Genomic DNA, 110,727 nt, shown 5'->3' with positions numbered 1-110,727 from the left:
GTGATGCCATTGACGAACGCACCGGGGTTCACGTCCTGCAAATACACCGAGAACAGGAATCCGCCGACGATGCCGATCGTGCACACCAGGCTGTTGAGCATCAACGCGACGAACATCGAGGCGAGCACGCGGGGGACCACCAAGCGGTGGACCGGATTGATGCCGAGCACCCGCATCGCGTCGATTTCCTCGCGGATCGTGCGAGCGCCGAGATCGGCGCAGATCGCGGTAGCGCCCGCCCCCGCGACGATCAGCACGGTGACGATCGGCCCGACCTGGGTGACCGAACCGAACGCGGCGCCGGCCCCACTGAGATCGGCCGCGCCGATCTCCCGCAACAGAATGTTCAGCGTGAAGCTCACCAGAACGGTGAACGGAATGGCCACCAGCAATGTGGGCACGATCGATACCCGCGCGATGAACCAGGACTGGTCGATGAACTCCCGCCATTGAAAGGGTCTGCGCACGCTCGAACGTGCGACATCGGCGGTGAGTTCGAAGAAGCCACCGACAGCCCGCAACGGCACGGCAAGGACCTCGTTCATCCGCGATCCTCCTTGCTCAACCGGCGTATACAGCAACACGGCGCGAATCTTCACCGTGGCCGCACCGCCGGTACGATTAGAACATGTTCACCGTGTTGCCGGAAGCACTTTTCACACTTTTGAAGTGCAGTTTCTCGAAAAATCGGCGTATTTATTTGAAACCGGTGTCAGAGGGAAATGATCCCACCTTTGTGAGGTAGGACATAACCCGTCCCTATGTCTACCAAGCACCGATCCCCCGATCAACAGCTGGACACTTGATCAGTAGCACACCGGCGGCAAGCCGCCGCCGCTCACCCCAGGTCGATCAGCGAAGATGCCGAGAAGGTCCGCCCCTCCGGACGATCGGCGAAGTAGCCGCCCAGCGTGTCGGCGAGGTCCTGAGCCGACCACTGCCCCGCGTCCGCGTCGAATCGGCGCTCGACGACCGGCGCCGCCATGAGCGCCACCATTCCCCCGTAGACGATGAACAACTGCCCGTTGACCGCATCCGCCGCAGGCGAGGCCAAGTAGGCGACCAGTCGTGCCACGTGCTCAGGCGACAGCGGATCGGGCTTCCCTTCCGGGGCCGGACTGAACACCGCCTCGGTCATCGCGGTGCGCGCACGCGGCGCGATGGCGTTGGCGCGCACCCCGTAGCGCGACAGTGCCCGCGCGGCCGAGAGGGTCAGCGCGGTGATGCCCGCCTTCGCGGCGCCGTAGTTCGCCTGCCCCTCCGGGCCGAGCAATCCCGCTTCCGACGAGGTGTTGATCAGCCGGCCGTAGACCGGCGCGCCCGCCTGCTTCGACTTGCCGCGCCAGTAGGCGGCGGCATTGCGCGACAACAGGAAATGCCCGCGCAGGTGCACCGCGAGCACCGCGTCGAAGTCCTCGTCGGACATGTTGAACAGCATCCGGTCGCGTGTGATGCCCGCGTTGTTGACCACGATGTCGACCGACCCGAAGGATTCCTGCGCGGTGCGGATCAGCGCGTCGGCGGTCGCGCGCTCGGCGATGCTGCCCGCGACGAACTCCGCCTTGGCGCCGAGCGCCCGGATCTCACCGAGCGTGTCGGCGACCGCGTCGGACTCCGAGAGGTCGTTGACCACCACCGACGCGCCGGCCCCGGCGAGCGCGAGCGCTTCGGCCCGCCCAAGTCCAGCTCCGCCGCCGGTCACGATCGCTACTCGGCCCGCAAGGCTCAGATCATTGCTCACGCGGCCGACTCTAGAACGTGTTCCAACTTACGGCAAGGGTCGGTCACTGTAGCCGCAGCGCGGCCTTGGGGCACTGCGCGACGGCATCCTCGACATCGGCGAGCCGATCGTCGGGCACGTCGGCGTTCGCGATGTGCAGCACGTCCTCGTCATCGAGTTCGAACACGTCGGGGGCGATTCCGACACAGATTCCGTTAGCTTCGCACTGGTCCGGATCGACACTGATCTTCATGGCAACTCCTTTACCACCACGTTGGCGGAAGCGTAACAAGCCGATCCGCTCCACCGCGGCGTCATCGGGGGATTCACTATCAATACTGGAACATGTTTCAGTCCATATGCAATGATCGGGGGAACCCGATCCAACGAAGGCTCGGCCCTGCCCACCCCCGCCGACTCCGCAAGCTCGGTCGGCCGACCATCCCCAAGAGGTATTGCGATGCGCATTGCGTACACGCCCCGACAGGAGCAGCTGCGCGCTGAGCTGCGCGACTACTTCGCGCGGCTCATCACCCCTGAACGAAGGGCGGCCCTGAGCGCGCAGACCGGCGAGTACGGGCAGGGCAACGTCTACCGGGAGGTGGTCCAGCAGATGGGCCACGACGGCTGGCTGGCGCTGGGCTGGCCCAAGGAGTACGGCGGCCAGGACCGGCCCACCATGGACCAGCTGATCTTCACCGACGAGGCCGCGATCGCGGGCGCGCCGGTGCCGTTCCTGACCATCAACTCGGTCGCGCCCACGATCATGCACTACGGCAGCGAGGAGCAGAAGAAATTCTTCCTGCCCAAGATCGCGGCCGGTGAATTGCACTTCTCCATCGGGTACTCCGAACCGGGCGCGGGCACCGACCTGGCCAGCCTGCGCACCACCGCGGTCCGCGACGGCGACGACTACGTGATCAACGGCCAGAAGATGTGGACCAGCCTGATCGCCTACGCCGATTACGTCTGGCTGGCCGTGCGCACCGACCCGACGGCCAAGAAGCACAAGGGCATCAGCATGCTCATCGTGCCGACCACCGCCGAAGGCTTCTCGTGGACGCCCGTGCACACCATGGCGGGACCGGACACCAGCGCCACCTACTACCAGGACGTCCGGGTGCCCGCGAGCGCCCTGGTCGGTCAGGAGAACGGCGGCTGGGCACTCATCACCAACCAGCTCAACCACGAGCGGGTCGCGCTCACCTCGGCCGCGCCGCTGGCGCTGGCGCTGCGTCAGACCGTCGAGTGGGCGAGCGACACCAAGGCAGCCGACGGATCCCGCGTGATCGACCGGGAGTGGGTGCAGCTCAACTTGGCCAAGGTGCACGCCAAGGTCGAATACCTCAAGCTGCTGAACTGGGAGATCGCCAGCCGGGCCGACGCGGGCGGCGATGCGGCTCCGCGGCCGTGGGACGCCTCGGCCTGCAAGGTGTACGGCACCGAGTTGGCCACCGAGGCCTACCGGTTGCTCATGGAGGTGCTGGGTCCGCATGCGTACCTGCGCCAGGACTCCCCCGGCGCGCAACTGCGCGGGCGATTGGAACGGATGCACCGCGCCGCGCTCATCCTGACCTTCGGCGGCGGCACCAACGAGGTGCAGCGCGACATCATCGCCATGACCGCCCTCAAGCAGCCTGCCGCGGCGCGCTGATCGAAAGCAGGTACCCCACCATGGATTTCACTCCCACCGAAGCCCAACTGGATCTCGCCCGGCTGACCGGCGAGGTGTGCGGCAAGCTGGTCACCGCCGACCGGCTGCGCGAACTCGACGGCAACCGTGGCGGCGGAGCGGAAGCGGACGCCGAGCGATTCGACCAGCCGCTGTGGCATTCGCTGGCCGAGACCGGTGTGCTCGCGGCGGCCCTGCCCGAATCGGTCGGCGGCAGCGATCTCGGCTCGCTCGAGCAGACCGCCATCCTGCGTGAGCTGGGCAAGCACCTCGCGGCCGTGCCGTATCTGTGGTCGATCGTGCTCGGCGCGGGCGCGCTGGCGCGATTCGGCGATACGGCGCAACAGGATCTGGCCACCCGGGCGGGCGCGGGCGGCGTCGTCCTCACGGTGGCGCTGGCCGAGGAGCGCAACTGGGAACCGGCCGCCCCGACCACGACCGCGGTAGAGACCGATGACGGCTGGCGGCTGACCGGCGCCAAGACCACGGTGCCCTTCGCCAACCGGGCCGAGCGAATCCTGGTGCCCGCCACGGTGTCCGGGACCGCCGCGGTATTCCTGGTCGATCCGTCGGCGGCGACGGTGACGGCGCAGCAGGTCGTCGACCGCAGCCCGGAGTTCGTGGTCGAACTCACCGACACGCCCGCCGAACTGGTCGGCACTGTATCCGGAGGCCCGGAGATCCTGGATTGGATCCTCGTGCGCGCCTGGCTCGGCCTGAGCGCCCTACAGCTGGGCACCCTGGAACGCGCGCTCGATCTGGTCGCCGATTACGCCAGGGAGCGTGAGCAATTCGGCAAGGCGGTCGGCAGCTTCCAGGCCGTCGCGCAACGGCTCGCCGACGCCTATATCGACGTCCAAGGCCTGCGCCTGGCGGTGACCCAGGCGGCGTGGCTGCTGTCGGAGGACCTGCCCGCCGCCGAGGCGGTGCACACCGCGAAGTTCTGGGCCGCCGACGCCGGCCACCGCGTCGCGCACACCGTCGTCCACGTGCACGGCGGCGTCGGCATCGACCGCGACCACATCGTGCACAACTACTTCACCGCCGCCAAACACAACGAGTTCGCCCTCGGCGCGAGCACCGACCACCTGCGCGCGTTGGGCGCGCTGCTGGCCGGTAGCCCGGCCTGAGCGATTCACCACCGGTCGGGCCCGCCACACTTCGCAGACCGACGGTTGTGGAGCGGATCAGCGGTTTCGCAGCGTATGTAATACGTAATAGGATTACTACGAACACACGTTGAGAGGACGCTGCGATGCTGCTGAACAGCAAGGGGCAAGTAACGATCCCCGCCCACCTTCGCGCCAAGCACAACCTTCGCGAGGGTGACGACGTGGAGATCGTCGAAATCGACGGCGCCTTACGAATCGTACGCACCGAAGGCGCCTCTACCCGAGGTCAACGTCTCGTCAACCGAATGCGTGGCACCGCGGGCAGCAGGGACGTCGAAGGCATGACCACCGACCAGATCATGGACTTGCTCCGTGGCGAGTAGCCCGACGCCTATACGTGGATCCGCCGTTCTGATCGACTCCTGCGTTCTGCTCGACGTCATGACCAATGACAAACGCTGGGCAGAGTGGTCGGCGGAACGGATAACCGACGCACTCGATTCCGGTCGAGCTGTCATCAACCCGATCATCTACGCCGAAGTCTCGGTTGGGTACGACACCGTTGAAGAACTCGATTATCTACTGCCTTCCGCTGAGTTCGAACGGGAAGCATTGCCGTTTCGAGCAGGCTTCCTCGCGGGCAAGGCGTACCAGCGCTATCGCCGAAACAGCGGTGAGAAGCGCTCACCAATGCCCGACTTCTACATCGGAGCGCACGCAGCGGCAGCGGGGTACCGCCTGCTGACGCGCGACGTCGCGCGGTACCGCGGCTACTTCCCAACCGTCGAACTGATTGCGCCCACTCCCTGAACCTCCGCTGCGGAGCCTGAGAGCTTTCAGTCCGGCGTCGACGTCAAGTAGCGCTGGAGAGTGGGCGCCACCTCGGCGATGATCTGCTCGCGAGTCAGGGCGACGACCGGGGGCAGGCACAGCACATAGCGGCACAGGGCCAGGCCGAGCATCTGGGTGACGATCAGGCCGCCCCTGCGCGCAGCGTCGGCTGGATCGCCGAAACGCAGGACGGCGGGCAATACCTGCTCGACGAAGATGGCGCGGACGCGGCCGGCGACCGCCTCGTCGGTAATGGACGAGCGCAGCAGGGTCAGCAGCACCTCCTTGTTCGGCTGCTCTTCCCAGATCTCGAAGAAGCGGCGCACCAGCAGTTCGCCGAGGCTGTCCGGATCGGCGGAGCCGAGGTCCGGCAGCTCGAGCCGGACGTCGACCGCGGCCGCGAAAAGGCCGTCTTTACTGCCGAAGTACCGCATGACCATGGACGGGTCGATGTCGGCGTCGGCGGCGATGGCGCGGATGGTCGCCTTGCGGAAACCTTCGGCGGCGAACCGCGCACGGGCCGCCTCCAGAATCGCGGCGCGCGTGGCGTCGGAGCGGCGAACGGGCGCCTGATCATGCCCTCCAGTCATGCCAACAAGTGTATGCCAACAACTGTTGACTTTGTAGACCAACCCCAGCTACGGTTATGCCAACAAACGTTGGCCCACAATCGTTGACCTGAGGAGTTCCGATGAATGCCACCCCGGACCCGCTGCCCGCCGAAACCTCCGTCGTGATCGTGGGCGCGGGCCCCGCCGGGTTGACCGCCGCCATCACGCTGGCCGACGCGGGCGTGGATTTCGTTCTGCTGGACCGGCTGAGCGAAGGCGCGAACACCTCACGCGCCGCGGTCGTGCACGCCAGGACGCTCGAGGTGCTCGAGCAGCTCGGCATCGCCGAGGAATTGGTCGCGACGGGTGACGTCGTGGCGCGCTTCACGGTTCACGACGGCGGCCGCACTCTGGCCACCATCGACTTCGACGGCCTGCCGACGCGGTATCCATACACCTTGATGACCCCGCAGGACACCACTGAAGCAGTACTGCTGAAGCGGCTGCGGAAGGCGGGCGGGGACGTGCGGCGGCCGTACCGGGTCAGCCGGGTCGTCCAGGAAGGCGAGGGCGTCACGGTCGATTACACCGACGCCGCGGGCGCGCCAGGCAGCATCCGCGCCGACTACGTCATCGGTACCGACGGCATGCACAGCATCGTCCGCGAGCAGGCGGGCATCGGGTTCACCGGCGCGACGTACCCGGAATCCTTCGTACTCGCCGACGTGCGGATGGACTGGCCGATCGCGCGCGAGGAGGTGGCCCTGCACCTTTCACCGGAGGGCGTCACCGTGGTCGCGCCGCTGCCCGACGAGGACGAGCCGAACCGCTACCGCGTGGTCGCCACACTGGAAACGGCTCCCGAGCACTCGACCGTGGCGGACATCCAGTCCATCCTGGACGCCCGCGGCCCCGGCGGCGGTGTGCGGGTTCGCGAGGTGCTGTGGAGCTCGCGCTTCCGCGTGCACCACCGGGTCGCCGATCGCTACCGCAGCGGACGCATCCTGCTCGCCGGGGACGCGGCCCATGTGCACAGCCCGGCAGGCGGCCAGGGCATGAACACCGGCATCCAGGACGCCGCCGCACTCGGCCCCCTGCTGGCCCGTGTGCTCGCGGGCGAACCCGACACCCTGCTGGACGACTACGAAACCACCCGCCGCCCCGTCGCACTCGGCGTCGTCTCCTTCACCGACCGCATGACCAGAATGGCGACTCTGCGCCCACTCCCAGCCCGCACCTTGCGCAACCTCGCCCTCACCACCCTGACCCGCATCCCCGCCTTCCGCCAGCGCCTCGCCTACCAACTGGCCGAACTCGCCAACCGCTGACCACGGCAGACCGATCGCCGTTGCTGATGTTCATGGCGATGCCGAGTCTCGTGGCCGGTCACCGGCTGATAAATCGTGGCCGGCCACGACGGCGATGTCCTACTTCGCGCTCGCCTGGGCGTGCTCGTCGGCGGGGCGCGCCTGGGTTTGTTCTTTGGCCCAGCGGTAGTCGGGCTTGCCAGCCGGAGAGCGCTTGATCTCGTCGACGAACCAGAGGCTTCGCGGGAGTTTGTAGGGGGCGATCTCCTGGGTGAGCATGGGCCGGAGTTCTTCCAGGGTGGGGCGGGTCTCGCCGCGGCACTGCACGACCGCCACCACTCGCTGGCCCCAGCGCTCGTCCTCGATGCCGACCACGAGCGCGTCGAAGATCTCCGGGTGCGTCTTGAGCGCCCCCTCGACCTCCTCGGGGTAGATCTTCTCGCCGCCGCTGTTGATGCAGACCGAGCCGCGGCCGAGCATGGTGACCGTGCCGTCCTCCTCGACGCGAGCGAAGTCGCCGGGGATGGCGTAGCGAACGCCGTTGAACTCCTTGAATGTCGCCGCGGTCTTCGCCTCGTCCTTGTAGTAGCCGAGCGGGATGTGTCCGCGCCGGGCCAGGATGCCGACCGCACCGGACCCGGGCCGCACCGGATTGCCGTCCTCGTCGAGTACGTCGGTGGAGGCGTCGATCTTCACGCGCGGGCCTCCGGTGTGCGTTGCGCCCTTGGCCACGATGGAGATACCGCCGAAGCCGGTTTCCGAGGAGCCGATCGAATCGGAGATCATCCGGTTGGGCAGCAGTTCGAGGAACTGGTCCTTCAGCGTGGGCGAGAACAGCGCCGCGCTGCTGGCCATCACGTACAGACTGGACAGGTCGTAGGGCTGGCCGGTTTCCGGGTTGCCCTCGATCAGCGCGTCGAGCATCGGCCGCGCCATCGCGTCACCGGTGATGAAGATCAGATTGATCTTGTGCTTGTCGACGGCCTGCCACACGCCGTGCCCGGAGAACTCGGGAATCATGACGGCCTTGCCGCCGCCGAACAGACTGTGGAACGTGGCCCACTGCGCGCCGCCGTGGATCATCGGCGGAATCGGGAACCGCACCATCGGCGGGCTGCCCGCGCCGACCTTGGCCAATTCCCACTCGTCCTGCACGTACTCGCCGGTGATGAAGTTGATGCCCGCGCCGAGCACGCGCCACACGTCCTCCTGCCGCCACATCACGCCTTTGGGCATGCCGGTGGTGCCACCGGTGTAGACCATGTACAGGTCGTCCGGGGAGCGTTCGCCGAAGTCGCGCTCGCCCGAGGACTGCGCGAGCACCGTCTCGTATTCCGCCGAATCCGCTGCGGTGGGAATCGTGCCGGTCGTATCGTCGTCGACGACGACGACGGTGCGCAGCTGCGGAGTCTTCGGACGAACGCCGGCGACCCTGTCGCTGTAGCGGCGCTCGTGGATCAGCGCGACCATGTCCGAGTTGTCGAAGATGTACTGCAACTCGTTCTCGACATATCGGAAGTTCACGTTGATCATCACGGCCCGCGCCTTGAAGATCGCGACCATGGCCTCGACGGCCTCGATCGTGTTGCGTGAGTAGATGCCCACCTTGTCACCCGGCTGGACTCCCTGTTCTTGCAGGTAGTGAGCAAGCTTATTCGCTCGCTCCTCCAACTGGGCGTAGGTGACCTCGCGGCCGTCGTCGGCCAGCGCGACGCGGTCGGGCATCAGGTCGACGGCATGTTCGACAAGGTCCGCTATGTTGTAGCTCACAACCTTAAAAATAGAACGTGTTACTGTTTCTGACAAGGCTCGAAGTCAGGAGAATCAGCGATGCCGCACTGCCTTGTCGAGAAGCGCGACCATGTCCTCATCGTCACCATGAACCGGCCCGAGGCGCGCAACGCGCTGTCGGGGGAGATGATGGCGATCATGAAGGACGCCTGGAACCAGGTGGACGACGATCCGGACATCCGGGTGGCCATCCTGACCGGGGCGGGCGGGGCGTTCTGCGCGGGCGCCGATCTCAAGGGCATGACTTCCGAGCACCCCGGCGACACCATCGACGGCGGCGGCTGGAATCCGGCCAAGCTGGAGGCGCTGCTCAAGGGCCGCAGGCTGACCAAGCCGCTGATTGCGGCGGTCGAGGGACCGGCCATCGCGGGCGGCACCGAGATCCTGCAAGGCACCGACATCCGAGTGGCCGGTGAGAGCGCGAAATTCGGCGTGTCGGAGGCGCGCTGGGGCCTGTTCCCGCTGGGCGGGTCGGCGGTTCGGCTGGTCCGTCAGATCCCCTACACCGTCGCTGCCGAGATCCTGCTCACCGGCAGGCACGTCACCGCGGCCGAAGCCAAGGAGATCGGCCTGATCGGGCACGTGGTGCCGGACGGCACCGCGCTGGACAAGGCGCTGGAGATCGCGGGGCAGATCGCCGCCAACGGCCCCCTGGCCGTGCGGGCCATCCTGCGCACCATCCGGGAGACGGAGGCCATGCCGGAGGAGGACGCCTTCCAGATCGATGCCGAGCTCGGCATGACGGTTTTCCGGTCGGCCGATGCCAAGGAGGGCCCGAGGGCATTCGCGGAAAAGCGCAAGCCCTCTTTCACCGGAAACTGAGCCTCTGTGTCTGTTGGTCCGAGCCGAAAGCACAACGCCCCCGGTGTGCGCGCACCAACCAGTGCGCGCGCACCGAGGGCGACCCCTCGCCGGGCTCAGTTCGCGCCCGGGTAGTCCATCCAGAAGGGCTCCCACTGGTGGCCGTCCGGGTCGATGAAGGTGCGACCGTGCATGCCGACCTGCGCCTCCTGCGCCCGTTTGTCCTCGTTCACCTCTTCGGTCGCGCCCGCCGCCAGCGCGGCGTCGGTCAGGCTGTCGACCTCTTCGGCGCTGCCGAGCGCGAGCGCGTACGCGGCGTTGATCGCCGCCGTGGTGTCGGCCACCGGCCGCTTGCTGAAGGTGGTGAAGAAGTCCTTGGTGAGCAGCATCAGGCAGATGTTGTCGTCGACCACGATGCAGGCGGCGTTGTCGTCGGTGAACTCCTGGTTGACCTTCCAGCCCAGCCCCTCGTAGAAGGTCTTCGACCGGTTCAGATCGGCCACCGGGAGATTGATGAAGATCATCTTGCTGCTCATGGGCTCTTCCTCTCGAGCAATCCGTGCGTGTCACTGGTAATGACGGGACTACGACGGCGAACTCATCGCCGGAACATCCGTGACGCATTCCACAGCTCGGAAGGGTTTAGCGGCGCGACCCTCTCGCTTCGAGACCCTGTTTTGTGTCGGTGGCCTGTGGCAGGGTGACAGCCATGAACGACTCGTCCGGCTCCCCGACCGGCCTCGCTCCCGATCTGCACGCCGCGTTCGAGACCCACCGCAGGGAACTGTGCGCGTATGCCTACCGCATGCTCGGCTCCTCCTTCGAAGCGGAGGACGCGGTGCAGGAGACCTTGACCCGGGCATGGAAATCCTATGCCTCGTTCGAGGGCCGCGCCAGCCTCCGATCCTGGCTGTACAAGATCACCACGAACGTCTGCCTCGACATGCTCGACGGCCCGCAGCGCCGGGCCAGGCCGATGGATCTGTCCGGTCCGTCGCGGCCGGATTCGCCACTGCCCGCGCCCCAGCCGGACTACGTCTGGATCGAGCCCATCCCGAACGCGCTCGCCTTCGGCGCCGACCCGGCCGAGCATGCCAGCGCCAAGGACACGCTTCGCTTGGCTTTCGTGGCCGCCTGTCAGCATCTGCCCGCCACCCAGCGGGCGATCCTGATCATGCGCGAGGTCCTGCGGTTCTCCGCCAACGAGACCGCCGAGGTGCTCACCATGTCGCCCGCGTCGGTCAACAGCGCGCTGCAACGAGCCCGCGCCACCATGTCCAAGGTGCAGCCCGCGGCCACCGACACCTACGACGAGACCGACGCGGACCAGCGCAAACTGATCGACGATTTCGTCAAGGCGTTCGAGGCCTACGACATGGACACGCTCACCACCCTGCTGAAAACGGATGTGGCGCTGTCCATGCCGCCGATCGAACTGTGGATCTCCGGACCGGAGAACGTGGCCGCGTTCATGCTCGGCCACGGAAGCGCTTGCCGCGATTCGCGGATGGTCCGCCTGGAGGGCGCCAACGGCCTGCCCGCCTTCGGCCACTACAAGCCGGGCGACGAACCGGGCGTATGGGTGCCGTGGTCGATCACCGTGCTGGAACTCGACGGCGACACCATCGCCGGGCTGAACTTCTTCCTGGACACCGAGAAGTTGTTTCCCCTGTTCGGCCTCGCGCCGGAACTGCGCGAAGCTATCTGACCCTCACTCCTCGGCGTCGCCGTGCGGCCGGACCGAAGCCCCGGGACCGGCCGCGTGACAGGCTACGACGCCGGGATATAGCGGTCGCGCAGTTTGCGCTTGTAGAGCTTGCCGTTCGGGTCGCGCGGCAGTTCGGGGAGATAGTCGATCGATTTGGGCATCTTGTATTTCGCCAATTGCGTGGCGGCGAAGGCGAGTAGTTCCTCGGTGAGCGCGTCGTCGCCGGCTGCCCCGTCTGCGGGCTGCACGACCGCCTTCACCTCCTGCCCCCAATCCGGATGCGGGATGCCGAAAACCGCCACGTCGGCGACCTTCGGGTGGGTGATCAGGACGTTCTCGACTTCCGCCGGGTAGATGTTCACGCCGCCGGACAGGATCAGGTCCGAGCGCCGGTCGTGCAGGTAGAGATAGCCGTCCTCGTCGAGGTGCCCGATGTCGCCGACGGTGAACAGGTCGCCGACGCGCGAGTCCTCGGTCTTGGCCTTGTCGTGGTGGTACTCGAAACTCGACGCGCCCATGCGCATGTACACCAGGCCGGTCTCGCCGACCGGCACCTCGGAGCCGTCCTCCTCGCTCAGCACCTTGATCACCGACCACGGCCACGCCTTGCCGACCGAGCCCGGCTTGCGCAGCCAGTCGGTGCCGTTGATCACCGTGCCGCCGCCCTCGGTGGCCGCGTAGTACTCGGTGACCGTCGGTCCCCACCACTCGAGCATCCGCCGCTTGGTCTCCTGTGGGCAGGGCGCGGCCCCGTGCACCATGCTGCGTAGCGAGGACACGTCGTACTTGGCGCGTACCTCCTCCGGCAACGCGAGCAAGCGGTGGAACTGGGTGGGCACCATATGGCTGTGCGTCACCCGGTGCTTGTCGATCAGGCGCAACATGTCCTCGGCGTCCCAGCGGTCCATCAGAACGAGCTTGTGTCCCAGCTGGATCGAGATGGTGGCGAAGTTCAGCACCGCCGTGTGGTACAGCGGCGAACCGCAGATGTGCACGTGGTCGTCGTACGGCGCGAGCTCGAAGAGGCCGAAGAACGCGGTGGTGTGCGGCGGGACGACATCGGGATCGGCGCCGGTGAGCGGCCGCCGAACACCCTTGGGCCGTCCCGTGGTTCCGGACGTGTAGAGCATCGGCGCGCCGGTGCTGCGGTCGGACGGGCGTCCGGTGTCCGCGGCGCCGAGCCAGGCCACCGACTTGAAGCCCTCGATCTCGCCGACCGCGAACCGCGCCGGCGCGGGCAGCCCCGCCTCGTCGGCGGCGGCCTTGGCGGTCGCGGCGAAACGATCACTGGCGAGGAACGCCTTCGCTTCGCTGTCGGCCAGGATGTAGGCGACCTCCGGACCGGTGAGATGCCAGTTCACCGCGACGATGTACAACCCGGCCTGGTAAGCCGCGAAATAGGCCGCGATCGCCTCCACGCAGTTGTGCACCATGCTCACCAGCACGTCGCCGGTTTTCAGGCCGAGCCCCCGTAGGCCGGTGGCGTAACGATTGGCGAGCGTTGCCAATTCGCGATACGTCACCTCCCGGCCCCACGGATCGACCATCGCGATCCGATCGGGTTCGGCTTCGGCGATGTTCCACAGACCGAGAATTTTCACTGACTCCTGCATGGGGGAATGGTGAGGAGGCGGAGCCGACGGGGCGGGTGAGGCAGTCACCCCATTGAATTTAGAACGTGTTCTACTGTTCGACAAGGGGTGCCAGCCGATGCAATTGCGCGACATCGGGAACCGACACCAGCATCATGGTGACGCCCGCGGCCTCCCACACCCGCAGTTGCTTGCGGACATGCTCCTCGTCGCCGATGATCGCGGTGTCCAGAATCAGTTCGTCCGGGACCACGGCGGCGGCCTCCGCCTTCTTGCCCGACTGGAACAGTCGGCCGATCTCATCGACTTCGCGGTCATAACCCATGCGCCGATACACCTGGGCGTGGAAATTCAGCTCCGGCGCACCCATGCCGCCGATGTAGAGCGCCATGATCCAGCGCATTCGCTCCAGCTCGCTCGCCGGATCTTCGGTGATCACCACCTGGCAACTCGCGGCGATCTCGAAGTCGTCCCTGCTACGCCGCGCACCCGCCCGCGCGAAGCCTTCGTCGAGCCATTCGTCGTACATCCCGGCCAACCGCGGCGCGTAGTAGATGGCCAGCCAGCCATCGGCGATCTCGGCGGTGAGCGCCACGTTCTTCGGCCCCTCCGCACCCAGCCAGATCGGCAAATCCGCACGTAACGGATGCACGATCGGCTTGAGCGGTTTGCCGAGCCCGATGGAGCCCGGCCCGGTGTAGGGCAATGGATAGTGCGGGCCGTCGCTGGTCACCGGGGCTTTGCGCGCCAACACCTGCCGCACGATGTCCACATACTCCCGGGTGCGCCGCAGCGGCTTGGCGAAAGGCTGGCCATACCAGCCCTCCACCACCTGCGGGCCCGACACGCCCAGGCCGAGAATGGCACGGCCTCCGCTGAGATGATCGAGGGTGAGCGCGTGCATGGCGGTCGCGGCGGGTGTGCGCGCCGACATCTGCACCACCGACGTGCCCAGGCGGACCCGCCGCGTGGACGAACCCCACCAGGTGAGCGGACCGAAGGCGTCCGACCCCCAGGATTCGGCGGCGAACACGGCGTCGAACCCGGCCTCCTCGGCCGCCGCCACCAGTTCCCCCGCATTCGCGGGCGGCTGGGCCATCCAGTACCCGAGTTGCAATCCGAACTTCACGCCCGACCCCTTTCCGATCAACTGCTTGCCACCAGAGTTAGAACCTGTTCTACTCGATATCGTGACTCAGGGGAATACTGCATCCACGGCAATCGCTGGTGGTAGCGGCACAGCGGTGAACACGGCCGCCGTGCCCGAAGTACTCAGCGCGCCCCTACGGATGCGTTTCGATTACACCCGCTCCGTCGGACCCACCATCGGGAAATTTCTGACCAAGTTGCGCGACCACCGGATCGTCGGCGGGCGCGGCTCGGACGGCCGGGTGATCGTGCCGCCGCCGGAATACGACCCGATCACCGCCGAACCGCTGACCGAATTCGTCGACGTCGCCGACACCGGCACCGTCGAATCGTGGACCTGGGTGCGCGAGCCGCTGCCCGGACAGCCGTTCGACCGCCCGTTCGCCTGGGCACTGATCCGGTTGGACGGCGCGGACACCACGCTGCTGCACGCGGTCGACGTGGCCGCGCCCGAGGACATCAGCCAAGGCCTGCGGGTGACCGCCCGGTGGGCCGAGCAGACCGAGGGCAGCATCCGCGACATCCTCTGCTTCGAACCCGGCGAGAAGGCGGGCGCGCCGGTGGAGTCCGCCTCGGCCGACCCGGTCACCATGATCACCACGCCGGTCGATGTGTCCTACAAGCACACCGCGTCGCCGCAGGAGTCGGTCTATCTGCGCGGGCTCGCCGAAGGCAAACTGATCGGGGCGCGCACCGACGCCGCGGGCAAGGTGTACTTCCCGCCGCGCGGCGCGAATCCGACCGACGGCAGGCCGACCGACGACTTCATCGAACTGTCCGATCGCGGAACGGTGACCACCTTCTGCATCGTCAACGTGCCTTTCCTCGGGCAGCGGATCAAGCCGCCGTACGTCGCGGCCTACGTGCTGCTGGACGGTGCGGACATTCCGGTGCTGCACCTGGTGCTCGGCTGCGACGCGAGCGAGGTGCGCATGGGCATGCGGGTGGAGGCGGTGTGGAAGCCGCGCGAGGAGTGGGGCTACGGCCTGGAGAACGTCGACCACTTCCGTCCCACCGGCGAGCCGGATGCCGACTACGAGACCTATAAGCACCACCTCTGAGAGAGGCGCACGTTGACTGACAACGCCACCGACATCGCGGTCGTGGGCTTCGCCCACGCGCCGCACGTGCCGGAGACCTTCGGCACCACCAACGGTGTCGAGATGCTGGTGCCCTGCTTCCAGCAGCTCTACGACCGGCTCGGCATCACCAAGTCCGATATCGACTTCTGGTGCTCGGGCTCCTCCGATTACCTCGCCGGACGCGCGTTCTCGTTCATCTCGGCGATCGACGCCATCGGCGCGGTGCCGCCGATCAACGAATCGCACGTGGAGATGGACGCCGCCTGGGCGTTGTACGAGGCGTGGGTGAAATTGCGCTCGGGACAGGCGAAGACGGCGCTGGTGTACGGCTTCGGCAAGTCCTCCGCGGGCACACTGCGTCAGGTGCTCACCATGCAGCTCGATCCGTATCTGGTCGCACCGCTGTGGCCGGACGCGTGGTCCATCGCGGGCTTGCAGGCGCGTGCCGGTCTCGACGCGGGCCGCTGGACCGAACGGGACATGGCGGCCGTGGCAGCCGGCGGCTCCGAAGACGTCGACAGCCTGCTCGATCAGCCCTACGTCGCCGATCCGTTGCGCGCGCACGATATCGCGCCGATCACCGACGGCGCGGCCGCGATCGTGCTCGCCGTGGGCGACCGCGCCCGTGACCTGTGCGAACGTCCCGCCTGGATCACCGGCATGGCACATCGCGTCGACACTCCCGTGCTGGGGGCGCGCGATCTGTCCGTCTCCCCGTCGACTTCGGCTGCGGCCCATGCGGTTACCGGCGGTGACGTGACCGATTTCGACATCGCCGAGTTGCACGCGCCGTTCAGCCATCAGCAGTTGATCCTGGCCGAAGCGATCGGACTGAAGAACGGCACGAAGGTGAATCCGTCCGGCGGCGCGCTCGCGGCCAACCCGATGTTCGCCGCGGGCCTCGAGCGCATCGGCTTCGCCGCCGAGGCGGTCATCGCCGGCGCGGCGAATCGTGCGCTGGCTCATGCGACCAGCGGCCCCGCGCTCCAGCAGAACCTTGTGACCGTTTTGGAGACCCGATGACCTCGCCAGCCGCGGTGCTCGGCACCGGACAAACCCATCACGTGACGAAACGGACCGATGTGTCCATGGCGGGCATGTGCCGCGAGGCCATCGATCGTGCCCTCGCCGATGCCGGTCTCACCATCGCCGACATCGACGCCGTCGTGGTCGGCAAGGCGCCCGACCTGTTCGAGGGCGTCATGATGCCCGAGTTGTTCATGGCGGACGCGCTGGGCGCGACGGGCAAGCCGCTGCTGCGGGTGCACACCGCCGGTTCGGTCGGCGGTTCCACCGGCATCGTCGCCACCAACCTGGTGCAGGCGGGCGTGCACAAACGCGTGCTCGCGGTGGCATGGGAGAAGCAGTCGGAATCCAACGCCATGTGGGCGCTGTCGATCCCGGTGCCGTTCACCATGCCGGTCGGCGCGGGCGCGGGCGGCTACTTCGCGCCGCATGTGCGCTCCTACATCCGGCGCTCCAACGCACCGAGCCACATCGGCGCCATGGTGGCGGTGAAGGATCGCCGCAACGGCGCCAAGAACCCGCTCTCGCATCTGAAACAGCCCGATATCACGCTGGATTCGGTGCTCGCCTCGCAGATGCTGTGGGATCCGATCCGCTTCGACGAGACCTGCCCCTCCTCCGACGGCGCGTGTGCGATCGTGCTCGGTGACGCGGACGCCGCCGCCGAAGTGTCGGCGACCGGCCGGAAAGTCGCCTGGGTGCACGGCACCGCGATGCGCACCGAGCCGACCACCTACGCCGGACGCGACCAGGTGAATCCGCAGGCCGGCCGGGACGCGGCCGCCGCGCTGTGGGAGGCGGCGGGCATCACCAACCCGCTCGAGGAGATCGACGTGGCCGAAATCTACGTCCCGTTCTCCTGGTTCGAGCCGATGTGGTTGGAGAATCTCGGCTTCGTGCCGCCGGGAGACGGATGGAAGCTCACCGACAAAGGCGAGACCGAGATCGGCGGCACCCTTCCGATCAACCCGTCCGGCGGCGTGCTGTCCTCCAACCCGATCGGGGCGTCCGGGCTCATCCGCTTCGCCGAGGCCGCCAAGCAGATCATGGGACGGGCCGGGGACTATCAGGTCGAGGGTGCGCGCAAAGCGATGGGCCACGCGTACGGCGGTGGTTCACAGTACTTCTCGATGTGGGTCGTGGGATCGGAGCCGCGGTGAGCCCGCTGAAATTCACCGTCGGCATCGCGCTGAGTCCGCTGGACCAGCTGACGGAGCTGGCGAAAACGGCCGAAGAGTGCGGGTTCTCGTCCATCGCGCTGCCTGACTCGCTGTTCTACATGAAGTCGGCCTCGGCGAAGTACCCTTACACGGCCGACGGCAGCAGGTTCTGGGGACCGGACACACCGTGGGTCGACCCGCTCATCGGCGCGACCGCGATGGCGGCGGTCACCAGCCGCATCCGCTTCTACACGAACGTGCTGAAACTCGGCTCACGCAACCCGCTGCTGCTGGCTCGGCAGGTCGGCTCGGTGGCCAATCTGTCTGGCAACCGCTTCGGCTTCGGCGTCGGAATCGGATGGGCGCCGGAGGAATTCGAGTGGTGCGGGGTGCCGTTCGCACGCCGCGGCGCCCGGGTGGACGAGATGATCGAGGTCATCAAACTGGTGCTCGCCGGTGGGATGGTCGAGTACCACGGCGAGTTCTTCGACTTCGATCCGCTGCAGATCAGCCCGGCGCCTAGCGAGCCGGTGCCGTTCTACATCGGTGGGCACACCGACGCGGCGCTGCGGCGAGCCGCCCGGGTGGGCGACGGATGGACTTCGGCCATGATGACCTACGACGAGCTGCGACGCACCATCGGCAAGCTCGACGAGCTGCGCGCGGAGTTCGGCCGGGCCGACGAGCCGTTCGAGATCCAAGCGGTGTGCGTCGACCGTTTCGGCCGGTCCGGCTATCAGGACCTCGCCGACGCCGGCGTCACCGACGCGATAGTGGTGCCCTGGCTTGCCGACGGCATCGGTTTCGACGGCGAAGTCGCCGCCAAGCAGGACTCGCTGCGCAAGTTCGCCCAGCAGTACGTGGCCGATCCCATCGCAGCACGGTAGACCCAGTCGCCAGCCGAAGGAAGACCATATGAGCACCACCACCGAGCATCCGGCGCGGGCAGCGGGCCTGGCATCGCAGGCCGCCGTGCGAGCACGCGACAAGCAGGCCTGGGTCGCGCTGTTCGCCGAGGACGGCATCGTGGAAGATCCCATCGGTCCGTCGGGCTTCGATCCGGAGGGCAAGGGCCACCGCGGCACGGAGGCCATCGCCGCGTTCTGGGACAAGGCGATCGCGAAGACCGAGCTGATCGAGTTCCTGTTCGGCGACTCGTTCGCCTGCGGCGATGAGGTCGCCTTCACCGGCACGATCCGCAGCACCATCGGTGGTCACCGGATCGACGCCGACGGTGTCTTCACCTACCGGGTGAACGCGCACGGCAAGATCGCCGCGCTACGCGCGTTCTGGGAGGTCGATCGCGCCATGAAGACCGCCCGGCCGGTCGACTGACACTGCGAGCACAAAAATGGCCCTCGCACCGCGGTGCGAGGGCCATTTCCGTCTCTCAATGCGCGATCGGGCAGGTCTTGTAGTCGACCGGGAGCTGCTTGATCCCGTTGAGCCAGCCCGACCGCAGCCGCTTGGGGTCGGCGACCTTGGTGATGTCGGGCAGGTGATCGGCGATGGCGTTGAAGATCAGGTCGATCTCCAGCCGGGCCAGGTTCGCCCCGATGCAGAAGTGCGCGCCGGTGCCGCCGAAGGCCAGATGCGGGTTGTCCTTGCGCATGATGTCGAACTTTTTCGGCTGCTCGAAGACGTCCTCATCGAAGTTGGCCGAGCGGTACAGCATGACCACCCGCTGGCCCTTCTTGATCTGCACGCCGCCCAGCTCGGTGTCCTCCAGCGCGGTCCGCTGGAACGAGGTGACCGGAGTGGCCCACCGGATGATCTCGTCGGCGGCCGTGGCAGGGCGTTCGGCTTTGAACAGCTCCCACTGGTCCGGATTCTCCAGGAATGCCATCATGCCGTGCGAGATGGCGTTGCGGGTGGTCTCGTTGCCCGCGACGGCGAGCATGATCACGAAGAAGCCGAACTCCTCTTCGGAGAGCTTGTCACCATCGACGTCGGCCTCGATCAGCGTGGTCACGATGTCGTCGGCCGGGCACTGCTTGCGCGAGGCCGCCATCTGGTAGGCGTAACCCAGGATTTCGGCCGACGCCGCGACCGGATCGGCAGTGCTCTCCGGGTCGTCGTAGCCGGTCATGTCGTTGGACCAGGTGAAGACCTTCATCCGGTCTTCCTGCGGAACGCCGATCAGCTCGGCGATGGCTTGCAGCGGCAGTTCGCACGCGATCTGGGTGACGAAGTCCCCGGAGCCCGCTTCGGCCGCCGCCTTCACGATCGCTTCCGCGCGGGCCGACAGCTCGGCACGCAGACCGTTGATGGCGCGCGGCGTGAAACCGCGCGAGATGATCTTGCGCAGCTTGGTGTGCTCGGGCGCGTCCATGTTCAGCAGGACGATCCGCTGCAGTTCGATCTGCTCGCGCGCGATGTCGTCGTTGAACCGCGGGATGGCGGTGTTCTCGTAGCTGGAGAACACATCGCTGCGCCGCGAGACCTCTTTGACGTCGGCGTGCTTGCTGACCACCCAGAAACCGTCGTCGTGGAAGCCGCTGACGTCGGGCGATTGCGGATTCCACCAGATCGGCGCGGTCCGGCGCAGTTCGGCGAACTCTTCGACCGGAACACGCTCGGCGTAGATGTCCGGGTCCGTGACGTCGAACCCGTCCGGGAGATTCGGCCGGGCATTCCGAGTGTCTACCACCAGATGTCTCCTTCGACAAACTGAAACACGTTCTATAATCATTGAAGCACAGGCGGGAGAATGAGGAAAGAAACCGGACAGATCCGCCCTCGGCAAGTGCTATGAACGCGTTTCAGTTTTCTGTCCCTGAGGAAAGGTTGGACATGGGCACACCCGTGATCGTCGAGGCCGCACGGACCCCGATCGGCAAGCGCGGCGGCTGGCTGTCAGGGCTGCACGCGGCCGAACTGCTCGGCGCGGCCCAACGCGGGCTGCTCGAGCGCGCGCACCTGGACCCCGCGCAGGTCGAACAGGTCATCGGCGGCTGCGTCACCCAAGCGGGCGAGCAGTCCAACAACGTCACCCGGGTCGCCTGGCTGCACGCCGGGCTGCCGTGGCAGGTCGGCGCCACCACGATCGACACCCAGTGTGGATCGGCCCAGCAGGCCAACCACCTGATCGCCGGCCTGATCTCAGCCGGCGCGATCGACATCGGCATGGCCTGCGGCGTGGAGGCGATGAGCCGGGTTCCGTTGGGCGCCAACGTCGGCGAGAACGCCGGGCCGCGCAGGCCCGCGTCCTGGAACATCGACCTGCCCAACCAGTTCGAGGCGGCGGAACGGATCGCCAAGCGGCGTGGCATCACTCGCGCGGACGTGGACGCGTTCGGCGCGCGATCGCAGCGCCTGGCTGCACAGGCATGGACCGAAGGCCGGTTCGATCGCGAGGTGCTCACCGTCACCGCGCCCACCGTGGACAAAGAAGGCAACCTCACCGGCGAAAAGCTGGATGTGACACGGGATCAGGGCCTGCGCGAGACCACCGCCGAAGGCTTGGCGAAGTTGAAGCCGGTCCTGGAAGGCGGGGTGCACACCGCCGGAACGTCCTCACAGATCTCCGACGGCGCCGCCGCGGTACTGCTGATGGACGAAGCGGCCGCGCGGCGAGCAGGTCTGCGCCCGCGGGCACGGATCCTCACCCAGGCCGTGGTCGGCGCCGAGCCCGAGTTCCACCTCGACGGCCCGGTGCAGGCGTGCACCAGGCTGCTGGAGCGGTCCGGCATGAATATCGGTGACATCGATCTTTTCGAGATCAACGAAGCATTCGCGTCGGTCGCACTTTCCTGGGCTTCTGTACATCAGCCGGACATGGATCGGGTTAATGTCAACGGCGGCGCCATCGCCCTCGGGCATCCGGTGGGCTCCACCGGATCCCGCCTCATCACAACGGCTTTGCACGAGCTGGAACGCTCCGATCGCGAAACCGCAATGGTTCTCATGTGTGCCGGTGGCGCACTCGCGACAGGAACGATCATCGAACGTTTGTGACTTCAACCATTTCCAGCGGGTTGGTTGAACGTTCATCCCCTAGGGGCGCAAACGTGTCGTACGCCACACAAACTCGAGTACCGCCGAGTCCATGAGACATCAGCTATCTTGCGGCTATCAAGACCCCTTGCGACGAGACCGCAGCGACGGGCCAGAACCGGTTCGTACCGCGGGTTCTCGAGAGGCCTTGGCGTGACCCGCAAACGCGACCGTCCCAGTACCTTCGCCGCCTTCCGACCTAGAAGCTTCAAGGAAATCCGGAATCAGGCGTAGGTTTTCAGTTACTGAGCCGCTAATATCAATGATACGTATCCGAGATAACGACTGTTAGTACAGCGAAGGGAATTGGGCGGCTCACAATGGCTGATTTCGCGGCGCGGCTGAACAAGCTGTTCGAAACCGTGCATCCCCCGGGGCGTAAGCCGCACACCAACGCGGAGGTTGCGGCGGCGCTGACGGCCTCCGGACATCCGATCTCGAAACCGTACCTGTCGCAGTTGCGGTCGGGACAACGGACGAACCCGTCCGATGAGACGGTGGCCGCCCTGGCGAAGTTCTTCAAGGTCAAGCCGGACTACTTCTTCAACGACATCTATGCCGCCAAGATCGATCACGATCTGGAGCTGCTGTCCCAGCTGCAGGGCTATGGACTGCGACGGCTGTCGAGTAGGGCGTTCGACTTGTCCGAAGAATCACAGAACCTGCTGACGTCCATGGCGGAGAAGTTGCGGGCGAGCGAAGGCTTGCCCGAAATTCCTCCGGATGGCACCGAATAGGTTCTTCTGCACGGCAGCACAGTGCGACCCAGCGGGTCGCACTGTGCTGTGTTATGCGCGCGTAAGCGGGGCACAGCACACCACCGGCGCGTGTGCATGCCCCGACAATTCGGGGCACGCACACGCGCCGGTAAGTGCTGTGGTCCGGATCACACGCTCGTATAACCCGTTTCGGCGCGGTTCGTCGGCGCTCGTTCGTGTCGTAGGACATTCCGATCCAACCGGTCTGTCCGAATAGTCCGATCAGTCACGCTTATTCGCGTCAGGATGATCGCATTCGCGCGAAGTCGATCAATTTCGAGCGGGCATGGACGCGGTCCTCCTATAGGCTCGCGCGATGGCCTGGACCCAGCCGCGAGGGCTAATGCCTTCTGGCGGAGCAATCCACCGGGCGTCCACCACGAACGCCCCCACCGGATCGCGCGCCCACCGCGCCACGCGCTCGGCCCGGTCCGTCACCGAGGCAGGTGGCTGTGCGAGTTCCGCCAGCACGAGGCCACCGCCGGACTGCAGATACAGGGCATCGATGATCTGCGCCACCTGGTCGGAAGCCGCGAGCTGCGTGGAGAATCCGCGCTGTTGGTATGTGACCACCTCGGGGAAACGGCCCACCATGGTCCGGTGCAACGGGCGGATCCTGCGCAGCAGCACCCGCGCGCGGACCCACACTTCGACTACGATCCACACCGCGCCGAGCGCGATGAGCAGACTCGCGATACCCCAGAGCGGCCATGCCCCGGCCGGATCCCCTGGCGCGACCCGGGGCGCATGCTGAAAATCACGCCGAATCCGGCTTGCGGCCAGCACCGCGACCAACGCGGTTCCCGCGGTGTAGAGCGCGATGCCGCGACCGAGCGCAGTCCAGTCGAGATTGCGCAGACCGGTGCCGACGACGAACAGGCATCCCGTGGTCACGACCACCCACCCGAGGGTGAACGACCAGGCCAGCGTGACCCCGACCGCGAGCAGGCCGACGCCGTGGATCACCAGGGCGAGCTGTCGCAGATTCCGCCGCGACACCACCGGCCAAGCCGCCGAGGCGATCACTGAAGTGGCCGTCGCGAACGTGACCCAGCCTGCGGTGACGACTCCGTCGGAGAGTCGGCCCGCGTGCACGCCGCCGGGCACGAGATTGTCCAAGGCGAGCCCGATCTCGGGTACCGCCACGGTGGCGGCGAGCGCGACGGCGGCGACCGCGACGACGATGGCCACCCTGGCCGTGGTCGCGGGCTTGACCAGGACACGTCCCACCCGCGCGCCGGCGGCCATCCAGACCAGCAGAGCCGTCCCCCACAGGATCATCCGAGCGCCTCGTCGAATCGCAGAACCGAGACGCCCGCGCCCCGGCTGTTGAACACGCGCAGCCGGGTCATCAGCATGGCGGCGAAAGTCTCTGCCTCCCACTCCGCGAGCTCGTCGGCGCCATCGTCGACGATCTGCTGATGCGCACGGCTGCTGAGCATGTAGGCGATCAGCTCGTTGCTCGCCTCCAAGGTCACGTCGAGCGCGGGCGTGCCTTCGTGATCGAAGACGATGTGACCCAGTTCGTGCGCGAGAGTGTGCTCGCGGCTCGGCAGCGTCTCCGCCAGCACGATCACGTCACGGTCGGGATAGCGGCGGCGCTGTCCGCAGATCCCGGGTCCCAGTCGCGCACTGGCGATTTCGATCCCGCGGCGTCGCTCGCCCGCGATCGCGTGGACGACTTCGTCCAATGTGGTCGCGTCGAAGTCGGCCGCCACCGCGCACACCGCGTCGACGGCGGCGGCGACCCGGCGATAGGACCGCAAGCCAGTAGGTGCGCGGCTGTCGCTCATCGGCTGACCCCTCACGGCCTCGGGAAGAATTGGGCGCGAGCCGCGTCGATCCTGGCCTGGGCGGCCGCGGCGCTCCGGAAACTGAGCACGCCGGATCCCACGCCCGCGAGGCCGAGCGCGATCAGTCCGCCGATCACCGGCAACAGCTCCGGCGTGGGAAGGGTGTCGGCGGAGCCGGTCGAGCGGACCGAGGGTTCGGCAACGGGTCGCTGCGCCAAAGGCGGTGCGAGCGGCACGGATCGGGGTGCGGGGGCCGCTGGCGGTGAATTGCTCGGCGCCACTACGGGAATGGGCGGGGTCTGCGGCAACACGGGAACAGGTACCGGAGGAACCGTCACCGGTGGGAACGCGGGGGTGGGCGGAACGGTCGTTTGCGGGATCGGAATCAACAACAGCAGCAAGGGGCTCGCGGAGCCGGCAGCCGCCGAACCGACTGCGGCGGAACCCGTCCCAGCTGAACCCGTCGCGGCTGAACCCACAGTCGCAGAGCCGACCGCCGCGGAGCCGACAGCCGCGGAACCAGTGCCCAGCACGGCGGAGCCGGTGCCGGTCACGGCGGAGCCCGTCGCCAGTGCGGCCGAACCGGTGCCCAGGACGGCCGAACCGGTACCGAGCACTGCCGATCCGGTGCCCACGGCGGCCGAGCCGACAGCCGCTGAGCCGGTGCCCAACAGGACGCCGAGACCGGCTGAGCCGGAACCGAGGACGAGCGCGAGATCGGCGGCCTCGGAACCGAGCATCACACCGAGACCGCCCGAACCGGAGCCGAGCGCCACATCCGACCCAGGGGACCCTGCGGCCGCCGAACCCTCCCGGGCCGAACCGGTTCCGGCAGCAGGATGCGCCGGTACCACACCGACCTCCGACCGCTGCCCGGGCACGGCCAGCGGATACCAGGTATCGCCACTGTCGTAGGGCGGCGCAGCCGGGTCCGCGACGCACGATGGGCAGGAAGGTCGCGCGTCCGCGAAGGCGCCGCTGCCGAGCAGTGCGCAGCCCGCGACGGCGCCGGCTACCGCCAGCACACGGAATGCGCGACCTACCGCCATGCGCCGAGCCTTCCCCTCATCAGTCGAAGCGCAGTTCTGTGCCCGGTCGCCACTCTCACACGGGACTTTTCGAACGGATGGGTGCCCATAGTAAACCCCAGCTCGCGAACGCGCTCCCGGAAGGGGCGGGGCCGGTCAGGCCCCGTAGACCGGCTCCGGTGGAGTCGCTTTGGCGATCAGATCGGCTACGACGGCTCCGAGCTCGGCCGGATCCCAGCGGGCGCCGCGATCGACGGCGACGCCGTGCCGCCAGCCGTCGGCCAGCGCCACCTTGCCGCCTTCGACCTCGAACACCCGTCCCGTCACCGCCGCCGACTGCGCGCTGCCCAGCCACACGACCAGCGGAGACACGTTCTCCGGAGCCATGGCGTCGAAGCCGTTCTCGGGCTTGGCCATCATGTCCGCGAACACTGTCTCGGTCATCCTGGTGCGCGCGGAGGGGGCGATCGCGTTCACCGTCACGCCGTAGCGGGCGAACTCGGCGGCGGCGGTCAGCGTCAGGCTCGCGATGCCCGCCTTGGCCGCGCCGTAATTGCTCTGGCCGACGCTGCCCTGTAGACCCGCGCCGGAGCTGGTGTTGATGATCCGGCCGTCGACCGAACGGCCCGCCTTGGCCTCCGCGCGCCAGTATTCGATCGCGTGCCGCATCGTGGCGAAGTGGCCTTTCAAGTGGACGCGCACCACCGCGTCCCACTCGTCCTCGCTCAGGTTGACCAGCATCCGGTCGCGCACGAAACCGGCGTTGTTGACCAGCACATCGAGCTTGCCGAAGGCGTCGACGGCCTGGTGGATCAGCCTGCGCGCGCCCGCCCAGTCCGCGACGTCGTCGCCGTTGGCTACGGCTTCGCCGCCCAGCGCCTCGATCTCCGCGACCACCTGCTCGGCAGGTGTTTCCGCGGTGGCCGCGCCGTCCAGCGTCGAACCGATGTCGTTGACCACCACGCGCGCGCCGGCGGCGGCGAAGGCGAGGGCGTGCGCCCGGCCTATGCCACGGCCCGCGCCGGTGACGATGACGACGCGCCCGGCGCAGATCTGCTCGGTATCCATACTGTGTCCCTTTCCGATGTGAGCGGGCCCTCCATGGTCACGCTCCGCTGCCGCCTCCGGGCTTAATCGCTCATGCCCGGTGTCCCTTCCGATACGCGCGGGGCTCTGCGCACTACGCTCCGCCGCGCCCCACCGCTCATGCCCGTGTTCTTCTTCGTCTCCGGCGTGTTCAGGACTGCTGGTCGGCAGTGGAGGCGGCGAGGAAGGCGGGCAGCTCGCCGCCGCCGTGCACCAGCAGGGTCGCGCCGCTGACGTAGGCGGCCAGCGGCGAAGCCAGGAAGACGGCGCAGCGGCCGACGTCGTCGGGACGGGCCATGCGGCCCAGCGGGATGGTGCGGCCCACCGCGTCGACCCCGTCCTGATCGCCGTAGTGCAGCCGGCTCAGCTCGGTGTCGACCGGCCCGACCACCAGCGAGTTCACCCGCACTCGCGGCGCCCACTCGACGGCGAGCGAACCGGTGAGGCTGTCCATGCCCGCCTTGGCCGCGCCGTAAGCGGCGGTGCCCGGCGACGGGCGATGCCCGCTGACGCTGGAGACGTTCACGATCGAGCCGCCCTCGTCCTGCTTCTGCATCACCGCGTTGGCGGCTTGGGCCATCAGCAGCGGGGCGAGCAGGTTCAGCTCGACGATTTTGGTGTGGAAGTTCTTGCTCGCGTCGGCGGCGAGGGCGAAAGGAGCGCCCCCCGCGTTGTTGACCAGATGGTCCAAGTGGCCGTGGCGCTCGGTGATCGTCTCGACCAGCGCGCGCACCGCCTCCGGATCCCGCACATCGCAGGGCAGGTAGTCGATCGCGCGGCCGTCGACTTCGGCGGGCGCGTCGGCAGGCCGTCGCGCGCACGCGACGACGGTGGCGCCCGCGGCGAGAAACGCCTTGCTCACGCCCGCGCCGACACCGCGCACACCGCCGGTCACCAGAACGACGCGTCCGGCCAGATCGATTTCGAGTGCCACCGTGCTAACCTACCAAGCAACTGCTTGCTTTGCCAATGCGCTGGTACACATGATGGGACTTGCCATGGGGATCAACCGCCACTCCGAATCGACCGGCATCAGCGTGATCACGGTCGACTATCCGCCGGTCAACGCCATCCCTACCGACGGTTGGTTCGCCATCGCCGACGAAGTGCGCGCCGCGGGGCGTGATCCGGACACCAAAGTGGTGGTGCTGCGCGCGGAGAACCGCGGATTCAACGCGGGCGTCGACATCAAGGAGATCCAGAGCAAGCCCGGCCACCAAGCGCTGATCGACGCCAACCACGGCTGCTTCGAGGCCTTCTCGGCGGTCTACGAGTGCCAGGTGCCGGTGATCGCCGTGGTCCAGGGCTTCTGCCTGGGCGGCGGTATCGGGCTGGTGGGCAACGCGGATGTCGTCATCGCCTCCGACGACGCCACCTTCGGGCTGCCCGAGGTCGACCGCGGCGCGCTCGGCGCGGCGACCCACCTCGCCCGGCTGGTGCCCCAGCACCTGATGCGCGCGCTGTTCTACACCGCTAGCACCATCACCGCGCAGCAGTTGCACCATTACGGCTCGGTCTACCAGGTGGTGCCGCGCGCCGAACTCGACGCCGCGGCCCTGGAGCTGGCCAAGAACATCGCGGCCAAGGACGGCCGGGTCATCCGGGCGGCCAAACGGGCGCTGAACGGCATCGACCTCCAGGACGTGCACCGCAGCTACCGGTACGAGCAGGGATTCACCTTCGAACTCAACCTCGCCGGCGTCGCCGACGAGATCCGCGCCCGATTCGACGACGATCTCGCGGCGCGCAAAAGCGAGCAGTGAGACGCGGCGTGCACGACGGGCCCGGAGGCGGCAGCATGCGTGACCACGGAGAGCCCCGAGAGCGCCGCCAACAGGAGAGGAAATCACCCATGCGAGACAAGCGGATGTCGCTCGACGAGGTCGTCGGCGAGCTGCGCAGCGGGATGACCATCGGCATCGGCGGTTGGGGGTCGCGACGCAAGCCCATGGCCCTGGTGCGAGCCATCCTGCGTTCGGATATCACCGACCTCACCGTGGTCGGCTATGGCGGGCCGGACCTCGGGCTGCTGTGTTCCGCGGGCAAGGTACGCAAGGCCTACTACGGCTTCGTGTCGCTGGATTCGCCGCCGTTCTACGACCCGTGGTTCGCCGAAGCGCGTACTTCGGGCACACTGGTCGCCCGCGAGATGGACGAAGGCATGCTCAAATGCGGGCTGGAGGCGGCCGCTGCGCGCCTGCCGTTCCTGCCGATCCGCGCCGGGCTCGGCTCCGACGTGCCGAACTTCTGGGACGGCGAGCTGAAGACGGTCGAATCGCCCTACCCCGTCGACGGTACGCCGGAGACTTTGATCGCCATGCCGGCACTGGACCTCGATGTGGCGCTGGTGCACCTGAACCTCGGCGACGCACACGGCAATGCCGCCTACACCGGCGTCGATCCGTACTTCGATGACCTGTTCTGCCTGGCGGCCCGGCGGCGCTACGTTTCGGTCGAGCGCGTCGTGGAGACCGACGAGCTGGTGAAAACCGTTCCGCTGCAATCCTTGCTGCTCAACCGCATGATGGTCGACGGTGTGGTCGAGGCTCCCGGCGGCGCGCACTTCACCCTGGCCGGAGACGACTACGGCCGGGACGAGAAGTTCCAGAAGCACTACGTCGAATCCGCGAAGACGCCCGAGGCGTGGCAGCGGTTCGTCGATACCTACCTGACCGGCTCCGAGGAGCAGTACCAGGCCGCCGTTCGCCGATTCGCCGAGGAGGCGTCATGACCAGCACCGAGACCGTCACCCGCGCCGAGATCTGCGCGGTCGCGTGCGCGGAGATCTTCAGCGGCGCCGGGGAGATCATGGCCAGCCCCATGTCGCCGATGTCGATCATCGGCGCACGCCTGGCCAAGCTCACAACCGAACCGGACCTGCTGCTGTCCGACGGTGAGGCGCTGCTGCTCGCCGAGACTCCCCCGCTGGGCGGCAAAGCACCGATCGAAGGATGGATTCCGTTCCGGAAGGTTTTCGATGTGGTGGCGTCGGGCCGCAGGCACGTGGTGATGGGCGCCAACCAGATCGACCGCTTCGGCAACCAGAACCTCTCGGCGTTCGGCTCGCTGCGGCAGCCGACCCGTCAGATGTTCGGTTCGCGTGGCGCTCCGGGCAATACGATCAACCACGCCACCAGTTACTGGGTCGCGCGGCACACGAAGCGTGTGTTCACCGACAAGGTCGACATCGTCTGCGGTGTGGGATACGACAAGGTCGACCCGGCCGACCCGGCCTACCGCTTCCATCACCTGCACCGCGTGGTGACCAACCTGGGCGTCTTCGATTTCGAAGGTCCTGGGCACACCATGCGCGCCCGCAGTCTGCACCCCGGCGTCACCGCCGACGAGGTCGCGGAGAACACCTCGTTCGAGATCGCCGGTCTCGCCGAGGCGGGCGAGACACGTCAGCCGACCGCCGAGGAGCTGCGGCTGATCCGAGAGGTGCTCGATCCCAGGAAGGTTCGCGAAACCGAGGTGCCGTCATGAGCTCACGCCTGAGCACCGCGCTGACCGATCTGGTCGGCGTCGAGCACCCGATCGTGCAGACCGGCATGGGCTGGGTCGCGGGCCCGAGCCTGGTGTCGGCCACGGCCGAGGCGGGCGGCCTCGGCATTCTCGCTTCGGCGACCATGACTTTCGCGGAGCTGGAAGCGGCCATCGCGAAGACCAAAGCGCACACCGCGAAACCGTTCGGGGTGAACATCCGCGCCGACGCCGCGGACGCCCCTGAGCGCATCGACCTGCTGATCCGGGAGAAAGTGGCGGTCGCGTCGTTCGCGCTCGCCCCCAAGCAGGACCTGATCGCGAAGCTGAAAGACGCGGGCGTGGTGGTCATCCCGTCCATCGGCGCGGCCAAGCACGCGGTAAAAGTCGCGTCCTGGGGCGCGGACGCGGTGATCGTGCAGGGCGGCGAGGGCGGCGGGCACACCGGCCCGGTGGCCACCACCCTGCTGCTGCCCTCGGTGCTGGACGCGGTGGACATTCCGGTGGTCGCGGCGGGCGGATTCTTCGACGGACGCGGCCTTGCCGCCGCCCTCGCCTACGGCGCCTCCGGTGTCGCGATGGGGACACGGTTCCTGCTCACCCAGGAGAGCACCGTTCCCGACGCCGTCAAGCGGGAGTACCTGCAACGACAGCTCCAGGACACGGTGGTGTCGCTCAAGGTCGACGGCATGCCGCACCGCGTGCTGAACACCGAACTGGTGCAGCGGCTGGAACATTCGGGGCGCTGGCGCGGGCTCACCGCCGCCGTCGGGAACGCTGCCCGGTTCAAGAGTATGACCGGCATGAAGTGGTCCACCATGATCCGCGACGGCCTGGCCATGCGGAAGACCAAAGACCTCAGCTGGTCCCAGGTCGTGATGGCCGCGAACACGCCGATGCTGCTGCGCGCCGGATTGGTCGAGGGCAACACCGAGGCGGGTGTGCTCGCCGCGGGGCAGGTCACCGGCATCATCGATGACTTGCCCACGTGCAAGGAGCTGATCGAGCGGATCGTCACCGAGGCGGTGGCGCGGATCGAGACGATCTCGGCGCTCGCAGGCGACCCGCACCCGGCGGCGGCCGGGTCCGACTGAGGAGCGGCGGCCGGTCCAGACCGCGGCCGCCGTTATCGATATGGAACGGACCACTGCATCGGGACGACCGCGCCCAGGAGTCAGGGGCGCGCGACCGGAGCCTCGACTGGCGGGACCCAACTCAGTCGGTGGCGTCGGTTCGTCCGCGGCCGTCGATAACGGCATGTCGCCACCTGGCTTGGAGGTTCGCATGCAGCGGCCTACGCTGGACTGACAACGACATACCGGGTTCGCCTGGTATCCGTCGCCGTCGTGCGCCGGTTCGTCCCGCTCGGGTCGAGACAGGTGAATCACCGGACTCGATCACTGTCCCCTCCACTCGAGCGGAGGCCGCGATGCCCGCGACGAACGAAATCTCCGTGCGTAGTTCCGCTTTCGACAATGGCGACCCGATCCCGGTGGTCTACACCTGCAATGGCAGAAACGAGCCGCCGCCGCTGACCTGGACAGCTCCCCCACAAGCCGCCGACCTGGCGCTGATCGTGGACGACCCGGACGCCCCCAGCGGCCTGTTCACCCACTGGGTGGTCAGCAATATCCCGCCGACCACCACGTCTACCGACGAGGGGCAGACCCCGGCGGGCGGGCTGGTCAGCCTGAACAGCGCGAACCGTGCCGAATACTTCGGACCGTGCCCACCCGCCGGTACCGGCGTCCACCACTACCGATTCATCGTGTACGCACTCTCTCGCCCCGTACAGGTGGCCGCGGACACCCCACCGGACGAGGCGCGATCCGCGATAGTCGACGCGAGCCTCGGCGACGGACAGCTGATCGGCACCTATACGACCGACCAGTGAAGTCCTGAAGCGGTCGCCGCGCTGGACTACTGATCGGATTGTTCGACGCGGTAGGTCGTCCCGGTAACTGTGTCGCGGTGTCGTGGCTCGACAGCGGGAAGAGTCCGTGCGCCGATATCCTTGGGGCCGCCGACCGAACAGCCGCTGCAGACCATGGAGAGCCGCGATGACAGAGACGACCTCCAGCGCCGCGCAGGCGAGGATCTTCCAGGCGCAACGTCAGGACAAGCCGTGGGGCCACGAGTCGATATTCGCCGTCGTCGATGGCAAATACGTCGGGAAGGTCTTGCATGTGCGCAGCGGGCACGCGTTGAGCCTGCAGAAGCACCTGCGGAAAGAGGAGACGATCTTCGTGCTCTCCGGCAAGGCGCGGGTCGATTACGGCCGCACCGAGACCGAGCTCACCAGCGAGTAACTCGGCCCGGACGACGTCATCCACATCCCGGCCGGGGCAGTGCACCGGGTGACCGCGATAACCGACGTGGTCATGCTCGAAGCGTCTACAGCCGACCACGGCTGGCGCGAGGACATCGTCAGGTTCGACGACAGGTACGGCCGTCAGGGCCGAACGGAGCCCTGACGCGACCTCGAGCCCGCCGAACCCGGACCGGCAGTGCCGAGCAGTTACTCTTCGGTGCCCTTCGGGCGCTACCAGCCGGGGTTCGCGCGAAGTTCAATGCACGACTGATCGCCGGCGCCAACGCGCCGCCCAAACGGTTCGCCGGCGGCGGACATGGGCGATCGCGACTGACAGGTCGCATCCGATTACGCGAGACGGCCAGAATTCAGGTGGTTGCCTCGTCGGCCAGGCGTTGCAGGTAGGTGGCGAATTGACGGCGGTCGCGGGGGCTCCAAGTGGCGGTGAGTCGGTCGAAGCAGCGGCGTTGCCAGTCGTGGGAGGCGGTGAGGAGGTCGTTGCCGTCGTCGGTGAGGCTCAGGACTACGCGGCGGCGGTCGTGGGCGGAATCGGTGCGGGTCAGGTAGCCGGATGTGACGGCGTCGCGGACCATGCGGCTGGCTCCGGAATGGTCGAGGCCGAGTTGGGTGGCGACGGTGGTGACGGTGGCTTCCTCGGCGGTGCGCAGCGCGGCCGCCACGGCTTCGACGACTTGGACGTGTTGAGCCTGGCGCATGTCGTGGTCCGGTTCCGCCGGTACGCCGGTCAGCGCTTGATTGATCCAGCGGCGGGACCAGAAACGGACCAGTCGAAAGAGCGCGGGTCCGCCGTCGATCTCGGAAACGTCGGCGCTGGAGCGGTTCACGGCCGCCAACCTACCAGCACTCGGGTGCGGACATGGCTCGACATTACGTGCGATGCGCACATATATTTGTGTGCGTATCGCATGCAAATGAACGGAGGGCACCGTGTCCATCGTCCTGAATCACACGATCGTCCCCGCGGCCGACAAACAGGTGGCCGCGAGTTTCTTCGCCGAGTTACTGGGGCTGGAGGTGGCGGCTCCGGCGGGGCCGTTCGCGCCGGTGCGGGTCAACGAAGACCTGACCTTCGACTTCGATCAACGCGGGCAGGTCGAGCCCGGCCACTACGCGTTCCTGGTCGATGAGGAAACCTTCGACGCGGTGTTGGAACGCCTATCGGAATGGGCGGGCGTCGACTACGGGTCCGGCCCGGAGTACGGATGGGACCGGCAGATCAATCACCTCGGCGGAGGTCGAGGAGTCTATGTGCGCGATCCCAATGGGCACAGCTATGAACTGTTCACCGCGGTGCCGTGAGCTGAGCCCCGAGCCAACTCTCGACAGAAGCCGATCGCCCCGGAGCCGTATGGGTTCCGGGGGATCGTTGATCAACCACATTCACGCGTGGCACGCTCAGGCCTCTGTTCGCCTGAACTCCCCAGCGTGCAAGTCCACCGTGAACGCCTCCCACCCACCGGTGGTGAAGACGAGCGCGGAACCGGTCGGGTTCTTGGAGCCCCGCACGCCGACGTGGTCTCCGACCAGGAAAGCGACTTCGACGCAATCGGAATGGGTGCCGCTGTAGCTGCTTTTGAACCACTGAACCCCCCAACGAATCAGCACCGAACTGGTTGCAACCATGGGGACGGGGCCAGTAGCGTCGATCTCAGCTTGCAGGGGGCGGAGAAGCCGGTCCGGCCCTCGTCGATGCGGTACGGCACCGGCGGTGAGGAACCGATGACGAGCTGGGGGAAGGTTCTGCGCGGTGCCGCGCTCGCGGTCGGTGCAGTGGTCGTGCTGGCTGGGTGCGGGGACTCCACCGATGGTTCCACAACCACGACGTCAAACGAGGGGACGTCAGCACCCGTCGCTCCGAAGTCGACCGACGCGGACGCTGCGCTGTGGGACCCATGCGACCTTCCGGAATCCGCCGTCTCCGGGACCGGCCTCGACGCGGCCGCCAAGACGAAGGATGTCGCAGGCGTCGATTTCACCGGGTGGAAGGTGTGCAGCTGGCGAGCGACAGCGCGTTGGTACAGCCTTGGTGTCCTTTCCGGAACCCCAACAATGGACGACATCCGGAAACGCTCCGACTTCGAGGCCTTCTCGCCGCTGACGGTGGGCACGCTCCATGCCGTCCAGTTCTTGGATGTCGGCGATGCGCAACGTCTCAATTGCACGGTAGCAGTGGAGGTTCCGCGCGGGACGGTCATGTTCTACGTGACGACTCGCTATTCGGTGGGCAAGCAAGGAGATCCGTGCGTGCAGGCACGTGACCACGCACAAGATCTGGTCGAGTACCTGCCGGGAAGTTGAGGAGGAGCTGTGAACTTCGGCGTGAATCCAGCCGAGTGGCGGGGACTGCTCAACTCAGCCAACGCGGGTGAACTCACTTTGCACCCGGAGATCGGCAAGGGTCTGGACAAGGTCTGCGACGACTACCTCCACAAGCTCGACGGAATCTTGGAGTCGGCCGCATACGTGCGGCGCGTATCCGGATTCGGCACACTTCCGTCAGGTCAGGCACTCGAAGAAAAATTCAGCCTGAAGGCGACCGGAACAGCTCAATCCTTGGACGCCCTCCTCATGCAACACATCGACGCGGTGAAGATCGCGAAAGAAGTTGTCGCCAAAGCCATCGCGAACTTCGTGGAGCTGGACCAGTCCAGAGCTGACCAGTTCACCGGTTTGGACGCCACCCCATGACCTACGAGGAGTACCGCGATCGGATCATCGCCGCGCAGGAGCAGTGGAATCGGGAGCGCGACACGATCTACGACTTCACCAGCCGGTTGGGTTCGTCGTTTGAGGGGGAATACGAGCCGCCGCGGATTCCGGGGCCGGACAACTACGACAGTATGACGTTGGCGCAGATGGTCGATGCCGTGAACGCGATGCGGCCGGGGACGGTGCGGGAGGCGTCCGAGGCGTGGCTGAACATCGGGATGAATCTGACCGGTGCGATTCAGGCGTTCAACGAGCAGTTCGGCCGCACCGTGACCGGCGACGGCACCAATCCGGGGTGGACGGGGCAATCCGGCAAGGCAGCCGCTGACGCGGTCACGAACTACCGGAACCAGTCGGAGACTCTGGCCGATGCCGCTGCCCTGGTGAGTTTCAAGCTGTCCGAGATGCATACCGGTCTCGAGCAGACGCAGGCGTTGATGCCGCAGGCCACCGAACGCCCAGAACTGACGGGTAAGACATTGCCCCAGGACGGCGTCATGAAGGCGGGCGATTACACCGAGGAGGAAGCCACGCAGGAGGCGCGGCGGATCCTGCGCACGGTGTACGGGCAAGTGGCCACTCAGACCGACCATGGCGTGCCCGTCCTTCCGACAGCTCCGCAGATCGTGGCGGATCCCGAGCCGCAGCCGGGTACGTCATCATCAGCTACATCGAATTCCGCTGGAGTACAGGCAACCTCCGCTTCCGACAGTTCCGAAGGTGCGCAACCGGAGTCCACCGAACAGTCCGACGGCGACCAGCAGCAATCGGCCGAGACCGGCCCGGCCGCCACCACTCCGCACGCGGTCACCCCGGCGGGTGTGGACCAGCCGACGAGCGTGCAGCACACCACCTCGAACCCACCGTCGACCACATCGAACAACACCAATACACCGACTCCGGCCCTCAACACCGCGACCCCGACGGCCCCAGGCAGACCCGGCACGACTCGCCCGAACACTCCCCCGCGTCCCACCACCCCCAGCGCTCCCGGCACGCCGAATACCACCGGCACTCCTGCACCGGGCCGCAATGTCCCGGCCGGTCCGCAGCAGCCGAGTGTGGTTCCGGCCGCCACGGCAACGGGCCACCCGGCGGCTCGAGCCGGCGCGGCAGGCACGTCCGGCATCGCACCGGGTATGGCGGCTCGCGGCAAGGACGACGAGCGGGAGACCTCGGGAGTCAAGGACTACCTGATCAATCAGCACAACGGCGAGGAACTCACCGGTCTGGACTCCTTGCCGAAATCGGTTCCTCCGGTCATCGGTGGAGACAACCCGAATGGCTGACTGGCGATTCACCGGGCAGGAATTCGAGATCCTCTGGGCCGCCTACGGTCGAGACCGCCTGCCCTACCCGCTGCGATTCCGACCGGAAGAGATGGATTTCGCCGACCTGAAGCGTCAACGCGAGGCGGCGGTCGACGCGCTACTCGGCCGATACGCAGTCGACCTGGAACGGGCACTCGACGTATTACTGGAACCGGAGGTCCGCGTCGAGTCCAAAGGGATGGGTGGCCCCGACATGTCGATCGTCTTCCGTTTCCACGGGGCCGTGCGTGGGAGCATCGGCGCCACTCTGGTCCAGCTTCCCGGTACAGCGCCGGACACCGGCGGCGACGTGATCGTGAGTTATTGCGCCGCGCGACGAGTCGCCGCCAAAGCGGTTGCCGCGCTGCCCAAGATGCCGGCGGGCACGCACCCACCGATCGAGGTGCGCCGGGAAGAAGTGAGCGCCGACCGGGAGCGGCCGGTCCGCAAGCCGTATGAGATCGGCATCGTCGCGCAGTTGGACCGGATCTTCAAACGCGAACGCCTCGGCCTCGGTGAGGTCACCGTAGTCGCGGGCTCCGCCGTCGATGCCCGCCCGGGTTTCGGACGCGGGTTCTGGTGGATGGACTACGCCGACGGCCGCTACTACGTCAAGACCGGCGATCCCATCATCGCCAAGCCCCTCGAACCCGCCGCCATGGCAGCCGAGATCAACCGTCTCGCCGTGCTGACCCAGCGCTACTACCGAGAAGACCGCGAACACGACGAATATCTCCGGTCGCAGCAATAAGAACTTTCCGAACAAATCGGGTGTGCGTCACGGCGGAATGTCGACCTTGTCACGACGGCGATCAGGGCGCGGCGAGCCCGAGAAACCCCGCTCGCGCCGGTGCTAACTTCGCGCTGCTCCACCAACGAAACCGATCACCAGGGAGGTTTGGTAGTGGGAAAGTCATCCGTTCGAATCGCCGTGACGGTAGCGGCGGTCGCCACGGGCGCGTTGACCGTGGGACTCGTCGCGCAACCCGCCGCGAGCGAGACGAGTGGCGGCGGGCCGGTCGCGTATCTGGCACAGGATGAAACGCAGGGACCGCCCTCCGACGCGAGTAACGCCGACGAAGGCGAAGGCAAGGGAAAAGGAAAGGGGAAGGGGAAGGGAAAAGGTAAAGGCAAGGGAAAAGGTAAAGGCGAAGGCGGCGAGAGTAAGCCCGCCGCCCGCAGCGACGAAGAACCCGACTCCTCCGGGAACTCCGCGAGCCGCAACCCCATCAACGACGGTTCGTCATAGAGACAGTCGGACCACGAGGTGCAGTCCGACTGGACCCCGGCCCCGGCTGCGGCGTTGTAGAGACGATGCGTGCCGAGCGGCACGTTCGGCGACTAGATCTCGCCGAACGTGCCGCTCGTCGCAGATCAGCGGGGCAGGCGCTCGATGATGGTCGCGTTGGCCGTGCCGCCGCCCTCGCAGATGGTGAGCAGGCCGTAGCGGCCCTCGATCCGCTCGAGCTCGTTGAGCAGCGTCGCGAAAAGCTTTGCGCCGGTGGCTCCCAGGGGGTGCCCGAGGGCGATCGCGCCGCCGTTGACATTGACCTTCTCCGGGTCGGCGCCGGTCTCCTTCAACCAGGCCAGCACCACCGGCGCGAACGCCTCGTTGATCTCGATCACGTCGATGTCGTCGATGGTCAGACCGGTCTTCTCCAGCGCCCACTTGGTCGCCGGAATGGGTGCGGTGAGCATGAAGATCGGGTCAGCTCCGCGCGCGCTCACATGATGGATGCGCGCTCGCGGCGTCAGGCCGTACTCCTCGACCGCCCACTCCGAAGCGAGCAGGGTGGCGCTGGCGCCGTCGGAGATCTGGCTGGCCACGGCGGCGGTCAGCGGGCTGCCCTCGGCCAGCGGCGGCAGCGAAGCCATCTTCTCCAGGCTGGTCTCGCGCGGCCCCTGGTCGATCCAGAAGTCGCCGACCGGCACGATCTCGTTGTCGAAGCGGCCGTTCTTGATCGCGTCGCGGGCCCGGTCGTGGCTGCGCAGCGCCCAGCGCTCCATTTCTTCCCGGCTGATGCCCCACTTCTCGGCGATCAGCTGTGCCGCGCGGAACTGCGTCACCTCGCCGGTGCCGTAGCGGTGGTCCCAGCCTTGGGCTCCGACGAAGGGCGAGTCGAAGCCGTACTCCTTGCCCGCGAGCATGGCGGCGGAGATGGGGATAGCGCTCATGTTCTGCACGCCGCCCGCGACGATCACCTCGGCGGTGCCGCTCATGATGGCCTGCGCGCCGAAATTGATGGCCTGCTGGCTGGATCCACATTGCCGGTCCACCGTGACGCCGGGAACCTCTTCGGGATACCCGGCGGTCAGCCACATGGTGCGACCGATGTTGCCCGCCTGCGGACCGACGTTGTCGACGCAACCGACGATGACATCGTCCACGGCGCCCGGATCGATCGGACTGCGGTCCAAGAGACCGCGCAAGGCGGCCGCGCCCAGATCGGCCGGATGCACGCCCGCCAGCGCGCCGCCGCGCTTGCCGACCGGGGTGCGTACCGCATCGACCACGTAGGCGTCCCGCAGCGGGGCATACGGACGGCGAGGCGCGGAAGGTGCTGACATGTAAGGACTCCTACGTGATGCGCCCGGGGACGGTGAGCCCGTCGAGCACGATGGTCAGGTACTGCTTTGCGAGGTTCTCGACGGTGATGGGCCCACCCGGCCGGTACCACCGCACCGCGACCCAGACCGTGTCACGCAGGAACCGGTAGGCCAGTTCGACGTCGAGCTCCGGCCGGAAGCTGCCGTCCTGGACGCCGTTGGTCAGCACCCGGTGCCACAGCTCGCGGAATTCGCGGTTGTAGTCGGCGATGTAGGTGAACCGTTCCGAGGCGCGCAGCCGCTTCGCCTCGGCTTGGTAGATCGCCACCGCCGCGTGCGACCGGTCGAACGACTCGTAGGACGCGAGCACCAGAGCTTCCAAGGTGTCTCGCGAACTCAGGCCGGAGGCGACGATCTCGCGGTAGCGGCCGAACAGGTCGTCCAAGAAGCCGCGCAGGATCTCGTCCACCATCGACTCTTTGGAATCGAAATGGTGATAGAGGCTCCCCGATAGGATTCCGGCCGCGTCGGCGATGTCACGCACTGTGGTGGCGCGTAATCCCCGCTCGGCGAACAGTTCGGCCGCCATGGCGAGCAACTCGCTGCGCCGTGCTGATTTCGAGGCGTCTGGTGCGGTCACACGGCCCATGATACAACCAAGCATTTGCTTGGGTCGAGTCCTCCTGCTCAACGCTCCGAATAGCGCAGCGGCGAGGAAACCGAGAGGTCGGCGAGCAGGCGATCGCAGATGACCACGGGCGAGACGCCAGCCCGCGCCATCCGCGCGACGAGCGCGAGACGACGTTCGCAGCTATCCCACTCCACGGTGAGCTGACCGCGGTCCGGACCGGCGTCCACCGTGGCCATCACCCGCGGCGGGCCGCCCCGCACCGGTTCCTCGCTCAGCTTGAGCACCATGCCGCGCTGCCAGGCGTGGTAGGTGTCCATGTCGGCGCCGATCACCAGCTTGTCGGTGGCGGCACACAGGCCCTGTGCGATCTCGTCGGCGAACGTCACCCGGTCGAAGCGGAATTCCCGGCATTTGGCGATCACCGCGAGCAGGTCGGCGCGCACCTCGCACAGCAGAGCCATCTGACGCTGCCTGCGCCGCTGCTGTTCGGTCTCGGCGCCCTCGGAGCTGAGGCCGATGCGCCGGGCACGCTCGTGGTCACGCGCCAGATCGGCGCGCAGCGCGCCGCGCGGGTCGCGGGCGACCTCCCCCTCATCGACGGCGTGCTGCTCGAGAATGCGCGCGGCGGCCGTCGCGACCGCACGTTCGGAGGTGTGCTCGATGAGCTCGGCACCCAGGGTGAGCGCAGATAGCACGAGGCTGTCCAATCGTCGCCTCGCCAGCACGACGTCGCGCACCAAGTCGAGTTCCAGTTGTTCGCGGGCAGGTGGGCGATCCAGGCCCATAGCCATCGCCCCCTTGGAGAGCGCGGATCCGATCGCATCCAGCATGGCACATCTGCGCGCCCTCCTGCTCGCCCTTTTCCAGCTGATCAGCCGCCCATTTTGTGCGGGACGACCAATGCGAGAAGGCGATCGCAATACGGCGCGCGAGGTCTCCCCCGACGTGCCGGACAAGCGGGTGCTCGACGGTCGCCGGGTGTGCTCGTCCGCCCGCGACGGAGCGGACGAGCTCGGGAGGGGCCTGGCTCAGGCGCGTTGACTACTGATCGAGACCACCTCGCCGGTCAGGTAGGTGGTGTAGTCACTGGCCAGCATGGCGATCGTCGCGGCGACCTCCCACGGCTCGGCCGCGCGGCCGAACGCTTCCCGCTCCGACAGCCGGTCCAGCAGCTCGGTCGAGCTGACCTTGTCCAGGAAAGCGTGCCTGGCGATGCTCGGGGCCACCGCGTTGATCCGGACGCCGAGATCGGCGGCCTCGATCGCACTACACCTGGTCAACGCCATCACGCCCGCCTTGGCCGCGGCGTAGTGCGCCTGGCCGTGCTGCGCGCGCCAGCCCAGCACGCTGGCGTTGTTCACGATCACGCCGCCGTGGCCCGCGTCGCGGAAGTAGCCGAGCGCGGCGCGGGTGCAGCGGAAGGTGCCGTTGAGGGTGATGTCGAGAACTCGCTCCCACTGCTCGTCGGTCATGTCGACCACCGGCGTCTCGCCACCGAGCCCCGCGTTGTTGACCATGATGTCGATCCGGCCGATGGCCTCGACGGCGCCGCGCACCAGCGCGTTCACCTGTTCGGTGCTCTGTACGTCGCAGGCGATCGAGGCGACCCTGCGGTCCGGGAACTCGGCGGCCAGCTCGGTGGTGGTCTCCGCCAGACGCCGCTCGTGCCAGTCGGAGACCACCACGTCCGCACCCTCGGCCAGCAGTCTGCGCGCGGTGGCCGAGCCGATGCCGGTGCCCGCGGCCGCGGTGATCACCGCGGTGCGGCCGGTCAGCAGACCGTGCCCGGGAGCGGGCGTGGGGGCGACCGACAGCGGGCCCGTCACGGACGGGCCTCGCGCGGCAGGCCGAGCACCCGCTCGGCGATGATGTTGCGCTGCACTTCGTTCGAACCTCCGTAGATGGTGTCGGCGCGGGTGAACAGATACAGCCGCTGCCATTCGTCGAGATCGTCCTCGCCCGCCACCAGGCCGCGCGCACCGAGCACGGCCATGGCCAACTCACCCAGGCCGCGATGCCAATTGGCCCAGAGCAGTTTCGCGACCGAGGCCTGGCCCGCGCCGTCGTCGACGCCCGCGCCCTCCATGGTGCGCATGGCGTGTGCGCGCAGCACCCGCAACCCGACCCAGGCCCGGTCGATGCGGTCGGCGATCAGCGGGTCGTCGGCCGCGCCGGTGCGGCGGGCCAAGGCCTCGATGTCGGCCAGCTCCCGGGCGAACCGGATCTGCTGACCCAAGGTGGAGATGCCGCGCTCGAAGGTGAGCGTGCCCATGGCGATGCGCCACCCGTCGCCCGGCTCGCCGACCACCAGGTCGGCGGCGGTGCGGGCGTTGTCGAAGAAGACTTCGTTGAACTCCGAGGTACCGGTCAACTGGATGATCGGGCGTACGTCGACGCCGGACTGCTTCATCGGAACCAGCAGGTAGGACAGGCCCTTGTGCCTGGTGGAACCGCGTTCGGTGCGGGCAACGACGAAGCACCAGTCCGCGACGTGGGCCAGCGAGGTCCAGATCTTCTGCCCGTTGATAGACCACTCGTCGCCGTCCAGGTGCGCGGCGGTGCTGATCGCGGCCAGGTCCGAGCCCGCGCCAGGTTCGGAATAGCCCTGGCACCACAGTTCACCGACCGTGCGGATGCCGGGCAGGAACCGGTCCTTCTGCGCCTCGGTGCCGAAGGCGAGCAGCGTCGGGCCGAGCAGTTCCTCGCCGACGTGCGAAACCCGCGCGGGCGCGTTCGCCTTGGCGTATTCCTCGTGGAAGATCACCTGCTGGCGCACCGTGGCCGCGCGGCCGCCGTACTCCTTCGGCCAGCCCAGGCAGGTCCATCCGGCCGCGGCCAAGTGCCGATCCCAGGCCAGGCGTTCGTCGAACGCCTCGTGTTCACGGCCGGGACCGCCGAGGCCGCGCAGTTCGCGGAATTCGCCGCCGAGGTTCTCCTCCAGCCAATCGCGCACTTCGGCGGCGAATCGCTCGTCCTGCGCAGCGGAAAGCCGCCCGTCCGGCGCGGCGGTGTCGGATTCTGAGGTCTGGATCGCACCCACGCCGGTAGGATAACCTACCAAGCACTTGCTTTGTAGAGTCCACGCATAAGTGACTCGCGGACGGTGAGGACAACCGTGACAACCCCTGCACAGACGACACCGATGGCACTGCACAACGCCGCCCGGACCTTCGGCGACGCTCCCGCGATCGCCGACGGCACGGTCCGGCTGGACTGGACGCAGTTGCTCACGGCGGTCCAGGAAGTGGCGCGGGCGCTCATCGCGCGCGGCGTGCGGGCGGGCGACCGCGTGGCCATGTGGGCGCCCAACACCCACCACTGGGTGGTCGCCGCGTTGGCCGCGCACTACGCCGGTGCGGCACTGGTGCCGCTGAACACCCGCTACGTGGCCGAGGAGGCCGCCGACGTGCTCGGGCGCGTGCACGCGAAGGCGCTGTTCATCGCGGGGCCTTTCCTGGGTCGCGAGCGGCTCGCCGAGTTGCGGACCGCGGCCCCCGATCTGGCAATCGACACGGTGGTGGTGATCCCGGTCGAGCCGGGCACGGAGAACACCGATATCGCCGCGCTCGACTGGTCGGAACTCGCGACGGTGGCCGCCCAGGTCACGGTGGCGGAAGCAGAGGAACGCGCCGAGTCGGTCCGCCCGGAGGACCTTTCCGACATCCTGTTCACCTCCGGTACCACCGGCCGCAGCAAGGGCACCCTGGTCGCTCACCGGCAGGCGCTGTCGGTGGTGCGCGCCTGGGCCGAGTGCGCCACCTTGCGCGGGGACGACCGGTACCTGGTGGTGAACCCGTTCTTCCACAACTTCGGTTATAAAGCCGGCATCCTCGCCTGCCTGGTCACCGGCGCCACGATCATCCCGCAGGCCACTTTCGACGTGCCGGAGACGATGCGGCTGATCGGCGCCGAGCAGGTCACCGTGCTGCCCGGTCCGCCGACCATCTACCAGACGATCCTGGATTTCCCGCGGCGCGCCGAATTCGATCTGAGCTCGCTGCGGGTGGCCGTCACCGGCGCGGCGACGGTACCGGTGGTGCTGATCGAGCGGATGCGCTCGGTGTTGGCGTTCGACGTCGTCATCACCGCCTACGGCCTGTCCGAGAGCGCGGGATTCGGCACCATGTGCCGCGTCGACGACGACGCCGCGACCATCGCCAACACCTGCGGCAGGCCGATCGCGGATTTCGAACTGCGCATCGGCGCGGCGGGTGAGGTGCTGCTGCGCGGACCGAACGTGATGCTCGGTTACCTGGACGACCCGGACAGCACCGCGGAGACGATCGACGCCGACGGCTGGCTGCACACCGGCGACATCGGCACGGTCGACGACCGCGGGTACCTGAAGATCACCGACCGGCTCAAGGACATGTACATCTGCGGCGGCTTCAACGTCTACCCCGCCGAGGTCGAACAGGCGCTGGCCCGGCTGGACGGCGTGGCCGAGTCCGCGGTGATCGGCGTGCCCGATACCAGGATGGGTGAGGTGGGCAAGGCATACGTGGTGCGCAAACCCGGCTCGGCACTCACCGAAGAACAGGTGCTCGCCCACGCCGGCACCGTGCTGGCCAATTTCAAGGTGCCGCGGTTCATCGAATTCCGCGACCAGCTGCCCTACAGCGCCGCCGGGAAAGTGCTCAAGCGCCAACTACGTGAGGAGAAGTCGTAATGTCGGAACCGGCAACCCCGGACCAGGGTCCGGCGATCCCGGACGAAGGTTCGGTCGTCACCTACGAGCGGCGCGGTCGCGTCGCGATCGTCACGCTGAACCGGCCGGACTACCGCAACGCGCAGAACTCCGTGATGACCTACGCGCTCGACGCCGCCTTCGAGCGCGCCGTGGAGGATGCCGAGGTCGGCGTGATCGTGCTGGCGGGCAACGGAAAGCACTTCAGCGCCGGGCACGATATCGGCACGCCCGGCCGCGACCACCACGTGCGATACCAGAACAAGGCGGCGCTGTGGTGGGACCACGTGGACCGGGCCGGAGGCGATCAGCGCTTCGCCCGCGAGCTCGAGGTCTACCTCGGTATGTGCAGGCGCTGGCGGGAGATCCCCAAACCGACCATCGCCATGGTGCAGGGCGCGTGCATCGCGGGCGGGCTCATGCTGGCCTGGGTGTGCGATCTGATCATCGCCTCCGATGACGCGTTCTTCTCCGATCCCGTGGTCCGGATGGGCATTCCGGGCGTGGAGTACTTCGCGCACCCGTGGGTGATGGGGCCGCGCGCGGCCAAGGAGTTCCTGTTCACCGGCGACCGGTTCGGCGCGGCGCAGGCCAAGGAATGGGGCATGGTCAACCGGGTCGTTCCGCGCGCCGAACTGGAGACCGAGACCTTGGCGCTGGCCGAGAAGATAGCCGCGATGCCGCAATTCGGTCTCGCGCTGACGAAGAAGGCGGTCAACCAGGCCGAGGACCTGATGGGCATGCGGTCGGGCATGGACTCGGTCTTCGGCCTGCACCACTTCGCGCACGCGCACAACGCCGAAGTCGGCGCCGACTCACTCGGCGGCATGAACGCCAAGTCGATGAAGGCTTCCGCGAGCACCGCAGAACAGAACGGAACGGCGTAGTGGATCTGGATCTCGACCAGGCGAGTCAGGAATTCCAGCGGGAGGTCCGCGATTTCCTGGCCGCCGGCAAACCCTCGAAACCACTGCCTTCCATGGACACGAAGGCGGGCTTCGAGGCGCACCGCTCCTGGGAGCGAACCCTCGCCGACGCGCGGCTCTCTGTGGTCGCCTGGCCGGAGGAGTTCGGCGGGCGCGACGCCACACTGCTGGACTGGGTGCTGTTCGAGCAGGAGTACTACGCGGCGGGCGCGCCGGGGCGGGTCAGCCAGAACGGCATATTCCTGCTGGCGCCGACGCTCTTCGAACACGGCACGCCGGAACAGTTGGAGCGGATCATGCCGCGGATGGCGCGCGGCGACGACATCTGGGCACAGGCGTGGTCGGAGCCGGAAGCGGGCAGCGACCTCGCCGGTATCCGCTCGACGGCGCGGCGCACGCCCGGCGGCTGGTTGCTGAACGGCCAGAAGACGTGGAGTTCGCGCGCCGCCTTCGCGGACTGGGCGTTCGGACTGTTTCGCAGCGACCCCGAGGCCGAGCGGCACAAGGGCCTCACCTACGTCATGTTCCCGCTGACCGCCGATGGCGTGTCGGTGCGCCCGATCCCGCAACTGGACGGCGAACCCGGCTTCGCGGAGATCTTCCTCGACGACGTGTTCGTGCCCGACCGTGACGTGATCGGCGCACCCGGTGAGGGCTGGCGGGTGGCGATGAGCACCTCCAGCAACGAACGCGGCCTCTCGCTGCGCAGTCCCGGCCGGTTCAGCGCCACCGCGCAGCGGCTGATCGATCTGTGGCGCGAGGCCGGCGCGCAGGACAACACCGCGCAGCGCGACGCGGTGGTGGACGCCTGGATCGGCAGCGAGGCCTACCGGCTGCACACGTTCGGCACGGTCACCCGGCTGAACGAGGGCGGCAAGCTGGGCGCGGAATCCTCGATCACCAAGGTGTTCTGGTCCGAGCTGGACATCGCCATGCACGAGACCGCGCTCGAGGTGCTCGGCGCGGCGGCGGAGCGTTCCGGGCCGTGGACCGACGGTTACCTCTTCGCGCTGTCCGGCCCGATCTACGCGGGCACCAACGAGATTCAGCGCAACATCATCGCCGAGCGGCTGCTCGGATTACCGAGAGGAAACAGCCGATGAGATTCGCGCTCAGCCCCGAACAACTCGATTTCGGCGTCAGCCTGCGCAAACTGCTGGAAGCGGGCCGCGCGCCCGCCGCGGTGCGCGCGTGGGCCTCGGGGGACAACGGACCCGGTCGTGCGCTGATCCGGCAGCTGGCCGAGGCCGGGGTGCTCGGCTTGGCCGTCGCCGAGCGGCACGGCGGCATCGGCGCCGAACCGATCGATCTGGTCGTGGCGTTCCAGGAGATCGGCCGGGCGGCCGTGCCGGGACCCCTCGTGGAGACGGCCGCCGCGATCCCGGCCCTGCTGCAAGCGCTTCCGGACCAGAGCCTGGCCGCGCGATGGCTGCCCGGCTTCGCGGAAGGGGCGTCGCTGGGCACCGTCGCCTTCACCTCATCCGGTCACAGCAACGTCGCGCTGGACGCCGACACCGCCGGAGTGGTCCTGCTGGCCGCGGACGACCAGCTCGCCACCGGACATCGCGCGGGATCGGTGCGCTCGGTCGATCCCGCGCGCCGACTGTTCACCGTCGCCGCGGACGAGACCGTCGCCGAGGGCGAGCAGGTCCGCGCGGCCGTGGCCGCGGGCTTCGACGCCGGCGCGCTGGCCTGTGCGGCGCAGTTGCTCGGCGCCGGAAAGGCCCTGCTGCACGCGTCGACCGAATACGCCAAGCAGCGCAGGCAGTTCGGCAAGCCGATCGGGGAGTTCCAGGCCGTGAAGCAGAAACTCGCCGACGTGCTGATCGCGTTGGACCTGGCCGAACCGCTGCTCTACCGAGCAGCGCTGACCACGACCGAACCCACTCGCGGGCGGGATGTCTCGGCCGCGGTGATCGCCTGCGGTGAGGCGGCCTATCGCGCCGCCCGCGCCGCCCTCCAGGTGCACGGCGCGATCGGCTACACCGCCGAGTACGACCTCTCGCTGTGGTTGACCAAGGTGACCGCCCTGCGTTCGGCTTGGGGCACGGCCGATCTGCACCGTGCCCGGATCGCCCAAGCGTTGCGCGAGGAGACCGACCGGGATCGCGCCGCGCGAGGCATCGCATGAGCGGCGGATCCCGCGGCCCGCGTACCGGCGCGAGACCGGTGAACCCGAAGGAGGGCGCGGCATGAGCACCGCCGAGCATCAGGAATTCCTCGCCTCGGTCCGGGCGCTGCTGACCAAGCACGCCGGGTCCACCGCGGTGCGCGCGGCGATGGACACCGAACTCGGCTACGACCCGGCTCTGTGGCGGCTGCTGTGCGAGCAGATCGGTGTCGCCGCGCTGGCGATTCCCGAGCAGTACGGCGGCTTCGATGCGAGCCTGGTCGAATCCCTGCTGGTGGTGGGCGAATTGGGCCGCACGCTTGCCGGGGTGCCCATGCTCGGGTCGGCCGTTCTCGGCGGGCAGGCCGTGCTGGCGTCGGGCGACGCCGTGGCATGCGCGCGGCTGCTGCCCGAGGTCGCGGCGGGTACGCGCACGATCGCGGTCTGCTGGGCGGGCGAGCGCGGCTGGGACGAGCCGGGCGTGCACGAGACGGACGGCGCCCTCACCGGGACCGCGCACTACGTGCTCGACGGGATGCCGGCGGACACCCTCGTGGTCGTCACCTCGACCGGCCTCTTCGAGGTCGAGCCCACCGCCCCGGGCGTCACCCGGCGCCACGCGCCCACGATGGACCCCACCCGCAAACTGGCCGAGATCTCCTTCGCGGGCGCGCCCGCGCGGCGGCTCGGCTCGGGCGATCCGGCCGTGGCCGTCGCCCGGCTGCGCGACATCGCCTGGGCCGCACTGGCCGCTGAACAGGTCGGCGCCGCGGACCGCTGCCTCGAGATGACGGTGGACTACGCCAAGTCTCGCGTGCAGTTCGGCCGGGCGATCGGCAGCTTCCAGGCCCTCAAGCACCGCATGGCGGACATGTACGTGCTGCTGGAGTCGGCCAGGTCCGCCTCCCTGGCGGCCACCGCGGCGGTGGCGGCGAACAGTCCGGCGGCAGCCGAAGACGTCTGGGCCGCCCGCGTGCACTGCTCGGAGGCGCTCACCGCCATCGCGGGCGAGACCATCCAGTTGCACGGTGGCATCGCGATCACCTGGGAACACGACGCGCACCTGTTCTTCAAGCGCGCCCACGGGGACGCACAGTTGTTCGGCACGCCGCACCGGCCGGTGACGCAGCCGGCTCGAGCCGAGGGCAGCGGCGCATCGATCGGGCCGACGGTGCGCCTGTCCTGACAGGCTGTCGGCGCTGGGCGCTATGAACTAAGATGTGACACGCGCCACAGTCGCCTATCGGGGGGCGCGTGTTTACAAGTGGCACCGCGGGTCGGGATCGGTGCCGTCGCGAGTCGGGATACCGGCTCGTCTTCCAACGAGTCGTCGGGGCCCACCAGCCGGGAGGATGCCATGACGCGAACAGTGAATTCCGATCTCGAGGCATTACGGTCCACCATGGACGGGCCGGTCTACGGCCCGGCGGACGCCGGATACGACCGAGCCCGCGCCGTCTGGAACGCGGACATCGACCGGCATCCCGCGGTGATAGCCCAATGCCTGTCCTCCCGTGACGTCGCCGCGGCGTTGGCCTTCGGCAGGGACCGGATGCTGGAGGTATCCGTGCGCGGCGGCGGGCATGCCTACAGCGGGACCGCGGTCGGTGACGGCGGCCTGATGATCAACCTCAGCGCACTGAAGGGCGTCGTGGTGGACCCGGAGGCCGAGCGGGCCCGGGTCGGCGGCGGCGCGACGATGGCGGACATGGACGCCGCGACCCAGGCGCACGGGCTGGCGGTGACCGGCGGGGTGATCAGCGACACCGGCGTCGGCGGCCTCACCCTCGGCGGCGGCATGGGCTGGCTGACCCGCATGGCCGGGCTGGCGGCCGACAACGTCGTCTCGGCGCAGGTGGTCCTCGCCGACGGCCAGGTGGTGCGGGCGTCCGAGAGCGAGAATCCCGATCTGTTCTGGGCCTTGCGCGGTGGTGGCGGCAATTTCGGAGTGGTCACCGAATTCGAGTACCGCCTGCATCACGTCGGGCCGGAGGTACACCTCGGCCTGTTCTTCTGGGACATGCCGGACGGCACCGACGCATTGCGCCTCATCCGCGAGTTCATCCCCACGTTGCCGCGCCGGTCGGGAGCGCTTTTGGCGCTGGCGATGTCGGCGCCGCCGGCGCCTTTCGTTCCGGAGCGGTACCACGGCCGACCGGGTCATGCCTTGATCGTCGTCGGCTTCGGCACGGCAGAGGAGCACGTCGCCGCGGTGGCGCCGATCCGGGAGGCACTGCCGCCGCTGTTCGAACTCATGACCCCGATCCCGTATGCCGCTTTGCAGCAGATGCTCGACCTCGCGGCGCCGTGGGGTGCCCACGGCTACGAAAAGGCGCTCGACCTCGATGATTTCTCCAACGAGGTCATAGCGGTCCTCACCGAGAACGCCCCCAAGAAGACCGCCCCGCTGTCGTTCATGCCGATCTTTCCGCTCGGCGGCGCGTTCAGCTCGGTCGGTGCGGACGACACGGCGTTCGGCGGCGCGCGCACCCCGCATTATGGGTGCAATATCACCGCGATCGCTCCCGACACCGAGACGCTCGCCGTCGACCGGGAATGGGTGCGCACGACATGGGAGGCGTTGAGCCCCTTGGCTTCCAATCGCGGCGGGTATGTGAACTTCATGGCGGCCGGGAACCGCGACCGAGTTCGCGAATCCTACGGAGACGCCAAATACGCGAAGCTGGCCCGCATCAAGGCCCACTACGACCCAGGCAACGTCTTCCACCGAAACGCCAACATCACCCCGGGCTGACCCCGCGAGCGGGCTGCCGTACCCACCGGTGACTCGCCGCCCGTCGACTGCCGTGCCCACGGTCGGCCATCAAGACCTCGTCCAGACGGCTCGAGAAGCCGCCGGAGCGTTCCCGCGCGAGCCGCTTCGAGATCGAGTCCGTGGCCGACCTCACCACCGATAGATAGTTAGCCTATGTAATAATATTCCTGTGCAGCCGGCTTCGGTGAATACAGCGGATGACATCGTCGTCGACCTTCTCGTCACCGCGGGCAGGCTCACTCGGCTGGCCGGGGTGGTCAGCGGCGACGAGCTGCCGCGGGCCGTGTTGCGGGCACTGGCGGTGCTCGACGAACACGGCGCGCTGCGGGTCAGCGAATTCGCCAGGATCGACCGATGTTCACAGCCGGCGGCAACGGCGCTGATCGGCAAGCTGGTCGCGGAAGGCTTCGCGACCCGGCGTAAGGACCCGGAGGACTTCCGGGCCGTCATCGTCGAACTCGCCCCGGCCGGGCGGACCCGGCTGGCCGAGTTCCGCCGAGCATTCGCCACCGCGATCGGCGGACACCTTCCCGGCTTCGACGACGAACGCCTGATGCGGCTGGACACCGAATTGCACGACCTGCTGGAGGCCCTGAAACAGGCTGCGCGACAGCACGATCCGATCTCGAGGGAACATCGATGAGTACTGTGGCTCCCACCCGCGCCCCGGTCGCGGACAACACCAAGCAACCGAAGGCCGTCTGGGCGGTCGCGTTCGCGAGCGTGATCGCGTTCATGGGCATCGGCCTGGTCGATCCCATTCTCAAACCGATCGGCGAGCAGCTGCGCGCTTCCCCTTCCCAGGTGTCGTTGCTGTTCACCAGCTACATGCTGGTGACGGGTTTGGCCATGCTGGTCACCGGTGTGGTGTCCAGCCGCTTCGGCGCCAAGAAGACACTGCTGGCCGGATTGACGATCATCATCGTGTTCGCGGCGCTGGCCGGCCTGTCGGACACGGTGGCGCAGATCGTCGGGTTCCGCGCGGGCTGGGGCCTGGGCAACGCGCTGTTCATCGCCACCGCGCTGGCCACCATCGTCGGTGCGGCGAGCGGCGGCGTGGCACGCGCGATCATCCTGTACGAGGCGGCGCTGGGCATCGGCATCGCCACCGGTCCGCTGGTCGGCGGCATGCTCGGCGGGATCAGCTGGCGCGGGCCGTTCTTCGGCGTCTCGGCGCTGATGGCCGTCGCGCTGATCAGCATCGTCGTGCTGCTGCCGGAAGGACCCAGACCCACGCACCGCACCTCGATCGCCGCGCCGTTCCGCGCGCTACGCCACCGCGGGCTGCTGGTCGTGAGCGTCACCGCCCTGCTGTACAACTTCGGCTTCTTCACCGTGCTCGCCTACACCCCCTTCCCCCTGGACATGGGCACCTACGCGATCGGGTTCATCTTCTGCGGCTGGGGTGTGCTGCTGGCGATCGCGTCGGTGTTCCTGGCTCCCCGGTTGCAGCGCCGATTCGGTTCGCTGCCGATGATGGGTCTCGCACTGGGATTGTTCGCGGCGGATCTGGCGGTGATGGCGGTCTTCGCCGAGCACAAGCCGGTGCTGATCGCCGGAACGGTGCTCGCGGGCCTTTTCCTCGGCGTGAACAACACGCTGATCACCGAGGCCGTGATGATCTCGGCGCCGGTGGAGCGTTCCACCGCGTCGGCGGCGTACAGCTTCGTCCGCTTCGCGGGCGGCGCGTCGGCTCCCTATCTCGCGGGCAAGCTGGGCGAGCACAGCGTCGCGCTGCCGTTCTGGGTCGGCGCGGCGTGCACGGCGGCGGCGGTGGCCGTGCTCCTGGCCGGACGGGCGGCTCTCGCCCATATCGACGACCACGACCCCGCACCGCACAGCGTCGAGGAAGCGCGGGCCATCACCGTCGGCGACTGAGCCGAAGCCTGGTCGACGGCCCTGGCGCGGGCCGCTGCGAGGAGTACGGTCGACAGATATGACCGAAGCGAACCGGGGCCGCGTCAGGGTCGAGACCAGCCAGAAGCGTGTGCGCGTCTATCTGGGCGGGCACTTGGTGGCCGACAGCGTGCGGCCGGTGCTGGTGTGGGAGAACCCGCACTATCCGACCTATTATCTCCCGGTCACGGATCTGCGCGCGAAGCTCGAGCCGAGCGAAGCCACCGCGCACTCTCCCAGCCGCGGTGACGCGACCGTCTACGACGTCATGGTCGACGGCACGACGGCCGGCGGGGCGGCGTTGCGATACCACGACTCACCGCTCACCGCGTTGCGGGACCTCGTCCGGCTGGAGTGGGGCGCGATGGACGAGTGGTTCGAGGAAGACGAACCGATCTACGTCCATCCGCGCGACCCGTACTCGCGCGTGGACATCCTGGCCAGCTCCCGGCACGTGCGGGTGGAGATCGACGGCGTCACCGTCGCCGACTCACGCGCGCCGCGCATCCTTTTCGAAACCGGATTGCCCGCCCGGTATTACCTGCCGATGACCGACGTCCGCATGGAGTTGCTGTACCCGTCGGCCACCCACACCAGCTGCCCGTACAAGGGCACCGCCGACTACTGGACCGTCCGCGTCGAAGGCAAGGAATATCCCGATTACGTGTGGGGCTATCGCACGCCGCTCCCGGAGAGCCAGAAAGTCGCCGGGCTGGTCTGCTTCTACAACGAGAAGGTCGACATCTACGTGGACGGTGAACTCCAGCAGCGGCCCCGCTCGCCGTTCAGCTGAGCTCAGCGATACCGGCGAGCCCGACCCCCCGTTCGGCGGCATCGCCGTCACGGTGGCCATCCAAAGCTTGCTCCCCTCGCGGTGGCCGCCGCTCTATCCGATTCCGAGCGCGGCTGATCGACGCCGGACATCGGGTTCCGGCCGGGATCAGACCGCGACCAGGGGCGTGCTGTCGGACGCTCGGCGGTACTGGCCCGGCGCGAGGCCGTATTCGCGTTTGAAGGCCTTCGCGAAGGCGAATTCCGAGGCGTAGCCGACCCGGCGGGCCACGGCGCCGAGGCTGCTGTCGGTGTCGCGGAGCAGACGGGCTGCGGTCAGCATGCGCCAGCGAGTGACATAGGCCAGGGGCGGTTCACCGACCGTCGCGGTGAAGCGGCGAGCGAGGGTCGCGCGGGAGACACCGGCGACGTCGCTGAGGTCGGAAACGGTCCATGCCCGCGCGGGCTCCTCGTGCACGGCCCGCAGCACCGTCGCGACCGCGGGGTCGGCGAAAGCCCCTGCCCAGCCGGAGGATTGCACGTCGGCCTGCTCATCGAACCAGGCGCGCAGGATGAACAGCAGCAACGTCTCCAGTATCGCGGGCACGGCCGCGTCGCTGCCCGGGCGCGGCTCGGCGATCTCGGCGGCCAGCAGATCGACGGCGCCGCGCAGCGCGGGATGCCGTCCGGGACGCGCGGACAGGTGGATGAATTCGGGCAACTCGTCGAGGATCGGGTGGCTGCGGCTGCGTCCGAGTTCGTAGGCGCCGCACAGCAGCGCGGCCCGGACGCCCGGCCCCACGACCTCCCGGGGCTCGCCGGGTTGCGCCATCTCGGTGACCGCGCTGTCCAGGCTGTCGACCAGATCGTGGTCGGCGCCGCGCGGCATGAACAACACGTCCCCTACGCCGAGCGCCATGGGTTCGCCCTCCGGCGGCACCGCCCAGCACGAGCCCTGCAGGACGACGTGGAAACCCGCGCCGGGCACCACGGGATACCTACGACCCCACGGAGCATGCCGGATGAACAGACCGGAGGTGGGGCTGCCGGTGCGGATGGCCGCGATGGTTTCGCTGAGGATGTCCACCAGTTCACCGTAGCACTCTAACGATGAGCGTTTTGGACAAACGGTCGAGCTTCTTCGGCATTGTTCCGCTCAAATATGGGCAATAGATTTCTTCGCATGACAACGAAAGAAGCCTCCCCCGCCATCGCCGTCTACGGTGCCACCGGCCACACCGGTCGCTACCTGCTCGCCGAACTGCGCCGCCGCGGACTCACCCCGATCCTGGTCGGCCGCGACGCCGACCGCATCCGGGCCGCCGCCACCGCCGCACAACTGCCGGACGCCGACGTACGAGTGGCGGACCTGAGCGACCACGCGGCCCTCGTCACCGCGTTCACCGACGCGAACGTGGTGATCAGCAGCCTGCCCGCCTACGTGGAGCACGGCGCGGCGGTACTCGCCGCGGCGATCGAGGCGGACGCGCACTACACCGACATGTCCGGCGAGCAACTGTTCCTGAAGCGGGTCTTCGACGAGTTCGGGCCGCGCGCCGCGGCGGCGGGCGTCACCCTGGTCGCCGGCGTCACCGACAGCAACGTCCCTGGCGACCTGCTCGCTCATCTCAGCACGCGCCGGGTGACCGGGCCTGCCGAGGTGGTGCTGAGCCACCTGAGCAAGAGCGGTGGCCACGGTTCCAAAGGCAGCGCCAAGACTGTGTTCGCCAGCCTGGACTGGTTCCGCAGCGGTGGCTGGCACTACGCCGACGGTGAGCTGCGTACCGGTACCACGGCACGCCACGACAAGATGACCTTCCCCGGTGACACCGAGCCGACCACCGTCGCGAAATTTCCGCAGCCACCGGTCCTCACCATCCCCCGCCACTCGGATGTCTCCTACGTCGAAGGCGTCCTCGCCACATCGATCCTCGAGATGCTCAGCGAGTTCACCGCCGAGGTCATCGACGCGCTGCCCGACGAGCCCAGCTCGGATCTGCGCTACGACCTCGTCGTCGACACGTCCGGCACGGACGGGCGGCGGGTCCGCGGCGTGCTCAGTGGTGTCGACTCCTACCGCGATTCGGCGCTGATGGCAGCGCAGACCGCCGTCCGGCTGGCCGAGGGCGCCGCAGCACCAGGCGCGCTCGCACCCGCCGAAGTGTTCGATGCCGCCGATTTCCTCGATGCGCTGGCGCCGTTCGGAATCACCTGGCGTATCGAGGAGGGCTGAGCAGCGGCGGACATCGGGCATAGTCGAACGATGACCGACAAGCGACCACCGCTCGCCGTGACACTCGATCTCGCACCTCACCCCGAGGGTGGCTGGTATCGCCAGACATGGCGCAGCCCGGTCGAATTCACGCCGGAGGGATACCCGGGTCCGCGCGCGGCGGCCACCGCCATCTATTTCCTCCTGCTGCCGGGCGAGCGGTCGGCCCCGCACACGGTGCGCTCCGACGAGCTGTGGTTGTGGCATCGCGGCGGACCGCTGGAGCTGAGCATCGGCGGGGAGGTGGTGATCCTCGGGCCTGATCTGGAGCGCGGGCAGGTGCTCCAGGCCGTGGTGCCGGGTGGTGTCAGCCAGTCGGCACGCCCCGCGGGCGCGGATCACGTGCTGGTCAGCTGCATCGTCGCGCCGGGATTCGATTTCGCGGATTTCCGGCTGGACTGACCGGGTTCAGCGCACCGGAACCGTGGCGAATCGGGCCAGCTCGTGCGGATCGTGCGCGCAGAACATCCGCACCCGGTCGCCGTGTTCGGCGTGTAGCGTGCGCAACCGCTCCAGGTTCTCCACCCGCGCTCGCCCCAGCGTGCCCGCGAGCACCTCGAAGACGCCGAGCCCGATCGGCGCACGGGCCTGCTCCGCCGCCAGCTGGCGGTGGTGGAAATAGGCGTCACCGCAGTGCAGCAACCACCCGTCGCTCTGCCGGATCGCCACCCCGCTGTGCCCTCTGGTGTGCCCGACCAGCGGAATCAGCATGATGTCCTCGAGCACCGGGACGGCGGTGAAGCCGAACCACGTGTCCGCGCCGGTTTCGTGGGCCAGCCAGCGGGGTCCGTGCTCCCACTGGCGCGGCTGGTAGCGCAACTTCTCACCGAGGGTGGGGCGCTGGATCGCCGCGTCGAGTTCGTCGGCGAAGACGTGCACGGTGGCGTCGGGAAAGTCCGACAGCCCGCCGGCGTGGTCGAGATCGAGATGGGTGAGCACGATGTGCCGGACGTCCTCGCGCCGGTAGCCGAGCCCGCGAACCTGGTGCAGCGCGGTGAGTTCCGGACGCAGCCGCGGCCGCAGCAGCCGCGCGGCGCCGAAGCCCAGCCTGCCGCGATCCAGCACGTCGGCCATGCCGAAACCGGTGTCCACCAGCACCAGCCCGGCATCGGACTCGATGAGCAGGCAATGGCCGACCAGCCCGCCGGTCAGCAGCCCGCCGCTGCCCAGCAGCGCGCGCCCGCCGACCGGGCACATGGTCGCGCAGTCCAGATGCCGCACCAGCATCACGGGAACTCCCTCCTGCGGTGCCGGATCGAACCCGATCCGGCACCAAGGTTTTTCGGTTCCCGTCAACGTAGCCCGAGCACGGCTCGGTCGCGACAGCGCGGTCACCACTTGGGCGAACCGGCCGGCGAACCGGCCGGGGCGGGCCGCCCCGAATACCGCGCTCTAGTCCGGAATCTCGAGCACGCCCTCGTCCACGGCCCAGGCGATGGTGCGCTCGAGGTGGGGACAGGAGTCCGGGCGGCCCGGCCCGTGACCGTTGGCACTCAGTTCGGCGAAGACCGGGCAGCGTTCGGCCGGATTGCCGGTCCACTGCACCGAGGTCTGGTGCGAACTGCTCTTGCGCACCAGCACCTGGCTCTGGCAGGCCTGACACCGCAGCGGAGTCAGGCCGTCGTCCAGGTACCGCTGTTTGTCGACCACCGTCTGGGCGCGCACTTCGGCCCGCCGAGCGGGTTGGTCGGCGAAATCGGGTGCCTTCGCCCAGGTGGCCGCCATCAGACGCTTGCCTCGGCTTCCTCGGACTCGCGCTTGCGCCGCAAGTTCTCGGCCACTTCGGCCTCCCACGCCTCGTTCGCCTTGGTGGTGTCCACCTCGAACTCGAAACGCTGGGTCATCTTCTCGGTGACGTCGGCCAGGTCGACGTAGAACTGGTCGTACCACCGACGCAGCTGGTAGACCGGCCCGTCCTCCTCACACAGCAGCGGGTTCTCGACCTTGGACTTGTGCTTCCAGATCTCGACGTCCTGCAGGAAGCCGACGCTGATGCCCTCGGTCATCTTCTCCGCCAGCTTGGTCGCCATCTCGCCCTCGACGCCCTTCGGCTTCTCCAGCGTGATGCCCCATTGCAGGACGAAGGAGTCCTGCGTTACCGGGTAATGGCAGTTGATCAGGACGCTTTTGACCTCGTAACCGCTGTAGATGTTGATCAGCGGGTTGATCATGTACGAGGGCCCGAAATACGAGGCCTCGGACTTCAGCAGCGTGTCACCGCCGTACTTGGAGGCCATGCCGATGTCCGGCCTGCCCTTGGTCTCCAGGAACTGGGTGGCGATGTGCCCCTCGAAGACGTTCTTGAAGTACGTCGGGAAGGCGAAATGGATGTAGAAGAAGTGGGCCATGTCGACCACGTTGTCGATGATCTCGCGGCAGTTGGCGCCTTCGATCAGCATCGAGTTCCAGGTCCAGTCGGTCCACCCGCTGTCGAGCTGCTCGGTGGGGTTGCCGTCCGCGTCGGTGTAAGGGCCCTTGATGTGCGGGATCGTGACCTCGGGCGGCGGCTGGCTGCCCTCGTGGTCGTGCCAGACGAAAAGCTGGCCGTTGCGCTCCAGCGTGGTCCACTTCCTGGTGCGCGCCAACGGCGGCACCCGGCGCGCGTACGGGATCGCTGTGCACTTACCGTTGGTGCCCGACCAGCGCCAGTCGTGGAACGGGCAGGCGATGTCGTCGCCCTTGACCTCGCCCATGCTCAGGTCGCCGCCCATGTGCCTGCAGTAGGCGTCGAGCACCCGCAGCTCACCGTTGCTGTCGGCCCAGACGACGAGCTTGGTGCCGAAGACGTTCACCGCGTGCGGCTTGCCGTCCCGGAACGTCTTGGCCAGACCCAGGCAATGCCATCCCCGCGCATAGCGGGTGGGCACGGTGCCGACATCCAGTTCCCGGACCTTCGCGCCGCTCCGCGCCGGATCGACCGCCTCGCGGGTCCCTCCGTGGTTACGCACGCTGCCGCCTCCGGGCCCGTCGCTCGGCGGCGGTGGGGTAACTGCCATCGCGATTCCTCCTCCATCTGTACTAGAACACGTTACAAAACTGACGCTCCGGATGCCAGCGATTCACCTCACTTCCTGCATGAGCGCATGTCCGAGCGGGGGTGAACACCGGTTCTCGACAGAAATAGGAACCTGTTCTAGTCTCAGAGGCAAATGACATTCCCGACATCAACCGACCAGGCAGGAGCAGGTCCCGAGATGACGCAAGAAGTGACCGAACGGGTCGAAGCGCTGTTGCCGGCGTTGCGCGAACGCGCGCAGGAGGCCGAGGACCTGCGGCGCATCCCCGACGAAAGCATGAAGGCGTTGCAGGAGACCGGCTTCTTCCGGCTGCTCCAGCCCAAGCAGTGGGGCGGTCACGCCGCCGATCCGGTGGTCTTCTACGACACCGTGCGCAAGATCGCCAGCGCGTGCGGCTCCACCGGCTGGGTGGCTGGCATTGTGGGGGTGCACAACTGGCACCTGGCACTGTTCGCGCAGCAGGCGCAGGAAGATGTCTGGGGCGAGGACACCGAAGTGCGGATCTCCTCGTCCTACGCGCCCATGGGCGCGGGCACGGTCGTCGACGGCGGTTACCTCGTCAACGGCGCGTGGGCCTGGTCCTCCGGCTGCGATCACGCCACCTGGGCGGTGCTCGGCGGCCCGGTGATCAAGGACGGCAAGCCGGTCGATTTCGGCAGCTTCCTCATTCCGCGCGACGACTACCGCATCGATGACGTGTGGAACGTGGTCGGTCTGCGCGGCACGGGTTCCAACACCGTCGTGGTGAAGGACGTCTTCGTGCCTTCGCACCGATTCCTCAGCTTCCGCGCCATGAGCGAGCTGAAATCACCCGGGCTGGAACAGAACACCGATCCGGTCTACAAGATGCCGTGGGGAACCATCCATCCCACCACCATCTCCACTCCGATCGTCGGCATGGCCTACGGCGCCTACCAGGCGCACGTCGAGCACCAGGGCAAGCGGGTGCGCGCGGCTTACGCGGGTGAGAAGGCCAAGGACGACCCGTTCGCCAAGGTGCGCATCGCTGAGGCTGCCAGCGACATCGACGCCGCATGGCGGCAGCTGTCGGGCAACGTGGCCGACGAGTACGCGCTGCTGGCGGCGGGCCAGGAGATTCCGTTCGACCTGCGCGTGCGGGCCCGTCGCGACCAGGTGCGCGCGACCGGCCGCTCCATCGCCGCGATCGACAAGCTGTTCGAGAGCTCCGGGGCCACCGCGCTGTCGAACGGCACTCCGCTGCAACGTTTCTGGCGGGACGCGCACGCGGGCCGGGTGCACGCGGCCAACGATCCCGAGCGCGCGTACCTGATGTACGGCACGCACGAGTTCGGCCTTCCCGTCACCGACGGCATGGTGTAGGAGGACGACGTGACCTCGACCGTGGAACTCACCGCCGAGTCGACCTCCCGTTACGCGCAGGTCCGGCCCGACCTGCGGCTGCACTACCACGAGGCGGGCGTCGGCAATGGACCGACGATCGTCCTGCTGCACGGCGGCGGGCCGGGCGCGTCCTCGTGGTCGAACTTCGCGCGCAATATCCCGGTGCTCGCCGAGCATTTCCACGTGCTCGCGGTGGACCAGCCGGGCTACGGCCGTTCGGACAAGCCGACCGAGCATCCGCAGTACTTCGTGCACAGCGCCTCGGCGCTGAAGGACCTGCTCGACCACCTCGAGATCACCTCGCGGGTGCACCTGCTCGGCAACTCGCTCGGCGGCGGCGCCGCGGTCCGGTTCGCGCTGGACTACCCGGATCGGGCCGGCAAGCTGGTCCTGATGGGTCCGGGCGGGCTGAGCACCAATCTGTTCGCGCCCGACCCGACCGAGGGCGTGAAGCTGCTCTCCAAGTTCAACTACGAGCCGACCAGGGAGAACCTGGAGGCGTTCCTGCGCATCATGGTCTTCGATCAGTCGCTGGTCACCGACGAGCTGATCGATGAGCGGTTCGCCTCGGCGAGCACGCCGGAGGCGCTGGCCGCGACCCGAGCCATGGGTAAGTCGTTCGCGAGCGCGGACTTCGAGAAGGGCATGCTCTGGCGCGACGCCTACAAGCTGCGTCAGCCGGTACTGTTGATCTGGGGTCGCGAGGACCGGGTCAACCCACTCGACGGCGCGCTGGTGGCGACCAAGCTGATCCCGCGCGCGCAGCTGCACGTCTTCGGCGGGTGCGGACACTGGGCACAGCTGGAGAAGTTCCACGAGTTCAACCGGCTGGCCGTTGATTTCCTCGCAGGCGTCAAGGAGAAGTGATGGGCATCCGTTCACTGGGCTATCTGCGTATCGAGGCGACCGACATGGCCGCCTGGCGGGAGTACGGGCTGAAGGTCCTCGGCATGGTCGAGGGCAAGGGCGCTGATCCGGAGGCGCTGTATCTGCGCATGGACGAGTTCCCGGCCCGGCTGGTGATCGTCCCCGGCGAGAAGGACCGGCTGCAGATCTCGGGCTGGGAGACCGCCAACGCCGAAGAGCTGCAGGACATTCGCAACCGGCTGGACGCGGCGGGCGTGCCCTTCAAGGAGGGCACCGCCGCCGAATTGGCCGATCGCCGGGTGTACGAGCTGATCCGGTTCGACGACCCCTCCGGCAACACGCTCGAGGCGTTCCACGGCGTGGCGCTGGAGCATCGACGGGTGGTGAGTCCCTACGGGCACAGGTTCGTCACCGAGGAGCAGGGGCTCGGGCACGTCGTGCTCAGCACCAAGGACGACAAGGCGGCGCTGGAGTTCTACCGCGACGTCCTCGGCTTCCGGCTGCGCGACTCGATGCGGCTGCCACCGCAGATGGTCGGCCGCCCGGCCGACGGCGAGCCCGCCTGGCTGCGGTTCTTCGGCTGCAACCCGCGCCATCACTCGCTGGCGTTCCTGCCCATGCCGACACCGAGCGGCATCGTGCACCTGATGATCGAGGTGGAGAACGCCGACGACGTCGGACTGGCTTTGGACCGTGCGCTGCGCAAGAAGGTCAAGATGTCGGCGACGCTCGGACGGCACGTCAACGACAAGATGCTCTCCTTCTACATGAAGACGCCGGGCGGGTTCGACGTCGAATTCGGTTGTGAGGGACTGGAAGTCGACGACCACGACTGGATCGCGCGGGAATCCACCGCGGTGAGCCTGTGGGGCCACGACTTCACCGTCGGCCAGCGGCAGCAGTGACCGAGAGGGCGAGCGAGACGATGACCGCGGACGGATCCGAGATCGATCCACGGCAGTTCCGTAATGTGCTGGGGCAGTTCTGCACCGGCATCACCGTGATCACCACCTTCGACGGCGAGCAGGCCCCGATCGGCTTCGCCTGCCAATCGTTCGCCGCCCTCTCCCTGGAACCGCCCCTGGTGCTGTTCTGCCCTACCAAGGCGTCCCGGTCCTGGGCGGCGATCGAGAAATCGGGGCGCTTCTGCGTGAACGTCCTCGCCGAACAGCAGCGCGAACTGTGCGCCCGCTTCGGCTCCCGCGAACCCGACAAGTTCGCCGGCGCCGCCTGGCACACCTCGGACCTGGAGCTTCCGGTCCTGGACGACGCCTTGGCCACCATCCAATGCAAGGTCGACACCGTCATCGACGGCGGCGACCACTACATCGTGATCGGCCGGGTCCAGTCCCTATCCGAGACCACCACCACCGGCCGCCCCCTGCTGTTCTACCGCGGCCAATACACCGCCATCGAGCCGGACAAGACCACCCCGGCCCCTTGGCGCGCCGACCTGGAGCACTTCCTCACCACGACGACGTTGGATACCTGGTTGTAGTAGCGACCGACAAGGCGCGCACCGGCTAGCTCGAGCCGAGCCACTGGTGTGGCTGGCCGGTCACCGCTGCAATGCAGTCGAAGTCGTGGTCGCGGTGCAGCAATGTCAGTCCGCGGAGCTCGGCAGTGGCGGCCACGACCAGATCGACCGGGCCCGCGCTGCGATGCAGACCCCGTTTCGTCAGCTCTCCTTGCACCGTCCAGGCTCGGTCGTACGCGCGATCATCGACAGGCTCCCAGCCGAAGATGGCCCGCACGTCATCGACCGCTTGCTCACGGTCCGCCATAGAGCGTGCGCTGAAGAAGAACTCGAGTTCGGTTATCGGGCAGATCGCGATAAGTCCGGCAGCGGCCGCACCCTGCCAGGCGAGCGCTTCGTCGTCCCGCCTGAAGAGGGGAACAAGGGCACTCGTGTCGATGAGGAACTGAGCCGCGCTCACCGACGGTATTTCCGCTTGTCCTCGAGCAGTTCCAGGTCAAACGCACCGTCGGCGACAGCATCTTGAAGACGGGTGAGAGCCAGCGCCCGACGGCGAGTCTCCAGCACCTCACGAAGCGCGGCGTTCACCGTCTCCTTTTTCGTTCCGGTACCCAGGGCCTTTGAGACATCGGTCACTAGCTGGTCATCCAGGTCGATTACGGTTCGAGCCATGACGCACCTCCGTTGATATCTTAGACTGAATAAATGATATCACCCTAGATGCATCGCGGCCACCACGGTTGCCGACTCGCCAAGCTTCACAGACGACGATGTCGCGGGACCAAAGTGCTCATTCGGTGAGCACTTCAATGGGGATTATGAGGGTAGAACAGCTTCGTACCCCAGGAGAGCACTATGGATCGACTCGATGGCACCGAAGTCCTCTTCTGCGCCGGCACCGCGCAATGGGAGGACTGGCTTGCCGCCAACCACGACCGGGCTGAGGCGGTTTGGTTGAAAATCGCCAAGAAGGGGGCGGCGGACACCACGATCACCATCGCCGAGGCTCTCGACGGCGCGCTGTGCTTCGGCTGGATCGACAGTCACCGCCGCCGCCTCGATGACGGCCACTACCTCCAGCGGTACTCCCCACGCCGGCCGAAGAGCCCGTGGTCGCAGGTCAACGTCGCCAAAGCCGAAGCGCTGATCGCCGCGGGCCGCATGCGCGCTTCGGGCTTCGCGGCCATCGCCGCCGCGCAATCCGACGGCCGCTGGTCGGCCGCCTACGAACGTCAGCGCACGGCCACCTGCCCCGCCGACCTGCGCGACGCGCTCGCCCTGAACCCGCACGCACGCAGCAGGTTCGATCAGCTCGACCGTACCGCGCGGTACGCCTACTTCCAGCGACTGATGAAGACGCGGACCTCCGCCGAACGCACCGACCAACTGCGGCGGATGGTCGCCGAACTGGCGATGTAGCCACCATTCCCGTGGCGCGACACGGGCCGCGAACGGCGCTTCCGTTCGCGGCCCGGCAGCGGTCAGGCGGAGACGGTCGCCTTCTCCCGCTGCAGTTCCAGCGCGATGTCGATGAGTTGGTCTTCCTGGCCGCCGACCAGTTTGCGCTTGCCCGCGCGCACGAGCATTTCCGCGGCCGAGACGCCGTAGCGCTCGGCTTGGCGTTCGGCGTGCTTGAGGAAGCTGGAGTAGACGCCCGCGTAGCCCATCATGAGGGCTTGGCGGTCGAGCAGGCATTCCTGGGGCATCGCGGGGCGCACGACGTCTTCGGCGGCGTCGGCGATGGCGAAGAAGTCGATGCCGGTTCTGATGCCCAGCTTGTCGCACACCCCGACCAGGGCCTCGACGGGAGTGTTGCCCGCGCCCGCGCCGAAACGCCGTGCGCTGCCGTCGATCTGCGTGGCGCCGGCGCGGATGGCGTAGACGGAGTTGGCGACGGCCAGGTCGAGATTCTCGTGACCGTGGAAGCCGACCTGCGCGTCGTCGCCGAGCTCGGCGACCAGCGCCGCGACCCGGTCGGTAACCTGCTCCAGCACAAGCGCTCCGGCGGAATCCACGATGTAGACACACTGGCATCCCGCATCCGCCATGATCCGAGCCTGCTTGGCGAGCACCTCCGGCGGCTGGGTATGCGACATCATCAGGAACCCGACCGTCTCGAGCCCGAGTTCGCGTGCCAAGCCGAAGTGCTGGATCGACACGTCGGCCTCGGTGCAGTGGGTGGCGATGCGGCAGATGGACGCGCCGTTGTCCTGCGAGATCTTGATGTCTTCCTTGACCCCGACACCGGGCAGCATCAACACGGCGATCTTCGCCCGCTTCGCCGTCTCGGCGGCGATGGTGACCAATTGCTGTTCCGGCGTCTTGGAGAAGCCGTAGTTGAACGACGAGCCGCCGAGGCCGTCGCCGTGGGTCACCTCGATCACCGGGACGCCGGCGCCATCCAACGCGGCGACGATGTCACGGACCTCGGTGGCGGTGAACTGGTGGCGCTTGTGATGCGATCCGTCGCGCAGCGAGGTGTCGGTGACGCGGATGTCGAGTTCTGCTGAGTAGGCCATGTCGTGAGCTCCTTACACCCGGGCCGCTGTGATCTGTTCGGCGATGACCTCGCCCACCTGCGTCGCGGCGGCGGTCATGATGTCGAGGTTGCCCGCGTACGGGGGCAGGAAGTCGCCCGCGCCCTCCACCTCGACGAACACCGACACCTTGGCCATACCGCCGGAAACCACCGACGGCTCGTCGAACTGCGGCTCGTTCAGCAACCGGTAGCCGGGGACGTACTGCTGGATGTCGGCGACCATCCGATTGATCGAGTCGGCGATCGCGTCGGTGTCGGCGTCCTCGGGGATGGCGCAGAAGATGGTGTCGCGCATGATCATCGGCGGCTCGGCCGGGTTCAGGATGATGATGGCCTTGCCGCGCCGCGCACCGCCGATGGTCTCGACGCCGCGGCTGGTGGTCTTGGTGAACTCGTCGATGTTCGCCCGTGTGCCCGGCCCCGCGGAGACCGACGACACCGACGCGACGATCTCCGCGTAAGGCACCGGGACGACCCGCGACACCGCCGCGACGATCGGAATCGTCGCCTGGCCGCCACAGGTGATCATATTGACGTTCGGCGCGTCGAGATTCGCCCTCAGGTTCACCGGCGGCACGACGGCCGGGCCGACGGCGGCGGGAGTGAGGTCGACGGCGCGGATGCCCGCTTCGGCATAGCGCCCGGCCGCGGCGCGGTGCACGTACGCCGAGGTCGCCTCGAAGATCAGGTCGGGCAGTTCCGATCGGCCGAGCAGCCAGTCCACACCCTCGTGCGAGGTTTCCAGCCCGAGCCCGCGCGCCCGCTTCAGGCCCTCGCTGTCCGGGTCGATCCCGATCATCCAGCGCGGCTGGATCTTCTCCGAGCGCAGCAGTTTGTAGAGCAGGTCGGTGCTGATGTTGCCGGACCCGACGATCGCGGCGGTGACGGTCCCGTTCACGGACACGACAGCCTCCCTAGGTGAATTGCAGACGGACAGAACCGAGTCCGGCGAACTCGGCGTGGAACGCATCGCTCGGACGGGCGTCGATGGCGCGGGTGCACGAGCCGGGCAGCACGATGTCCCCGGCCTTCAAACGGACGCCGAAGCTCGCGACCTTGCGCGCCAGCCAGGCCACCGCGATCACCGGGTCGCCCAGCACGGCGTCGCTGCGGCCTTCGGCGACCACCTCGCCGTTGCGGGTGAGCACCGCGTCGATCGCCTTGACGTCGATGTCCTGCGGCGCGACGCGCTGGGCGCCGAGCACGAAACCGGCGGAGGACGCGTTGTCGGAGATGGTGTCGGCCAAGCCGATGTTCCAGTCCTTGATCCGCGAGTCGATCAGCTCGATCGCGGGTGCGAAGGCGACCGTGGCGTCGAGCACATCCGCTTCGGTGCATTCCGCGCCGGGCAGGTCCGCGCCGAGCACGAAACCGACCTCCACCTCCACGCGAGGGAACAGGTAGCGGCCCGCTTCGACCGGAACATCCTCGAAGACCTCCATTTCCGCGAGCAGGTGCCCGTAGTCCGGTTCGTCCACACCCATCATCTGCTGCATGGCCTTCGAGGACAGGCCCACCTTGTGGCCGACCACCCGCGCGCCCGCGTCGAGCCTGCGCCGGATGTTGATCAGCTGGATCTCGTAGGCGTCGACCACGTCGATGTCGGGACAGCGGGCGATCAGCGGATCGATCGCCACCCGCTCGCGCTCCGCGCGCTCGAGTTCGTCGGCCAGTTCGGTTCGTACCGCGTCGGACAGCACGCTAATTCCCTTCCACAGTTGCTTGTTCGAGCGCCGAGACCTGCTCACCCGCGGCGGACCGGCCTGCCCTGCGGCCGGAGAAGACGCAGTCCGACAGCGAAAGACCGCTGACGTAGGACTTGGAGCAGACGCCGATCGCGGTGCGCCCGGCCGCGAAGAGGCCGGGAATGTCGCGGCCCTCGATGGTCTTGGCCGCGCCGGTGCGCTCGTCCACGACGACGCCGCCGAGGGTGAGCATGGGGCACGGGTTGGTCAGGCTCGGTTTGATGCCCACATCCAACAGCCAGAACGGGCCGGTGCGGACCGGATTGGTGAACTCGGCGGGCTTGCCGACCGGATCGGGGTCTCCGGTCTCGATCGCGGTGTTGTGCGCCTCGACCGTCGAGCGCAATCCGGCTGGGTCGATGCCCGCCTTGACGGCGGCTTCCTCCAAGGTGGCGCCGCGGATCGCGGTGCGCCGCATCGTCTCGAACTGGCCGCGCTGGAACCAGGCGCCCTGCTCGCCGATCTGGCCGATCGCGGTGCGCATCAGCGGGTCGTCGGCCAGCAGCCAGCCCTTGCCGTCGTGTTCGGTGATCAGCGCGTTGCCCACCGCGGCGCCGTAGCGCGTCTCGTCGATGACCCGGCGACCCACGGCGTCCACCAGCAGCGCACCGGTGAATGCGCTGGGCGGGAGCAGGAACCGCCACGCGGAGACGTTGTCCATGCGGTCCAAGGCCGCGCCGACCTGCTGGGCCATCAGGATGCCGCTGCCGTCGTCGGCGGTGGTGCCGAGGGCGAGACCACCGTGGAAGGCGGGAGCGTACTGCTGAATCATGTCGCGATTGGCGATGAACCCGCCCGCGGCGAGCACCACCGCGCGCCGCGCGAGGACCCGGATCGTGCTGCCGTACCGGCGCTCCAGCCGGGCCAGCCGCTGTTCCAGCGACCGCCGCAGCGGCGGGTAGTAGATGCCTGGTTTGGCCGCGATCTGCGCCATCCGGGTGTACCGGTCCCGGACCCGGCCGGGCGCGTCGCGCAGCGTGTGGCATTCGACGCCGATCACCGCGCCCGCATCGTCGGTGAGCAATCGGGTCACCCGGGTGAGGGTTTCCACGCGCACACCCGCTCGGGCCGCCGCCGCCGCGAGCGGGCCGGTGAGCTTCTTCCCCGACGTGCCCCTACCCTTCACACGATGCCCGCGCTGAGCGGCGGGGATGTCGCGGAACGCGCCGGAGATCTCGCTGCCCGAGTAATACAGGTAGTAGCGGTCGTTGGGGTAGGAGGTCTTGTACGGGCACAGCGAGGCTTCGAACGGGACGCCGTGCGCCTTCAGCCACTCGATCAGCTCCGGACTCTCGTCGACGAACCGGCGCAGCGTCTCAGGGGTGACCGCGTCGCCGACCTCACGCTCGAGATAGGCGTACATCGCCTCCGGGGTGTCTTCCACCCCCGCCTCCCGCTGCACGGAGGTGCCGCCGCCCGCGTAGATGATGCCGCCGGACAGCGCCGACGTCCCGCCCCCGGCGAAGCGTTCGAGCACGAGCACCTGCGCGCCCGCCTCGGTCGCTTCCAGCGCGGCCGCCGCACCCGCGGCGCCGTATCCGACCACGACAACGTCGGTGGCCAGGTCCCATTCGAGGCCCATGTACTCCACTCCGGTCTGAAACTGAAACAAGTTTCCTCGACAAATGGAACGTCGAGCAAGTCTTCTGCCACACAACATAGACCAATGGCGCGTCCATTCTATAACGTGTTCTACATGACTGATCGGGAATACGACGTGGTGGTGGTCGGCAGCGGCGCCGCCGGCATGACCGCCGCACTCACCGCGGCCCATCATGGGCTGAGCGTGGTGGTCATCGAAAAGGCCGCGCACTACGGCGGGTCGACCGCGCGCTCCGGCGGTGGTGTGTGGATCCCGGGCAACAAGGCGCTGCGCGCGTCCGGTCGGCCCGACGACCGCGAGGACGCGCGGACCTACTTGCACAGCATCATCGGCGACGTCGTGCCCGCCGAACGGATCGACACCTACATCGATCGCGGTGCGGAAGCGTTCGACTTCGTGCTCGACCACACGCCGCTGAAGATGCGCTGGGTGCCGGGTTACTCCGACTACTACCCGGAGGCGCCGGGTGGACTCGCCGCGGGACGCTCGTGCGAACCCAGGCCCTTCGACGCCAAGATCCTCGGTGCGGAACGCTTCAACCTGGAGCCCGCCTACAGCAAGGCTCCGCTGAACGTCGTGGTCACCCAAGCCGACTTCAAGCAGCTCAACCTCATCCGGCGGCATCCGCGCGGCATGCTGCGCGCCATGCGGGTCGGCGCGCGCACCACCTGGGCCCGGCTGACCGGCAAGCACCTGCTCGGGATGGGACAGGCACTGGCCGCCGCGCTGCGCAAGGGCCTGCTGGACGCGAACGTGCCGCTGCTGCTGAACACCCCGCTGACCGGGCTCATCGTCGAGGATGACCGCGTGGCGGGCGTCGAGGCCGAACACGAGGGTGAGACCGTGCGCTTCACCGCCAGGTACGGCGTGGTGCTGGCCAGCGGCGGATTCGAGCACAATGCCGAGATGCGCCACGCCTACCAGCGCGAACCCATCACCACCGAATGGACCACCGGCGCGCCCGCCAACACCGGCGACGGCATCCGCGCCGGTCTCGAACTCGGCGCGGACATCGACATCATGGCCGACGCGTGGTGGGGGCCGACGATCTTCAAAGGCGGCAAGCCCTGGTTCTGCCTGGCCGAGCGCAATCTGCCGGGCTGCATCATCGTGAACGCCGACGGTGAGCGTTTCGGGAATGAGTCCGCTCCTTACGTCGAGGCCGTGCACACCATGTACGGCGGCGAGTACGGCCAGGGCGACGGCCCCGGCGAGAACGTGCCCGCGTGGCTGGTGTTCGACCAGCGCTACCGCAACCGCTACATCTTCGCGGGACTACAGCCCGGTCAGCGGTTTCCGTCCCGCTGGATGGAAAACGACCTCATCGTGCAGGCGCAGACGCTGACCGAGCTGGCCGCGAAGATCGGGGTGCCCGAGCAGAAGCTCGCCGCCACCGTCGAACGGTTCAACGGCTTCGCGGCCACCGGAGTGGACGAGGATTTCCACCGCGGTGACAGCGCCTACGACAAGTACTACGGCGATCCGACGGTCAAGCCGAACCCGTGCCTTGCGGCGCTGGTGGAGGGCCCGTTCTACGCGGCCGAGATCGTGCCCGGCGACCTCGGCACGAAAGGCGGTCTGGTCACCGACACCGCTGGGCGGGTGCTGCGCGAGGACCGGACCGTCATCGAGGGCCTGTACGCCTCCGGCAACGTCAGCGCCCCGGTGATGGGTCACACCTACGCCGGACCAGGCGCCACCATCGGCCCCGCCATCACCTTCGGCTACCTCGCGGTGCTCGACATCGCCAAGCGCAAGAAGGAGCAGCCCGCCGCCGCCACGGCGGGAGCCTGACGACGAGATCGCGGTGTGGGTCGCGGCCGCAGACCAGCCCGACCCGGACCGCGCCGTCCGATGCGGTGGCCACGCGAACGATCCCGCCGACCGGACGACGCACTGGCGAGCCGCGGTCCCACCGCGCAGGATCGTCGGAAGGGCGCCATCGTCTCCGGCGCGGCCTGGCTCGCCGGATCGATCCACATCCATGCACAAGGAGAACTGATGCCCATCGACCCGAAGATCGCGCTCGGCGCGCAGCTGCCCAGCCGGGAGTTCGCCTGGACCCCCTCGGACGTGCAGCTCTACCAGCTCGGCCTCGGCGCGGGCACGCGCTGGACCGACCCCGCCGAGCTGCGCTACCTCGATGACCGGGAACCGCAGGTGCTGCCGACCTTCGCCACCGTGGCGGCGACGGTGCACGAGACCGAGCCGCCCGAAGTGAAGTTCCCCGGCATCGACATCGACTTGGCGAAGGTTGTGCACGGCGATCAGGAGGTCGAGGTGCACCGCCCGATCCCGGCGGCGGGAAAAGCGACCAAAGCCAGTCGGATCGCCGAAGTCTGGGACAAGGGCTCGGCAGCGGTCATCGTCCAGGAGCACACGGTCACCGGCTCCGACGGCGCCCTGCTGTGGACCGAACGCTCATCGATCTTCGCCAAGGGTGAGGGCGGCTTCGGCGGCGAGCGTGGCCCCAGCAACAAGTCCTCCTTGCCCGACCGCGCCCCGGATTTCGAGGTCACCACACCGACGTTGCCGCAGCAGGCGCTGCTCTACCGGATGTCCGGCGACCGCAACCCGCTGCACTCCGACCCCGAATTCGCCCGCGCTGCGGGATTTCCCGCGCCCATCCTGCACGGGCTTTGCACCTACGGCATCGTGTGCAAGACCGCGACCGACACCGTGCTCGGCTCGGACGCGAGCCGCGTCACCGGTTTCCGCGCCCGGTTCGCCGGCGTCCTCTACCCGGGTGAAACGATCCGCACTCGGATCTGGCGGCAGGACGACCAACTGACCATCGCCGCGACCGTGGTCGAACGCGACGATGCCCCGGTGCTGGGCGACGTCACCCTGCGATTCCGCGCCTGAGGTTCGTTTCGTGCCGCGCGACGGCACGCTGCGCCTGGGCGGGACGTCAGATTCCACTGGACGCCGGAAGTTCTCGGTCGTCACGGCCGCGTCGTGCGGCTACGCCCTGGATCACCAGGGCGTAGAGCACGACGACCAGCACCGGCGCGGCCAGCGGCGCCCAGGCCAGGCGCAGCGGGACGAGGGCGGCGCACACCGCCACCGCCGCGAAACCGACCGCTCCGGCCACCGAGGGGATCGTTGTCGGCACCACCCCGTGCGGGGCGGTCACCGTCGCGGCGTTGAGCAGATAGGTCGTGGCCACCAAACCCGTTGCGGCGGAGGCGAGCACACCGGCGTCGGCGATCGCCAGCACGCCGAGCGCGAGCAGCACCGCACAGACCGCGAGCGGCCGGAACCACCAGCCGAGCGCGACCAGGATCGAGGCGGGAATGCCGATCCACGGCTCCAGCAGTGCCACCGACGCCACCAGCAACACCCCGGACAGAACAGCGAGGAATCTGGTCATCGGCGCACCCGAACGGTCCGGCGGTGCTCCGGGAGCGCCCGCATGATCTGGTCCAGGCGGGCGTCCTGCGGCCATGCCACGATGTCGACGCCGACGGTGCCCATGTCCCGGTACATCGCCGCGCGCTCGAGCTGCCACATCTTGGCCAGGATCGGGTCGAGGTGCTCGTGGAACGGCGTGCCGCGCAGCACGTCCACCACGACCACCACGTGCCCGCGCTTGCGCAGGTCGATCAACGCGAGCGCGAACTGGGTATCCAGCAGCGTGGAGAAGGCCACCACGATCGCGCCGAGCGGTACGGCGGCGTGCGGTGCGAGGGTGCCGGTGGTCGGAATGTGCTCGTCGCCGACGTCCAGCACGGTGTCCACGATGCGGTAGAACTGGCGGCGCCCGATATCCGGCCGCAGCCAGCGCGGTTCCCGGCCGAGGCAGACCACCGCGGTGCGATCGCCCGCCTGCAAGGTCGACTGCACCACCTGCGCCGCGCCGCGCACCGACAACTCCAGCGAGTCGGTGGCCGGTCCCGGCGCCTGCTGGGAGGTGTCCACCAGCACCACGACGTCCGCGGAACGGTTGGTCAGCCGCTCGGTGACATACAGCCGCCCGCGCCGCGCGCTCACCGGCCAGTTCACGATGCGCAGCTGGTCACCGGGCGCGTAGGCACGGATGTCCGCGTATTCGACGCCGGGACCGTGCCTGCGGGTCAGGTGGGTACCGAGCCGCTCGGGCAGTTCGGTGCGCGGCAAGCGCATCCGCTGCGGATCGGTGATCGGGTACACGAACAGCTGGCCCGCGGGCAGCACCGCGGTGGCGACCGCGAGCCCGGCCGGGCTCAGCGCCGACACCCGCACCGATACCGGGTAGCGCCCCCACCTGCTCGCCGAGAGGGCCAGCCGCAGCCCGGCGGGCGCGACTCCGGAGTCACTGGCCTCCTCGACCTGGACTTCCAGCCCTGTAGCGCCTTCCGGTTTCAGGCGCAGCAGCGCATGTCCCTTCTCGACGAAGGCGGCGACGGTGAGCACCACTTCCTCGGTCTCGAAACAGCGCAGCGTGCCGCCGCCGTCGACCTGGATCCTGGTCGAGGACTGCTGCCACGGCGCGGTGGCCAGCACGCCGAGCAATGGGGCGGCGAACACCAGCAGCTGCCATCGGCCGAGGACCACCGCGAGCACCAGTGCCGCCGCCGCACATGCCGCGAGCATGAAGACCAGCGGCGCGGGTCGCCACCGCAATTCGATGTCGACCGCGGAGCTGGCGTCGCGGTGCCTCATGTCACGGTGGCGCGCGGGACGGGCAGACGGCGCAGCAATTCGGTGATCACGTCTTCGCCACGGATGCGGCGCACCCACATCTCCGGCCGCAGCGTGATCCGGTGCGCCATGGCCGGGACCGCCAGCGCCTTGACGTCCTCTGGGATCACGTAGTCGCGGCCGAGCAGCAGCGCCCGCGCCCGGGACATCTGCACCAGGTCCAGTTCCGCGCGCGGGCTCGCGCCGACCTCCACCTGCGGATGTCCTCTGGTCGCGGAGGCCAGGGCGACCACGTAGCTGACCACGTCGGGATGCACGGTCACGTATTCGACGGATTGCCGCATCTCCAGCAGCCCGTTGGTGTCCACGACCTGGTTGACCTGCGGCTGCTGTGCGCCGCGCTCGAGCCTGCGCCGGATCATCTGCGTCTCGTCCTGCTCGGACAGATACCCCAGCCGCAGCTGGATGGCGAACCGGTCGAGCTGGGCCTCCGGTAGGGGGTAGGTGCCCTCGTACTCGATCGGGTTGTCGGTGGCGAGCACGACGAACGGCTGCGGCAGCATGAACGTCTCGCCGTCGATGCTGACCTGCCCCTCCGCCATCGCCTCCAGCAGCGCGGCCTGCGTCTTCGGCGGGGTGCGGTTCACCTCGTCGGCCAGCAGCAGGTTGGTGAACACCGGACCGCGGCGGAAGGTGAACCGGCCGGAGGACATGTCGTAGATCGTCGAGCCGAGCAGATCCGCGGGCAGCAGGTCGGGGGTGAACTGCACGCGGTTGAACTGCAACCCGAGCGCGGCCGCGAACGATCTCGCGATGAGCGTCTTACCGAGGCCGGGTAAGTCCTCGATCAGCACGTGCCCACCGGACAGCACGGCGATCATGATCAACTGCAACTCGTCCTGCTTGCCGACCACGACCCGGGACAGCTCCCGGAGCACGGCCTCGCTGCGCTGGATGGTCACGTCCATCGGCATGGTCATCTGTGTACCCGCACTTGCCTCAACCCATTTCACATTCTCTGCAGGCGGCTCAGGATCTCGTCCAGCGCCGCACGTCCCGGTGCCCTGCTGGTCTGATCACGAAGGGCCGAATTTGCTGGGTCCACCCAGCGCCACAGTTCGGGCCCGAATTGATGGATGCCCGCCGCTTCGACCGCCCTGCGGTTCTTCGCGACCCGTTGGCCGCTGGACAGTTCGAACTCTTTCGCCAGCAACGGACGCAAGTGCCGGTCCCAATCGGCACGAGTTCCGTCCGCGCGGTCCGCGAGCATCTCCGCCCTGGCGTGCCAGCGTTGCAGCATCTCAGCGGGACCGTTCTCCATGTCCTCGATCGAGTCCTCGGCCCCGGCCCCGGAGCGCTCGCGCAGCGACCAGACCAGCCAGCCCAGTGCCACCGCCACCGGGATCCCGGTAACGATCAGCAGCAACCCGCGGGCGCGCTCGACTGCGACCAGCTCGATCAGCGCGACGACGATCACACAGGCGACCACCACCCCCATTCGATTCACGCCGCGTCCTTCCCCGGCCGACCGTTCACGCGGGAACCTCCCCTTGCAGATCGGCGAGCACGATGCGCAGCAGTTGCTCGGCCCGCATGCGCTGCCATTCGAGCATGGCGTGCGGGCTGAACCTCGCCTCCTCGAACAAGGCGACCAGCTCGCGGGCGGACGCGTCGTGCAGCGCGCCGCGTTCGAACGCTCGGGCCAGCACCTCCATCGGAGTGTCCGAGATCAGCGGGGCGGCGGCGCGATCGGAGGCGAGGCCGCGCTCCATCGCGACGTAGCAGGCGATGATCGCGGTGCGCGGGTCCTGACCGGGGGCGTTCATCGCGGCCAAGCCCATCTCGGCCGCGCGGGCCAACGAGTCGGCCACGGTGGGCGCCGCCGGAACCGACTGCGCCGGGGCGGGCACCGGCCTGCGCCGCGCGGACACCGCGACGACGACCAAACCGCTCATCGCCACCGTCAGCAAGCCCGCCGCCGCGATCGCGGCCAGCACCAGCGCCGTGCCGGTCAGCTCCGCCGGCGTCGGGTCGTATTCGGCGGGCGGCGGGGCTCCCTGCTCCGGCGGAGTGCCCGTGGTGGTGGCAGGCGCGGCCGGGCGCGCGGGCTCGCTCGGTGTGCTCGCGCCGATGAAGTAGATCGCCGACGCGGCCGCGAGCAGCACCGCCAGCAGCGCGAGCGCTCCGAGCACAGCCAGTCCGACCCGCCCGAGACGCCACTGTGCGCGCTCGTCCTCGCGTTCCGGCTCGGGCATGGCCAGCGGCAACCGGTGCTGGCTCGCGATCACCCCCGCCAGCAAGATCACTATCGACACGGTGAGCAGCACCGGCATGAGCGCGACCGACAAGGCGGAGGGAGCGTGCCTGCGCGGCTCGGCCTCGGTAATTCCTGGGATGTATCCGTGCAAGGCTATGGCGGCAAAAGACAGCAGCGTGATCAGCACGATCACGCGCGATATCGGCGCTCGCGCCCTGCTCACTGCGTACCACCAATTCTGAGTACTGCACAAAACAGCCACATAGTTACATGCCGGGCGGTCGGCTCGGGATGGAATGGAATACTTCGGAGTTCCTCCTCTTAAACCGCGACTGTGCACCGAAGGCGACAGGTCGCTCGTGGCGGCTGCGACTACCGGGCGATAGCGGGCAATGACTGGGACAATTCACAAAGTCGGCTCGTCAAACGTGATATATCCGGCACTTCCCGGACGTCGCGCACCAGCTCGCCGAGCGCCGCGGACGCGACGACGGTGAGTTCACGGTCGGTGTCGTAGAGAACATCGACCAGGTTCACGAAACGCATCGTCCAGTCGGGCGGAACTTCGCGCAGCGGTGGTACATCCCGTATTTCCCAGCGCAGAAATCGTTGGGCCAGTTCTACATAATCCGCAGCGGAGGTTGGGACTCCGCACAATGCGGCGAAGTCGACGACGAGCAGGTCGTCACCTTCGGCGATAGCGTGCAAACTTGCGGCGGCGAGGGGAATTTCGAGGCGCGGATCGTTGTCCTGTTGCGCCGCATCGCGTTTCCGAGCGTCGACGGTCGCATCCGGTGGCGTCTTCCGAGCCGCGCGCGGCCCCGGGGCCACGACGTACCGTCCCGCCGCGAATCCGGTACGGCAACCACGGGAAGCCAGGGCGCGATAATCGGTCCCGCCGTCGACGGCCACCACGTCCATGTTCGCGAGAATCAGCTCGATCGTCGGAACGAACCGGTCGTGGAACAGCGGATTCGGCAGCAGCGCGGCCGGCGGATAGTTCGAGGTCACCACCAGTGCGACGCGGCGGGCGAACAGCGCGCCGAGCAGTCGGGCGATCAGCATCGCGTCGCCGATGTCGTGCACATGGAATTCGTCGAAGCAGATCAGCAGGGCGTCACCGAGCAGGTCGTCCACCGCGGCGTCGATCGAGCCGTACCGGTGTGCGGCGGCGTGCAAGCGGGCGAAGAACTGGTGGAAGTGGAAGCGACGTTTGCGTTCGGAGGCCACCTCGGCGAAGAACCGGTTCATGAGCATCGTCTTGCCCCGGCCCGGCCCACCGTAGAGGTAGACGCCCCGATGACGCCGGACCGGCCTACCGCGCCGATCGACCAACTCCCGCAACCGCTGCGCCGCCCGCACCTGGTCGGCGTCCCAACCACTCACATCGGGTTCCATGCCATCTCCTTGTCCTCTACATTTGTAGAGGACGGGGCCGCGCGGCGGCCAGGAAGGGTGATCATGTCCACAGGCGACCGGCGCGTGCTCCTCGTCGACACGGCCATCGAACTGATCGCGACACGGGGACTGCGGGCGCTCACGCACCGGGCGCTGGACTCGGAACTGGGATTGCCCGCCGGATCGGCCTCCTACTACTTCCGCACCAAACGCGCCCTCGTCGAGGCCATCGTGGACCGGATCACCACCCGTTCCCGCGAGGATTTCGCCGCCGCCGAGTTCACGCCGACCGGCGCGCCGAATGCTCGATCGATCGCGGAGGCCATCGCCGCCTGGCTCGACCGGCTACTGGCCGAGCGGCGCGCACACCTGATCGCTCGGCACGCGCTACTGGTCGACCTGCTCGATGATCACGACCTGCGTCCCCGGCTCGTACACAGCCTCTTCTCCCCCGACCGCGCCCGGGACCTCTTCCGCGCCATGGGCGCACCCGACCCGGACAGCAGAGCCGACGACTTCGTCGCGGTCGTGGAAGGGGCCGTCTTCGACCGTTTCGCGGGCAATCGCAGCTCCCTGCGGCCGGACACGCCGGAGAGCGTGCGGCAGCTCGCCCGCCTGCTCGTTTCTCACCTGAGCGCGTGACCGCTGCGCTCAGTTCGGCCAACCCCGCTGGCTGTAGGTCTCGCCGGTGCGGTAGCCGCGGATGCCCGCGGCCGGATACGGGATGAGCGTGGCCGGAAGGTCTGTGAGGGGGAACCAGCGGAGCTCGTAGGACTTGTCGGGCTCGCGATTGACCGGCTCACCCGACCAGCGGCGAGTCTCGAAGAACAATCCGATCCGAGCTTCCCGCCCGGAACCGACGACGTGCGCGGTATGGACGTGCCGCAGAGCCGCCGGGTCGATCACCACGCCGACCTCCTCGCACGCCTCGCGAACCGCCGCGGCGAGCGCCGACTCCCCCGACTCCAGCTTTCCGGCCGGCAGATGCCACAAGCCGTCGAACTCGTCCGCGCTGCGCCGCCTGCTCAGCAGCAACTCCTCGCCGCGCAGCAACAGCACGTGCACATCAACCAGATGCCGATCCGCCACCGCCCTCAACCTACGCTCCCGGAACGTTCACCCGAAACGCTTCGCACACGCCGCACGTTCTCCGCACCGGCCGTGGCGGGTGCGAATCGAGCGGCGGCATGTGCGAGGACGGTTCAGTCGGCGGTGAGGACCAGGCCGGAAGTGGGAACGCCGGTGCCCGCGGTGACCAGGATGTTGGTCAGGTCGGGTACCGGATTGACCGAGTTGCCGCGGATTTGGCGCACGGCTTCGGCGATGCCGTTCATGCCGTGGATGTACGCCTCACCGAGTTGTCCGCCGTGGGTGTTGAGCGGCAGCCGTCCACCGACCTCGATGGCGCCGTCGGCGATGAAGTCCTTCGCCTCGCCCCGGCCGCAGAACCCGAGTTCCTCCAACTGCATGAGGACGAACGGGGTGAAGTGGTCGTAGAGGACGGCGGCCTGCATGTCCTGCGGACGTAATCCGCTCTGTGCCCACAACTGGTCGCCGACCAGGCCCATCTCCGGAAGGCCGGTCATGGCGTCGCGGTAGTAGCTGGTCATCACGTACTGGTCCGCGCCGGAACCCTGCGCGGCGGCCGCGATGACGGCCGGGCGCTGCGGCAGGTCGCGGGCGCGCTCGACGCTCGTCACCACGATCGCCACGCCACCGTCGGACTCCTGGCAGCAGTCCAGCAGGTGCAGCGGCTCGGCGATCCACCGGGAATTCTGGTGGTCGGCCAGGGTGATCGGCTTGCCGTAGAAGAAGGCGGCCGGGTTCACCGCGGCGTGCTTGCGGTCGGCGACGGCCACTCGGCCGAAGTCCTCGCTGGTGGCGCCGTAGACGTGCATGTAGCGCCGGGCGACCATCGCCACCTGCGCGGCCGGTGTGCCCAGCCCCTGCGGATAGGACCACCCCGCGTCGATGCCCGAGGAGGTGGGCGCGGTGGCCAGCGCCGTGGAGAACTGCCCGAACCGCGACACCGACCGCTCGTTGAACGCGCGATAGGCCACGACGACGTCGGCGATGCCGGTGGCCACCGCCATCGCGGCCTGCTGGATGGTGGCGCACGCCGCGCCGCCGCCGTAGCCGATGTGGCTGAAGAACTTCAAGCGTGGAATGCCGACCGCCCTGGCGACGGCGGCCTGGGTGTTGGTGTCCATGGTGAACGTGGTCAGCCCGTCCACGTCCGCGGGCGTCAGGCCGGCGTCCGCCAGCGCGGCGGTGACCGCCTCGGCGGCCAGCCGTAGTTCGCTGCGTCCGGAGTCCTTCGAGAAATCGGTGGCGCCGATGCCAACGACGGCCGCGCGGCCGGAAATACCCTGCTCAGTCATCGGCCCGCCACAACGCGATGACGGCCGTGGCCGTGATGTGGTCGCCGAGGCTGTCCTTGCCGACCACGTCGATGTGGATGTCCTCGCCCTCCAGCGCGGTCACCGTGCCGGTCAGCGTCAGCGTGTCCCCGGCGTACAAAGGCACGCCCAAGCGCAGCGCGATCGACTTGACGACAGCGCGCGGACCCGCCCAGTCCGTGACGAAGCGCTGCACCAAGCCGGTGTCGGTGAGGATGTTGACGAAGATGTCCTTGGAGCCGCGGGCGACGGCCTTGTCCCGGTCGTGGTGCACGTCCTGGAAATCCCGGGTGGCCAGGGCGGTGCTGATCACGAACGTGGGGTCGGCATCGATCACCAGCTCGGGCAACACCGTGCCCACCCGCACGGACCCCGGTTCGACGGCGGCGGTCACACTGCCTCCTTCCTCGCATGAGCGGAGCCCTGCGTGGTCACGCTGCGCTGCCTCCTCCGGGCTCGACCGCTCATGCCGGGTCCTTTCTGCGCATGAGCGGAGCCCTGCGTGGTCACGCTGCGCTGCCTCCTCCGGGCTTGACCGCTCACGCCGGGTCCTTTCTGCGCATGAGCGGAGCCCTGCGTGGTCACGCTGCGCTGCCTCCTCCGGGCTTGACCGCTCATGCGCGCACCACCCAGAACGGCAGGGTTGCCTCGTCGTCGAGCTTCTCGAAGCCCACCTCGACCGGCAGGCCGATCTCCACCGCGGCGGGCTCGATGCCGCGCAATTCACCGAGCATGCGAACGCCCTCCTCCAACTCGACCAGCGCCACCACGAACGGCAACTGCCGCCCCGGCACCTTCGGCGCGTGGTGTACGACGTAACTGAACACCGTGCCGCGCCCGGAGGCGACGACGTAATCGGTGGGTTTCGACTTGTCCTGCCAGATGGCCGGGATGGGGGGATGCCGCAGCGATCCGTCCGGGAGTCGCTGGATGCGCAGCTCCCCGGCGTTGGCTCCCTCCCAGAAGAATTCGGTGTCCCAGGAGACCAGCGGCTTCACCCGCTCGCCCGCGGCGGGCACCTGCGCCGCGGTGCCCGGGGCGAATTTCAACAACCGGAACAGCATCTCGGCGACCACCTCTTCACCGACCCGCCAGGTGGTCTGAAAGGTGACGAACCACCCTTCACCCAGCGCGGTCCGCTTCGGGCCGCGGATGTCCGACAGCGTGCTGGTGACCGAAACCTGCTCACCGACACTGAGATAGCGGTGATAGGTCTGCCTGCAATCGGTGGCCACCACCGAGGTGTAGCCCGCGGCGTCGAGTAGTTCGGTGGCCGCGCCCATCGGATCGTCGGCGGGCCGCGAACCGTTGAGCCCGAACATGGTCCACACCTGCGCCATGGCGGGCGGCGCGACGATGCCGGGATGTCCCACGGCGCGCGCCGCCTGCTCGTCGACGTAGATCGGATTGGCGTCACCCAGCGCCTCGACCCAGTTGTTGATCATCGGCTGGTTCACCGGATCACGCCCGAAACGGGGCGCGCACTCACCCGCCGCCCGAATCGCTTCGGCTGCGGCGACGATCGCCTCCGGAGTAGTGGTTTCCGGCACGCGCGGCTCCTTCACTCGTTATCGGGGTACTCGCGGCAACCGCAGTCCGGACGAGGCGACCAGCTCCCGCATAACCTCGTTGACGCCGCCGCCGAAGGTGACCACGAGGTTCTGCTTGGTCCTGCGGTCCAGCCAGGTCAGCAGTTCGCCGGTGGCAGGGTCGGCCGGGTCGCCGTAGCGGCCGACGATCTCTTCGGCGAGCCTGCCCGCCTCCTGCAGCGATTCGGTGGAATACACCTTGGTGGCCGACGCGTCGGCGATCACCTGGGACTGATCGCCGTCGACGGTCCCGGCCACCTGCCAGTTCAGCAGTTCGTTCAGCCGGACCATGGCGTGGATGCGGCCCAGCGCGCGCCGCACGTCGAGTTCGGCGAGCACGCCGCGCGGTTGCGCCCAGTCGCGCACCCGGTCGTAGAGCTGCTCGATCTTGCCGGACGGACCCAGGCTCACCCGCTCGTGGTTGAGCTGAGTCGTGATCAGCTTCCAGCCTCGGTTCTCCTCGCCGACCAGCATGCTCGCCGGGACGCGCACGTTGTCGAAATAGGTCGCGTTGGTGTGGTGGGCGCCGTCGCAGGTGATGATCGGCGTCCAGGAGTAGCCGGGATCGGTGGTATCCACGATCAGGATCGTGATGCCGCGGTGGCGCGACTCGGCCGAGCCGGTGCGGCAGGCCAGCCACACGTAATCGGCTTCGTGCGCGCCCGTGGTGAAGATCTTCTGCCCGTTGACGACCCAGTCCCCCGACTCGTCGCGCACCGCGGACGTGCGCAGCGCGGCCAGGTCGGTGCCCGCCTCCGGTTCGGAGTAGCCGATCGCGAAATGGATCTCTCCGGAGAGGATTCCGGGCAGGAACCGCTGCTTCTGCTCCTCGGTGCCGAATTGCTGCAAGGTGGGGCCGACGGTCAGCAGCGTCACCAACGGAAGCGGGACGTCGGCGCGGACCGCCTCGTTGAAGAAGATCTGCTGCTCGACCGGCCCGAAACCCTGCCCGCCGTATTCCTTCGGCCAACCGACGCCGAGCAGGCCGTCGCGGCCCATCCGGCGCACGACGGCGCGGTAGGCGTCGCCGTGCCGGTTCACCGCCATCGCGGCCTCCTCCTCGGGAGTCACCAGATCGGCGAAATAGGCGCGCAGTTCGTCGCGCAGCCGGCGTTGCTCGGTGGTCAGGTCGATGAACATCTGGCCCCCAGACGATCGAGCCGCAGCGACGCGCCGCCGAGCCAGCGGGCGAGGTCCTTGGCTTGTGAGTAGTAGCGGTGCATCGGGTGGGTCACGTCCACGCCGAGACCGCCGTGCAGGTGATGGCACTTCTGCATGGCCGCGGGCAGTTCCGCGGTGACGGTGTAGGCCAGGATCTCCAGGTCGTCGTCGGTGCGGTCGCGATGCTCCTGGCTCGAATCATCCTGAGCAAGTGCCCAGTTCGCCGAGACCGCGGCGACGTGCAGGGTTCGCGAGACGACATAGAGGTCGGCGATCTGCTGGGCCACGGCCTGGAACTGGGCCAGCGGCCTGCCGAACTGGTGACGGGTCCGCAGGTGCTCGGCGGTGAGGGTGATCGCACCCTTGAGCAACCCATCGGCTACCGAGCCGATCGAGGCGAGCGCCAGCCGGTGCAGATCGGCCAGGCCGGTGCTCCAGTGCTGTTCGGCGGGTATCTCCACCTGGTCGAGGCGCACGGTGCATTCGGGGATGCCACCGGAGACCGGCGTGGGCGTCAGGGTGAGCCCTTCGGCCTGCGCGTCGACCAGGGCGATGCCGGAACTGGTCGGCACGAGCAGCCAGCTCGCCTCCTCGGCGTAGGGCACGGCCACTTTGTGCCCGCTGATACGCACGGTGTTCCCGCTGGTGACAGCGATGGTCTCCGGCTTGACGGTGAAAGGCGCAGCGGGTTCGCTCAGCGCTGCCGTGAGCACGGTTCCCTTGGCGACCTCGGGCAGCACTCGCGCTATCGCGCTCTCCGGCGCACTCGCCACCATCGGCAGCACGCCGAACCCGAGTGTCGCGAGAGCGGGAACCGCGACCGCGTCGGTCGCCAGCTCGGTCAGCAACGCCGATACTTCGAGTAGCCCCATGCCGTCGCCGCCGTGCCGCTCGGGTACCGCGACGACGAGCAGTCCGGAGTCGACCAATCTCGGCCACAGCTCCATATCGCGAGCGGGTTCTCGCTCCAGCAAGCTCACGACGACCTCGGCGACCGCGTCCTGGCCCTCGTCCCTGGTGAAATCCACGTTTTCTCCCGGTTGTCGGCGACTAGCTGTTCGCGTCACGAGGCAGCCCGAGAATTCGCTCACCGGCCACGGTGAGCAAAATCTGTTCGGTTCCACCAGCGATCGATAGACAGCGCGTGAGCAGGAATTCCTTCACCACTTCGGTATCCTGCGCGCCGGAAGGCCCTGTCGTCTCGACAGCGAATTCCGCGACCGCTTGGCGGTGGCGCACCCCGACCAATTTGCGAACACTACTCTGTGCGCCCGGGTCTCCCCCGGCAAGCAACTTCACTGCCGCGCGTTGTTCCAGCAGAAGTCCGGCGACGGCCTCGGCGACGAATCCGCCGAGCCGGTCGTTCACCAATTCTGTGCCCGGTCCCGTGGCGGGCGATTTCGCGATCAGCTCTTCGAGCACCGGACCGATGCCGTTGCCACCCATCGCGACCCGCTCGGTCGCCAGGGTCGAGCGGGCGATCTGCCATCCATTGTTCAATGCGCCGACCACACAATCGTCCGGCACGAACACGTCGTCGAGGAAAACCTCGCTGAAACGCGCCTCACCGGTGATCTGCACCAGTGGGCGGACTTCGAGTCCGGCGGCGTGCATGTCGACCAAGAAATAGGTGATGCCCCTATGCCTGGGCGCATCCGGATCGGTGCGCGCCAGGCAAATCGCCCAATTCGCCTTGTCGCCCAGTGACGTCCACACCTTCTGTCCGCGCAGCACCCAGCCGCCGTCCACCTTTTTCGCGCTGGTCCGCAGCGCGGCGAGGTCGGAGCCCGCCTCGGGTTCACTGAACAGCTGGCACCACACCACCTCGCCGCGCAAGGTCGGCCACGCGAAGCGTTCGATCTGTTCCGGCGTTCCGTGTCCCAACAGCGTGGGAATCGCCCAGCCGCCGATGGCGAGGTCCGGCGCCGTGAGCCCGGCGCGGCGCAGTTCCTCGGAGATCACCAGACCGGTCATCGGGTCCGCGGCGCGCCCGTACGGCCGCGGCCAATGCGGCATGACCAGACCCGCCTCGACCAGTGCGTCGCGCTGCCGCTGTGCGGGCAGAGCCGCGATCCGCGCGACCTCGGCGGCCAGTTCGCGCGCGCCCCCTCCCGCCACGGCCGAGCCCGCGCCGGGGACGGCGCCTTCGGCGAAGACCCGGTCGGCCCCGGTGGTGCGCCGCGAACCCTGACGGGTCAGCTCGGTGACCCGGGCCCGCCAGCGCGCCGAGCCGCCGAGCAGTTGACGCAGCGCGGTCGCCCTGCGCAGATACAGGTGCGCGTCGTGCTCCCAGGTGAAGCCGATGCCGCCGAGCACCTGGATGCAGTCCTTGGCGGTCTCGACCGCGGCGTCCAAGGCGATCGCGGCCGCGATGGCGGCGGCGATCGGCAGTTCCGCGCCACCGTCGTCCACGGCGGCCGCGGTGTCGGCGGCTACGGCGCGGATGAGTTCGGTGCGGCAGAGCATCCAGGCGCAGATGTGCTTGACCGCCTGGAACGAGCCGATCTTACGGCCGAACTGCTCGCGCACCTTGGCGTAGTCGACCGCGGTCTCCAGGCACCAGCCCGCGAGCCCGGCCAGTTCGGCGGCGACCAGCGCGACGAGCAGATCCCCGGCGTCGTGCGGCGGGGTGAACACCTGTTCGGCGGGCACCCGCAGGTCGGCGCAGTGCACCCGCGCCAGCGGAGTGCTCGGGTCCAGCGGCGTGAGCGCCTCCACCCGCAGGCCGTCGGCGTCGGGTGGCACCAGGCACCAGCGCTGCCCGTGCGGGTGGTCGACCGGCAGCAGGACGGCAGTGCCGGGCGCGGCGCCGAGGACGGAATCCCAGGTACCCGTGAGCAACACGCCGTCGCTTGCGGCGGGTACGCTCACCGTCGATCCGACGACGAAGTCGAGCGCGACACCGCACGGCATGTCCTCGGCGAGCCGGCCCGCCGTGATCAGATTGACCAGAGCCGTTGCCAGCACGGGGCCGCCGACCAGGTCGTGCGCCGCCTGCTCCATCAGCACGGCGAGATCGGCAACCGATCCGCCCGCGCCGCCCGCCTCCTCGGCCACCGCGACCCGGAAGATCCCGATCTCGGCCAGCGCGGGCCAGTAGCCGCGCCAGAAGTCGGCCGCGCCGGTCCGCATTGTTGCAATCGGACGGGCCGAAGCGGCCCACCCGCGCATCGACTCCTGAACGGCTTTATGCTCGTCAGTGGTGGCGATGGTCACACTCCATACCGCCTTTCCGGCGTGACTCCCACACCTAGAACATGTTCTAATATCCTAGCCGGGCGGAAGTCAAGAGACCATCACCGCCGCGGTGCGACCGCGCACACAGCCGACGAAACGACGTTTCCGGAAAGGACTTTCATCAATGGCCAGTCCGTCCCGATCGCAGCCAGCCGATCCGAGCGCGGCGCGGCCCGCCGCTACGGTCACCACGCTCTCCGAGGACGAACTGAGTTCGGCGGCGCAGCGCGAGCGGCGCAAGCGGATCCTGGACGCGACCTTGGCGCTGGCGTCCAAGGGCGGTTACGACGCGGTGCAGATGCGCGCGGTCGCCGAACGCGCCGATGTCGCGGTCGGCACGCTGTACCGCTACTTCCCGTCGAAGGTGCACCTGCTGGTCTCGGCGCTGTCGCGGGAATTCGAGCAGATCGAGGGCAAACGCAAGCCGCTTGCCGGGCAGTCCCCGCAGGAGCGCATGCACCTGCTGCTCACCCAGATCACCCGGATGATGCAGCGCGACCCGCTGCTGACCGAGGCCATGACCCGGGCGTTCATGTTCGCCGACGCCTCCGCCGCCGCCGAGGTCGACCGCGTCGGCAAGGTGATGGACCGCGTCTTCGCGCGAGCCATGAACGATGGGGAGCCCACCGAACGCCAACTGGCCATCGCGCGCGTGATCAGCGATGTGTGGCTGTCGAATCTCGTCGCCTGGCTGACCCGGCGCGCCTCGGCCACCGACGTCACCGAACGCCTGGAACTGACCGTCGACCTCCTGCTCGGCGAACGCAACCAGTAAGCTCGATCGGGATCCCCCAGCGCACGGCGGGCAATTCAGCGCACGGCGAGCAATTCGACGCCCGGCCACCATGCCGGGTTCGAACGGCCGCTGTACTGCGACGAAGCTCACCCGCTCGGATCCCGTCGCCGTTAGCTGGGCAGATCCACCGGACACCGGTTCAGCACCTGCGTTATCGTGCGCACGCGGACCGGCGCGCTGCTGTGCGGCAAATTCAACACAGTATTGTTTTGCCCGCCCCCTGAAAAAACTCCTCCGATCACTAGGTTGGATGCGTGAGCGCACAGGATCTGCCACTGGAACTTCGCCGTGCACTGTCGACGGTCGCGCGCGTGCCACGGCTGCTGGTCGCATCGGATTACGACGGGACACTCGCGCCCATCGTGTCCGATCCGGCCAAAGCCTTCCCCCATCGGGAATCGGTGAGCGCGTTACGAGCCCTCGCCGGCCTGACCGGGACCACTGCCGCCGTGATCTCCGGCCGCGCGCTGCGAGATCTCGCGGCGCTGTCGCGGTTGCCGGTCGAAGTGCAATTGATCGGCAGCCACGGCTCGGAATTCGACGTCGGCTTCGTACACGCGATCGACAACGACGCCAAGCACCTGCTCAGAGAGGTGCAGACAGCGCTGAACCAGATCGCCGCGGACAACCCGGGCGTCACCGTCGAGATCAAGCCGGCCAGTGTGGCGTTGCACGTGCGCAACGCCAGCCCGGAGATCGGTCATCGGGCGCTGTCGCAGGTCCGGCTCGGTCCGGCGTGCTGGTTCGGCGTGCAGGTCACCGAGGGCAAGGCCGTCATCGAACTGGCCGTGGTGCAGACCGACAAGGGCACCGCACTGGACACCGTCCGGCATCAGGCGGGGGCCTCGGCCGCGGTGTTCTTCGGTGACGACGTCACCGACGAGAAGGCGTTCCGGGTGCTCGCGGGCCCGGACGTCGGCATCAAGGTCGGCGACGGCGAGAGCCTGGCCAAGTTCCGGGTGGACAGCACCGAGGCCGTGGCCTGGGCGCTGGCCTACCTGCTGGAGGAGCGCCGGACCTGGCTGGCGGGCGCGAGCGCGCCGCGTATCGAGCGGCTGACCATGCTGGCCAGCCCGCGCTCGGTCGCGCTGCTCACCCCGGACGCCACGGTGACCTGGTTCTGCCACCCGGAGCCGGACTCCGCCGCGGTGTTCGCGCACCTGCTCGGCGGCCCGCAGGGCGGTCACTTCACCATCGAGCCCGAGCGGCCGGGGCTGCCGCTCTCGCAGCGCTACGTCGACGGCACGATGACCGTCGAAACGCGCTGGGCCAGTCTGCAAGTCACCGACTACCTGCCGCACGACGTCGCGCCCACGCGTACCGACCTCACCCGGGTGATCACCGGCGACGCGAAGGCCGTGGTCACCTTCGCTCCCCGGCCCGAGTTCGGCCAGGTGCCGGTGAACCTCGAAGCGCAGGAGGGCGGGCTGCGCGTGTACGGCACCAACGATCCGATCGTGCTGCGCTCCCCCGGCGTGCGATGGGAGATCGTCTCCGACGGGACCCACGAGTCGGCACGTGCCGTGGTCGACCCCTCCAAAGGCCCGGTCGTGCTCGAATTGCGCTGTGGCACCTTCGACCTCGAACCCGCCGAGACCAGCGAGGCCCAGCGGCGCCGGGAGGCCGAGCGGTACTGGTCGGAGTGGGCCTCGACGCTCACGCTGCCGCCGCTGAAGCCCGACCTGATGAAGCGCTCCGCGCTGACCCTGCGCGGCCTCGTGCACGCGCCCTCCGGTTCGATCCTCGCGGCCGCCACCACCTCGCTGCCCGAGGACATCGGCGGCGTGCGCAACTGGGACTACCGCTATTGCTGGCTGCGCGACGCCGCGTTGACCGCCCAGGCGCTGGTCTCGCTCGGCTCCCTCACCGAGGCCGAGGATTACCTCGGCTGGGTGCACCGGGTACTGGAGACGTTGCCCGGCCCCGAGCGCCTGCACCCGCTGTACACGCTGTACGGCGAGACGCTGCCGCCGGAGGCCTCGATCGACCAGTTGCCCGGCTACGCGGGCTCGCGTCCGGTCCGCGTCGGCAACGCGGCCAACATGCAGGTGCAGTTGGACGTCTTCGGCCCGATCGTGGATCTCATCGCCACCCTGGCGCACGCCAGGGAGCTGCGGGGCGTCACCGATCCCGCGCACGTGCTGCCCGATGCCGACTGGGAGCTGGTGTGCGCCATGGTCTCGGCGGTCCAGCGGCGCTGGCAGGAGCCCGACCACGGCATCTGGGAGATCCGCGGCAACCCCCGCCACCACGTGTACTCGAAGGTGATGGGCTGGCTGACCGTCGATCGTGCGCTGACCCTGGCGCAGAAGTTCGATCGCGAGGCCGATCCGGCCTGGCCGGTGCTGCGCGACACCATCGCCGACGAGGTGAAGGCGAAGGGCTGGAACGACGACGTGCAGTCCTACACCGCGGCCTACGACGGCACCGACCTCGACGCGGCCACGCTGCACATCGGGCTGAGCGGCCTGATCGACCCCTCCGACCCGCGCTTCGCGGCGACCGTCGTGGCGACCGAGGCCGAGCTGCGCAGCGGCTCGACCGTGTACCGCTATCACCACGACGACGGCTTGCCCGGCGGCGAGGGCGGATTCCACCTGTGCGCGGCCTGGCTGGTCGAGGCGTACCTGCTGATCGGGAAGCGCTCGGACGCCGAGGCGCTGTTCGCCCAGCTGGTCGACGTCGCGGGGCCGACGGGGCTGCTGAGCGAAGAGTACGACCCGGTCGCCGAACGTTCGCTCGGTAACCATCCCCAGGCCTACAGCCATCTCGGCCTGTTGCGCTGCGCGCAGCTGCTCGGACAGCCGGTGGAGGCCGCGCTGGTCTGAAGTCTCGAGCTCACCGAGGGCCCGCGAACGAGGAATCGTCCACGGGCCCTTGGTTTTCGCGTTCCACGTGGGCGTTACCTCCTACCGCCGGACCGGATTTGCTAGAGTTAAACGGGAACGATTTCCATTTTGATCTGCCGGACTGCCAGGAGTACCCCACGTGAAGACCAGATTCGCCATGAAGTGTGTAGGCATCGCCGTGGGGTTGGCCTCCGTAGCGACAATCGCCGCGTGTGGCGACTCCACCGACTCCGACCAGCCGGTCGTCGTCACCTCCACCGATGTATGGGGTGACATCGCCGCCGCCATCGCGGGTCCCGACGCCACCGTGCGGTCGCTGATCACCGATCCGAACGCCGATCCGCACTCACACGAGACCTCCGCTGTCGAGTCGGCCGAACTGAGCGACGCCGATCTGGTGGTCTACAACGGCGGGGGCTACGACGAATTCGCCGAGAAGGCGGTGGCGGGCACGAACAAGCGCACGGTGGACGCGTACTCCCTGCGCGTGGACCAGAGCGACGAGAACGAGCACATCTGGTACGACGTGCGCACCGTGGATGTGGTCGCCGACCGCATCGCCGCCCAGCTCGGCGAACTGGACCCGGACAAGGCCGCGGCCTACACCGAGCGTGCGACGACGTTCAAGGGCCGCCTCGCCGCGGTCACCGCCATCACCGGCAAACTCGCCGCCGAGCATCCGAAAACGCCGGTGCTGCAGACCGAACCCCTCGCGCACTACCTCTTGGCCGCCGCCGCGGCGGACGATCTGACGCCGCACGAGTTCCAGGAAGCCATCGAGCAGGAGACCGACCCGGCGCCCGCGGCCGTCGCGGCGACCCAGGACCTGCTCACCGGCAAGCGCGTCCGCGCATTGATCTACAACGTGCAGACCGAGGACAAGATCACCAAAGACCTGCGGAACACCGCGCAGAACGCGGGCATCGCCGTCGTCGAGGTGACCGAGACCCTGCCCGAGGGTGAGGATTACATTCAGTGGCAGACGAAGAACGCGCAGGCCTTGGCCGCCGCGTTGGCCTGAGCGGATGACCGAGCCAGCGGCGCTGACCGAGCACACCGACCGGGCGCAACGGCGGCGGTCGGGCATCGGCGACGACTCGGCCGCGGTGCGGCTGGAGTCGGCGCGGTTGTCGTTCGGCGACCGAACCTTGTGGGACGGACTGGATCTCACTGTCGCCCGCGGGGAGTTCGTCGCGGTTCTCGGCCCGAACGGGTCGGGTAAGACCTCCCTGCTGAAGGTTTTGCTGGGTCAACTCGGTTTGAGTTCCGGCACTGCCCGGATCGCGGGCTCGCCCGCGCGCGCGGGCAATCCTGACATCGGCTATGTGCCGCAACAGAAGACGATCGACGCCGGAGTGCAGTTGCGCGGCGTCGATCTCGTCGGGCTCGGCGTCGACGGGCATCGCTGGGGGCTCGGACTACGCTACCGAGCCGAGCGCAAGCGCAAGGTGGCCGCTGCCATCGCCGACGTCGGTGCGGAACATTTCGCCTACGCGCCATTGGAATCCATGTCCGGCGGCGAGCAGCAGCGCCTGCGGGTGGCGCAGGCGCTGGTCGGCGATCCGAAGGTGCTGTTGTGCGACGAGCCGTTGCTCAGCCTGGATCTGGCCAACCAGCGGCTGGTCGCCGAACTGATCGATCGCCGCAGGCGCACCCACGACACCGCGGTGCTCTTCGTGACGCACGAGATCAATCCGATTCTGCCCCTGGTGGATCGCGTGCTGTACCTGGTCGACGGCCGGTTCCGGATCGGGACGCCGGAGGAGGTGATGACCTCCGCGGTGCTGTCACAGCTGTACCGCACCGAGGTGGACGTCCTGCGGGTACGCGGGCGTCTGGTGGTCGTCGGCACCGGCGACACCATGGACGCGCTCGGCACGGCGGGCGGCCACTGCCACGGACCGGCGGGCGACGAATTCGCACACGGCGTCGCCACGCCGGAGGTAACCGCGGCAACGGGCGATGCGCCGGTGAACAGTACATCCTCCGCCGGCCCGGCAACGACCGCTTCCGCTTCGAGCGAGTCGTCGGACACCAACGGCGCTGCCCCGGCCCGACGACCTTCCGTGGAGCCGGCCGCCACCGTGGACGGCGACGGAGGCGGCCCGGCCCGGCCGGCCGCTGACCCGGATCAGAGCGGAGTGCGTTCGTGACCGACAAGCTCTCCGGCGTTCTCGACAAGATGCTGGATTTCGGTACCACGGCGAACCTGCTTTCCTACGGGTTCGTCCAGCAGGCGCTGCTCGCCGCGGCCCTGCTCGGATTGCTGTCGGGGGTGATCGGTCCGCTGATCATCAGCAGGCAGATGTCGTTCGCGGTGCACGGCACCAGCGAGCTGTCCCTGACCGGCGCCGCCGCGGCGCTGCTGGCCGGTATCGGGGTCGGTGTCGGCGCCATCGCGGGGTCGGTGGTCGCCGCGGTGTTGTTCGGGCTGCTCGGCACCCGGGCACGCGAACGCGATTCGGTGATCGCGGTGGTGCTCTCGTTCGGGCTGGGGCTCTCGGTGCTGTTCCTGTGGCTCGGCCCCGATCGCGCGGGCTCGAAGTTCTCGCTGCTCACCGGACAGGTGGTCAGCGTCGGCAACAACGGCATCGGCCTGCTCGCGGTCTGCACCGCCGGAGTGATCGCGGTGCTCGCGTTCGTCTACCGGCCGCTGCTGTTCGCCAGCTCCGATCCGGAGGTGGCGGTGGCGCGCGGGGTTCCGGTGCGGGCGCTGTCCATCGTGTTCGCCGTGCTGCTGGGCATCACGGCGGCCTTCGGGGTACAGATCGTCGGCGCGCTGCTCGTTCTCGCCCTGCTGATCACCCCGGCCGCCGCGGCGGCGCAGCTCACCGCGAACCCGGTCCGGGCGACGGTGCTCGCGGTGGTGTTCGCGGAAGTGGCCGCGGTGGGCGGCATCCTGCTGTCGCTGGCGCCGGGTGTCCCCGTCTCGACCTTCGTCACCACGATCTCGTTCCTGACCTACCTCGCCTGCCGCCTGCTCGGCGCCCGCAACCGCCGCCTCGCCCCCGCCCGCTGAAGACCGCTCACCAGACCCGGTGGGCGCTGGCCGCTGCGGACCTCGACTCGCGTCGATAGCAGGCCGCACGGGTAGGCAGATGCGTACAGGAAGGCCGCGCTCCTGGATATCCCGCGCAGTTCAGCGTGGCAGCGCCACGCCGGCATCACTTTGATGGCGGCCGCCTTCAGTCACTTGCCAGGGTTTTCGTATGCTCGACGCATCGCGCCCCCGAACGAATGGTGACCAACGATGATCGACTTCGCGATTCCCGCCGAACTCGCCGCCGAACGCGATCGAGTACGCCGATTCGTCATCGACAAGATCGTCCCCTACGAGCGCGACCCGCGCCTGACCGCGCACGGCCCGACCGACGAGCTGCGCCAGGAACTCGTCGAACTCGCGCGCGCCGAGAAGCTGCTCACCGTGCAGGCGCCCGAAGGGCTCGGCGGGCGCGGACTGACCCACGTCGAGCAGGCGGTGATCTACGAAGCGGCGGGCTGGTCCACGCTCGGCCCGGTCGCGATGAACTGCGCGGCGCCCGACGAGGGCAACATGTTCCTGCTGTCCAAGGTGGCCGACCCCGACCAGGTGCGGCGTCATCTGGCCCCGGTGGTCGCGGGCCACCAGCGCTCGGTCTTCGCCATGACCGAGCCCGACGGCGCCGGCTCCGACCCCGCCCAGCTGACCACCGAAGCGACCTTCGACGGCGAGAACTTCACCGTCAACGGGCGCAAATGGCTGATCACCGGCGCCAACGGCGCGAAGACCTGGATCATCATGGCGCGTTTGGCCGCCAACCCGCACTTGCCCGAGGGGCCCACGCTGTTCCTCACCGACGGCGATCAGCCCGGCATCGTCATCGAACGCACGATGAACACGATGGACCGCAACTACGTCGCCGGGCACGGTGTTGTCCGCTTCGACAACCTGGTCCTGCCCAGGGAGGCGCTGCTCGGCGAGGCGGGCCAGGCGCTGCGCTACGCCCAGCTCCGGCTCGCACCGGCCCGCTTGACCCATTGCATGCGCTGGCTCGGCGCCGCCGAACGCGCCCAGAGCATCGCGGTCGAGCACGCGCGCACCCGCACCGCGTTCGGCAAGCCGATCGGCGAACACGAGGGCGTGTCGTTCATGCTGGCCGATAACGAGATCGCGCTGCACCAGTGCAGGCTGACCATCTGGCACGCCTGCTGGCTGATGGACAACGGGGCGAAGGCGCGGCACGAGAGCTCGATCGCCAAGTCGTTCGTCTCCGAGGAACTGTTCAAGGTCGCCGACCGGTGTGTACAGGTGCTCGGCGGCATCGGCATCAGCGACGAGACGGTGGTCGAGATGATCTTCCGGGACATGCGCGCGTTCCGGCTCTACGACGGGCCGACCGAGGTGCACAAGTACGCCATCGGGCGAAAGGTCCTGCGCGGATAGCGGAGGACTTTCGGCCCCACGTCAGGTCCGCGTCCGTCGGCTAACATCCTGAGGCATGAGTTCGGAACTGCACGTCGATGTCTCCCGGGGCGTCGCCGTGCTCACGCTCAATCGGCCCGCGCAGCAGAACGCGTTCACTCCCACGATGGCCGCCGAATTGGGCGCCGCATTGCAACGCTGCGATGCGGAAGACGCCATCCGTGCCGTGATCGTCACCGGCACCCCGCCCGCGTTCTGCGCGGGCGCGGACCTATCCAATCGAGTCGGGGAGGTCAGCGCCACGATCGCCCCGCCTCCGTGGCGAGTGCGCAAACCGGTGATCGCGGCCGTGAACGGCCACGCGGTGGGCATCGGCTTGGCGCTGGCCCTGCAATGCGACCTGCGATACCTGGCGCGCGACGCGGTGTACGGGCTGAACCAGGTCCGCCGCGGCGTCGTGGCCGACGGCTACGCGCACTGGACGCTACCCAGGCTCGTCGGCATGGCCAACGCCGCCGACATCATGCTGACCGGGCGCACGTTCGATGGTGACGAAGCCAAAGCGATGGGCTTGGCCAACAGCTCGCTGCCCGCGAGCGAGGTGTTACCGACCGCCCTCGCCGTTGCGCACGACATCGCGAACGGCTCGGCCCCGCTACCGGTGGCGCTATCCAAGCGGCTGCTCTGGGAGGGGCTCGGAATGAGTCCCACGGTGGTCGGTCAACTGGAGACCGAACTCAACCAGCATGCGACCAAGAGCATCGACGGCGGCGAGGCCATGGCAGCCTTCCGGGATCGCAGACAGCCCAGCTGGTCCGGCAGCGTCAGCACGGAATGGCCCGCCTGGGATGCAGCGGACCGCGAGCGGCCCAGCCTGGATTAGGGACTCGGCCCGGCGCGGAGCTTCGGCGCAGTCGCGCCGCACTCGCCCGCTGTGCGACTGTCTCGACCGCGGTGGACGGCCTCCGTCCGGCTGCGCGGCTCAGGCGTTGCCGCCGAGGAGAATGAGCAGGAACAGCACCGCGAAGATGATCATCAGAACGGTGCCGACGATGCCGAGGATGTAGCCGACCATCACCTGGGCGCGACCACCGAGCGCACCGCCGGATTCCTCGATCTGGTCGAGCGCGCGCCGCCCCAGTGCCCACGCCACCGGCCCCAGCACGCCGCAGCAGAAGACGCTCACCGCGCCGAGAAACAAGACCGCCGTCGCGTTCGGATGCTCGACCGGCGAACCGATGGGCTGATTGGGTATCACCACCAGCCGAATTCTACTGGGCTCGTCCGGCTCTCCGGGTCTTTAGGCCATACGAGTCGGGTATCGCCGGATTCCCTTGCAGGTCTTGGGTTCGGCGCCCGATCCGGTTCTAGGACTACGCGGTGAGTTACCCGCGTTCCTGCGAAACAAGTTGTCGCGCAAGGGAACAGGGCATGGGGTCCCCGAGAGCGGCTCGCACCTGGCCATCGCCGCCGTCGGCAGGCAGCACACGCTTCCGCGGTCGACGGCAGGCAGGCCGGACGAGCGGCGCAACGCCCTCAGGCGCGGCGTTGCCGGGCGACTTCGGAGAGCACCACTCCGGCGGCGACCGACGCGTTCAGCGATTCCACCGGGCCCGCCATCGGAATCGACAAGATCGAGTCACACGACTCCCGGACCAGGCGGGAAAGGCCCTTGCCCTCCGAGCCGACCACGATCACGATCGGCTCGCGGCCGTCGAAGTCGTCCAAGGTGGTGTCGCCACCCGCGTCCAAGCCGACGATCTGAACTCCCTGAGCCGCCCAATCCTTCAGTGTGCGCGTGAGATTCGTCGCGCGGGCGACCGGGAGCCGAGCGGCGGCGCCCGCGCTGGTACGCCAGGCGACCGCGGTGACGCTCGCGCTGCGCCGCTGCGGAATCAGGACGCCGTGCCCACCGAAGGCCGCCACGGAACGCACCACCGCACCGAGGTTGCGCGGATCGGAGATATTGTCCAGCGCGACCAGCAGCGCGGGCTCCGCGGAACCACGTGCCCGGTCGAGCAGGTCGTCCGGGTGGGCGTAGCGGTACGGCGGCACCTGAAGAGCGACGCCCTGGTGCAATCCATTGGAACTCATTCGATCCAGGTCGGTGCGCGGCACCTCCAGGATCGAGATGCCCGCATCGGCGGCCAACCGCACGCTCTCGGTCAACCGGTCGTCGTTCTCGGTGCCCACCGCGACGTACAGCGCCGTCGCGGGCACACCCGCACGCAGGCACTCGACCACCGGATTGCGCCCGAGCACCAACTCCGGACCGTCATCGCTCTTGCGTCCCGCGGGCCTGGCCCCGCCGCGCGCGGACGAACGAGCCTGCGCGCTCTTGGCTTTCACCGCCGCTCGCTTGGCGGCGGGATGCTTGGTGCGCATCTCGGCGGGCGGCGTCGCGCCACGCCCCTCCAGCCCGCGCCTGCGCTTGCCGCCGGAGCCGACCACGGCGCCCTTCTTGCTACCGCTCTTGCGAACCGCACCTCGGCGCTGCGAATTGCCTGCCATCATTTGGCCTTTCCGGATTGCGGTGCGCCGAGGGCCCATTCGGGACCGCTGGCGGTGTCGGTGACGTCGATGCCCGCGGACTGGAGCCGATCGCGCACGGCGTCGGCGGTCGACCAGTCCTTGGTGGCCCGGGCCTCCTGACGGCGGTCGAGTTCCGCGCGCACCAGCACGTCCAGCGCGTCGAGCGCGGCGGAGGAATCGCTCGGGGCGTACCAGTGCGGGTCGAGCGGGTCGACACCGAGGACGCCGAGCATGGCGCGCACCTGGCTCGCCAGATCGCGCGCGAAGTCGATCGCGCCGACTTCCAACGCCTTGTTGCCCTCGTGCACGGCGCGGTGGATCTCCGCCAGGGCCTTGGGCACCGCGAGGTCGTCGTCGAGGGCGGCGGCGAACGCGTCGGTCCACTTGCCGACCGGAATCTCGCCGGCCCGGTCCACCACCCGGTTCACGAACGCCTCGATGCGCTGATAGGACTGCGCCGCGTCGTGCAGCGCCTTGTCGGAGTACTCCAGCATCGAGCGGTAGTGCGCGCTGCCGAGGTAGAACCGCAGCTCGACGGCACGCACCTGCTTCAGGACGTTCGGCACGGAGAGCACGTTGCCCAGTGATTTGGACATCTTCTCCCCGCCCATGGTCACCCAGCCGTTGTGTAGCCAGTACCTGGCGAATCCGTCGCCCGCGCCCTTCGACTGGGCGATCTCGTTCTCGTGGTGTGGGAACACCAGGTCCATGCCACCGCAGTGGATGTCGAATTCCGGGCCGAGATAGAACCCGGCCATCGCGGAGCACTCCAGGTGCCAGCCGGGGCGGCCGGGGCCCCACGGCGACGGCCAGCTGGGCTCGCCCGGCTTGGCCGCCTTCCACAGGGTGAAGTCGCGGGGGTCGCGTTTGCCCTCGCCCGCGCTCTCACCTTGGTGCACGTCATCGAGCCGGTGGCCCGACAGCTTGCCGTAGTCGGGAAAGCTGACCACGTCGAAGTAGACATTCCCCGCGGAGGCGTAGGCGTGACCGCGGTCGATCAGCCGCCGCATCATCTCGACCATCTGGGTGATGTGGCCGGTGGCACGGGGCTCCGCGGACGGTGGCAGCACGCCGAGCCGTTCGTAGGCGCGGTCGAAGGCGCGCTCGTGCGTGGCGGCCCACTCCCACCACGGCCTGCCCGCCTCGGCGGCCTTGGTCAGGATCTTGTCCTCGATATCGGTGACATTGCGGATGAACCAGACGTCGAAGTCGTGCGCCAGCAACCAGCGTCGCAGCACATCGAACGCGACTCCGCTGCGCACATGGCCGATGTGCGGTTCACCCTGCACGGTGGCGCCACAGAGGTACACCGACGCACGGCCGGGGACCAAGGGCGCGAAATCGCGCACGGTCCGCGTGTCGGTGTCAAAGAGGCGCAGCGTCACGGCAGTCGATCCTAGCTGGTGTATACGGTCGTTCACGGACCGGCTCGGGTCCGCCGGAGCAGGATCAACGACAGGCTTGCAGCAGGGCCGTCGCCACAGCGGCGACGCCCTCGCCGCGGCCGGTCAGTCCGAGGCCGTCGGTGGTGGTGCCGGACACCGAAACAGGGGCATCGAGCAGCTCGCCGAGCACCTTTTGCGCTTCGGCGCGCCGGGGCCCGATCTTGGGACGATTGCCGATCACCTGCACCGCGGCGTTGACCACTTCGAAGCCCGCTTCGCCCAGCAGCCTGCGCACTTCCTTCAGCATGGCCGCGCCGGAGACACCCGCCCATTCCGGGCGTCCGGTGCCGAACACCGCGCCGACATCGCCGAGGCCCGCCGCGGACAGCAGCGCGTCGCACAGCGCGTGTGCGGCGACGTCACCGTCCGAATGACCCGCGCAGCCGTCGTCACCGTCGAACAGCAGACCGGCCATCCAGCAGGGCCGGCCCGCTTCGATCGGATGGACGTCGCTGCCGATGCCGACGCGCATGGTCACGGCGTCACCGCCCGTCCGACGCTCGCACCGTCGAGCACCGCGTCGGCGAGCCGGAGGTCGAGCGGAGTGGTGATCTTGAAGGCCAGCGGGTCGCCGGCAATCGTGTGGACTCCGACACCGAGCCGCTCCACCAGCCCCGCGTCATCGGTGGCCTGGATGCCCTCGGTCGCGTAGGCCGAACGCAGCAGATCGGCCGCGAAACCCTGCGGCGTCTGGATGGCGCGCAACCGGGCGCGGTCGGGAGTGCCGGTGACCGCACCGGCCGCGTCGACGGACTTGATGGTGTCGGCTACCGGAAGCCCGGGAACCACGGCAGGACGGCCCGCACGCAACTCCGCCGCGACGCGAGCGATGAGCTCGGGCGGCGTGAGGGCGCGGGCGGCGTCGTGCACCAAGAAGTAGGCGGCGTCGGGCGCGGCGGCGAGACCCGCTCGCACCGAGTCGATGCGTTCGGCGCCGCCGACGACCACCTGCACCGAATCCGAGGGCGGCAGCAGGGCAACGGCGCTGTCGACGAGCTCGGTGGGAACCATCACGATGATCCGGTCGACCACGCCGGAGGCGATCAAGCCTTCGACGGCGAGCCGGACCATGGGTGTGCCGCCGACCGCGACGAACGCCTTGGGTTTCGATTCACCCAGACGCACGCCACGGCCGGCGGCAGGCACCAGAGCAACGACGGGTCCGTCGGTGGAACGGACACCGTTGTCAGGTGTGTTCACGGTCAGGAAGCCGCTGCGAGGACCTCATCGAGCAGGGTCTCAGCCTTGCCGTCATCGGTGCCTTCGGCCAGCGCGAGCTCACCGACCAGGATCTGCCGAGCCTTGGCCAGCATGCGCTTCTCACCCGCGGAGAGGCCGCGGTCCTGCTCCCGGCGCCACAGATCGCGAACGACCTCGGCCACCTTGTTCACATCGCCGGAGGCGAGCTTCTCCAGGTTGGCCTTGTAGCGGCGGGACCAGTTGGTCGGCTCCTCCGTATGCGGCGCACGAAGCACCTGGAAGACCCGATCGAGACCCTCCTGACCCACGACGTCACGCACGCCGACGTATTCGGCGTTCTCCGCGGGAACCCGAACAGTGAGATCGCCTTGGGCGACCTTCAGGACCAGATACTCTTTTTGCTCACCCTTGATGGTGCGAGTCTCGATTGCTTCGATCAGCGCCGCTCCGTGGTGGGGGTAAACGACGGTGTCTCCGACCTTAAAAATCATGTGTCCCGTGCCCCTTTCGATGTTCACAGTTTAACATGCGACTCGATAACGGCGCGATCAACTGTGCAGGTCAGGGCCACAACGAGGCAACCGCAGGGCTTGACAGATGCCAGGCGGTGTGCATTACGTTGTGCCGGAACGAGTTATCTCCCGGCTCTACCGGCGTCGCCCGCCCGTGGTGGCCCGGCACCTTCGTGGCAATCTCCCGAACCTCGACCGAACTGTTATCGAAGCGCCGAGTGTCGGGGACCGCTCCCCTGCCCTGCCGCACGCCGCCGCGCTCAGGATGTCCCGCGCACGCCACCGGAGGCGGAGTTCGGCCAGCCGCCGGAGGCTGAGTCGGCCAGCCGCCGGAGGCTGAGTCGACCAGCCACCGGAGGTGGAGTTGACACAGCCCCCGCGCCCGCGCCGCCGAGGGAACTACTACGCTGCCTAGTTACTACGCTCCCGCGCGGAGCAGAGCCCGGTCGACATGGAGGGACAACCCGTGACTGCCCTGAAAGCTGTGACCGCCCCGAAGGGGGCGCGACGTCGCATGGTGACGGTTGCCGCACTCGCCGCCGGAGCGGCGATCGCGCTGTCCGGCTGCGGCGCGGGCCAGATCTCGCAGACCGCCGACCAGGTCGCCGCCGTGAACGGCAATTACGCCGACGTCGGCCGCATCGCGCTGCGCAACGTGCACATCGTGTACCCGGCCGAGGGCACCGGTTACAACAACGCGAAGGGCGGCAAGGCGCTCATCGCGCTGTCGGTCATCAACAACAGCGAGTCCGTTCGCGACGAGCTGACCAGCATCACCACCGACCTCGGCACCGTCAAGATCACCTCGGCCGCCGGCAAGTCCGTCGTCGAGATCGCCCCCCAGCAGACCGTCGTCGCAGCCGATCACCCGGTCAAGCGCGAGGCCGCGCCGACCACCACCGCAGCGCCGACCACCACCGCCGGAGCACCCACCACCACTGCGCGCCCCGCCGCGCCGACCACCACCGCGCCGACCACCACCGCGCCGACCACCACCGCCGATTCGCACGGTTCGGACGAGCACGGCTCCCAGCCCGCCGCCGACCCCGAGGCCGAGCCGATCATGATCGAGATCACCGGCCTGACCAGGGACATCACTCCCGGCCTGACCTACAACGTCTCGTTCAACTTCAAGCAGAACGGCACCGTCCAGGTCCAGGTCCCCGTCGACGCGGGGCTGCACACCGAGCGCCACCAGTCCGACAAGTCCGGCCCGGCCGAAGCCGGACACGGCGGCGGTCACTGAGTCCCGGCGCAGTCGCTGGAAGACGAACACTGTCAGCGGCGGTGCGTATGGTGCCGGTGTGGCCAAGACCAAGCCGACCTTCCGCTGCTCCGCCTGCTCCCATGAAGTCGCCAAGTGGGTCGGCAAGTGCCCTGAGTGCGGCGCATGGGGCACCGTCGACGAAGTAGTCGTCGGGGCGGGCGCGGTCGGTTCACCGGGACGCAAGGCGATGTTGCCGAGCACCGCGGCCGCGCCTATCTCCCAGATCGACTCGAAGGTCACCAGAGCCAGGCCGACGGGCGTCACCGAGCTGGACCGAGTGCTCGGCGGCGGGGTCGTGCCCGGCTCCGTGGTCCTGCTGTCCGGCGAGCCGGGGGTGGGCAAGTCGACGCTGCTGCTCGAGGTGGCGCATCGCTGGGCGGCCCAGCGCGACGAGAAGGCGCTGTACGTCACCGCGGAGGAGTCGGCGGGGCAGGTCCGGTTGCGGGCCGATCGCACCGGCGCGGTGCACGACAGGGTCTATCTGGCGTCCGAATCGGATCTGTCGATCGTGCTCGGACACGTCGAGCAGGTGCGTCCGACCTTGCTGGTGGTCGACTCGGTCCAGACCATGCTCGCCCCGCAGGTGGACGGCGTGATCGGCGGTGTCACCCAAGTACGCGAGGTGACCGCCGCGCTGACCTCGCTGGCCAAGGCCAGCGGGATCGCGGTGCTGCTGGTCGGGCACGTCACCAAGGATGGCAGCGTGGCGGGCCCGCGCACGCTCGAGCACTTGGTCGACGTCGTCCTGCACTTCGAAGGCGACAAGAACTCCACGCTGCGCATGGTGCGCGGCATCAAAAACCGCTTCGGCAGCGCCGACGAGGTGGGTTGCTTCGAGCTGCACGAGGACGGCATCGCCTGTGTCGACGACCCGTCCGGCCTGTTCCTGCACCACCGGACGGATTCGGTGCCCGGCACGGCGGTGACCGTCGCGATGGACGGCAAGCGCCCGCTGGTCGGCGAGGTGCAGGGCCTGACCGTGAAGACCGAGATACCGCAGCCGCGGCGCGCGGTGAGCGGACTGGACTACAACCGGGTCGCCATGGTGCTTGCGGTCCTGCAGAGCCGTGGCCGGGTATTCCTCGGCAAGAGCGACGTCTACGCCGCGACGGTCGGCGGTATGCGGCTGGTCGAGCCGTCGGCCGACCTCGCCATCGCGCTCGCCATCGCCAGCGCGGAGTCCGACGTCGCGATTCCGCCGGGCTGGGTGATCCTGGGCGAGGTCGGACTCGCGGGCGAGGTCCGCAAGGTGACCGGCCTCAACCGCCGACTCGCCGAAGCCGAACGCCTGGGCTTCACCACCGCCTTGGTGCCTCCCGGACTCACCCCGGTGAAAAGCACCATGAGGATCCACGAGGTCACCGACCTCCGCTCCGCCATCCGCATAGCCGGTCTACGCAAACTCCGCGCCGCCCCGGAAGAGGCCGCCAGCTGATTCGACCGGCTGCCGGGCACGTCACCATCATGAGCCATTCAGAACACCCAGCGTCGTAGCCGCTGGAACCGAGACGACTCAGGCGATGTTGAACGGCTCGGCCGCACTGCGTACCGACCCCAGTTGCGCAACGACGTTGTAGGCCCCCGGCGGGACCTGGACGCGCTCGCCCGCGCAATTGGGCTGGGAAGTAGAGCCCGACCAGGTCACGGTGAACGCCGCCTGCTCACCGCGATTCATCGTGCGGACGTCGGGCTGCCCGTCGGGGTAGCAGTCGGTGCTCGACCACAGGCGCCGCTGGCCGTCGAGCGTGTGCACCGAAACCTGTTGCAGACCCGAGCCCATGTCGCGGGTGCACGCCACCGACGAGATGTTGGTGATGACGATGCCGAACACCGGCTGCTCACCGGTCTTGTAGGTGGGCTGCTCGACGGTCACCTTGATCGCCAGCGACTGGTCCGGGCAAGGGCCCGCCGCCGCGGCGCTGGTGCTCGCCGCGGAGGACTTCGCCGCGCCGGAATCCCCCGACGGCTTGGCCGCCGCGTCGGCGGGCTTGGCCACGACCGAGCTGGACCCGGCGGACTTGGTGTCACCGGGCGAGTCACCGCCGCGCGCGACCGCGAGCACGACCCAGATCACCAGCGCCAGCGCGACCACCAGAACTCCGATGGCGAACGCGCGGCGACGCCAATAGATCTCCGGTGGCAGCGGTCCATTCGGTTCCAGCACGCCTCAACGGTAAGGGCAGAATCGGGCGCATCGTCTCAGGGGCACGGCGTGTCGGCCACCCGCCCCCAGCAGCGACGAGTACATTCCGCCGGCACGCTGGGCGAATCGCGGGCGCGCCGCCGGTCAGACCTCCTCGCCGATGTTGCCCACGACGCGGTGCAGCTGCACTTTGCCCTCGGCCAGCTTGTAGGTGACGGAGGCGATGGCGCACTCACCGGTCGCCACCGCCTGGGAGATGATCATCGACCGCTGCATGAGCAGGCGGCTGGTCTCCACGACGTGCCTGGCCTCGATCTCGTCGACGGTGGACAGGCCTTCGCGTCGTCCGATCAGAATGGACGGCGTGACCCGCTCGACCACGCTGCGGATGAACCCGCCCGGCACCTCGCCGCCGTCCAGCGCGTCGATGGTGGCCTTCACGGCTCCGCAACTGTCGTGCCCGAGCACTACGATGAGCGGCACGTTGAGCACCTGCACCCCGTACTCGATCGAACCGAGGACCGAGCTGTCGACCACATGGCCCGCGGTGCGCACCACGAACATGTCGCCGAGGCCCTGGTCGAAGATCAATTCGGCGGCGACCCTGGAGTCGCCGCAACCGAACAAGATCGCTTGCGGATGCTGGCCGCTGACGAGCTTGGCCCGGTGCGCGGCACCCTGGCTAGGATGCAGCAGCGCACCGCTGACGAAACGCTCGTTGCCTTCACGCAAGGACTTCCAGGCACTGATCGGGTTGGAATCCGGCATACCGACCATTGTGCACAACACTTGCGTTACCAGCGAGTTCGATTGGTTACAGGTGGGCAAATACCGCCTGGCGGCAGTAGGACAGGGATAGTGAGGGCAGTGCGGAAGGGCGTGCCGAAGGGCATCGACGCGGACACGTTGCTGGACTGGTACGGGGAGACCGCGCGTGATCTGCCGTGGCGGCGGCCCGGCGTCACCGCGTGGCAGATCCTGATGAGCGAGATCATGCTGCAGCAGACCCCGGTCGTGCGGGTCGAGCCGATCTGGCGGGAGTGGGTGGCGCGCTGGCCGGTCCCCTCGGCGATGGCCGCCTCCGCACAGGCCGAGGTGCTGCGCGCCTGGGGCAAGCTGGGCTATCCGCGTCGAGCGCTGCGGCTGCACGAGTGCGCCACGGTACTGGCGGCCGAGCACGGTGACGAAGTGCCCGCCGACGTGGACGTGCTGCTCGGTCTGCCGGGGATCGGCGCTTACACCGCGCGCGCCGTCGCCTGTTTCGCCTATGGCCAACGGGTTCCGGTGGTGGACACCAACGTTCGCCGTGTGGTTGCCAGGGCGGTGCACGGCCGCGCGGAAGCGGGCAACCCGTCCTCCCGGGACCTGCGGGAAACCGAAGCGCTGCTGCCGCTCCAGGTCGACCGCGCCGCCGTGTTCTCCGCGGCCCTGATGGAACTGGGCGCGACCGTGTGCACCGCCCGCACCCCCGATTGCTCGCGCTGCCCGCTGCCGAGCTGCGCGTGGGTCACCGCTGGCAGGCCGGTGAGCGAGGTGGTCCGCCGCACCCAGAAATACGAGGGCACCGACCGCCAAGCACGCGGTCGCCTGCTGGACGTCCTGCGCCACGCCACCGGACCGGTGGAGCGGATGCGCCTGGACCTGGCCTGGACTCGCGACCCGGGCCAGCGCGACCGCGCGCTGGACTCGTTGCTGGTGGACGGCCTGATCGAACAGACGCCCGACGGCTTGTTCGCCTTGGCGGGCGAGGGCGGCAACCCCGCGGCGAACAGCTGAGCTGGAACCGCCCGCGAGCGGTTCGGCCGCAGCCCCGCGGCCGAACTACTCGTCGCCGGTCGCTTCGCCCCTAGCCGCCGAGCACGCGCCGCAGGAACCGCTCGACCTCGGCCCGGTAGAACTCCGGTTGGTCGTCGTGCACGAGGTGTCCCGCGCCGGGGACCAGGACGTAGTCGGCGCCTGGATGCGCGGCGGCCATCTGCCGCATCTGTCCCGGCGGAGTGATGCTGTGCTCGCCTTCCAGCAGCAAGGCGGGCACTCGCACCGCATGCCATTGCGGCCAGAAGTCGCGCGTACCCCACTCCTCGGAGATGTCGCGGAAGGTCGCGACCGAACCGTGCAGCCGGTATCCCCGCGGCCCGCGCTGGAACGAGTTCAGGAAGTACCGCCCGGCGACCGGGCCGAAGAAGGCCAGCACGGCCTCGTCGTCGGGAAACGGCTGCGGCCACGCCTCGATCATCGCCGCCCATCCGGCGGCGGTGCGTCCGGTGAAATCCGGCGCGATGTCCTCGATCACCAGCGCCCGGACCCGGTCCGGGTGCGTCGCGGCGAACACCCAGCCGTGCAGCGCGCCCATCGAATGTCCGATCACCACCATCGGCTCGGTGATCGCGGCGGTGCCCGCGGCGAGGTCGGCGACGAATGCCTCGGTCGTCAGTTCCGCAGGCGCCGCCCTGCCGTGCCCGGCGGCGTCGAAGGTGTAGACGTGACCGTATTCGCGCAGCCAGCCCAGGTGATCGCGCCAAGTGCGGGCGCTGCCCATCAGTCCGTGCAGCAGCAGGATCGGCGCGCCTGCTCCGCCTTCGTCGTGCAACATCGGTTCGACAATACGAGGCACCGAGCATCTGCTGGGCGTCAGCCGCTAGCTTGGACGCATGGCTGTTGTGAAGATCAACGCGATCGAGGTTCCCGAGGGCGCCGGCCCCGAGCTGGAGAAGAGGTTCGCCCACCGTGCGCACGCGGTCGAGGGCTCACCCGGCTTCCTCGGCTTCCAGCTGCTGCGCCCGGTCGCCGGTGAGAAGCGGTACTTCGTTGTGACCCAGTGGGATTCGGAAGAGTCCTTCGCGGCCTGGCGGGACGGGCCCGCCCGCGAGGCGCACGCGGGCGAGCGCCAGAAGCCGGTCTCGACGGGCGCGTCCCTGCTCGAGTTCGAGGTCGTGCTGGACGTGGACGCGAAACCGGCGGACTGAGCCGAATACTCGGTGCCGAGCAGGTCCGCCTGCCCGGCGACTCGCCCGGCACCGTGGTACGCCCGTGCCGGACACTGTTGACGCCGAGGTCGGTGAGATGTCACAGTTCGAAGGACAAACGCGAGGGTGATGCGGTAATTCCGGTGAGATTCCGGAGCGGTCGCGCCACTGTGTTCCATGCACCGAGTCCGGTGCCGGAAAGCCAGACACCGGCACCGTCGCGCCCACCACCCGACGGGACGCGTATCCCAAGGAGGACTCGAATGGCCATCGCGCATTCACCCAGCCGGGCAACCGACTCCCTGGCCACCGTGCTCGTCACGGTCGGTGTCGTTCTTCTCGCACTGCTCACGCTCTACCTGGTCGGATTCGACCAGGGCCTCATCTCGCGCAGCGGGATGTATTTGCACGAGCTGATGCACGACGGACGCCACCTGCTGGGGCTTCCGTGCCACTGATCGGTTCGCTCCGAACACTGCTGCTTCGTGGCCTGCTGGCCGGCCTCATCGCCGGACTGCTGGCCGCGACAGTCGGTTACTTCGTCGGCGAACCAAAACTCGACGCCGCCATCGCCATCGAGGAAGCGGGTTCCGCCGCCGGGCACACACACGGCGAGCATGCCGAATCCCCGGGCGGGCATTCCCACGGTGACGAGGAAGAACCGCTGGTGAGCCGCGGCGGCCAGAAGTTCGGCCAATTCCTCGCGCTCGGACTGGCCGGGGTCGCGCTCGGCGCCGTCTTCGCCTCTGTCGCACATTTCGCGCGGCGCTACACCACGCTGTCCGGGCCGCGGCTCACGTTGCTGCTCGGTCTGGCGGGATGGGCCGCGATCGTCGCGGTCCCGTTCTTCAAGTACCCGGCGAACCCGCCCGCGGTGGGCGATCCGGACACCGTCGACGAGCGCACCCTGTTGTGGCTGGCGGCGGTGCTGCTGGGGATCGTGGCGGTCGGCACGGCGGTGGCGGTGTTCACCGCGCTGCGCGCCCAACTTCCCACGTTCCGGCTGATTGGCGGCGTCGCGGCGTTCGTGCTGGTGACCGCGCTCGGCTATGTCCTGCTTCCCGGTGTGAACGAGGTGGGCGCGGACTTCCCGGCCACCCTGCTGTGGCAGTTCCGGGTGGCGTCACTGGCCGAGACGGCGACGCTGTGGGCCTGCTTGGCCTTGGGCTTCGCGGCCCTCACCGAGTTCGCTACGCGCACCGATACCGCCGTAGGGGCAGCCGTCGCTACCGCGGAGTGATTCGCGTCCGGAAACGCTGAGGCAGTGTCGGCCCCATGACCGGCACCGCCTTTTCCGTCTGGCCCGCATCGTCGCGTGACCACCCCGCTGCGCCACCGCGCCCCGTTCGCGTCGCGTTCGCCGCCTTGGCGGTCGCCTTGGCGGCGGGCATCGCCGAAGCCGTCGTGCGGGCCGCGCTCGCTTTCCCCGAAACCGACCGGACGACCATTGCCGCCGGACTGGCGGTGCGCACGGCGATCTACCTTCTGGTGCTGGTCGTGGCTGTGCGCATGACCCGCGGCGACCGCTGGGCCCGCCTGCTGATCGCCGTCGGCATCGGCGTATTCGGCCTGTTGTCACTGATCGTCGAACCGCTTGCCGCGGCCATGTCCGCCAACGAACTGCGCGACCTCTTCCGGGACGCGTCACCGGCGTCCGTGCCGCTCGCGAGTCTCCGCAGCGTCCACGTCATCGCGGTGCTGATCGCCGTACCCGCCCTCTACACCCGCCCGGCCCGCCGCTACTTCCGCAAGCGCTGACTCCCCTCACGCGTTCGTGCCCCGCTCCTCCGACCGAAGGCGCGGGGCACGAAGCGGTGGTGCGAGAACTAGTCGAGAGCGGCGTCGAGGGTGATGTGGTCGACCCCGGCCAGTGCCTTGCTGATCGGGCACCCCGCCTTTGCGGCCTCGGCGGCGGCTTGGAAGGCGTCGGCGTCGATGCCGGAGACGCGACCGCGGACGGTCAACTTGATCCCGGTGATCCGGAAGCCGCCCGCCGGGTCGGGGCCGAGCGTCACGTCGGCCGTGACGTCCAAGCTTTCCGGGGTGCCACCGGCATTGCCGATCTGCGCCGAGAGCGCCATCGCGTAGCAGGAGGAGTGCGCGGCCGCGATCAGCTCCTCCGGGCTGGTGGTGCCGTCGGCCTCCTCCGCGGAACGCTTGGGGAACGACACGTCGTACTTTCCGACCCCCGAACTGGCCAGTTCGACCTGTCCCGAACCCTCCTGCAGGGTGCCGGTCCAGGCAGTACGCGCGGTACGTGTGGGCATCACGGTCCTTTCGCCGATGATCGTTTGACGATTCAGCACGAACCTACCCCGGCCGCCTCGCCCCGGCCTACCGGTTCGCCGATCACTCGCGCGTCGGCGCATCGCTCGCACACGCCGGTAAACCCCGGGCGCACCAAGCGAATCCGTGCCGTCACGCCGGATTGGTGAGCCTGGCCAGCACGATGCCGCCGAGGATCAACGCGAGCGCCAGCACGCGGCCCGCACCGAGCGGATCCTTGTGGACGAGGACACCGAGGGTGATCGCCCCGAGGGCGCCGATCCCGGTGAACACCGCGTAGGCGGTGCCGACCGGCAACGTCTGCATGGCCCGGGACAGCAGGTACACGGCGGCGGCCCCCAGAACGAAGCAGATCAGGGTCTGCACCGGTTTGGTGAAGTTCTCGGTCGGTTTGATGCTTTGCGACCAAGCGATCTCCACCAGACCGGCGACGGCGAGGACTACCCAGTTCATCTCAGTACTCCCCGGCCAGATCCCGAACGGTCGCCAACGCTCGGGCGTAGGACTCGTCGTGCTCGGCACGCCGATTCGCAAGCACCGGATCTTGGCGGGAATTGGCGAGTTCCGCGTGTACGAACACGGTGTCGGAGACGGCGAAATGACCTGCGAAGAAGTCTCGCAGGAAGCGCTCCTGGTAGTCGTAGGCCGCTTTGGGAGCGCCCGGCGAGTACGCGCCACCACGGGCGCTCGTCACGATGAACCTTCGGTGCTCCAGCGACATTCGCGGAAAGGTGACCTGGTCCAGCCATGCTTTGAGCGAGGCCGGGATCGAGTAGTTGTACATCGGGGTTCCGATCAGGATCACGTCCGCCGAGAGCAACTCCGCCAGCAGCGGCTCGACGATCTCCCACGCGGCGGCCTGCTGCGGGGTACGAACCAACTCACCGATCCGACGCGCGTCCGTGCTCGGCAAGGCGAGCACCGCGTCACACAGCTGCGTCCACGCCTCCCCGATGAACGGCACCGGCTCGGCCGCGAGGTCGCGGTAGCGGTAGTCGCTGTCCGGATGGCGTACGCGCCACGCCTCGGCGAAGGCGGCGCTCAACTCCCGGCTGATCGAGTGCCGCCGGGCGCTGGCGTCGAGGTGCAACAGAGTGCTCATGGTCAACCTCCGAGTAAGTGGACACGCTGTCCGAATCATCCGAAATCGACGATAGAATATAAGTGGACATGTTGTCCACTTATTGCCCAGTCCGCTACAGTCGGGGCATGGAACCCCGATCCGACCTGCTCGCCGCCACCGGGCCGGACCCGTCGGCGGCCCCGCCCGAACGCGCGGACGCGGCACGCAACCGCGCCAAAGTGCTCGCCGCCGCCGCGGAACTCTTCGCCACGCGGGACCCACGGGCGGTGACGATGGACGACATCGCGAAGGCCGCGGGCGTCGGCAGGGGCACCCTGTACCGGCGCTATCCGGATACCACGTCGGTCGCGGTAGCCCTGCTCGACGAGCATGAGCGGGCACTGCAAGAGCGACTGCTCTCCGGCCCGCCGCCGCTCGGGCCCGGAGCTCCTCCCGCGCGAAGGCTGGCCGCGTTCTACGCGGCGATGGTCGAATTGCTCGACGCGCACGCGCATCTCGTGCTGGGCGCGGAAATCGGCGGAGCGCGCTTCGCGACCGGCGCCTACGGATTCTGGTATGCCCATGTGCGAACGCTGTTGACGGCAGCGGGGATTCGGGAGCCGGCCGCGATGGTCGACGCACTCCTCGCGCCGCTGGCCGCCGAGGTCTATCAGCAACAACGCTCGCGCGGCCTGACCTGCGAACAGATCACCGACGCCCTTCGCGTAATCGCCGAAACCGTTCTCGCTGACGGCCGAGCGTCGTGACCGATCCGCGAAACGACATCGTTGACGGACAATGCCCACCAACCGTGTCGATTCCCTGCCGTGGCTCACGCCAGGCCGCGTTCGCGCATCAGCCAGATCACCGCGCCCCGGACAGAACAAGGTAACCGGCCGGCACGGCCAGACCTGCCGGACGGACGTCGGCGCACAGCCGTCGAGCGCACCGCAGACGCCGAATCGGCGCAATTCTCCCGAAATACGTTCTCAGGCAGACGTGAATCCGGGCCGGGCCGCATAGGCTACGTGGGTGCGGGTGGCAGGGATTACGGATCGCAGCTCGGTCGGCTTGGACTGGGGAGTCGCGCTCGTCGTGGCCGCGGTTCAGTTGGTCGGAGGCACCTTCGCGAACACGCGGCAGACGGGAGTGCACTCCCTCGACGTCCTCGGGTATCTCCTGCTGCTGGCCGGGCCGGTAGCGCTGATCTGGCGGCGTGCGCAGCCGGGGCCCGTGCTGATCATGGTGCTCGCCGTGTGCGTGGCGTATTTCTTCCGGGACTACGGGTACGGGCCGATCTTCGTCTCGCTGGTCATCGCCTTCCTCACCGCCGCGAGCGCCGGATCCCGCTGGTGGACTTACCCGCTCGTCCTGCTGGGCTGTCTCGCGCTGGTCTGGCCGCTGCCCACCCTGCTGGAGCGGCCTGCCGACCCGTGGCAGGTATTCGCGCTGATGGCGTGGCTTTCGGCGTTGCTGCTGGTGGCCGAGGCGATCCGGCAGCGCAAGGCCGCGCTCCTCGCGCGCGGGCAACACGCCGAGGCCGCCCGCCGAGACGAGGAAGCGCAGCGTGAGCGGCGAGCCGGCGAGGAGCGCCTCGCCATGGCGCGGGAGCTGCACGACGTGCTCGCGCACAGCTTGTCGATGATCGACATGCAGTCGTCGGTGGCGCTGGAACTGCTGGACAAGCGCCCGGAGCAGGCCGAGACGGCGCTCACCGCGATCAAGAATGCCAGCCGCGACGCTCTCGCCGAAGTGCACGCGCTGCAGCACACAATCCGCGCCGGAACCGCGGAGCCCGACGGGCAACACCTCGCGGCCGAGGCGAGCGCGGAGGACACCGGCCGCCGCCGGACCCGCCGATCCCCCCGCACCAATCGCAGTTCGGCTCCGGCCCAGCCTGCTTCGACCGACAACGACCTCCCCGAGGAGGCCGCGGCCACCGTCCAGCCGCCACCCGCCCCGCGCGCTCCGGCGCCGAGCATCGGCGACCTGGACGACCTGTTGCAGCGGCCCCGCGCCACCGGGTTGACGGTGGAGACCCGCGTACTCGGCACCCCGCAACAGCTGCCCAGCGTCATCGACGGGGCGGCGGCCCGGATCATCCAGGAGTCGCTGACCAACGTGCTCCGGCACGCACCGGGCGCCGACGCCACGGTGACCGTGCGCTACACCCCGGACTCGGTCGACATCACTGTCGACAACACCCGCCCCACCGGTGCCACATCGCGCTCCGGCGCCAGCGGCGGCAACGGGATCATCGGCATGCGGGACCGCACTCATGCACTCGGCGGCGCACTCACCGCGGGTCCGCGCCCCAGCGGCGGGTTCCGGGTCGCGGCCCGGCTGCCCACACGGGCTCCCGAATCCGCGGCGAACGAGACCGGGGCTGCCCTCCCGGGGGCACCGGCGCAGAACACCGCGTCAGCGGGAACGCGCGGGCGCGACGCAACGACCGCGGGCGCGTCGACGGAGAGGACCGCGTCAGGGGGGAGACCGTCGCATAACTCCGCGGCATCGGGTACGCCGCAGCAGAGCACCGCGGCGGCGGACGTCTCGGCGGCAGGCGCCGAGGCAGCGCCCACCACGGCCGCCGAGAATCGGGGCACCACAGCCCCGGCGCGTCCGACGCCGGGCGTCTCACGGGCACGGTCCGCCGACGCGGCCGAACTGCCCGGCACACCGGCCGTTCACCCGCGCCACTGACCGGGCGACGCGACCAGGCCCACAGGAGGGCCGCGAGCGGGACGTGATAATCCCGGTCGCCGAGGGCCTCACAGCTGCCGAAATCGGAAACGCCCCTACATGAGCCCGCGATCGCCCGCACCATGTCAGCTGTATCCTCGCGAAACTGAATGCGCAGGACGGCGCCCAACTGGTGGCCTACGAATCCGGACTCGAGAGCCCCGGTAGGCAGGAAGAACTACGCCCCGTCACCCACTCGATCTCCACAAAGGCCGCCCGACACCGCCGCGCCCGATATACGAGATACAGCAATTTTTCAGCGAACATTTCCGATGCGGCGCGAACGAGGGTTAGCAATTATTTGGTTAACATTCCGCAGGGCGCTCGAGACCCCTCAGGATACGTTTTCCGGCGCATAGCGAGTGACGACGCACGACCAACGCCCCCAATACGTCCCTATCGGCGCAGTTTTTCCGCATGAATATTTTCACTCGACCCGAAGCTGTGAGTTTCCTGGCGACCGCCATGGAGGCGAGTGACGGTCCGGATTTCAGCTCGGAATACGAAGAGCCCGTGCCCACCAGGTGGACACGGGCTCTTCGGTTGCGATTTACTCGCCTGCGGCGGCCTCGGTGGGGCCTTCTGTCGCGCCGGTCAGCACGACTTCCGGCTTCTCTTCGGTCTGAGCCTTGGTCAG

118 protein-coding genes and 1 pseudogene (2 of these 119 cut by a window edge) are annotated in these 110,727 nt (G+C 68.4%); 62 read left to right on the top strand and 57 right to left on the bottom strand.

The features are described 5' to 3' along the window. The 3 genes from M8859_RS20710 to M8859_RS20700 all read right to left on the bottom strand — a co-directional run. Window positions 1-545, bottom strand: partial view of an MlaE family ABC transporter permease gene (locus M8859_RS20710; protein WP_159924781.1) — the 5' portion only. Its footprint begins 220 nt before the window's first position; only the first 545 of its 765 coding nucleotides appear in the window; its start codon is at window positions 543-545; its stop codon lies off the left edge, out of view. 293 nt (window positions 546-838) lie between these two features. Next, a complete protein-coding gene (locus M8859_RS20705; RefSeq protein WP_159924779.1) occupies window positions 839-1,741 on the bottom strand; it encodes a 3-oxoacyl-ACP reductase in 903 nt (300 codons plus the stop codon). A gap of 43 nt (window positions 1,742-1,784) precedes the next feature. Continuing rightward, a complete protein-coding gene (locus tag M8859_RS20700; protein WP_043686375.1) occupies window positions 1,785-1,973 on the bottom strand; it encodes a ferredoxin in 189 nt (62 codons plus the stop codon). A 207-nt stretch (window positions 1,974-2,180) separates the two neighbouring features. Here M8859_RS20700 and M8859_RS20695 point away from each other — a divergent pair, with 207 nt between their 5' ends. The 4 genes from M8859_RS20695 (at window position 2,181) to M8859_RS20680 (ending at window position 5,314) form a co-directional block, all read left to right on the top strand. Further along, the gene (locus M8859_RS20695; RefSeq protein WP_159924777.1) at window positions 2,181-3,374 is read left to right on the top strand and encodes an acyl-CoA dehydrogenase family protein; all 1,194 of its coding nucleotides are present in this window, start codon (window positions 2,181-2,183) and stop codon (window positions 3,372-3,374) included. Window positions 3,375-3,394: 20 nt separating this feature from the next. Continuing rightward, window positions 3,395-4,522 carry an acyl-CoA dehydrogenase family protein gene (locus tag M8859_RS20690; RefSeq protein WP_195140289.1) on the top strand — a complete coding sequence of 376 codons (1,128 nt, stop codon included), beginning with the start codon at window positions 3,395-3,397 and terminating at the stop codon, window positions 4,520-4,522. A gap of 125 nt (window positions 4,523-4,647) precedes the next feature. Further along, entirely contained in the window at window positions 4,648-4,887 is a 240-nt protein-coding gene (locus tag M8859_RS20685) for an AbrB/MazE/SpoVT family DNA-binding domain-containing protein (RefSeq protein ID WP_159924773.1), read from the top strand. Continuing rightward, on the top strand, window positions 4,877-5,314 hold the full coding sequence (locus M8859_RS20680; RefSeq protein ID WP_308221214.1) for a type II toxin-antitoxin system VapC family toxin: 438 nt from the start codon (window positions 4,877-4,879) through the stop codon (window positions 5,312-5,314). Before M8859_RS20685 ends, M8859_RS20680 begins: the two co-directional genes overlap by 11 nt. Window positions 5,315-5,340: 26 nt before the next feature. On the opposite strand, the gene M8859_RS20675 is transcribed toward M8859_RS20680, so the two are convergent. After that, window positions 5,341-5,925, bottom strand: a complete 585-nt coding sequence (locus M8859_RS20675; protein WP_223520283.1) for a TetR/AcrR family transcriptional regulator — start codon at window positions 5,923-5,925, stop codon at window positions 5,341-5,343. Between the two features lie 101 nt (window positions 5,926-6,026). Here M8859_RS20675 and M8859_RS20670 point away from each other — a divergent pair, with 101 nt between their 5' ends. Further along, window positions 6,027-7,214, top strand: coding sequence for an FAD-dependent monooxygenase (locus M8859_RS20670; RefSeq protein WP_195140292.1), 1,188 nt, complete (start codon window positions 6,027-6,029; stop codon window positions 7,212-7,214). 99 nt (window positions 7,215-7,313) lie between these two features. Here the strand turns inward: M8859_RS20670 and M8859_RS20665 are convergent, their stop codons facing one another. Next, window positions 7,314-8,963, bottom strand: a complete 1,650-nt coding sequence (locus tag M8859_RS20665; RefSeq protein ID WP_195070389.1) for an acyl-CoA synthetase — start codon at window positions 8,961-8,963, stop codon at window positions 7,314-7,316. A 60-nt stretch (window positions 8,964-9,023) separates the two neighbouring features. Between M8859_RS20665 and M8859_RS20660 the strand changes: the two genes are divergently transcribed. After that, on the top strand, window positions 9,024-9,806 hold the full coding sequence (locus M8859_RS20660) for a crotonase/enoyl-CoA hydratase family protein (RefSeq protein ID WP_159924765.1): 783 nt from the start codon (window positions 9,024-9,026) through the stop codon (window positions 9,804-9,806). Window positions 9,807-9,901: 95 nt separating this feature from the next. On the opposite strand, the gene M8859_RS20655 is transcribed toward M8859_RS20660, so the two are convergent. After that, entirely contained in the window at window positions 9,902-10,321 is a 420-nt protein-coding gene (locus M8859_RS20655) for a VOC family protein (RefSeq protein WP_159924763.1), read from the bottom strand. 173 nt (window positions 10,322-10,494) lie between these two features. Between M8859_RS20655 and M8859_RS20650 the strand changes: the two genes are divergently transcribed. After that, on the top strand, window positions 10,495-11,493 hold the full coding sequence (locus M8859_RS20650) for a sigma-70 family RNA polymerase sigma factor (protein ID WP_159924761.1): 999 nt from the start codon (window positions 10,495-10,497) through the stop codon (window positions 11,491-11,493). A gap of 62 nt (window positions 11,494-11,555) precedes the next feature. Here M8859_RS20650 and M8859_RS20645 read toward each other — a convergent pair whose 3' ends face one another. Both M8859_RS20645 and M8859_RS20640 read right to left on the bottom strand, forming a co-directional pair. Next, a complete protein-coding gene (locus M8859_RS20645; protein ID WP_159924759.1) occupies window positions 11,556-13,106 on the bottom strand; it encodes an acyl-CoA synthetase in 1,551 nt (516 codons plus the stop codon). A 70-nt stretch (window positions 13,107-13,176) separates the two neighbouring features. Then, window positions 13,177-14,214, bottom strand: a complete 1,038-nt coding sequence (locus tag M8859_RS20640) for an LLM class F420-dependent oxidoreductase (RefSeq protein WP_249644714.1) — start codon at window positions 14,212-14,214, stop codon at window positions 13,177-13,179. Between the two features lie 160 nt (window positions 14,215-14,374). On the opposite strand from M8859_RS20640, the gene M8859_RS20635 reads away from it, so the two are divergent. The 5 genes from M8859_RS20635 to M8859_RS20615 are packed head-to-tail and all read left to right on the top strand — an operon-like array spanning window position 14,375 to window position 18,837. Further along, window positions 14,375-15,295 (top strand): Zn-ribbon domain-containing OB-fold protein, encoded by a 921-nt coding sequence (locus M8859_RS20635; RefSeq protein ID WP_159924851.1) that lies wholly within the window; start codon window positions 14,375-14,377, stop codon window positions 15,293-15,295. A gap of 12 nt (window positions 15,296-15,307) precedes the next feature. Then, window positions 15,308-16,339 carry a thiolase family protein gene (locus M8859_RS20630; protein ID WP_159924755.1) on the top strand — a complete coding sequence of 344 codons (1,032 nt, stop codon included), beginning with the start codon at window positions 15,308-15,310 and terminating at the stop codon, window positions 16,337-16,339. Next, the gene (locus M8859_RS20625) at window positions 16,336-17,502 is read left to right on the top strand and encodes a thiolase family protein (protein ID WP_159924753.1); all 1,167 of its coding nucleotides are present in this window, start codon (window positions 16,336-16,338) and stop codon (window positions 17,500-17,502) included. Before M8859_RS20630 ends, M8859_RS20625 begins: the two co-directional genes overlap by 4 nt. Window positions 17,503-17,507: 5 nt before the next feature. Continuing rightward, window positions 17,508-18,389, top strand: coding sequence for a TIGR03619 family F420-dependent LLM class oxidoreductase (locus tag M8859_RS20620; protein WP_159924849.1), 882 nt, complete (start codon window positions 17,508-17,510; stop codon window positions 18,387-18,389). Between the two features lie 28 nt (window positions 18,390-18,417). After that, on the top strand, window positions 18,418-18,837 hold the full coding sequence (locus tag M8859_RS20615) for a nuclear transport factor 2 family protein (RefSeq protein ID WP_159924751.1): 420 nt from the start codon (window positions 18,418-18,420) through the stop codon (window positions 18,835-18,837). A 55-nt stretch (window positions 18,838-18,892) separates the two neighbouring features. Here the strand turns inward: M8859_RS20615 and M8859_RS20610 are convergent, their stop codons facing one another. Beyond that, window positions 18,893-20,194, bottom strand: coding sequence for a cytochrome P450 (locus M8859_RS20610; RefSeq protein WP_249644734.1), 1,302 nt, complete (start codon window positions 20,192-20,194; stop codon window positions 18,893-18,895). Window positions 20,195-20,295: 101 nt separating this feature from the next. Between M8859_RS20610 and M8859_RS20605 the strand changes: the two genes are divergently transcribed. Beyond that, entirely contained in the window at window positions 20,296-21,459 is a 1,164-nt protein-coding gene (locus M8859_RS20605) for a steroid 3-ketoacyl-CoA thiolase (RefSeq protein ID WP_249644713.1), read from the top strand. 359 nt (window positions 21,460-21,818) lie between these two features. Continuing rightward, window positions 21,819-22,235: a helix-turn-helix domain-containing protein gene (locus M8859_RS20600; RefSeq protein ID WP_011207048.1), complete on the top strand. Its 417-nt coding sequence runs from the start codon at window positions 21,819-21,821 to the stop codon at window positions 22,233-22,235. A 291-nt stretch (window positions 22,236-22,526) separates the two neighbouring features. Here the strand turns inward: M8859_RS20600 and M8859_RS20595 are convergent, their stop codons facing one another. The 5 genes from M8859_RS20595 to M8859_RS20575 all read right to left on the bottom strand — a co-directional run bounded on the left by M8859_RS20595 (window position 22,527) and on the right by M8859_RS20575 (window position 27,097). Continuing rightward, window positions 22,527-23,537 carry a hypothetical protein gene (locus M8859_RS20595; RefSeq protein WP_249644712.1) on the bottom strand — a complete coding sequence of 337 codons (1,011 nt, stop codon included), beginning with the start codon at window positions 23,535-23,537 and terminating at the stop codon, window positions 22,527-22,529. Then, window positions 23,534-24,049, bottom strand: coding sequence for an ImmA/IrrE family metallo-endopeptidase (locus tag M8859_RS20590; protein WP_249644711.1), 516 nt, complete (start codon window positions 24,047-24,049; stop codon window positions 23,534-23,536). Before M8859_RS20590 ends, M8859_RS20595 begins: the two co-directional genes overlap by 4 nt. 11 nt (window positions 24,050-24,060) lie before the next feature. Next, window positions 24,061-25,098, bottom strand: coding sequence for a TrbL/VirB6 family protein (locus M8859_RS20585; protein WP_249644710.1), 1,038 nt, complete (start codon window positions 25,096-25,098; stop codon window positions 24,061-24,063). A 135-nt stretch (window positions 25,099-25,233) separates the two neighbouring features. Then, complete coding sequence (locus M8859_RS20580) at window positions 25,234-26,145, bottom strand: SDR family oxidoreductase (protein ID WP_159924741.1); 912 nt, start codon at window positions 26,143-26,145, stop codon at window positions 25,234-25,236. 169 nt (window positions 26,146-26,314) lie between these two features. Then, window positions 26,315-27,097 carry an SDR family oxidoreductase gene (locus M8859_RS20575; protein WP_249644709.1) on the bottom strand — a complete coding sequence of 261 codons (783 nt, stop codon included), beginning with the start codon at window positions 27,095-27,097 and terminating at the stop codon, window positions 26,315-26,317. A 64-nt stretch (window positions 27,098-27,161) separates the two neighbouring features. Here M8859_RS20575 and M8859_RS20570 point away from each other — a divergent pair, with 64 nt between their 5' ends. The 6 genes from M8859_RS20570 (at window position 27,162) to M8859_RS20545 (ending at window position 31,955) form a co-directional block, all read left to right on the top strand. Next, window positions 27,162-27,926 (top strand): enoyl-CoA hydratase family protein, encoded by a 765-nt coding sequence (locus M8859_RS20570; protein ID WP_159924845.1) that lies wholly within the window; start codon window positions 27,162-27,164, stop codon window positions 27,924-27,926. 89 nt (window positions 27,927-28,015) lie between these two features. Further along, window positions 28,016-28,894: a CoA transferase subunit A gene (locus M8859_RS20565; RefSeq protein ID WP_195070272.1), complete on the top strand. Its 879-nt coding sequence runs from the start codon at window positions 28,016-28,018 to the stop codon at window positions 28,892-28,894. Next, entirely contained in the window at window positions 28,891-29,649 is a 759-nt protein-coding gene (locus M8859_RS20560; protein WP_159924735.1) for a CoA-transferase subunit beta, read from the top strand. The genes M8859_RS20565 and M8859_RS20560 overlap by 4 nt, the downstream gene beginning before the upstream one ends. Next, entirely contained in the window at window positions 29,646-30,740 is a 1,095-nt protein-coding gene (locus M8859_RS20555) for an NAD(P)H-dependent flavin oxidoreductase (RefSeq protein WP_195070271.1), read from the top strand. The genes M8859_RS20560 and M8859_RS20555 overlap by 4 nt, the downstream gene beginning before the upstream one ends. Window positions 30,741-31,075: 335 nt before the next feature. Then, window positions 31,076-31,540 carry a YbhB/YbcL family Raf kinase inhibitor-like protein gene (locus M8859_RS20550; RefSeq protein WP_159924731.1) on the top strand — a complete coding sequence of 155 codons (465 nt, stop codon included), beginning with the start codon at window positions 31,076-31,078 and terminating at the stop codon, window positions 31,538-31,540. 166 nt (window positions 31,541-31,706) lie between these two features. Continuing rightward, on the top strand, window positions 31,707-31,955 hold the full coding sequence (locus tag M8859_RS20545) for a cupin domain-containing protein (RefSeq protein ID WP_195140298.1): 249 nt from the start codon (window positions 31,707-31,709) through the stop codon (window positions 31,953-31,955). Window positions 31,956-32,325: 370 nt separating this feature from the next. Here the strand turns inward: M8859_RS20545 and M8859_RS20540 are convergent, their stop codons facing one another. Beyond that, window positions 32,326-32,802, bottom strand: a complete 477-nt coding sequence (locus tag M8859_RS20540) for a MarR family winged helix-turn-helix transcriptional regulator (RefSeq protein WP_249644708.1) — start codon at window positions 32,800-32,802, stop codon at window positions 32,326-32,328. A 103-nt stretch (window positions 32,803-32,905) separates the two neighbouring features. Here M8859_RS20540 and M8859_RS20535 point away from each other — a divergent pair, with 103 nt between their 5' ends. After that, entirely contained in the window at window positions 32,906-33,277 is a 372-nt protein-coding gene (locus tag M8859_RS20535; RefSeq protein WP_159924727.1) for a VOC family protein, read from the top strand. A 96-nt stretch (window positions 33,278-33,373) separates the two neighbouring features. Here the strand turns inward: M8859_RS20535 and M8859_RS20530 are convergent, their stop codons facing one another. Continuing rightward, window positions 33,374-33,601 carry a DUF397 domain-containing protein gene (locus M8859_RS20530; RefSeq protein ID WP_195070268.1) on the bottom strand — a complete coding sequence of 76 codons (228 nt, stop codon included), beginning with the start codon at window positions 33,599-33,601 and terminating at the stop codon, window positions 33,374-33,376. Between the two features lie 30 nt (window positions 33,602-33,631). Between M8859_RS20530 and M8859_RS20525 the strand changes: the two genes are divergently transcribed. The 5 genes from M8859_RS20525 (at window position 33,632) to M8859_RS20505 (ending at window position 37,246) form a co-directional block, all read left to right on the top strand. After that, window positions 33,632-34,276: a DUF3558 domain-containing protein gene (locus M8859_RS20525; RefSeq protein ID WP_249644707.1), complete on the top strand. Its 645-nt coding sequence runs from the start codon at window positions 33,632-33,634 to the stop codon at window positions 34,274-34,276. A 9-nt stretch (window positions 34,277-34,285) separates the two neighbouring features. After that, on the top strand, window positions 34,286-34,666 hold the full coding sequence (locus tag M8859_RS20520; RefSeq protein ID WP_195140302.1) for a hypothetical protein: 381 nt from the start codon (window positions 34,286-34,288) through the stop codon (window positions 34,664-34,666). Continuing rightward, the gene (locus tag M8859_RS20515) at window positions 34,663-35,976 is read left to right on the top strand and encodes a hypothetical protein (RefSeq protein WP_249644706.1); all 1,314 of its coding nucleotides are present in this window, start codon (window positions 34,663-34,665) and stop codon (window positions 35,974-35,976) included. Before M8859_RS20520 ends, M8859_RS20515 begins: the two co-directional genes overlap by 4 nt. Beyond that, window positions 35,969-36,748: an ESX secretion-associated protein EspG gene (locus M8859_RS20510; protein ID WP_159924717.1), complete on the top strand. Its 780-nt coding sequence runs from the start codon at window positions 35,969-35,971 to the stop codon at window positions 36,746-36,748. Before M8859_RS20515 ends, M8859_RS20510 begins: the two co-directional genes overlap by 8 nt. 153 nt (window positions 36,749-36,901) lie before the next feature. Next, window positions 36,902-37,246, top strand: a complete 345-nt coding sequence (locus tag M8859_RS20505; protein WP_195070263.1) for a hypothetical protein — start codon at window positions 36,902-36,904, stop codon at window positions 37,244-37,246. A 125-nt stretch (window positions 37,247-37,371) separates the two neighbouring features. Here M8859_RS20505 and M8859_RS20500 read toward each other — a convergent pair whose 3' ends face one another. The 3 genes from M8859_RS20500 to M8859_RS20490 are packed head-to-tail and all read right to left on the bottom strand — an operon-like array spanning window position 37,372 to window position 40,005. Further along, window positions 37,372-38,526 (bottom strand): acetyl-CoA C-acetyltransferase, encoded by a 1,155-nt coding sequence (locus M8859_RS20500; protein ID WP_159924841.1) that lies wholly within the window; start codon window positions 38,524-38,526, stop codon window positions 37,372-37,374. Window positions 38,527-38,575: 49 nt separating this feature from the next. Continuing rightward, window positions 38,576-39,193 carry a TetR/AcrR family transcriptional regulator gene (locus M8859_RS20495; RefSeq protein ID WP_159924713.1) on the bottom strand — a complete coding sequence of 206 codons (618 nt, stop codon included), beginning with the start codon at window positions 39,191-39,193 and terminating at the stop codon, window positions 38,576-38,578. A gap of 38 nt (window positions 39,194-39,231) precedes the next feature. Beyond that, window positions 39,232-40,005 (bottom strand): hypothetical protein, encoded by a 774-nt coding sequence (locus M8859_RS20490; RefSeq protein WP_249644705.1) that lies wholly within the window; start codon window positions 40,003-40,005, stop codon window positions 39,232-39,234. A 70-nt stretch (window positions 40,006-40,075) separates the two neighbouring features. Between M8859_RS20490 and M8859_RS20485 the strand changes: the two genes are divergently transcribed. Continuing rightward, complete coding sequence (locus M8859_RS20485) at window positions 40,076-40,216, top strand: hypothetical protein (RefSeq protein ID WP_195140305.1); 141 nt, start codon at window positions 40,076-40,078, stop codon at window positions 40,214-40,216. On the opposite strand, the gene M8859_RS20480 is transcribed toward M8859_RS20485, so the two are convergent. Beyond that, window positions 40,204-41,001 (bottom strand): SDR family oxidoreductase, encoded by a 798-nt coding sequence (locus tag M8859_RS20480; protein WP_195070262.1) that lies wholly within the window; start codon window positions 40,999-41,001, stop codon window positions 40,204-40,206. The two genes, M8859_RS20485 and M8859_RS20480, sit on opposite strands and share 13 nt — an antisense overlap. After that, window positions 40,998-42,215, bottom strand: coding sequence for an acyl-CoA dehydrogenase family protein (locus M8859_RS20475; protein ID WP_249644704.1), 1,218 nt, complete (start codon window positions 42,213-42,215; stop codon window positions 40,998-41,000). The genes M8859_RS20480 and M8859_RS20475 overlap by 4 nt, the downstream gene beginning before the upstream one ends. A gap of 75 nt (window positions 42,216-42,290) precedes the next feature. Between M8859_RS20475 and M8859_RS20470 the strand changes: the two genes are divergently transcribed. From M8859_RS20470 to M8859_RS20430, 9 genes are all read left to right on the top strand, one after another. Continuing rightward, the gene (locus M8859_RS20470; protein WP_308221213.1) at window positions 42,291-43,844 is read left to right on the top strand and encodes a FadD3 family acyl-CoA ligase; all 1,554 of its coding nucleotides are present in this window, start codon (window positions 42,291-42,293) and stop codon (window positions 43,842-43,844) included. Beyond that, window positions 43,844-44,749, top strand: a complete 906-nt coding sequence (locus tag M8859_RS20465; RefSeq protein WP_159924705.1) for an enoyl-CoA hydratase — start codon at window positions 43,844-43,846, stop codon at window positions 44,747-44,749. Before M8859_RS20470 ends, M8859_RS20465 begins: the two co-directional genes overlap by 1 nt. Continuing rightward, window positions 44,749-45,891: an acyl-CoA dehydrogenase family protein gene (locus M8859_RS20460; RefSeq protein WP_159924703.1), complete on the top strand. Its 1,143-nt coding sequence runs from the start codon at window positions 44,749-44,751 to the stop codon at window positions 45,889-45,891. Before M8859_RS20465 ends, M8859_RS20460 begins: the two co-directional genes overlap by 1 nt. After that, window positions 45,888-46,919: an acyl-CoA dehydrogenase family protein gene (locus M8859_RS20455; RefSeq protein ID WP_249644703.1), complete on the top strand. Its 1,032-nt coding sequence runs from the start codon at window positions 45,888-45,890 to the stop codon at window positions 46,917-46,919. Before M8859_RS20460 ends, M8859_RS20455 begins: the two co-directional genes overlap by 4 nt. A gap of 61 nt (window positions 46,920-46,980) precedes the next feature. Continuing rightward, complete coding sequence (locus M8859_RS20450) at window positions 46,981-48,084, top strand: acyl-CoA dehydrogenase family protein (RefSeq protein ID WP_159924699.1); 1,104 nt, start codon at window positions 46,981-46,983, stop codon at window positions 48,082-48,084. A gap of 171 nt (window positions 48,085-48,255) precedes the next feature. After that, the gene (locus M8859_RS20445; protein WP_195140306.1) at window positions 48,256-49,653 is read left to right on the top strand and encodes an FAD-binding oxidoreductase; all 1,398 of its coding nucleotides are present in this window, start codon (window positions 48,256-48,258) and stop codon (window positions 49,651-49,653) included. 205 nt (window positions 49,654-49,858) lie between these two features. Continuing rightward, a complete protein-coding gene (locus M8859_RS20440; protein ID WP_236565460.1) occupies window positions 49,859-50,317 on the top strand; it encodes a MarR family winged helix-turn-helix transcriptional regulator in 459 nt (152 codons plus the stop codon). Then, the gene (locus M8859_RS20435; protein WP_159924693.1) at window positions 50,314-51,552 is read left to right on the top strand and encodes an MFS transporter; all 1,239 of its coding nucleotides are present in this window, start codon (window positions 50,314-50,316) and stop codon (window positions 51,550-51,552) included. Before M8859_RS20440 ends, M8859_RS20435 begins: the two co-directional genes overlap by 4 nt. A gap of 58 nt (window positions 51,553-51,610) precedes the next feature. After that, complete coding sequence (locus M8859_RS20430) at window positions 51,611-52,363, top strand: DUF427 domain-containing protein (RefSeq protein ID WP_159924692.1); 753 nt, start codon at window positions 51,611-51,613, stop codon at window positions 52,361-52,363. 147 nt (window positions 52,364-52,510) lie between these two features. Here the strand turns inward: M8859_RS20430 and M8859_RS20425 are convergent, their stop codons facing one another. Beyond that, the gene (locus M8859_RS20425) at window positions 52,511-53,428 is read right to left on the bottom strand and encodes an AraC family transcriptional regulator (protein WP_249644702.1); all 918 of its coding nucleotides are present in this window, start codon (window positions 53,426-53,428) and stop codon (window positions 52,511-52,513) included. Between the two features lie 96 nt (window positions 53,429-53,524). Between M8859_RS20425 and M8859_RS20420 the strand changes: the two genes are divergently transcribed. Next, entirely contained in the window at window positions 53,525-54,574 is a 1,050-nt protein-coding gene (locus tag M8859_RS20420) for a saccharopine dehydrogenase NADP-binding domain-containing protein (protein WP_159924688.1), read from the top strand. Between the two features lie 30 nt (window positions 54,575-54,604). Then, window positions 54,605-55,015, top strand: a complete 411-nt coding sequence (locus M8859_RS20415) for a cupin domain-containing protein (RefSeq protein WP_159924686.1) — start codon at window positions 54,605-54,607, stop codon at window positions 55,013-55,015. A gap of 6 nt (window positions 55,016-55,021) precedes the next feature. Here the strand turns inward: M8859_RS20415 and M8859_RS20410 are convergent, their stop codons facing one another. From M8859_RS20410 to M8859_RS20400, 3 genes are all read right to left on the bottom strand, one after another. Beyond that, window positions 55,022-55,840 carry an MBL fold metallo-hydrolase gene (locus M8859_RS20410; RefSeq protein WP_159989308.1) on the bottom strand — a complete coding sequence of 273 codons (819 nt, stop codon included), beginning with the start codon at window positions 55,838-55,840 and terminating at the stop codon, window positions 55,022-55,024. Window positions 55,841-56,005: 165 nt separating this feature from the next. Continuing rightward, the gene (locus tag M8859_RS20405) at window positions 56,006-56,338 is read right to left on the bottom strand and encodes a hypothetical protein (protein WP_159924683.1); all 333 of its coding nucleotides are present in this window, start codon (window positions 56,336-56,338) and stop codon (window positions 56,006-56,008) included. Continuing rightward, on the bottom strand, window positions 56,338-57,609 hold the full coding sequence (locus M8859_RS20400) for a 3-ketosteroid-9-alpha-monooxygenase, oxygenase component (RefSeq protein WP_236565459.1): 1,272 nt from the start codon (window positions 57,607-57,609) through the stop codon (window positions 56,338-56,340). The genes M8859_RS20405 and M8859_RS20400 overlap by 1 nt, the downstream gene beginning before the upstream one ends. Before the next feature lie 198 nt (window positions 57,610-57,807). Here M8859_RS20400 and hsaA point away from each other — a divergent pair, with 198 nt between their 5' ends. Genes hsaA through hsaB form a run of 4 tightly spaced genes read left to right on the top strand, consistent with a single transcriptional unit; the run spans window position 57,808 to window position 61,357 of the window. Then, window positions 57,808-58,971, top strand: coding sequence for a 3-hydroxy-9,10-secoandrosta-1,3,5(10)-triene-9,17-dione monooxygenase oxygenase subunit (gene hsaA / locus M8859_RS20395; protein ID WP_159924681.1), 1,164 nt, complete (start codon window positions 57,808-57,810; stop codon window positions 58,969-58,971). Window positions 58,972-58,980: 9 nt separating this feature from the next. Further along, entirely contained in the window at window positions 58,981-59,859 is an 879-nt protein-coding gene (gene hsaD / locus M8859_RS20390) for a 4,5:9,10-diseco-3-hydroxy-5,9,17-trioxoandrosta-1(10),2-diene-4-oate hydrolase (protein ID WP_159924679.1), read from the top strand. Continuing rightward, window positions 59,859-60,764, top strand: coding sequence for an iron-dependent extradiol dioxygenase HsaC (gene hsaC / locus M8859_RS20385; protein WP_043718694.1), 906 nt, complete (start codon window positions 59,859-59,861; stop codon window positions 60,762-60,764). Before hsaD ends, hsaC begins: the two co-directional genes overlap by 1 nt. Window positions 60,765-60,784: 20 nt before the next feature. Then, window positions 60,785-61,357, top strand: coding sequence for a 3-hydroxy-9,10-secoandrosta-1,3,5(10)-triene-9,17-dione monooxygenase reductase subunit (gene hsaB, locus M8859_RS20380; RefSeq protein WP_159924677.1), 573 nt, complete (start codon window positions 60,785-60,787; stop codon window positions 61,355-61,357). 25 nt (window positions 61,358-61,382) lie between these two features. Here the strand turns inward: hsaB and M8859_RS20375 are convergent, their stop codons facing one another. Both M8859_RS20375 and M8859_RS20370 read right to left on the bottom strand, forming a co-directional pair. Beyond that, the gene (locus tag M8859_RS20375) at window positions 61,383-61,796 is read right to left on the bottom strand and encodes a PIN domain nuclease (RefSeq protein WP_159924675.1); all 414 of its coding nucleotides are present in this window, start codon (window positions 61,794-61,796) and stop codon (window positions 61,383-61,385) included. Next, entirely contained in the window at window positions 61,793-62,008 is a 216-nt protein-coding gene (locus M8859_RS20370) for a type II toxin-antitoxin system VapB family antitoxin (protein WP_195070257.1), read from the bottom strand. Before M8859_RS20370 ends, M8859_RS20375 begins: the two co-directional genes overlap by 4 nt. 183 nt (window positions 62,009-62,191) lie before the next feature. Between M8859_RS20370 and M8859_RS20365 the strand changes: the two genes are divergently transcribed. Next, window positions 62,192-62,755: a YdeI/OmpD-associated family protein gene (locus M8859_RS20365; RefSeq protein ID WP_249644701.1), complete on the top strand. Its 564-nt coding sequence runs from the start codon at window positions 62,192-62,194 to the stop codon at window positions 62,753-62,755. Window positions 62,756-62,817: 62 nt separating this feature from the next. Here the strand turns inward: M8859_RS20365 and dmpG are convergent, their stop codons facing one another. The 4 genes from dmpG to M8859_RS20345 are packed head-to-tail and all read right to left on the bottom strand — an operon-like array spanning window position 62,818 to window position 67,202. Then, on the bottom strand, window positions 62,818-63,855 hold the full coding sequence (gene dmpG / locus M8859_RS20360) for a 4-hydroxy-2-oxovalerate aldolase (protein ID WP_159924670.1): 1,038 nt from the start codon (window positions 63,853-63,855) through the stop codon (window positions 62,818-62,820). 12 nt (window positions 63,856-63,867) lie between these two features. Then, on the bottom strand, window positions 63,868-64,773 hold the full coding sequence (locus M8859_RS20355) for an acetaldehyde dehydrogenase (acetylating) (RefSeq protein ID WP_159924833.1): 906 nt from the start codon (window positions 64,771-64,773) through the stop codon (window positions 63,868-63,870). A 16-nt stretch (window positions 64,774-64,789) separates the two neighbouring features. Continuing rightward, window positions 64,790-65,575: a 2-keto-4-pentenoate hydratase gene (locus tag M8859_RS20350; protein ID WP_249644700.1), complete on the bottom strand. Its 786-nt coding sequence runs from the start codon at window positions 65,573-65,575 to the stop codon at window positions 64,790-64,792. Between the two features lies 1 nt (window position 65,576). Beyond that, window positions 65,577-67,202: an FAD-binding protein gene (locus M8859_RS20345; RefSeq protein WP_249644732.1), complete on the bottom strand. Its 1,626-nt coding sequence runs from the start codon at window positions 67,200-67,202 to the stop codon at window positions 65,577-65,579. Between the two features lie 114 nt (window positions 67,203-67,316). Between M8859_RS20345 and kstD the strand changes: the two genes are divergently transcribed. Next, a complete protein-coding gene (gene kstD, locus M8859_RS20340) occupies window positions 67,317-69,017 on the top strand; it encodes a 3-oxosteroid 1-dehydrogenase (protein ID WP_159924666.1) in 1,701 nt (566 codons plus the stop codon). A 207-nt stretch (window positions 69,018-69,224) separates the two neighbouring features. Further along, window positions 69,225-70,088 carry an enoyl-CoA hydratase ChsH3 gene (chsH3, locus tag M8859_RS20335; RefSeq protein WP_249644699.1) on the top strand — a complete coding sequence of 288 codons (864 nt, stop codon included), beginning with the start codon at window positions 69,225-69,227 and terminating at the stop codon, window positions 70,086-70,088. Between the two features lie 46 nt (window positions 70,089-70,134). On the opposite strand, the gene M8859_RS20330 is transcribed toward chsH3, so the two are convergent. The 6 genes from M8859_RS20330 to zapE form a co-directional block, all read right to left on the bottom strand. Further along, complete coding sequence (locus M8859_RS20330; protein ID WP_159924655.1) at window positions 70,135-70,596, bottom strand: hypothetical protein; 462 nt, start codon at window positions 70,594-70,596, stop codon at window positions 70,135-70,137. Further along, complete coding sequence (locus M8859_RS20325) at window positions 70,593-71,867, bottom strand: DUF58 domain-containing protein (protein ID WP_159924653.1); 1,275 nt, start codon at window positions 71,865-71,867, stop codon at window positions 70,593-70,595. The genes M8859_RS20330 and M8859_RS20325 overlap by 4 nt, the downstream gene beginning before the upstream one ends. Next, window positions 71,864-72,826, bottom strand: coding sequence for an AAA family ATPase (locus M8859_RS20320; protein WP_159924651.1), 963 nt, complete (start codon window positions 72,824-72,826; stop codon window positions 71,864-71,866). The genes M8859_RS20325 and M8859_RS20320 overlap by 4 nt, the downstream gene beginning before the upstream one ends. A gap of 29 nt (window positions 72,827-72,855) precedes the next feature. Further along, window positions 72,856-73,344 (bottom strand): hypothetical protein, encoded by a 489-nt coding sequence (locus M8859_RS20315; RefSeq protein WP_159924829.1) that lies wholly within the window; start codon window positions 73,342-73,344, stop codon window positions 72,856-72,858. Between the two features lie 34 nt (window positions 73,345-73,378). Next, entirely contained in the window at window positions 73,379-74,326 is a 948-nt protein-coding gene (locus M8859_RS20310; protein ID WP_195070255.1) for a DUF4129 domain-containing protein, read from the bottom strand. 149 nt (window positions 74,327-74,475) lie between these two features. Continuing rightward, window positions 74,476-75,501 (bottom strand): cell division protein ZapE, encoded by a 1,026-nt coding sequence (gene zapE, locus M8859_RS20305; protein ID WP_159924649.1) that lies wholly within the window; start codon window positions 75,499-75,501, stop codon window positions 74,476-74,478. 63 nt (window positions 75,502-75,564) lie between these two features. Here zapE and M8859_RS20300 point away from each other — a divergent pair, with 63 nt between their 5' ends. Next, complete coding sequence (locus M8859_RS20300; RefSeq protein WP_159924647.1) at window positions 75,565-76,143, top strand: TetR/AcrR family transcriptional regulator; 579 nt, start codon at window positions 75,565-75,567, stop codon at window positions 76,141-76,143. A gap of 9 nt (window positions 76,144-76,152) precedes the next feature. Here the strand turns inward: M8859_RS20300 and M8859_RS20295 are convergent, their stop codons facing one another. From M8859_RS20295 to M8859_RS20265, 7 genes are all read right to left on the bottom strand, one after another. After that, complete coding sequence (locus tag M8859_RS20295) at window positions 76,153-76,590, bottom strand: NUDIX hydrolase (RefSeq protein ID WP_159924645.1); 438 nt, start codon at window positions 76,588-76,590, stop codon at window positions 76,153-76,155. Window positions 76,591-76,703: 113 nt separating this feature from the next. After that, window positions 76,704-77,882, bottom strand: a complete 1,179-nt coding sequence (locus tag M8859_RS20290; protein WP_159924643.1) for a lipid-transfer protein — start codon at window positions 77,880-77,882, stop codon at window positions 76,704-76,706. After that, window positions 77,875-78,294, bottom strand: coding sequence for a MaoC family dehydratase (locus tag M8859_RS20285; RefSeq protein WP_159924641.1), 420 nt, complete (start codon window positions 78,292-78,294; stop codon window positions 77,875-77,877). Before M8859_RS20285 ends, M8859_RS20290 begins: the two co-directional genes overlap by 8 nt. 220 nt (window positions 78,295-78,514) lie before the next feature. Continuing rightward, window positions 78,515-79,450 carry a bifunctional MaoC family dehydratase N-terminal/OB-fold nucleic acid binding domain-containing protein gene (locus M8859_RS20280; RefSeq protein WP_195070253.1) on the bottom strand — a complete coding sequence of 312 codons (936 nt, stop codon included), beginning with the start codon at window positions 79,448-79,450 and terminating at the stop codon, window positions 78,515-78,517. Window positions 79,451-79,468: 18 nt separating this feature from the next. After that, window positions 79,469-80,629 (bottom strand): acyl-CoA dehydrogenase family protein, encoded by a 1,161-nt coding sequence (locus M8859_RS20275; RefSeq protein WP_159924637.1) that lies wholly within the window; start codon window positions 80,627-80,629, stop codon window positions 79,469-79,471. Then, entirely contained in the window at window positions 80,614-81,678 is a 1,065-nt protein-coding gene (locus M8859_RS20270) for an acyl-CoA dehydrogenase family protein (protein ID WP_159924635.1), read from the bottom strand. The genes M8859_RS20275 and M8859_RS20270 overlap by 16 nt, the downstream gene beginning before the upstream one ends. A gap of 22 nt (window positions 81,679-81,700) precedes the next feature. Further along, window positions 81,701-83,866, bottom strand: coding sequence for an acyl-CoA dehydrogenase family protein (locus M8859_RS20265; protein WP_249644698.1), 2,166 nt, complete (start codon window positions 83,864-83,866; stop codon window positions 81,701-81,703). A gap of 145 nt (window positions 83,867-84,011) precedes the next feature. Between M8859_RS20265 and kstR the strand changes: the two genes are divergently transcribed. From kstR to M8859_RS20230, 7 genes and pseudogenes are all read left to right on the top strand, one after another. Beyond that, window positions 84,012-84,662: a cholesterol catabolism transcriptional regulator KstR gene (gene kstR / locus M8859_RS20260; protein WP_043686038.1), complete on the top strand. Its 651-nt coding sequence runs from the start codon at window positions 84,012-84,014 to the stop codon at window positions 84,660-84,662. A 275-nt stretch (window positions 84,663-84,937) separates the two neighbouring features. Beyond that, window positions 84,938-87,511 (top strand): trehalose-phosphatase, encoded by a 2,574-nt coding sequence (gene otsB, locus M8859_RS20255; RefSeq protein ID WP_159924631.1) that lies wholly within the window; start codon window positions 84,938-84,940, stop codon window positions 87,509-87,511. Between the two features lie 160 nt (window positions 87,512-87,671). After that, entirely contained in the window at window positions 87,672-88,553 is an 882-nt protein-coding gene (locus tag M8859_RS20250; RefSeq protein ID WP_321210182.1) for a metal ABC transporter solute-binding protein, Zn/Mn family, read from the top strand. 4 nt (window positions 88,554-88,557) lie between these two features. Next, a pseudogene (locus M8859_RS20245) lies at window positions 88,558-89,421 on the top strand (metal ABC transporter ATP-binding protein); the annotation flags it as partial. Window positions 89,422-89,681: 260 nt separating this feature from the next. Beyond that, window positions 89,682-90,551: a metal ABC transporter permease gene (locus tag M8859_RS20240; protein WP_159924621.1), complete on the top strand. Its 870-nt coding sequence runs from the start codon at window positions 89,682-89,684 to the stop codon at window positions 90,549-90,551. A 231-nt stretch (window positions 90,552-90,782) separates the two neighbouring features. Further along, window positions 90,783-91,955, top strand: coding sequence for an acyl-CoA dehydrogenase family protein (locus tag M8859_RS20235; RefSeq protein WP_159924619.1), 1,173 nt, complete (start codon window positions 90,783-90,785; stop codon window positions 91,953-91,955). A gap of 55 nt (window positions 91,956-92,010) precedes the next feature. Next, complete coding sequence (locus tag M8859_RS20230) at window positions 92,011-92,817, top strand: enoyl-CoA hydratase/isomerase family protein (RefSeq protein WP_159924617.1); 807 nt, start codon at window positions 92,011-92,013, stop codon at window positions 92,815-92,817. A 99-nt stretch (window positions 92,818-92,916) separates the two neighbouring features. Here M8859_RS20230 and M8859_RS20225 read toward each other — a convergent pair whose 3' ends face one another. The 6 genes from M8859_RS20225 to carD form a co-directional block, all read right to left on the bottom strand. After that, window positions 92,917-93,195, bottom strand: a complete 279-nt coding sequence (locus tag M8859_RS20225; protein WP_159924615.1) for a DUF4190 domain-containing protein — start codon at window positions 93,193-93,195, stop codon at window positions 92,917-92,919. A gap of 275 nt (window positions 93,196-93,470) precedes the next feature. Continuing rightward, entirely contained in the window at window positions 93,471-94,445 is a 975-nt protein-coding gene (gene rlmB / locus M8859_RS20220; RefSeq protein WP_249644731.1) for a 23S rRNA (guanosine(2251)-2'-O)-methyltransferase RlmB, read from the bottom strand. After that, window positions 94,445-95,851, bottom strand: coding sequence for a cysteine--tRNA ligase (gene cysS / locus M8859_RS20215; RefSeq protein ID WP_195140824.1), 1,407 nt, complete (start codon window positions 95,849-95,851; stop codon window positions 94,445-94,447). The genes rlmB and cysS overlap by 1 nt, the downstream gene beginning before the upstream one ends. A 64-nt stretch (window positions 95,852-95,915) precedes the next feature. Next, on the bottom strand, window positions 95,916-96,383 hold the full coding sequence (gene ispF / locus M8859_RS20210) for a 2-C-methyl-D-erythritol 2,4-cyclodiphosphate synthase (RefSeq protein WP_159924821.1): 468 nt from the start codon (window positions 96,381-96,383) through the stop codon (window positions 95,916-95,918). Between the two features lie 2 nt (window positions 96,384-96,385). Further along, window positions 96,386-97,111, bottom strand: coding sequence for a 2-C-methyl-D-erythritol 4-phosphate cytidylyltransferase (gene ispD, locus M8859_RS20205; protein WP_159924611.1), 726 nt, complete (start codon window positions 97,109-97,111; stop codon window positions 96,386-96,388). Window positions 97,112-97,113: 2 nt separating this feature from the next. Beyond that, window positions 97,114-97,602, bottom strand: coding sequence for an RNA polymerase-binding transcription factor CarD (gene carD, locus M8859_RS20200; RefSeq protein WP_011206964.1), 489 nt, complete (start codon window positions 97,600-97,602; stop codon window positions 97,114-97,116). A gap of 487 nt (window positions 97,603-98,089) precedes the next feature. Between carD and M8859_RS20195 the strand changes: the two genes are divergently transcribed. Both M8859_RS20195 and radA read left to right on the top strand, forming a co-directional pair. Next, on the top strand, window positions 98,090-98,869 hold the full coding sequence (locus tag M8859_RS20195) for a copper chaperone PCu(A)C domain-containing protein (protein WP_372492924.1): 780 nt from the start codon (window positions 98,090-98,092) through the stop codon (window positions 98,867-98,869). Between the two features lie 58 nt (window positions 98,870-98,927). Then, the gene (radA, locus tag M8859_RS20190) at window positions 98,928-100,325 is read left to right on the top strand and encodes a DNA repair protein RadA (protein WP_195070250.1); all 1,398 of its coding nucleotides are present in this window, start codon (window positions 98,928-98,930) and stop codon (window positions 100,323-100,325) included. 78 nt (window positions 100,326-100,403) lie between these two features. Here the strand turns inward: radA and M8859_RS20185 are convergent, their stop codons facing one another. Next, a complete protein-coding gene (locus M8859_RS20185) occupies window positions 100,404-101,054 on the bottom strand; it encodes a hypothetical protein (RefSeq protein WP_159924607.1) in 651 nt (216 codons plus the stop codon). A 123-nt stretch (window positions 101,055-101,177) separates the two neighbouring features. Continuing rightward, window positions 101,178-101,801, bottom strand: coding sequence for a carbonic anhydrase (locus M8859_RS20180; RefSeq protein ID WP_159924605.1), 624 nt, complete (start codon window positions 101,799-101,801; stop codon window positions 101,178-101,180). Between the two features lie 90 nt (window positions 101,802-101,891). On the opposite strand from M8859_RS20180, the gene M8859_RS20175 reads away from it, so the two are divergent. Continuing rightward, window positions 101,892-102,809, top strand: coding sequence for an HhH-GPD family protein (locus tag M8859_RS20175; RefSeq protein WP_321210179.1), 918 nt, complete (start codon window positions 101,892-101,894; stop codon window positions 102,807-102,809). Window positions 102,810-102,879: 70 nt separating this feature from the next. Here the strand turns inward: M8859_RS20175 and M8859_RS20170 are convergent, their stop codons facing one another. Then, complete coding sequence (locus tag M8859_RS20170; RefSeq protein WP_223520243.1) at window positions 102,880-103,626, bottom strand: alpha/beta fold hydrolase; 747 nt, start codon at window positions 103,624-103,626, stop codon at window positions 102,880-102,882. Window positions 103,627-103,684: 58 nt separating this feature from the next. On the opposite strand from M8859_RS20170, the gene mhuD reads away from it, so the two are divergent. The 4 genes from mhuD (at window position 103,685) to M8859_RS20150 (ending at window position 105,757) form a co-directional block, all read left to right on the top strand. Further along, window positions 103,685-103,999: a mycobilin-forming heme oxygenase MhuD gene (gene mhuD, locus M8859_RS20165; RefSeq protein WP_195140822.1), complete on the top strand. Its 315-nt coding sequence runs from the start codon at window positions 103,685-103,687 to the stop codon at window positions 103,997-103,999. Between the two features lie 263 nt (window positions 104,000-104,262). Next, window positions 104,263-104,457 carry a CbtB domain-containing protein gene (locus tag M8859_RS20160; protein WP_159924599.1) on the top strand — a complete coding sequence of 65 codons (195 nt, stop codon included), beginning with the start codon at window positions 104,263-104,265 and terminating at the stop codon, window positions 104,455-104,457. After that, window positions 104,448-105,239, top strand: a complete 792-nt coding sequence (locus M8859_RS20155; RefSeq protein WP_159924597.1) for a CbtA family protein — start codon at window positions 104,448-104,450, stop codon at window positions 105,237-105,239. Before M8859_RS20160 ends, M8859_RS20155 begins: the two co-directional genes overlap by 10 nt. A gap of 35 nt (window positions 105,240-105,274) precedes the next feature. Beyond that, the gene (locus tag M8859_RS20150) at window positions 105,275-105,757 is read left to right on the top strand and encodes a hypothetical protein (protein ID WP_159924595.1); all 483 of its coding nucleotides are present in this window, start codon (window positions 105,275-105,277) and stop codon (window positions 105,755-105,757) included. 68 nt (window positions 105,758-105,825) lie between these two features. On the opposite strand, the gene M8859_RS20145 is transcribed toward M8859_RS20150, so the two are convergent. From M8859_RS20145 to M8859_RS20135, 3 genes are all read right to left on the bottom strand, one after another. Then, window positions 105,826-106,266, bottom strand: a complete 441-nt coding sequence (locus tag M8859_RS20145; RefSeq protein WP_159924593.1) for an OsmC family peroxiredoxin — start codon at window positions 106,264-106,266, stop codon at window positions 105,826-105,828. Between the two features lie 151 nt (window positions 106,267-106,417). Further along, window positions 106,418-106,738: a DMT family transporter gene (locus M8859_RS20140; RefSeq protein ID WP_159924591.1), complete on the bottom strand. Its 321-nt coding sequence runs from the start codon at window positions 106,736-106,738 to the stop codon at window positions 106,418-106,420. Window position 106,739: 1 nt separating this feature from the next. Continuing rightward, window positions 106,740-107,387, bottom strand: coding sequence for an FMN-dependent NADH-azoreductase (locus M8859_RS20135; RefSeq protein ID WP_159924589.1), 648 nt, complete (start codon window positions 107,385-107,387; stop codon window positions 106,740-106,742). A gap of 107 nt (window positions 107,388-107,494) precedes the next feature. Between M8859_RS20135 and M8859_RS20130 the strand changes: the two genes are divergently transcribed. Further along, window positions 107,495-108,115, top strand: a complete 621-nt coding sequence (locus M8859_RS20130) for a TetR/AcrR family transcriptional regulator (RefSeq protein ID WP_249644697.1) — start codon at window positions 107,495-107,497, stop codon at window positions 108,113-108,115. Between the two features lie 265 nt (window positions 108,116-108,380). Then, entirely contained in the window at window positions 108,381-110,051 is a 1,671-nt protein-coding gene (locus tag M8859_RS20125; RefSeq protein ID WP_236565458.1) for a sensor histidine kinase, read from the top strand. A gap of 589 nt (window positions 110,052-110,640) precedes the next feature. On the opposite strand, the gene M8859_RS20120 is transcribed toward M8859_RS20125, so the two are convergent. Further along, window positions 110,641-110,727: the end of an ATP-dependent Clp protease ATP-binding subunit gene (locus M8859_RS20120; RefSeq protein ID WP_159924585.1), read on the bottom strand. The gene runs 2,469 nt beyond the window's last position; only the last 87 of its 2,556 coding nucleotides appear in the window; the start codon falls outside the window, past its right edge; the stop codon is at window positions 110,641-110,643.

The sequence above is a fragment of the Nocardia sputi genome (assembly GCF_023501985.1).
This window is presented reverse-complemented; position numbering and strand designations above follow the sequence as displayed.

What these genes read in the sequence shown, in the direction of transcription:
- M8859_RS20700 (WP_043686375.1), bottom strand. Translation starts at nt 1,973, where the DNA reads ATGAAGATCAGTGTCGATCCGGACCAGTGCGAAGCTAACGGAATCTGT.
- M8859_RS20695 (WP_159924777.1), top strand. Translation starts at nt 2,181, where the DNA reads ATGCGCATTGCGTACACGCCCCGACAGGAGCAGCTGCGCGCTGAGCTG.
- M8859_RS20690 (WP_195140289.1), top strand. Translation starts at nt 3,395, where the DNA reads ATGGATTTCACTCCCACCGAAGCCCAACTGGATCTCGCCCGGCTGACC.
- M8859_RS20685 (WP_159924773.1), top strand. Translation starts at nt 4,648, where the DNA reads ATGCTGCTGAACAGCAAGGGGCAAGTAACGATCCCCGCCCACCTTCGC.
- M8859_RS20675 (WP_223520283.1), bottom strand. Translation starts at nt 5,925, where the DNA reads ATGACTGGAGGGCATGATCAGGCGCCCGTTCGCCGCTCCGACGCCACG.
- M8859_RS20670 (WP_195140292.1), top strand. Translation starts at nt 6,027, where the DNA reads ATGAATGCCACCCCGGACCCGCTGCCCGCCGAAACCTCCGTCGTGATC.
- M8859_RS20660 (WP_159924765.1), top strand. Translation starts at nt 9,024, where the DNA reads ATGCCGCACTGCCTTGTCGAGAAGCGCGACCATGTCCTCATCGTCACC.
- M8859_RS20655 (WP_159924763.1), bottom strand. Translation starts at nt 10,321, where the DNA reads ATGAGCAGCAAGATGATCTTCATCAATCTCCCGGTGGCCGATCTGAAC.
- M8859_RS20650 (WP_159924761.1), top strand. Translation starts at nt 10,495, where the DNA reads ATGAACGACTCGTCCGGCTCCCCGACCGGCCTCGCTCCCGATCTGCAC.
- M8859_RS20645 (WP_159924759.1), bottom strand. Translation starts at nt 13,106, where the DNA reads ATGCAGGAGTCAGTGAAAATTCTCGGTCTGTGGAACATCGCCGAAGCC.
- M8859_RS20635 (WP_159924851.1), top strand. Translation starts at nt 14,375, where the DNA reads ATGCGTTTCGATTACACCCGCTCCGTCGGACCCACCATCGGGAAATTT.
- M8859_RS20625 (WP_159924753.1), top strand. Translation starts at nt 16,336, where the DNA reads ATGACCTCGCCAGCCGCGGTGCTCGGCACCGGACAAACCCATCACGTG.
- M8859_RS20615 (WP_159924751.1), top strand. Translation starts at nt 18,418, where the DNA reads ATGAGCACCACCACCGAGCATCCGGCGCGGGCAGCGGGCCTGGCATCG.
- M8859_RS20610 (WP_249644734.1), bottom strand. Translation starts at nt 20,194, where the DNA reads ATGATTATAGAACGTGTTTCAGTTTGTCGAAGGAGACATCTGGTGGTA.
- M8859_RS20605 (WP_249644713.1), top strand. Translation starts at nt 20,296, where the DNA reads ATGGGCACACCCGTGATCGTCGAGGCCGCACGGACCCCGATCGGCAAG.
- M8859_RS20600 (WP_011207048.1), top strand. Translation starts at nt 21,819, where the DNA reads ATGGCTGATTTCGCGGCGCGGCTGAACAAGCTGTTCGAAACCGTGCAT.
- M8859_RS20595 (WP_249644712.1), bottom strand. Translation starts at nt 23,537, where the DNA reads ATGATCCTGTGGGGGACGGCTCTGCTGGTCTGGATGGCCGCCGGCGCG.
- M8859_RS20590 (WP_249644711.1), bottom strand. Translation starts at nt 24,049, where the DNA reads ATGAGCGACAGCCGCGCACCTACTGGCTTGCGGTCCTATCGCCGGGTC.
- M8859_RS20585 (WP_249644710.1), bottom strand. Translation starts at nt 25,098, where the DNA reads ATGGCGGTAGGTCGCGCATTCCGTGTGCTGGCGGTAGCCGGCGCCGTC.
- M8859_RS20580 (WP_159924741.1), bottom strand. Translation starts at nt 26,145, where the DNA reads ATGGATACCGAGCAGATCTGCGCCGGGCGCGTCGTCATCGTCACCGGC.
- M8859_RS20570 (WP_159924845.1), top strand. Translation starts at nt 27,162, where the DNA reads ATGGGGATCAACCGCCACTCCGAATCGACCGGCATCAGCGTGATCACG.
- M8859_RS20565 (WP_195070272.1), top strand. Translation starts at nt 28,016, where the DNA reads ATGCGAGACAAGCGGATGTCGCTCGACGAGGTCGTCGGCGAGCTGCGC.
- M8859_RS20560 (WP_159924735.1), top strand. Translation starts at nt 28,891, where the DNA reads ATGACCAGCACCGAGACCGTCACCCGCGCCGAGATCTGCGCGGTCGCG.
- M8859_RS20555 (WP_195070271.1), top strand. Translation starts at nt 29,646, where the DNA reads ATGAGCTCACGCCTGAGCACCGCGCTGACCGATCTGGTCGGCGTCGAG.
- M8859_RS20550 (WP_159924731.1), top strand. Translation starts at nt 31,076, where the DNA reads ATGCCCGCGACGAACGAAATCTCCGTGCGTAGTTCCGCTTTCGACAAT.
- M8859_RS20545 (WP_195140298.1), top strand. Translation starts at nt 31,707, where the DNA reads ATGACAGAGACGACCTCCAGCGCCGCGCAGGCGAGGATCTTCCAGGCG.
- M8859_RS20530 (WP_195070268.1), bottom strand. Translation starts at nt 33,601, where the DNA reads ATGGTTGCAACCAGTTCGGTGCTGATTCGTTGGGGGGTTCAGTGGTTC.
- M8859_RS20515 (WP_249644706.1), top strand. Translation starts at nt 34,663, where the DNA reads ATGACCTACGAGGAGTACCGCGATCGGATCATCGCCGCGCAGGAGCAG.
- M8859_RS20510 (WP_159924717.1), top strand. Translation starts at nt 35,969, where the DNA reads ATGGCTGACTGGCGATTCACCGGGCAGGAATTCGAGATCCTCTGGGCC.
- M8859_RS20495 (WP_159924713.1), bottom strand. Translation starts at nt 39,193, where the DNA reads ATGGGCCGTGTGACCGCACCAGACGCCTCGAAATCAGCACGGCGCAGC.
- M8859_RS20490 (WP_249644705.1), bottom strand. Translation starts at nt 40,005, where the DNA reads ATGCTGGATGCGATCGGATCCGCGCTCTCCAAGGGGGCGATGGCTATG.
- M8859_RS20485 (WP_195140305.1), top strand. Translation starts at nt 40,076, where the DNA reads ATGCGAGAAGGCGATCGCAATACGGCGCGCGAGGTCTCCCCCGACGTG.
- M8859_RS20465 (WP_159924705.1), top strand. Translation starts at nt 43,844, where the DNA reads ATGTCGGAACCGGCAACCCCGGACCAGGGTCCGGCGATCCCGGACGAA.
- M8859_RS20455 (WP_249644703.1), top strand. Translation starts at nt 45,888, where the DNA reads ATGAGATTCGCGCTCAGCCCCGAACAACTCGATTTCGGCGTCAGCCTG.
- M8859_RS20450 (WP_159924699.1), top strand. Translation starts at nt 46,981, where the DNA reads ATGAGCACCGCCGAGCATCAGGAATTCCTCGCCTCGGTCCGGGCGCTG.
- M8859_RS20445 (WP_195140306.1), top strand. Translation starts at nt 48,256, where the DNA reads ATGACGCGAACAGTGAATTCCGATCTCGAGGCATTACGGTCCACCATG.
- M8859_RS20435 (WP_159924693.1), top strand. Translation starts at nt 50,314, where the DNA reads ATGAGTACTGTGGCTCCCACCCGCGCCCCGGTCGCGGACAACACCAAG.
- M8859_RS20430 (WP_159924692.1), top strand. Translation starts at nt 51,611, where the DNA reads ATGACCGAAGCGAACCGGGGCCGCGTCAGGGTCGAGACCAGCCAGAAG.
- M8859_RS20420 (WP_159924688.1), top strand. Translation starts at nt 53,525, where the DNA reads ATGACAACGAAAGAAGCCTCCCCCGCCATCGCCGTCTACGGTGCCACC.
- M8859_RS20415 (WP_159924686.1), top strand. Translation starts at nt 54,605, where the DNA reads ATGACCGACAAGCGACCACCGCTCGCCGTGACACTCGATCTCGCACCT.
- M8859_RS20410 (WP_159989308.1), bottom strand. Translation starts at nt 55,840, where the DNA reads ATGCTGGTGCGGCATCTGGACTGCGCGACCATGTGCCCGGTCGGCGGG.
- M8859_RS20405 (WP_159924683.1), bottom strand. Translation starts at nt 56,338, where the DNA reads ATGGCGGCCACCTGGGCGAAGGCACCCGATTTCGCCGACCAACCCGCT.
- M8859_RS20400 (WP_236565459.1), bottom strand. Translation starts at nt 57,609, where the DNA reads ATGGCAGTTACCCCACCGCCGCCGAGCGACGGGCCCGGAGGCGGCAGC.
- hsaA (WP_159924681.1), top strand. Translation starts at nt 57,808, where the DNA reads ATGACGCAAGAAGTGACCGAACGGGTCGAAGCGCTGTTGCCGGCGTTG.
- hsaC (WP_043718694.1), top strand. Translation starts at nt 59,859, where the DNA reads ATGGGCATCCGTTCACTGGGCTATCTGCGTATCGAGGCGACCGACATG.
- hsaB (WP_159924677.1), top strand. Translation starts at nt 60,785, where the DNA reads ATGACCGCGGACGGATCCGAGATCGATCCACGGCAGTTCCGTAATGTG.
- M8859_RS20370 (WP_195070257.1), bottom strand. Translation starts at nt 62,008, where the DNA reads ATGGCTCGAACCGTAATCGACCTGGATGACCAGCTAGTGACCGATGTC.
- M8859_RS20365 (WP_249644701.1), top strand. Translation starts at nt 62,192, where the DNA reads ATGGATCGACTCGATGGCACCGAAGTCCTCTTCTGCGCCGGCACCGCG.
- dmpG (WP_159924670.1), bottom strand. Translation starts at nt 63,855, where the DNA reads ATGGCCTACTCAGCAGAACTCGACATCCGCGTCACCGACACCTCGCTG.
- M8859_RS20345 (WP_249644732.1), bottom strand. Translation starts at nt 67,202, where the DNA reads ATGGGCCTCGAATGGGACCTGGCCACCGACGTTGTCGTGGTCGGATAC.
- kstD (WP_159924666.1), top strand. Translation starts at nt 67,317, where the DNA reads ATGACTGATCGGGAATACGACGTGGTGGTGGTCGGCAGCGGCGCCGCC.
- chsH3 (WP_249644699.1), top strand. Translation starts at nt 69,225, where the DNA reads ATGCCCATCGACCCGAAGATCGCGCTCGGCGCGCAGCTGCCCAGCCGG.
- M8859_RS20330 (WP_159924655.1), bottom strand. Translation starts at nt 70,596, where the DNA reads ATGACCAGATTCCTCGCTGTTCTGTCCGGGGTGTTGCTGGTGGCGTCG.
- M8859_RS20325 (WP_159924653.1), bottom strand. Translation starts at nt 71,867, where the DNA reads ATGAGGCACCGCGACGCCAGCTCCGCGGTCGACATCGAATTGCGGTGG.
- M8859_RS20320 (WP_159924651.1), bottom strand. Translation starts at nt 72,826, where the DNA reads ATGACCATGCCGATGGACGTGACCATCCAGCGCAGCGAGGCCGTGCTC.
- M8859_RS20315 (WP_159924829.1), bottom strand. Translation starts at nt 73,344, where the DNA reads ATGGGGGTGGTGGTCGCCTGTGTGATCGTCGTCGCGCTGATCGAGCTG.
- zapE (WP_159924649.1), bottom strand. Translation starts at nt 75,501, where the DNA reads ATGGAACCCGATGTGAGTGGTTGGGACGCCGACCAGGTGCGGGCGGCG.
- M8859_RS20300 (WP_159924647.1), top strand. Translation starts at nt 75,565, where the DNA reads ATGTCCACAGGCGACCGGCGCGTGCTCCTCGTCGACACGGCCATCGAA.
- M8859_RS20290 (WP_159924643.1), bottom strand. Translation starts at nt 77,882, where the DNA reads ATGACTGAGCAGGGTATTTCCGGCCGCGCGGCCGTCGTTGGCATCGGC.
- M8859_RS20275 (WP_159924637.1), bottom strand. Translation starts at nt 80,629, where the DNA reads ATGTTCATCGACCTGACCACCGAGCAACGCCGGCTGCGCGACGAACTG.
- kstR (WP_043686038.1), top strand. Translation starts at nt 84,012, where the DNA reads ATGGCCAGTCCGTCCCGATCGCAGCCAGCCGATCCGAGCGCGGCGCGG.
- M8859_RS20235 (WP_159924619.1), top strand. Translation starts at nt 90,783, where the DNA reads ATGATCGACTTCGCGATTCCCGCCGAACTCGCCGCCGAACGCGATCGA.
- M8859_RS20230 (WP_159924617.1), top strand. Translation starts at nt 92,011, where the DNA reads ATGAGTTCGGAACTGCACGTCGATGTCTCCCGGGGCGTCGCCGTGCTC.
- rlmB (WP_249644731.1), bottom strand. Translation starts at nt 94,445, where the DNA reads ATGGCAGGCAATTCGCAGCGCCGAGGTGCGGTTCGCAAGAGCGGTAGC.
- ispF (WP_159924821.1), bottom strand. Translation starts at nt 96,383, where the DNA reads ATGCGCGTCGGCATCGGCAGCGACGTCCATCCGATCGAAGCGGGCCGG.
- carD (WP_011206964.1), bottom strand. Translation starts at nt 97,602, where the DNA reads ATGATTTTTAAGGTCGGAGACACCGTCGTTTACCCCCACCACGGAGCG.
- M8859_RS20180 (WP_159924605.1), bottom strand. Translation starts at nt 101,801, where the DNA reads ATGCCGGATTCCAACCCGATCAGTGCCTGGAAGTCCTTGCGTGAAGGC.
- M8859_RS20170 (WP_223520243.1), bottom strand. Translation starts at nt 103,626, where the DNA reads ATGTTGCACGACGAAGGCGGAGCAGGCGCGCCGATCCTGCTGCTGCAC.
- mhuD (WP_195140822.1), top strand. Translation starts at nt 103,685, where the DNA reads ATGGCTGTTGTGAAGATCAACGCGATCGAGGTTCCCGAGGGCGCCGGC.
- M8859_RS20160 (WP_159924599.1), top strand. Translation starts at nt 104,263, where the DNA reads ATGGCCATCGCGCATTCACCCAGCCGGGCAACCGACTCCCTGGCCACC.
- M8859_RS20150 (WP_159924595.1), top strand. Translation starts at nt 105,275, where the DNA reads ATGACCGGCACCGCCTTTTCCGTCTGGCCCGCATCGTCGCGTGACCAC.
- M8859_RS20145 (WP_159924593.1), bottom strand. Translation starts at nt 106,266, where the DNA reads ATGCCCACACGTACCGCGCGTACTGCCTGGACCGGCACCCTGCAGGAG.
- M8859_RS20140 (WP_159924591.1), bottom strand. Translation starts at nt 106,738, where the DNA reads ATGAACTGGGTAGTCCTCGCCGTCGCCGGTCTGGTGGAGATCGCTTGG.
- M8859_RS20135 (WP_159924589.1), bottom strand. Translation starts at nt 107,387, where the DNA reads ATGAGCACTCTGTTGCACCTCGACGCCAGCGCCCGGCGGCACTCGATC.
- M8859_RS20130 (WP_249644697.1), top strand. Translation starts at nt 107,495, where the DNA reads ATGGAACCCCGATCCGACCTGCTCGCCGCCACCGGGCCGGACCCGTCG.